The sequence below is a fragment of the Mesonia profundi genome (assembly GCF_031085155.1).
GTDB lineage: Bacteria > Bacteroidota > Bacteroidia > Flavobacteriales > Flavobacteriaceae > Mesonia > Mesonia profundi.
On the sequence record NZ_JAVHUL010000006.1, the window covers coordinates 1 to 101,892 of the forward strand.

General features: G+C 37.3%; 102 protein-coding genes and 1 tRNA gene. 55 read left to right on the plus strand and 48 right to left on the minus strand.

Going from position 1 to position 101,892, the window contains the following annotated elements:
• Positions 1-218: 218 nt before the first annotated feature.
• Positions 219-292, minus strand: a tRNA-Asn gene (locus RBU60_RS03315).
• 87 nt (positions 293-379) lie between these two features.
• Complete coding sequence (rseP, locus tag RBU60_RS03320) at positions 380-1,699, minus strand: RIP metalloprotease RseP (RefSeq protein WP_308863244.1); 1,320 nt, start codon at positions 1,697-1,699, stop codon at positions 380-382.
• 430 nt (positions 1,700-2,129) lie between these two features.
• Between rseP and RBU60_RS03325 the strand changes: the two genes are divergently transcribed.
• The 3 genes from RBU60_RS03325 to feoB all read left to right on the plus strand — a co-directional run bounded on the left by RBU60_RS03325 (position 2,130) and on the right by feoB (position 5,218).
• Positions 2,130-2,810 carry an SCO family protein gene (locus RBU60_RS03325; protein WP_308863245.1) on the plus strand — a complete coding sequence of 227 codons (681 nt, stop codon included), beginning with the start codon at positions 2,130-2,132 and terminating at the stop codon, positions 2,808-2,810.
• Positions 2,811-2,886: 76 nt separating this feature from the next.
• Positions 2,887-3,117: a FeoA family protein gene (locus RBU60_RS03330; RefSeq protein WP_308863246.1), complete on the plus strand. Its 231-nt coding sequence runs from the start codon at positions 2,887-2,889 to the stop codon at positions 3,115-3,117.
• Position 3,118: 1 nt separating this feature from the next.
• A complete protein-coding gene (gene feoB, locus RBU60_RS03335) occupies positions 3,119-5,218 on the plus strand; it encodes a ferrous iron transport protein B (protein ID WP_308863247.1) in 2,100 nt (699 codons plus the stop codon).
• 237 nt (positions 5,219-5,455) lie between these two features.
• Here the strand turns inward: feoB and RBU60_RS03340 are convergent, their stop codons facing one another.
• Positions 5,456-5,986, minus strand: a complete 531-nt coding sequence (locus RBU60_RS03340) for a hypothetical protein (RefSeq protein ID WP_308863248.1) — start codon at positions 5,984-5,986, stop codon at positions 5,456-5,458.
• 351 nt (positions 5,987-6,337) lie between these two features.
• On the opposite strand from RBU60_RS03340, the gene RBU60_RS03345 reads away from it, so the two are divergent.
• The 3 genes from RBU60_RS03345 to RBU60_RS03355 all read left to right on the plus strand — a co-directional run bounded on the left by RBU60_RS03345 (position 6,338) and on the right by RBU60_RS03355 (position 11,746).
• Positions 6,338-9,340 (plus strand): T9SS type A sorting domain-containing protein, encoded by a 3,003-nt coding sequence (locus RBU60_RS03345; protein ID WP_308863249.1) that lies wholly within the window; start codon positions 6,338-6,340, stop codon positions 9,338-9,340.
• 335 nt (positions 9,341-9,675) lie between these two features.
• Complete coding sequence (locus RBU60_RS03350; RefSeq protein WP_308863250.1) at positions 9,676-11,121, plus strand: leucyl aminopeptidase family protein; 1,446 nt, start codon at positions 9,676-9,678, stop codon at positions 11,119-11,121.
• A 301-nt stretch (positions 11,122-11,422) separates the two neighbouring features.
• Complete coding sequence (locus tag RBU60_RS03355; protein ID WP_308863251.1) at positions 11,423-11,746, plus strand: hypothetical protein; 324 nt, start codon at positions 11,423-11,425, stop codon at positions 11,744-11,746.
• Between the two features lie 7 nt (positions 11,747-11,753).
• Here the strand turns inward: RBU60_RS03355 and RBU60_RS03360 are convergent, their stop codons facing one another.
• Genes RBU60_RS03360 through RBU60_RS03380 form a run of 5 tightly spaced genes read right to left on the minus strand, consistent with a single transcriptional unit; the run spans position 11,754 to position 16,423 of the window.
• Positions 11,754-12,914 (minus strand): metal ABC transporter permease, encoded by a 1,161-nt coding sequence (locus RBU60_RS03360; protein ID WP_308863252.1) that lies wholly within the window; start codon positions 12,912-12,914, stop codon positions 11,754-11,756.
• The gene (locus tag RBU60_RS03365) at positions 12,907-14,022 is read right to left on the minus strand and encodes a metal ABC transporter permease (protein ID WP_308863253.1); all 1,116 of its coding nucleotides are present in this window, start codon (positions 14,020-14,022) and stop codon (positions 12,907-12,909) included. The genes RBU60_RS03360 and RBU60_RS03365 overlap by 8 nt, the downstream gene beginning before the upstream one ends.
• A 48-nt stretch (positions 14,023-14,070) precedes the next feature.
• On the minus strand, positions 14,071-14,811 hold the full coding sequence (locus RBU60_RS03370) for a metal ABC transporter ATP-binding protein (RefSeq protein ID WP_308863254.1): 741 nt from the start codon (positions 14,809-14,811) through the stop codon (positions 14,071-14,073).
• Positions 14,812-14,817: 6 nt separating this feature from the next.
• Positions 14,818-15,729 carry a metal ABC transporter solute-binding protein, Zn/Mn family gene (locus tag RBU60_RS03375; protein ID WP_308863255.1) on the minus strand — a complete coding sequence of 304 codons (912 nt, stop codon included), beginning with the start codon at positions 15,727-15,729 and terminating at the stop codon, positions 14,818-14,820.
• 40 nt (positions 15,730-15,769) lie between these two features.
• Positions 15,770-16,423 carry a metal-dependent transcriptional regulator gene (locus RBU60_RS03380; protein WP_308863256.1) on the minus strand — a complete coding sequence of 218 codons (654 nt, stop codon included), beginning with the start codon at positions 16,421-16,423 and terminating at the stop codon, positions 15,770-15,772.
• Positions 16,424-16,732: 309 nt separating this feature from the next.
• On the opposite strand from RBU60_RS03380, the gene RBU60_RS03385 reads away from it, so the two are divergent.
• Together RBU60_RS03385 and RBU60_RS03390 are read left to right on the plus strand one after the other, a co-directional pair.
• Positions 16,733-19,036: a TonB-dependent receptor gene (locus RBU60_RS03385; RefSeq protein WP_308863257.1), complete on the plus strand. Its 2,304-nt coding sequence runs from the start codon at positions 16,733-16,735 to the stop codon at positions 19,034-19,036.
• Positions 19,037-19,531 carry a thioredoxin family protein gene (locus tag RBU60_RS03390; protein ID WP_308863258.1) on the plus strand — a complete coding sequence of 165 codons (495 nt, stop codon included), beginning with the start codon at positions 19,037-19,039 and terminating at the stop codon, positions 19,529-19,531.
• 301 nt (positions 19,532-19,832) lie between these two features.
• On the opposite strand, the gene RBU60_RS03395 is transcribed toward RBU60_RS03390, so the two are convergent.
• Positions 19,833-20,591: a TerB family tellurite resistance protein gene (locus RBU60_RS03395; RefSeq protein WP_308863259.1), complete on the minus strand. Its 759-nt coding sequence runs from the start codon at positions 20,589-20,591 to the stop codon at positions 19,833-19,835.
• A 151-nt stretch (positions 20,592-20,742) separates the two neighbouring features.
• Here RBU60_RS03395 and RBU60_RS03400 point away from each other — a divergent pair, with 151 nt between their 5' ends.
• From RBU60_RS03400 to RBU60_RS03415, 4 genes are all read left to right on the plus strand, one after another.
• A complete protein-coding gene (locus tag RBU60_RS03400) occupies positions 20,743-21,153 on the plus strand; it encodes a BrxA/BrxB family bacilliredoxin (RefSeq protein WP_308863260.1) in 411 nt (136 codons plus the stop codon).
• A 140-nt stretch (positions 21,154-21,293) separates the two neighbouring features.
• Positions 21,294-22,031 carry a lysophospholipid acyltransferase family protein gene (locus RBU60_RS03405; RefSeq protein WP_308863261.1) on the plus strand — a complete coding sequence of 246 codons (738 nt, stop codon included), beginning with the start codon at positions 21,294-21,296 and terminating at the stop codon, positions 22,029-22,031.
• Between the two features lie 12 nt (positions 22,032-22,043).
• Positions 22,044-23,039 (plus strand): acyl-ACP desaturase, encoded by a 996-nt coding sequence (locus RBU60_RS03410; RefSeq protein ID WP_308863262.1) that lies wholly within the window; start codon positions 22,044-22,046, stop codon positions 23,037-23,039.
• Complete coding sequence (locus RBU60_RS03415) at positions 23,040-23,696, plus strand: HD domain-containing protein (RefSeq protein ID WP_308863263.1); 657 nt, start codon at positions 23,040-23,042, stop codon at positions 23,694-23,696.
• Here RBU60_RS03415 and RBU60_RS03420 read toward each other — a convergent pair.
• The 9 genes from RBU60_RS03420 to RBU60_RS03460 form a co-directional block, all read right to left on the minus strand.
• Positions 23,693-24,766: a PA0069 family radical SAM protein gene (locus RBU60_RS03420; protein ID WP_308863264.1), complete on the minus strand. Its 1,074-nt coding sequence runs from the start codon at positions 24,764-24,766 to the stop codon at positions 23,693-23,695. The genes RBU60_RS03415 and RBU60_RS03420 overlap by 4 nt on opposite strands.
• A gap of 247 nt (positions 24,767-25,013) precedes the next feature.
• Complete coding sequence (locus RBU60_RS03425; protein WP_308863265.1) at positions 25,014-25,796, minus strand: enoyl-CoA hydratase/isomerase family protein; 783 nt, start codon at positions 25,794-25,796, stop codon at positions 25,014-25,016.
• Between the two features lie 3 nt (positions 25,797-25,799).
• Positions 25,800-27,206 (minus strand): sensor histidine kinase, encoded by a 1,407-nt coding sequence (locus RBU60_RS03430; protein ID WP_308863348.1) that lies wholly within the window; start codon positions 27,204-27,206, stop codon positions 25,800-25,802.
• A gap of 46 nt (positions 27,207-27,252) precedes the next feature.
• The gene (locus RBU60_RS03435) at positions 27,253-27,795 is read right to left on the minus strand and encodes a CopD family protein (RefSeq protein ID WP_308863266.1); all 543 of its coding nucleotides are present in this window, start codon (positions 27,793-27,795) and stop codon (positions 27,253-27,255) included.
• Positions 27,796-28,080 carry a type II toxin-antitoxin system RelE/ParE family toxin gene (locus RBU60_RS03440; protein ID WP_308863267.1) on the minus strand — a complete coding sequence of 95 codons (285 nt, stop codon included), beginning with the start codon at positions 28,078-28,080 and terminating at the stop codon, positions 27,796-27,798.
• Entirely contained in the window at positions 28,070-28,345 is a 276-nt protein-coding gene (locus RBU60_RS03445; RefSeq protein ID WP_308863268.1) for a hypothetical protein, read from the minus strand. The genes RBU60_RS03440 and RBU60_RS03445 overlap by 11 nt, the downstream gene beginning before the upstream one ends.
• Positions 28,346-28,390: 45 nt before the next feature.
• Positions 28,391-29,758, minus strand: a complete 1,368-nt coding sequence (locus RBU60_RS03450; RefSeq protein WP_308863269.1) for an MATE family efflux transporter — start codon at positions 29,756-29,758, stop codon at positions 28,391-28,393.
• A complete protein-coding gene (gene hemH / locus RBU60_RS03455) occupies positions 29,758-30,798 on the minus strand; it encodes a ferrochelatase (protein ID WP_308863270.1) in 1,041 nt (346 codons plus the stop codon). The genes RBU60_RS03450 and hemH overlap by 1 nt, the downstream gene beginning before the upstream one ends.
• 79 nt (positions 30,799-30,877) lie before the next feature.
• The gene (locus RBU60_RS03460) at positions 30,878-31,774 is read right to left on the minus strand and encodes an AraC family transcriptional regulator (RefSeq protein ID WP_308863271.1); all 897 of its coding nucleotides are present in this window, start codon (positions 31,772-31,774) and stop codon (positions 30,878-30,880) included.
• A 207-nt stretch (positions 31,775-31,981) separates the two neighbouring features.
• Here RBU60_RS03460 and hemA point away from each other — a divergent pair, with 207 nt between their 5' ends.
• The 17 genes from hemA (at position 31,982) to RBU60_RS03545 (ending at position 49,442) form a co-directional block, all read left to right on the plus strand.
• Positions 31,982-33,238 (plus strand): glutamyl-tRNA reductase, encoded by a 1,257-nt coding sequence (gene hemA / locus RBU60_RS03465; RefSeq protein WP_308863272.1) that lies wholly within the window; start codon positions 31,982-31,984, stop codon positions 33,236-33,238.
• A 6-nt stretch (positions 33,239-33,244) separates the two neighbouring features.
• Positions 33,245-34,162, plus strand: coding sequence for a hydroxymethylbilane synthase (hemC, locus tag RBU60_RS03470; protein WP_308863273.1), 918 nt, complete (start codon positions 33,245-33,247; stop codon positions 34,160-34,162).
• Positions 34,163-34,171: 9 nt separating this feature from the next.
• Positions 34,172-34,822, plus strand: coding sequence for a uroporphyrinogen-III synthase (locus tag RBU60_RS03475; protein WP_308863274.1), 651 nt, complete (start codon positions 34,172-34,174; stop codon positions 34,820-34,822).
• Entirely contained in the window at positions 34,815-35,840 is a 1,026-nt protein-coding gene (gene hemE, locus RBU60_RS03480; protein ID WP_308863275.1) for a uroporphyrinogen decarboxylase, read from the plus strand. Before RBU60_RS03475 ends, hemE begins: the two co-directional genes overlap by 8 nt.
• Positions 35,828-36,328, plus strand: a complete 501-nt coding sequence (locus tag RBU60_RS03485) for a DUF6973 domain-containing protein (protein ID WP_308863276.1) — start codon at positions 35,828-35,830, stop codon at positions 36,326-36,328. The genes hemE and RBU60_RS03485 overlap by 13 nt, the downstream gene beginning before the upstream one ends.
• Positions 36,318-37,223, plus strand: coding sequence for an oxygen-dependent coproporphyrinogen oxidase (hemF, locus tag RBU60_RS03490; protein WP_308863277.1), 906 nt, complete (start codon positions 36,318-36,320; stop codon positions 37,221-37,223). The genes RBU60_RS03485 and hemF overlap by 11 nt, the downstream gene beginning before the upstream one ends.
• Positions 37,224-37,440: 217 nt before the next feature.
• Positions 37,441-38,430 (plus strand): porphobilinogen synthase, encoded by a 990-nt coding sequence (gene hemB / locus RBU60_RS03495; RefSeq protein WP_308863278.1) that lies wholly within the window; start codon positions 37,441-37,443, stop codon positions 38,428-38,430.
• 62 nt (positions 38,431-38,492) lie between these two features.
• Entirely contained in the window at positions 38,493-38,843 is a 351-nt protein-coding gene (locus RBU60_RS03500) for a hypothetical protein (protein WP_308863279.1), read from the plus strand.
• 96 nt (positions 38,844-38,939) lie between these two features.
• Positions 38,940-39,383: a hypothetical protein gene (locus RBU60_RS03505; RefSeq protein ID WP_308863280.1), complete on the plus strand. Its 444-nt coding sequence runs from the start codon at positions 38,940-38,942 to the stop codon at positions 39,381-39,383.
• A 301-nt stretch (positions 39,384-39,684) separates the two neighbouring features.
• A complete protein-coding gene (locus tag RBU60_RS03510) occupies positions 39,685-40,791 on the plus strand; it encodes a CNNM domain-containing protein (protein WP_308863281.1) in 1,107 nt (368 codons plus the stop codon).
• Complete coding sequence (locus tag RBU60_RS03515) at positions 40,772-41,254, plus strand: methylated-DNA--[protein]-cysteine S-methyltransferase (protein WP_308863282.1); 483 nt, start codon at positions 40,772-40,774, stop codon at positions 41,252-41,254. Before RBU60_RS03510 ends, RBU60_RS03515 begins: the two co-directional genes overlap by 20 nt.
• Before the next feature lie 156 nt (positions 41,255-41,410).
• Entirely contained in the window at positions 41,411-42,370 is a 960-nt protein-coding gene (rlmF, locus tag RBU60_RS03520) for a 23S rRNA (adenine(1618)-N(6))-methyltransferase RlmF (RefSeq protein ID WP_308863283.1), read from the plus strand.
• Between the two features lie 284 nt (positions 42,371-42,654).
• On the plus strand, positions 42,655-43,797 hold the full coding sequence (locus RBU60_RS03525) for a serine hydrolase domain-containing protein (protein WP_308863284.1): 1,143 nt from the start codon (positions 42,655-42,657) through the stop codon (positions 43,795-43,797).
• 9 nt (positions 43,798-43,806) lie between these two features.
• Positions 43,807-45,555 (plus strand): DUF4153 domain-containing protein, encoded by a 1,749-nt coding sequence (locus tag RBU60_RS03530; RefSeq protein ID WP_308863285.1) that lies wholly within the window; start codon positions 43,807-43,809, stop codon positions 45,553-45,555.
• Positions 45,556-45,721: 166 nt separating this feature from the next.
• The gene (locus RBU60_RS03535; RefSeq protein ID WP_308863286.1) at positions 45,722-46,435 is read left to right on the plus strand and encodes a 3'-5' exonuclease; all 714 of its coding nucleotides are present in this window, start codon (positions 45,722-45,724) and stop codon (positions 46,433-46,435) included.
• Between the two features lie 458 nt (positions 46,436-46,893).
• Positions 46,894-48,582: an ABC transporter ATP-binding protein gene (locus tag RBU60_RS03540; RefSeq protein ID WP_308863287.1), complete on the plus strand. Its 1,689-nt coding sequence runs from the start codon at positions 46,894-46,896 to the stop codon at positions 48,580-48,582.
• Positions 48,583-48,584: 2 nt separating this feature from the next.
• Positions 48,585-49,442 (plus strand): sterol desaturase family protein, encoded by an 858-nt coding sequence (locus RBU60_RS03545; RefSeq protein WP_308863288.1) that lies wholly within the window; start codon positions 48,585-48,587, stop codon positions 49,440-49,442.
• 166 nt (positions 49,443-49,608) lie between these two features.
• Here the strand turns inward: RBU60_RS03545 and RBU60_RS03550 are convergent, their stop codons facing one another.
• The 9 genes from RBU60_RS03550 to trhO all read right to left on the minus strand — a co-directional run bounded on the left by RBU60_RS03550 (position 49,609) and on the right by trhO (position 58,042).
• Positions 49,609-50,070, minus strand: a complete 462-nt coding sequence (locus tag RBU60_RS03550; protein ID WP_308863289.1) for a GNAT family N-acetyltransferase — start codon at positions 50,068-50,070, stop codon at positions 49,609-49,611.
• 46 nt (positions 50,071-50,116) lie between these two features.
• Complete coding sequence (locus RBU60_RS03555) at positions 50,117-50,494, minus strand: PH domain-containing protein (protein WP_308863290.1); 378 nt, start codon at positions 50,492-50,494, stop codon at positions 50,117-50,119.
• A gap of 2 nt (positions 50,495-50,496) precedes the next feature.
• Positions 50,497-51,150, minus strand: coding sequence for a CoA transferase subunit B (locus RBU60_RS03560; RefSeq protein ID WP_308863291.1), 654 nt, complete (start codon positions 51,148-51,150; stop codon positions 50,497-50,499).
• Between the two features lie 40 nt (positions 51,151-51,190).
• On the minus strand, positions 51,191-51,544 hold the full coding sequence (locus RBU60_RS03565; RefSeq protein ID WP_308863292.1) for a four helix bundle protein: 354 nt from the start codon (positions 51,542-51,544) through the stop codon (positions 51,191-51,193).
• 172 nt (positions 51,545-51,716) lie between these two features.
• The gene (locus RBU60_RS03570; protein ID WP_308863293.1) at positions 51,717-52,415 is read right to left on the minus strand and encodes a CoA transferase subunit A; all 699 of its coding nucleotides are present in this window, start codon (positions 52,413-52,415) and stop codon (positions 51,717-51,719) included.
• A 12-nt stretch (positions 52,416-52,427) separates the two neighbouring features.
• Positions 52,428-54,755, minus strand: a complete 2,328-nt coding sequence (locus RBU60_RS03575) for a penicillin-binding protein 1A (RefSeq protein ID WP_308863294.1) — start codon at positions 54,753-54,755, stop codon at positions 52,428-52,430.
• The gene (locus RBU60_RS03580) at positions 54,733-55,257 is read right to left on the minus strand and encodes a gliding motility lipoprotein GldH (RefSeq protein ID WP_308863295.1); all 525 of its coding nucleotides are present in this window, start codon (positions 55,255-55,257) and stop codon (positions 54,733-54,735) included. The genes RBU60_RS03575 and RBU60_RS03580 overlap by 23 nt, the downstream gene beginning before the upstream one ends.
• A complete protein-coding gene (locus RBU60_RS03585; protein WP_308863296.1) occupies positions 55,250-56,488 on the minus strand; it encodes a PSP1 domain-containing protein in 1,239 nt (412 codons plus the stop codon). Before RBU60_RS03585 ends, RBU60_RS03580 begins: the two co-directional genes overlap by 8 nt.
• 522 nt (positions 56,489-57,010) lie before the next feature.
• On the minus strand, positions 57,011-58,042 hold the full coding sequence (trhO, locus tag RBU60_RS03590; protein ID WP_308863297.1) for an oxygen-dependent tRNA uridine(34) hydroxylase TrhO: 1,032 nt from the start codon (positions 58,040-58,042) through the stop codon (positions 57,011-57,013).
• A gap of 447 nt (positions 58,043-58,489) precedes the next feature.
• Here trhO and recA point away from each other — a divergent pair, with 447 nt between their 5' ends.
• The 4 genes from recA (at position 58,490) to RBU60_RS03610 (ending at position 62,153) form a co-directional block, all read left to right on the plus strand.
• A complete protein-coding gene (gene recA, locus RBU60_RS03595) occupies positions 58,490-59,515 on the plus strand; it encodes a recombinase RecA (protein ID WP_308863298.1) in 1,026 nt (341 codons plus the stop codon).
• A 133-nt stretch (positions 59,516-59,648) separates the two neighbouring features.
• Positions 59,649-60,065, plus strand: coding sequence for a hypothetical protein (locus RBU60_RS03600; RefSeq protein ID WP_308863299.1), 417 nt, complete (start codon positions 59,649-59,651; stop codon positions 60,063-60,065).
• Positions 60,066-60,071: 6 nt separating this feature from the next.
• The gene (locus tag RBU60_RS03605) at positions 60,072-60,617 is read left to right on the plus strand and encodes an RNA polymerase sigma factor (RefSeq protein ID WP_308863300.1); all 546 of its coding nucleotides are present in this window, start codon (positions 60,072-60,074) and stop codon (positions 60,615-60,617) included.
• Between the two features lie 3 nt (positions 60,618-60,620).
• A complete protein-coding gene (locus RBU60_RS03610) occupies positions 60,621-62,153 on the plus strand; it encodes an outer membrane beta-barrel protein (RefSeq protein WP_308863301.1) in 1,533 nt (510 codons plus the stop codon).
• A 76-nt stretch (positions 62,154-62,229) separates the two neighbouring features.
• Here RBU60_RS03610 and RBU60_RS03615 read toward each other — a convergent pair whose 3' ends face one another.
• A complete protein-coding gene (locus RBU60_RS03615) occupies positions 62,230-62,970 on the minus strand; it encodes a lysophospholipid acyltransferase family protein (protein ID WP_308863302.1) in 741 nt (246 codons plus the stop codon).
• Positions 62,971-63,037: 67 nt separating this feature from the next.
• On the opposite strand from RBU60_RS03615, the gene trpS reads away from it, so the two are divergent.
• Positions 63,038-64,006: a tryptophan--tRNA ligase gene (gene trpS / locus RBU60_RS03620; RefSeq protein WP_308863303.1), complete on the plus strand. Its 969-nt coding sequence runs from the start codon at positions 63,038-63,040 to the stop codon at positions 64,004-64,006.
• Positions 64,007-64,106: 100 nt separating this feature from the next.
• On the opposite strand, the gene RBU60_RS03625 is transcribed toward trpS, so the two are convergent.
• From RBU60_RS03625 to dprA, 3 genes are all read right to left on the minus strand, one after another.
• Positions 64,107-64,655 carry a hypothetical protein gene (locus tag RBU60_RS03625; RefSeq protein WP_308863304.1) on the minus strand — a complete coding sequence of 183 codons (549 nt, stop codon included), beginning with the start codon at positions 64,653-64,655 and terminating at the stop codon, positions 64,107-64,109.
• Positions 64,656-64,981: 326 nt separating this feature from the next.
• The gene (locus tag RBU60_RS03630; protein WP_308863305.1) at positions 64,982-65,410 is read right to left on the minus strand and encodes a lipocalin-like domain-containing protein; all 429 of its coding nucleotides are present in this window, start codon (positions 65,408-65,410) and stop codon (positions 64,982-64,984) included.
• Between the two features lie 42 nt (positions 65,411-65,452).
• Positions 65,453-66,550 carry a DNA-processing protein DprA gene (gene dprA / locus RBU60_RS03635; protein WP_308863306.1) on the minus strand — a complete coding sequence of 366 codons (1,098 nt, stop codon included), beginning with the start codon at positions 66,548-66,550 and terminating at the stop codon, positions 65,453-65,455.
• Between the two features lie 105 nt (positions 66,551-66,655).
• Here dprA and RBU60_RS03640 point away from each other — a divergent pair, with 105 nt between their 5' ends.
• The 11 genes from RBU60_RS03640 (at position 66,656) to RBU60_RS03690 (ending at position 78,662) form a co-directional block, all read left to right on the plus strand.
• Positions 66,656-67,606, plus strand: coding sequence for an HU domain-containing protein (locus RBU60_RS03640; RefSeq protein WP_308863307.1), 951 nt, complete (start codon positions 66,656-66,658; stop codon positions 67,604-67,606).
• A 48-nt stretch (positions 67,607-67,654) separates the two neighbouring features.
• Positions 67,655-68,164, plus strand: coding sequence for an acyl-CoA thioesterase (locus RBU60_RS03645; protein WP_308863308.1), 510 nt, complete (start codon positions 67,655-67,657; stop codon positions 68,162-68,164).
• Positions 68,165-68,347: 183 nt separating this feature from the next.
• Positions 68,348-70,198: a flavohemoglobin expression-modulating QEGLA motif protein gene (locus RBU60_RS03650; RefSeq protein WP_308863309.1), complete on the plus strand. Its 1,851-nt coding sequence runs from the start codon at positions 68,348-68,350 to the stop codon at positions 70,196-70,198.
• On the plus strand, positions 70,195-71,241 hold the full coding sequence (locus tag RBU60_RS03655) for a glutathione synthetase (protein WP_308863310.1): 1,047 nt from the start codon (positions 70,195-70,197) through the stop codon (positions 71,239-71,241). Before RBU60_RS03650 ends, RBU60_RS03655 begins: the two co-directional genes overlap by 4 nt.
• Positions 71,242-71,292: 51 nt before the next feature.
• On the plus strand, positions 71,293-72,198 hold the full coding sequence (locus RBU60_RS03660; protein ID WP_308863311.1) for a succinylglutamate desuccinylase/aspartoacylase domain-containing protein: 906 nt from the start codon (positions 71,293-71,295) through the stop codon (positions 72,196-72,198).
• A gap of 61 nt (positions 72,199-72,259) precedes the next feature.
• Positions 72,260-73,585, plus strand: a complete 1,326-nt coding sequence (locus RBU60_RS03665) for an MATE family efflux transporter (RefSeq protein ID WP_308863349.1) — start codon at positions 72,260-72,262, stop codon at positions 73,583-73,585.
• Between the two features lie 13 nt (positions 73,586-73,598).
• Positions 73,599-74,519 (plus strand): DMT family transporter, encoded by a 921-nt coding sequence (locus RBU60_RS03670; RefSeq protein ID WP_308863312.1) that lies wholly within the window; start codon positions 73,599-73,601, stop codon positions 74,517-74,519.
• Positions 74,520-74,971: 452 nt separating this feature from the next.
• Positions 74,972-76,093 carry a vWA domain-containing protein gene (locus RBU60_RS03675; protein WP_308863313.1) on the plus strand — a complete coding sequence of 374 codons (1,122 nt, stop codon included), beginning with the start codon at positions 74,972-74,974 and terminating at the stop codon, positions 76,091-76,093.
• A 146-nt stretch (positions 76,094-76,239) separates the two neighbouring features.
• Positions 76,240-76,611 carry a GIY-YIG nuclease family protein gene (locus RBU60_RS03680; RefSeq protein ID WP_308863314.1) on the plus strand — a complete coding sequence of 124 codons (372 nt, stop codon included), beginning with the start codon at positions 76,240-76,242 and terminating at the stop codon, positions 76,609-76,611.
• 295 nt (positions 76,612-76,906) lie between these two features.
• The gene (locus tag RBU60_RS03685) at positions 76,907-78,370 is read left to right on the plus strand and encodes a MoxR family ATPase (protein WP_308863315.1); all 1,464 of its coding nucleotides are present in this window, start codon (positions 76,907-76,909) and stop codon (positions 78,368-78,370) included.
• Positions 78,371-78,437: 67 nt separating this feature from the next.
• On the plus strand, positions 78,438-78,662 hold the full coding sequence (locus tag RBU60_RS03690) for a hypothetical protein (RefSeq protein ID WP_308863316.1): 225 nt from the start codon (positions 78,438-78,440) through the stop codon (positions 78,660-78,662).
• On the opposite strand, the gene RBU60_RS03695 is transcribed toward RBU60_RS03690, so the two are convergent.
• Positions 78,637-79,278 carry a 2OG-Fe(II) oxygenase gene (locus tag RBU60_RS03695; protein WP_308863317.1) on the minus strand — a complete coding sequence of 214 codons (642 nt, stop codon included), beginning with the start codon at positions 79,276-79,278 and terminating at the stop codon, positions 78,637-78,639. The genes RBU60_RS03690 and RBU60_RS03695 overlap by 26 nt on opposite strands.
• A 439-nt stretch (positions 79,279-79,717) precedes the next feature.
• On the opposite strand from RBU60_RS03695, the gene RBU60_RS03700 reads away from it, so the two are divergent.
• Positions 79,718-80,167, plus strand: coding sequence for a 6-pyruvoyl trahydropterin synthase family protein (locus tag RBU60_RS03700; protein ID WP_308863318.1), 450 nt, complete (start codon positions 79,718-79,720; stop codon positions 80,165-80,167).
• A 144-nt stretch (positions 80,168-80,311) separates the two neighbouring features.
• The gene (locus RBU60_RS03705) at positions 80,312-81,064 is read left to right on the plus strand and encodes a UDP-2,3-diacylglucosamine diphosphatase (protein ID WP_308863319.1); all 753 of its coding nucleotides are present in this window, start codon (positions 80,312-80,314) and stop codon (positions 81,062-81,064) included.
• Here the strand turns inward: RBU60_RS03705 and RBU60_RS03710 are convergent.
• The 4 genes from RBU60_RS03710 to RBU60_RS03725 all read right to left on the minus strand — a co-directional run bounded on the left by RBU60_RS03710 (position 81,061) and on the right by RBU60_RS03725 (position 84,175).
• Complete coding sequence (locus RBU60_RS03710) at positions 81,061-81,417, minus strand: DUF6686 family protein (RefSeq protein ID WP_308863320.1); 357 nt, start codon at positions 81,415-81,417, stop codon at positions 81,061-81,063. The genes RBU60_RS03705 and RBU60_RS03710 overlap by 4 nt on opposite strands.
• A 41-nt stretch (positions 81,418-81,458) precedes the next feature.
• Positions 81,459-81,623, minus strand: a complete 165-nt coding sequence (locus tag RBU60_RS03715; RefSeq protein ID WP_308863321.1) for a hypothetical protein — start codon at positions 81,621-81,623, stop codon at positions 81,459-81,461.
• A 258-nt stretch (positions 81,624-81,881) separates the two neighbouring features.
• Complete coding sequence (gene recJ, locus RBU60_RS03720; protein WP_308863322.1) at positions 81,882-83,573, minus strand: single-stranded-DNA-specific exonuclease RecJ; 1,692 nt, start codon at positions 83,571-83,573, stop codon at positions 81,882-81,884.
• Positions 83,574-83,608: 35 nt separating this feature from the next.
• The gene (locus RBU60_RS03725) at positions 83,609-84,175 is read right to left on the minus strand and encodes a uracil-DNA glycosylase family protein (RefSeq protein WP_308863323.1); all 567 of its coding nucleotides are present in this window, start codon (positions 84,173-84,175) and stop codon (positions 83,609-83,611) included.
• Positions 84,176-84,225: 50 nt separating this feature from the next.
• Between RBU60_RS03725 and RBU60_RS03730 the strand changes: the two genes are divergently transcribed.
• Positions 84,226-84,636: a hypothetical protein gene (locus RBU60_RS03730; RefSeq protein ID WP_308863324.1), complete on the plus strand. Its 411-nt coding sequence runs from the start codon at positions 84,226-84,228 to the stop codon at positions 84,634-84,636.
• 6 nt (positions 84,637-84,642) lie between these two features.
• On the opposite strand, the gene rsmI is transcribed toward RBU60_RS03730, so the two are convergent.
• On the minus strand, positions 84,643-85,314 hold the full coding sequence (gene rsmI / locus RBU60_RS03735) for a 16S rRNA (cytidine(1402)-2'-O)-methyltransferase (protein ID WP_308863325.1): 672 nt from the start codon (positions 85,312-85,314) through the stop codon (positions 84,643-84,645).
• A complete protein-coding gene (locus RBU60_RS03740; protein ID WP_308863326.1) occupies positions 85,314-86,342 on the minus strand; it encodes a hypothetical protein in 1,029 nt (342 codons plus the stop codon). Before RBU60_RS03740 ends, rsmI begins: the two co-directional genes overlap by 1 nt.
• Before the next feature lie 100 nt (positions 86,343-86,442).
• Here RBU60_RS03740 and RBU60_RS03745 point away from each other — a divergent pair, with 100 nt between their 5' ends.
• From RBU60_RS03745 to mscL, 3 genes are read left to right on the plus strand one after another with little or no spacing between them, the layout of a single operon-like run.
• Complete coding sequence (locus RBU60_RS03745; protein ID WP_308863327.1) at positions 86,443-87,081, plus strand: thymidine kinase; 639 nt, start codon at positions 86,443-86,445, stop codon at positions 87,079-87,081.
• Positions 87,078-88,181 carry an alanine racemase gene (gene alr / locus RBU60_RS03750; RefSeq protein WP_308863328.1) on the plus strand — a complete coding sequence of 368 codons (1,104 nt, stop codon included), beginning with the start codon at positions 87,078-87,080 and terminating at the stop codon, positions 88,179-88,181. Before RBU60_RS03745 ends, alr begins: the two co-directional genes overlap by 4 nt.
• Before the next feature lie 51 nt (positions 88,182-88,232).
• Entirely contained in the window at positions 88,233-88,652 is a 420-nt protein-coding gene (mscL, locus tag RBU60_RS03755; protein WP_308863329.1) for a large conductance mechanosensitive channel protein MscL, read from the plus strand.
• Positions 88,653-88,720: 68 nt separating this feature from the next.
• Here the strand turns inward: mscL and RBU60_RS03760 are convergent, their stop codons facing one another.
• Positions 88,721-90,025, minus strand: coding sequence for a hypothetical protein (locus RBU60_RS03760; RefSeq protein WP_308863330.1), 1,305 nt, complete (start codon positions 90,023-90,025; stop codon positions 88,721-88,723).
• A 136-nt stretch (positions 90,026-90,161) separates the two neighbouring features.
• On the opposite strand from RBU60_RS03760, the gene RBU60_RS03765 reads away from it, so the two are divergent.
• On the plus strand, positions 90,162-91,148 hold the full coding sequence (locus RBU60_RS03765; RefSeq protein ID WP_308863331.1) for an aspartate-semialdehyde dehydrogenase: 987 nt from the start codon (positions 90,162-90,164) through the stop codon (positions 91,146-91,148).
• A gap of 208 nt (positions 91,149-91,356) precedes the next feature.
• A complete protein-coding gene (locus RBU60_RS03770) occupies positions 91,357-92,283 on the plus strand; it encodes an ABC transporter ATP-binding protein (RefSeq protein ID WP_308863332.1) in 927 nt (308 codons plus the stop codon).
• Between the two features lie 160 nt (positions 92,284-92,443).
• Here the strand turns inward: RBU60_RS03770 and RBU60_RS03775 are convergent, their stop codons facing one another.
• The 3 genes from RBU60_RS03775 to RBU60_RS03785 are packed head-to-tail and all read right to left on the minus strand — an operon-like array spanning position 92,444 to position 94,704.
• Positions 92,444-92,893 (minus strand): transcription elongation factor, encoded by a 450-nt coding sequence (locus RBU60_RS03775; RefSeq protein ID WP_308863333.1) that lies wholly within the window; start codon positions 92,891-92,893, stop codon positions 92,444-92,446.
• Complete coding sequence (mtgA, locus tag RBU60_RS03780; RefSeq protein WP_308863334.1) at positions 92,890-93,585, minus strand: monofunctional biosynthetic peptidoglycan transglycosylase; 696 nt, start codon at positions 93,583-93,585, stop codon at positions 92,890-92,892. The genes RBU60_RS03775 and mtgA overlap by 4 nt, the downstream gene beginning before the upstream one ends.
• 3 nt (positions 93,586-93,588) lie before the next feature.
• A complete protein-coding gene (locus tag RBU60_RS03785; RefSeq protein ID WP_308863335.1) occupies positions 93,589-94,704 on the minus strand; it encodes an NAD(P)/FAD-dependent oxidoreductase in 1,116 nt (371 codons plus the stop codon).
• A gap of 282 nt (positions 94,705-94,986) precedes the next feature.
• Here RBU60_RS03785 and RBU60_RS03790 point away from each other — a divergent pair, with 282 nt between their 5' ends.
• Entirely contained in the window at positions 94,987-95,463 is a 477-nt protein-coding gene (locus RBU60_RS03790) for an HlyD family secretion protein (RefSeq protein WP_308863336.1), read from the plus strand.
• 420 nt (positions 95,464-95,883) lie between these two features.
• Here RBU60_RS03790 and accC read toward each other — a convergent pair whose 3' ends face one another.
• The 6 genes from accC to pdxA all read right to left on the minus strand — a co-directional run bounded on the left by accC (position 95,884) and on the right by pdxA (position 100,950).
• On the minus strand, positions 95,884-97,245 hold the full coding sequence (gene accC / locus RBU60_RS03795; RefSeq protein ID WP_308863337.1) for an acetyl-CoA carboxylase biotin carboxylase subunit: 1,362 nt from the start codon (positions 97,243-97,245) through the stop codon (positions 95,884-95,886).
• A gap of 91 nt (positions 97,246-97,336) precedes the next feature.
• On the minus strand, positions 97,337-97,837 hold the full coding sequence (gene accB, locus RBU60_RS03800) for an acetyl-CoA carboxylase biotin carboxyl carrier protein (RefSeq protein WP_308863338.1): 501 nt from the start codon (positions 97,835-97,837) through the stop codon (positions 97,337-97,339).
• A gap of 27 nt (positions 97,838-97,864) precedes the next feature.
• Positions 97,865-98,860: a beta-ketoacyl-ACP synthase III gene (locus RBU60_RS03805; protein ID WP_308863339.1), complete on the minus strand. Its 996-nt coding sequence runs from the start codon at positions 98,858-98,860 to the stop codon at positions 97,865-97,867.
• A 222-nt stretch (positions 98,861-99,082) separates the two neighbouring features.
• Positions 99,083-99,280: a 50S ribosomal protein L32 gene (gene rpmF / locus RBU60_RS03810; protein ID WP_308863340.1), complete on the minus strand. Its 198-nt coding sequence runs from the start codon at positions 99,278-99,280 to the stop codon at positions 99,083-99,085.
• 9 nt (positions 99,281-99,289) lie between these two features.
• On the minus strand, positions 99,290-99,829 hold the full coding sequence (locus RBU60_RS03815) for a YceD family protein (protein WP_308863341.1): 540 nt from the start codon (positions 99,827-99,829) through the stop codon (positions 99,290-99,292).
• Positions 99,830-99,900: 71 nt separating this feature from the next.
• Complete coding sequence (gene pdxA / locus RBU60_RS03820; protein ID WP_308863342.1) at positions 99,901-100,950, minus strand: 4-hydroxythreonine-4-phosphate dehydrogenase PdxA; 1,050 nt, start codon at positions 100,948-100,950, stop codon at positions 99,901-99,903.
• Between the two features lie 51 nt (positions 100,951-101,001).
• On the opposite strand from pdxA, the gene RBU60_RS03825 reads away from it, so the two are divergent.
• Positions 101,002-101,592: a riboflavin synthase gene (locus tag RBU60_RS03825; protein ID WP_308863343.1), complete on the plus strand. Its 591-nt coding sequence runs from the start codon at positions 101,002-101,004 to the stop codon at positions 101,590-101,592.
• Positions 101,593-101,892 lie beyond the last annotated feature (300 nt).

Below are 101,892 nucleotides of genomic sequence, written 5' to 3' on the forward strand. Positions count from 1 at the left end.
AAAGTAGATTTTTTCCTATTTAGACTATCCACAATTTTTGCATAAAACTAAAATCCCACAACTTTTTGACTTGATCCATGTTTTGGGAGTATCGCATTCCATAACTTGTACTCGACTACAAATTATTAACTATTTTATTAACGGTGGTGTTAATAGTTAAGCTAATATTGAAATCAAAAAAGCCGAAAAGTTACTGTTTACGTATCTTTTCGGCTTTGCTCCTCTTCTTGGGCTCGAACCAAGGACCCTCTGATTAACAGTCAGATGCTCTAACCAACTGAGCTAAAGAGGAGTTTATGTCTTTCGCTAGGCATATGATTGCTTAGCGGATGCAAATATAAGCGCTTTTTTAATTTGTGCAAACATTTTTTGAACTTTTTTATTCAAATAACCAACGGTAGACGTCGTTTCCATTGGCAAACAATACCAAAGCTATCAAAATAAAGAAACCTACCACTTGCGCATACTCCATAAACTTATCATTAGGCTTTCTTCCGCTAATTATTTCGTACAATAAAAACATCACGTGTCCCCCATCTAAAGCCGGAATAGGCAAGATATTCATAAAGGCCAAAATCATAGAAATAAGCGCTGTCGTTCCCCAAAAAGCTCTCCAATCCCAAGCGTCTGGAAAAAGATTTCCTATCGCGCCAAAACCACCTACTTGCGTAGCTCCTTTCTTGGTGAATACATATTTAAACTGAGCTGCATAATCGTGTAACGTCCAATACCCGTAATCAAAACCTTTAGAAATGCTTTCTCCTAGGCTATATTCTCTCGTTTGGATGTTGATAGGTTTGCCTTTAGGATAAACGCCAAATTGTTTCTCATCATCTAAGGTAAAAGGAATTTCCATTTTACTACCATCGCGCATCACCGTTAGAGTACCACTTAAAGACTCTAAGTCGGCTTTCTTTTTTTGAAACTCGTGCCACTTTGTAAGCGGTTGCTCATTAAAAGCGATCACCTCATCTCCCTTTCTTAAATCTATCTGCTGAGCTATAGAATTTTCGGTCACAGAATCTATGGTAGTGGAAGCCATTCTGCTAAAGGGCTTCATATGTCCTGCCTTAAACAATTGTAAACCGATATCTTCTGGCACACTAAGTTCTTCTTCAGATCCATCTTGGTGCAACACTTTTACCGTCTCTACACTACGCACCATAAAATGCTGACTAATCGCCACCTGATTTTCAAACGCCTCTCCGTTCACTTCCAAGATACGGTCTCCGTCCTCAAACCCGTATTCATGTAAAGGTTCCGCCACGGCAAAACCGTCTGGAATATCATCTTTAGTTACAAAATCGCTTCCCCAAACAAACAACACCATCATATAGATAAAAAATCCTAAAAGAACATTTACCGTCACTCCTCCCAACATAATAATTAAGCGCTGCCATGCGGGTTTACTTCTAAACTCCCATGGTTGCGGCGGCTGTGCCATTTGTTCCTTATCCATACTCTCATCGATCATTCCAGATATTTTTACATATCCACCCAGGGGCAACCATCCAATTCCGTATTCAGTGTCTCCTATTTTCTTTTTCAGAAGTGAAAATTTCACATCAAAAAACAAGTAGAATTTCTCTACCCGCGTTTTAAAAAGTTTCGCAGGAATAAAGTGCCCTAACTCGTGCAGGACGATCAAAAAAGATAAGCTTAATAATAATTGTATGGCTTTTATCGCAAATGGACTCATAGTCGTAATTCTTAATCCCTCATTTAGGGTTTAATTCTCCGAGGTTCGCTCGTGCCGTTAGGACTAGCTTTTCTCGAAACCTTAAAATAGTTTTTTAATTTACACCTCCCTGTTTGCATGGAGGTTCTTGATTTTTAAAATCGCACAAAAGTAATCTTTTCTTTCCGCTTACAAAAACACAGCCACGCATTCCTTCGTGTTAAAACTATAGAAACATAAAAATTATTAAGATTCTTTGGGCGTTTAGGGCAAAAAAGCCCTACCAGGCTATCCGTTATACCTGCCTGCCCCCTTTCGGCAGGTCTTTTCTTCCGCAAAAGCGTCATAAAAGGATGCCACTACTATCCTTAACGCAAAACAAAAACCTCAACTCATTTCATGCTCTCGGTCAAAGAGCGTATTTTTGCACTACCTAAAATTAAGAGTTCTCATGTTACAATTTTTTGCCAGATATAAGTATTTAGCGATTGTACTTTTAGTGCTTTCGGCCATCATCGTTTCCCTCATCTATCAACAACTTAAACCCGCTCCTAACCTGCCTATTTACCAACCCAGTATGGTAAATGCCGAGTTGGTAGATTCTACCATGCAGTATGTGCGGAAATACCATAAGATCGCCGACTTTAAGCTCGTCAACCAAAACGGAGATACGATCACCCAAGAAGATTACGCCAATAAAATTTATATAGCCGACTTCTTTTTTACCACCTGCCAGACCATCTGTCCCATTATGACAGACCATATGAAGAAAATTCAGGACGAATTTAAAGATGATGACGAAGTGCTTTTACTTTCTCATACCGTAACTCCCGAAATTGATAGCGTACCTCAACTTAAAAAATACGCACTTAAAAAAGGAGTTATCGATGAAAAATGGAATTTGGTCACCGGCGATAAAAAACAAATCTACGAACTCGCCCGTAAATCTTACTTCGTGGTAAAAACCCAAGGTAGCGGCGGTGCCTACGATATGATCCATACCGAGAATTTTGCGCTTATCGACAATCAACGTCGCATCAGAAAGTTTTATGATGGTACGAGCCCAGATGCTATCGACGAATTAATCGAAGACATTGCGACCCTAAAAAAGATTCAAAGCGGCCAAGATTAAGGTTTTAACGATTAAGGCTTTACTAGGTCGTTTTTTTCTTTTACTTTTGCTTGTTTAAATTCAATCTAAATAAACTTTGAAAGTAACGATAGCCGATTTAAAGCGTGGACAACACGGAATCATCAAAGAATTTACCGATGACTCCATCCCTCTAAAACTTTTAGAAATGGGTTGCTTGCCTGGTAATGATGTAGAATTGGTGCAAATAGCTCCTTTTAAGGATCCCCTATACCTTAATATTAACGGAAGCCACTTGGCAATACGAAGGGAAACCGCTATAAAAATAGAAATTGATTTGATAGAATAACATGGCAAAACAAATAAATGTTGCTCTTATAGGAAACCCTAACACTGGTAAAACTTCTGTATTTAATCACCTCACAGGCCTTAATCAACAAGTAGGAAACTACCCAGGAATTACCGTAGAAAAGAAAGAAGGAGTTTGTAAACTTTCGCGCGGCTTAAAAGCTCACATTATTGACTTGCCGGGAACCTATAGCCTTAATGCTTCGTCTTTAGATGAGAATTTAGTCATTGAGCTCCTGCTTAATAAAAACGATAAAGATTATCCAGATGTTGCTGCAGTGATTAGCGATGTCGAAAACCTAAAAAGAAATTTACTTTTATTTACCCAAATTAAAGATTTGGGTATTCCTACCATCTTAGTCATTAATATGGCAGATCGTATGGAGCGCAAAGGTATCAGCATAGATATTCCTAAGCTTGAAGAAAAACTAAACACCAAAATAGCTTTGGTGAGCTCTCGTAAAAAAACAGGCATTGAGGAGTTAAAGGAGCTCATCATCAATCACGGGAGAATCCCTACAGAGCCTTGCTTAAACGCTTCTTCTATAGATCCTCCATATTTTGAGCTTCTTAGAAAAGCCTTCCCTAACCAATCTTTATACAAGCTTTGGCTGGTGATTACCCAAGATGTGAATTTTGGAAACCTTAACCGAAAGGAGCTTAGTGCTTCCCCAGATTTTAGTCTAAAAAAGGAAAGTGAACTCAAACGTCTTCAGCAAAAAGAAACCATAAAGCGCTATCAATTTATTAATGCCGCGCTTAAAGAAACGCTTACCAAAGATCTTAATGCCGCAACAGATTTACGTGCGAGATTAGACCGCGTTCTCACTCATAAAGTTTGGGGTTACGTGATTTTCTTTTCCATCTTATTACTCATCTTTCAGGCGATTTACGATTGGTCCAGTTACCCCATGGATTTTATTGATATGGCTTTCGCCAATTTAAGCGAATGGTCTAAAGAGGCGCTTCCCTCTGGCGTTTTTACCAACCTGATTTCTGAAGGGATTATCCCCGGACTTGGCGGAGTGGTTATTTTTATTCCCCAAATTGCATTTCTTTTTCTCTTTATATCGCTGCTAGAAGAAAGTGGTTATATGAGCCGAGTGGTATTCTTAATGGATAAAGTGATGAAGCGTTTTGGCCTTAGCGGAAAAAGTGTCGTTCCCTTAGTTTCTGGAACCGCTTGTGCGATTCCCGCGGTGATGGCCACACGAAATATTGAAGACTGGAAAGAGCGCCTCATCACCATCTTAGTGGTTCCTTTCACCACCTGTTCGGCTAGGTTACCCGTTTACCTTATTATTATTGCCTTAGTAATTCCCGATGAACGCGTTTTAGGAATTTTTAATTACCAAGGCCTAACCCTAATGCTGCTCTACCTTATTGGCTTTGGGATGTCTATATTTTCGGCTTGGATCTTGAATAAGATTATGAGCCTTAAAAGCAAAAGCTATTTTGTCATCGAAATGCCAGATTATAAGCTACCCTTGTTTAAAAACGTAGCCATTAACGTGATAGAAAAAACCAAAGCATTCGTTTTTGGCGCGGGTAAAATTATTTTAGCCATTTCTATTGTATTATGGGTATTGGCCAGTTATGGACCAGGAGAAGATTTTAATAATGCCGAAGCGGTAGTTACCCAAGAGTATGGAAATGAACTCTCTGAGCAAGAATTTAACAAGCATGTTTCTTCTGTAAAGTTAGAGAATTCGTATATTGGGATTATGGGCAAAGCCATAGAACCCGCCGTTGCGCCTTTAGGTTACGACTGGAAAATTGGCATAGCCATTGTAAGTTCTTTTGCCGCCAGAGAGGTTTTTGTAGGTACTTTAGCCACCATTTATAGCGTTGGAAGTGATGACGAACAAACCATAAAAAATAGAATGGCAGCAGAGGTGAATCCTATCCTTGGCGGACCTTTATTCACCTTTGCCAGTGGAATAAGCTTATTGCTCTTTTATGCCTTTGCTATGCAGTGCATGAGTACGTTAGCGATTGTAAAAAGAGAAACGAATTCATGGAAATGGCCTACCCTGCAGTTGGTGATTATGACTGCGATTGCCTATATAGCCGCGTTGGTAGCCTTTCAGGTTTTAAAATAGATTCAAACGGAGCAGGTTCGTAAGAAATCGATCCTAAAAATGTAGGTTGATTTAAAGGCAATGCTCCCAAAATAATTAATCCTCACCTCGTGAGTAAATTAAATGGAGAAATTATGTTACAAGAAATTTTAGTTATCCTTACTTTTCTAGTCGCTCTTATTTATTTGATTACCAAACTCGTTTGGACGCCTCCTTTCCTAAAAAAGAAGGTGAAATCTGGCGATTGTGGTAGTGATTCTAGTGGGTGCGGATGTTCTTAACCTCTCTCTTTTCTTTAGGCAGATGTTCTGTCACCTGAAGAGAATAGGTCAGGTTTTCTTTTTCTGAAGAAGCAGGATACGGATTCAGTTGATAAATAAAAATACTCTTCGTTTTAGCAATCGCTACCTCTATAGGGTCGTTTTGAAGCGAATTCCCCTTGAAGGTAATCTCCTTTTGACCTATTTCTTTGCCGTCTTTGCACCACATCACTACGACCTTAGCCTGCCCTGCCCAAACACACTCGGTGCCCGTAGGACAGCGAGAATCTTCAGTTACTTTTACAAAATCAAAGCTAAAATCCTCATGCACCTGTAAGGACTTCCCCATTTCTAGTTTCTTTACAATAACAGGTGGTGTTACTTTTTGTTGAGCTTGTATAGAAAAACTCATACCTATAATTCCGATAAGAAGGATCATTTTTTTCATAGCCATAAATATAGAATAAATTTTAATGCGATACATCATCCCAAAGAAGATCCTAATTCCTACCTCTTTTAGCTTATCCATAACATTTACCAAAACCCAGAATTCAATCTAAGAAGTTAATGTAAATTCGGTTTCTACAATGTTTCGGTAATTTTAATGTCTACAAAGAGAAAAAAAAGAAATTCTTTTTATTGGATTCAATTTAAGTGATAAATCGAATGATTTCAAATTTACACCTCAGTAAATTTTCACACAAACAAACCTCCAACTGACATAGGATACGAAAATAAACATTCATATTCACAATAAATAACTTTAATTTTACTATATTAACATATATATCTATTTATTATGGTATTTTTAACACAGCTTAGGTATGGAAACTGCTGAATAAATACAGGAGTTACTATTTAATTAACTAAAAAATATATTATGTACACTTCTACCCACAAACACTTTCAGACTCGTATTTTATTGACCTTTTTTTCACTAATTACCTTCATAAGCTGGTCACAAGGATTTGAAGATTTCACCAATTCAAGTGCTGGCAGTAGTTATTCAAACAATTCTTTTACAGGAAATAATAGCATCACCTGGACGTATGTTGAGTCTCGAAATGCCAATGGAGATGCTAATAGTGCAGGAATAAACCTTCCCGCCTTAATGTTGCGAAGATCCTCAGATGATAGTAAAGTAACTTCAAGTACCATTCTTAATGGAATAGGAAACTTCAGCGTAAAGCTCTATAAGGGGTTTACGGGTAGTGGAGATCGCCAAGTAGAATTGTTTGTGAATGGGACTTCTTACGGGACTTCAACTCCTTTTGATGATTTTGACGCACATCTTTTTGAAGTCAATAATATTAATGAATCTGGAGGGGTTATTATCGAAATTAAAAATATTACTAGCAAGCAGGTAATTGTAGATAATATTACATGGACAAGCTTCGGAGGAGGTGGAGCAAACGCCAGTCCTTTTATTGCGAATATTGAACAAATTCCAAGTAATAATAATGTTACTTCTTCAGACAACGTATTGGTTTCTGCTGATATAGTTGATGCTGACGGGATTGCTTCGGCAGAAGTGCATTGGGGTACTACTAGTGGAAATCTAAGCAACAGCATTGGGATGATATTAGACACCGGAGACAGTTATTCTACGACAAGTGCTATTCCTGCACATGCAGACGGTACCATTGTATATTATGAAATTGAGGCCACCGACAACAACGCTACTCCGCTAACGATCACTAGCTCAGAACAAAGTTATACCGTTAAGGATCCAATCCCTTTTAGCATTCCTTATGTAAATGGATTACGAGATCAAAATGATTTGGATGAGGCTATTGATTTTGGTTTCGAATTTAATAATACCACACTAAAAACTTCTGCGGGGGGTTATATGAAAATCGAAAACGGAAGCATCGTTTCTCCAGCTATAGATTTCTCTGCTTATGATGTGCTTAGCGTGTCTTTTGATATGAGCACTTTTGGAGGAGATAACGAACAAGAACTTAGTATTTTAGTTTCCAACGACAATGGCTCTACTTATACTTCTATCGAAAATTTTCTCACTCCCTCAAATTACCTAACATTTGAGTACACCATAGACCTATCTTCTTTAAATGGAACCAACGGCCGCATTAAATTTGAAATGACGGGAGGCTCAAGTTCTATTCGTTTCAGGGATTTTAGTATCTATAGACAATTTGTGTATTCTAATGGAGCCTGGACTCCATTTAATCCTGATGGCGTTGCCCTGAACACTGATGATTTACGTATCGCAGATGGTACAGCCGTTTTATCTATCAACAATTCGGTAAATAATATTACTATCAATACAGGAGCAAGCTTAGAAATTGAAGGCATTCTTACGATTGCAGGAGACATTACCAACGACGGAGATATGGTCTTTAAGAGTACCGCTACCAGCGATGGAGAATTGGCAGCAGTCCCTGCAAGTTCTACCATTACAGGAGTTTTTACTGTAGAGCGTTACACGAGTGCCAATAGAGCTTATCGTTTTGTAAGTAGTCCTGTAACGACAAGTACTTCTATTCACGACAACTGGCAAGAAGGAGCAACAAGTGCTACCGATAATCCAGCACCAGGTTTTGGAACACACATTACTGGAAGCACCACCGACCAACAAAATGGTTTTGATGGGACAGTAACCGGAAACCCGTCTTTATTTAGGTTAGATGCAGTCAATCAATCTTTTGTGGCTGTTACTAATACAAATGTGAATACGGTAAATGCTGGAGAAGGCTACTTACTTTTTGTGCGTGGGGATAGAAGCATAGATCTAGGAAGCAATGACTCGCACTCTTCCACTACGCTGCGTACTAAAGGCATACTTTTTACTGGCACTTTTACAGAAAACTCTCTCGTAAACAATGTTCAGGGAGAATTCAATTTAATTGCAAACCCTTATCAAAGTGCAGTGAACATCAATACTGTAATTGCAGATTCTCAAAACTTGAACAGCATTTTCGCCTATGTATATGATCCTACTTTAGGAACCAATGGAACTTATGTAACTATAACTCTTTCAAATGGCAGCAATACCGCTGGCTCTTATGCAAATGGATTTTTACAGCCTGGACAATCATTACAGGTGGCCACTGCAAATGATGGTCCTACTTCTATTGTTTTTAACGAAAATGCTAAAGCTCCGGGTAACCATACTTCAACATTTAAAAATACTAAGCCTGCGGTTGAAAATCCACAGATTATTGGGCAGCTTTTTATAACAGAAAATTACACGGCGGGAGGTGTTACCCATGACAGCTTCGGAATTTATTTTTCTGAAGAGCTCAGCAATGAAGTGACTCAAGATGATGCTGTAAAACCTTTCAACTTCACCGAAAATCTTGGAATTGTAAATGGAGAGGAGATTCTTAGTATCGAGCGTAGAGCTCTTCCGGTAGAAGAGGAAGAGATTCAGTTCTTTAGCAACAATTATAATCATAGCGATTATACTCTTCTATTGAACATTGAGCAAATGCAAGACATTAACGTTTTCTTAAAAGACAATTACACTCAGGCAGAAGTTCCATTAGAGAATGGAGATAATGTGTATGCTTTTTCGGTAAGTCAAGAAATTGAAGCGAGTTTATCCAGCGACAGATTCAGTATTTATTTTGCAGAGGATGGACTTACTGTAGAAAATGCAACCCTAAATTATGGGATTGAGCTTTATCCAAACCCAACAAAGCCTGGTGATGCTTTTTATATGACCACCGGGAGCTTTGAAGGAGATGGCGTACAAGTAAGCATTACCGATATCTTCGGAAAAAGAGTCTACCAAGCAGAGCAAGAATTTAGTAACACCAAAGTAAGTATCAAACCAGAAAATCCGTTAAGCAGCGGCGTATATTTTGTACAGGTTTCTCAAAATGGGAAAAAGGTTGTCAAGCGATTGATGATTAGATAAACCCATTCATTTTGAATCAAAACTAGACCGTTTTCACCTTCTTATTTTTCAGAAGAAAAACGGTCTTTTTTATTCGATAGTTTTTAATTCCTAATTTTGAATTTTACAATAGTATCACTGTAGCTACTGTCTTTCCGATGAAGGAGGGATTTTTTGGATTGGAAAATGCAGATTAACGATGGGAGATTTTCAATTTCAGTTTCGAGTTCAACTTCAATTTCAATTTCTCACCTCTCCCTTCTAATTACTAGACACTGAACACTAATTTCTCCCTTTTAACTTTCAGCTTTATAGAAAGAATCGTACCTTATTTTTTTAACCCTAAATTTAATCTATTGAACTCTTACCACCTATATCTCGACTTAGTGTCGTTAGATGAAACTGAAAACAATTCAGAAAAAAACAATACCATTTTGCTTGTTTCCGCAGCAGAACAACTTCAGGAAAAATCATTAAATCCGATTCTAACTCAAAAAGTGAAAACCGCTTTTCAAGAAGAAAAGGATAAAGTGATGAGTTATGTGGATGAGGCTCAAAATTTTTTAGTGAGCCTCACCTCTACAGATGTGGAAAAAAACAGAACCCTAGGAATTGCTCTGTACAAAGCTCTAAGCAAAGAGAATGTGGAGACTTCACGCCTGCAAGGTTTAAAAAACCTTTCTCCAAAGCAACGCAAAGCCTTTTTAGAAGGACTGGTTTTAGGAAGTTATCATTTTGGGTCTTACCTCAAAAAACAAGATAAAAAGAAATTAACCGTAAACGTACCGAGCCACGACTTTACCGAAGCCCACGTACATGAAGTGCTGCAGGTAGCCAAAGCAGTAGCGCTTACACGGACTCTAGTGAATGAGCCGCCAAATAAATTGGATTCTGTCATGTTTTCTGAACGAATTATAGAAGCTGGGAAAAACTGCGGTTTCACAACCGAAACGCTTCACAAAGAAGAAATTGAAAGCTTAGGCATGGGCGGATTATTGGGCGTTAACCAAGGATCTGAGGTTCCTCCTACCTTTAATATTATGACGTATCAACCTAAAGATGCGGTAAACACATCACCCTTACTATTGGTAGGAAAAGGAGTTACGTTTGATACCGGAGGTTATTCTCTAAAAGTGGGTGGTTCTATGACTACCATGAAATCTGATATGGGTGGAGGCGCCACCGTCGTTGGAATTATGGCTGCGATTGCCTTAAATCAGCTTCCGTATCACGTGATAGGAATTGTTCCTGCCACCGATAATAAAATTGACGGAAAAGCGCTCTTGGTAGATGACGTCATTACCATGATGGATGGCACCACCGTAGAAATTCAAAATACAGATGCCGAAGGGAGATTAATCCTCGCCGATGCGTTGACTTACGCTAAAAGATATAATCCAGACTTAGTGATTGACATCGCTACCTTAACAGGAGCTGCTGCGGCTATCACAGGTTCGTTTGGGATTGCTATGGCTGGGAATCAACAAGAGAAAATGAATAACTTAAAAAAATCAGGGGATGCCACTTATGAGAGATTGGTTCAGCTTCCTTTCTGGAAAGAATATGGAGATCTTTTAAAAAGTGAGGTCGCCGATCTTAAAAATATTGGAGGTCCCGTAGGTGGCGCTACCACTGCTGGTAAATTTTTAGAGCATTTCACAGATTATGATTGGATTCACCTAGATATTGCTGGACCAGCCTTCTTAAAAGAGGCTAAAGGATCGCTTCCTTCTGGCGGAACTGGAGTTGGTGTAAGACTTGTCTATGATTATATCCAAAATCAAATCCGTAATAAGGCTTAAGTTTTAAAAAATCATCTTGCTCTTTCCCCTCTAAAAAGGAGGGACAGGGGGGGGGGTAAAAAGAGTGGAATCATAATCATAAATAGCTCTAAAAATAGATCGTTAATTAATGCCAGTGTTAACCCTGCTTAATGGTGCTTCGATGATTTTTGATGAAAAATTTTACACGCCTATCCAATCGTGGAGAAAGACTATTTTATGAGGAAAAATGTTATTCTCGATACACCTCGAAGTTTCGAGCCAATCGAATTGACACATTTTTCTTAGCTTGAAATCAGGTATAAATAAACATCCAAATCAAATGGCACCAGATCAAGATCGTTTAGAAGCTTTACAATGGAGTTTTGAACTCCTAGCTTTAGAGAATTCTAATCCTAAAACAAATCAATCTCCAGCAGACTTAAAAAAAGCCTTGGTGCAGTACATAGATCGGTTGATTATAGATGATTTTAGTTTGCTGATTAGCCTCTTGTATCGCATTGACATTCCTCAAGAAAAAGCGAGTCTTGCTTTAGCTGAAAAAAATGAAACTACTTCCGCAGGAGAAGTTTTGGCAGAACTGATTATTCAGCGGCAGCTACAAAAGATAAAAACGCGAAGAGCTTATCGCGAAGGTAAGCTGTAACGGATCGCTACCCTCTAAATAAGAAAAACTTAGTTTTCAATTCCTCAATGGCCGTTTCTTTATTGGTTGTGATATACCTTAAAGCTTCCTGTGTAAACTCCTCGCCTTTTGGAGTTAGAGATGCAATTTGATTAGAAATCTGAATCAGGTTATTCCTTTTGGCAAGATCTAAAACCGTTCTTGCCTGTACTTTTTGCCAATTGATGTGATCTTGTAAATGATTCACGTGGCGTTCTTTGGAATCTGAATGGTTTTGCAAATGCAGTAAAAACACCAATAAAGAAACCTCTTTCCGCTGCTGACGTTCCCTAAAATACACCGAAAAAACACCTTGCTGGGGAGCGAAGAGATACACTAGGAAAAATAAGATTCCTAAGACTGTTGTCATCGAACCTGCAATGGAAGCATCCAAAAGGTTAGCCATCCAATACCCTGCAATAGCCGAAAACACCCCAAATAAACATGCCAAGACCAGCATTTTTTTGAGATCATTGGTAAGTAAATAAGCGGTTGCCGCCGGCGCAATAACTAATGCAACAACCAGAACGGCGCCTACAGCATCAAAAGCACCCACAATAGTTACTGAAGAAACGGTCATAAGGCCGTAATGTAAAATCATTGGCGAAAAACCCAAAGTGGCTGCCAGTCCTTTATCAAACGTGCTTAGTTTTAATTCTTTAAAGAAAAGTATGAGTAACGAGATACTAATTAGTAAAATGGTTCCAATAACCCATAGTGATTTAGGTCCTATATCTGTACCACCAACTTCTAATCGGTCAAAAGGCGCAAAGGCCAGTTCTCCTAGTAAAACCGCATCAATATCTAAATGTACATCATTGGCGTTTTTAGCGATGAGAATTACCCCAATACTAAACAAAGCTGGAAAGACCAGTCCTATGGCTGTGTCTGCTTTTACCAAACCTGTCTTTTGAATAAATTCGACCATGACCACCGTGATGACTCCCGTTAAAGCAGCCAATAAAATAAGTAAAGGCGAATTGAGATCTTGGGTAATAAAAAAGCCCAATACAATTCCTGGCAAAATGGAATGACTAATGGCATCACTAATCATAGCCATTTTTCTAAGGACAAGAAAAGTACCCGGGATCGCACAAGCCATAGCCACTAATGCTGCAATAAGTTGAATTTCTACTTGTATACTAGTCATGACTTTTCCCTAATTCATTATACATCGTTGAAGCCTGATCATAACCTTTATGCGTCATAGACCATTCATTACCTGCGATCTTGATCAATTCTTGCTCCTCTAGCTTAGTGAGGGTTTTTTTGGTAAAGCCTTGAAAATTATTTAGAATTCTTATGGCGTGAGGGTGCGTAATATCGTCATGATTCTTTACGATACGGTACATAAAAGTGAGCGTCTTTTTAAGGTGTAATTCCTTTCGGTTTTGACGAAATCTTAATTCCCTAAACAATATTCCTCTACTTGGAGAGAACACAAAAGAAATCAATACAAATCCTGCTGCTACCAATACGATGACTGGTCCTGTAGAGAGGTTGTCTTGACTTGCACTAATCGCGGTTCCAAAAACACCAGAAAAAGCACCAAATATAGAAGCCAAAATAATCATGGTTCCTAAACTGTTAGTCCATTGCCGCGCTGCCGCTGCTGGAGCAAGTAACATAGCACTCATCAAAACCACGCCAACGGTTTGAAGCCCCATTACAATGGCTAATACGATAAAACTTGTAATAAGAATATCTAAGAATTTGGTATTAAAACCCAAGGTTTTGGTGTAGTCGGCATCAAAAAGCAGCAACTTTAATTCTTTCCAAAACAACAGTAAAACAATAAGACTTACTCCGGTTACAGTCGCCATCACCCAAACATCTTGCTCTACCAAAGTGGCGGCTTGCCCAAACAAGTATTTATCTAATCCCGCTTGATTGGCATTGGGCATTTTTTGAATAAAGGTGAGCAGCAGCATTCCAAAACCAAAAAATAAAGAAAGAATCAAGCCCAAAGCCGTATCACTTTTTAATCGGGTTCTTCTTACAATTCCTTTAATCCAAAAGGTTCCTATAAGTCCGCTAATTAAAGCGCCTATCAAGATAAGATTGGCATCTTTAACGCCGGTAAGAATAAAAGCTAGGGCAATCCCAGGCAAGGAAGCGTGGGAAATGGCATCTCCCAGCAAGCTTTGTTTCCGCAAGACGGCAAAACTACCCAGCATCCCACAAATCGCACCCAAAACCGTAGTTCCCAAGGTAATGGTACGCAAGGTGTAATTAGTAAAAAAATCGCTTAATTCCATGCTAAAATTTCTCTCTCTTTCTGAAATTTATTCTCGTGCTAAAACCGATTACTGAGTAACGGCTACTTTATAATTAATCCCGTAAGTCTTGGTAAGGTTATCATCATTAAAGATGTCTTTTACTTTTCCGGAAGCGATTCCCTTCACATTTAAGAAAGTCACCCAGTCAAAATATTCGGGTACGGTTTGTAAATCGTGATGTACCACAATAAGGGTTTTTCCCGCTTTTCTTAATTCTTTTAAAATATTGATAATGGCTTTTTCGGTGGTCGCATCTACGCCCTGAAAAGGCTCATCCATTAAGTATATGGAAGCATTTTGCACCAAAGCCCGCGCTAAAAAAATACGTTGTTGCTGTCCCCCACTAAGCTGACTTATTTGACGGTCTTTAAATTCTAACATTCCTACTTTTTCCAAAGCCTCTAAGGACGCTTTCTTCTCTTTCTGTCCGGGACGCTTGATCCAACCCAAGCTACCGTATGTTCCCATCATCACTACATCTAATGCGACCGTAGGAAAATCCCAATCTACACTTCCCTTTTGAGGCACGTAAGCGACCTTGTCTACTTGTTTTTTATAAGGTTTTCCAAACACTTTAACGCTTCCCGCGATGGGTTTTATAATTCCTAAGATAGATTTAATGAGCGTAGATTTTCCGGCCCCATTAGGACCAACAATGGCCATAAGAACCCCTTCTGGTACGACGAGATCAATATCCCATAACACAGGTTTATAATCATAGGCTACGGTAAGGTCATCTATTTGTATGGCTGGAAGTTGATCTTTCATTTGCTCTTATTTTAATGCGTTAACAATAGTGTTTACATTGTAAGAAAACATACCTATATAAGTCCCTTCGTCAGTTCCTGCGTTTCCAAGCGCATCTGAATATAAGGTGCCACCAATTTGCACATCAAAACCTTCTGACTTTACCGCTTGTTGCAAAGCTTCAATGGTTCTTTTAGGAACACTGGTTTCAATAAAAATGGCTTTTACTTTTTTTTCAATAATTAATTCGGCTAAGTTTTGCACATCCTGTACGCCTGCTTCGGTCGCTGTACTCAATCCCTGTAAGCCCACCACCTTAAATCCATATTCTTCGCCAAAGTAATTAAAGGCATCGTGCGCCGTCACCAAGATGCGTTTTTCTTTAGGCAGGCTAGCAATAGTTTCTCGTACCTCTATTTCTAACCCCTCTAATTTTTTTAAATAAATATCTTTATTCTTTTTATACAGCTCTGCATTCTTTGGATCTAATTCGCTTAAATGCTGAGTAAGATTGACTGTAATTTGTTTCCAGTATTCAATATTGAACCAAATATGCGGATCAAAACTAGAAGCAAAATATTCAGACCCTATTAATTTCTTTTTATCCAAGACCTCAGCTAAAGCAATGGTATTGGTGGTTCTTCCCATTTTTTCAAACACATCTACCAGTTTTCCTTCTAGGTGTAAACCGCTATAAAAAACCACATCGGCGCGCGTTAATTTAGAAACATCTCCTTCACTTGCTTTGTATAAGTGGGGATCTACGCCGCTTCCCATCAATCCTTGCACCTCAACCGCATCGCCTCCAATATTATGCACCAAATCAGTAATCATCGTGGTGGTGGTTACGATATTGAGTTTATTGGGATCATTAGCTGGAGCGTCTTTGCAAGCTGTAAAAAGAAGGCTGCAACAAAAAAGTAAAAGAAAGTGTTTCATAGGTATTTTGGTATGCCAATTAATAGATTAGATGCGGATTTCAATCTTCCACATAAATATGATCTGTTGCTGTTTTTGAAAGTGAAATCTCCTTTTCATCAACCTTAATGGTCATGCTTTCATCAAAACTTTCTATCTGCAAGACTTCAATGGATGTATCCATACCTATTCCCTGTCTGTCTAAATATTTCAAAAAAGAAGAACTGGTGTCGTTAAAACCTTTACAAACGGCACGATTTCCTGCTTTTAATTGAGACAATCGTTTTTTAGCGGCTTTGGGTAAGTTTCCATTGGCATCTGGAATAGGATCTCCGTGCGGATCATAATGGGGTCTGCCCAAAAATTTATCCAATTCTTCTACCAATTTGGCCGACTTTATATGCTCTAATTGTTCTGCCACTTCGTGAACTTCATCCCACTTAAAATTTAAGCGCTCTACCAAGAAAGATTCCCATAGACGGTGTTTTCGCACCACCGATAAGGCTTGGTTTTTACCAAGCTCGGTTAATTGTACGCCATAGTATTTTCGATAATCCACCAGACTTTTATCGGCCAATTTTTTAACCATTTCGGTTACGGAAGCTGCTTTGGTATTCAATAATTCAGAAAGACTACTGGTAGAGACTCCATCATTGGTTTCTTCCTGCAAATGAAATATCGCTTTTAAATAATTTTCTTCAGACTGTGTAAACATATAATTTAAATAAAGCTCAAAGATACATTATATATTTTGAAATAAACTTTTAGCTTATCCTAAATAAAATTTAAACAAGAACTACCTCCCAATTAATCAAGACAATAAATCCTTTTCAAGAAGACTTCCGTAAAGCTTTTATTGTACATATCACTCCTATTTTAGTGATTTTATAGCTAACGGAGATTCATATTATATAGCTTATCTATAAAATTATTCAGACAGCTATATTTAATTTTAAGCTATATTAAATTATATATTTCATTACTTTAAATATTATTTTTAGCTTTGCCTAAAAACAATAAAACCATGAAAAAATTATTCCTTTTACTTCTATTTCCCCCAATGCTAGGCCTGGCTCAAGAAAAGATGAGCCTTCATGGGAAAGTAACCGATGGCGATAAACCTATACCTTTTGCGAATATTAGTGTAACCAACTCCTTCATTGGAACTGCCGCGGATATTAATGGAGCCTATGAATTAAAAATTCCGAAAGGGAATTACTCCATTCAAGTGCAAGCAGTTGGTTTTAAGAGCCTTCAGCAAAACATAAATACGGAAGAGTATATCCATACATCGCTTAATTTTAGTCTAAAGACAGATTTATTAGGCTTGGAAGAAGTGGTTGTGACTGGTACTCGGACAGAAAAACGTCGCATAGATTCTCCCGTAATTGTCAACTTGATAGATAGTAAAACGCTTGAAGAAGTAAGCGCAACAGACCTATCTGAAGGTTTACGATTTCAGCCAGGTTTGCGCGTAGAAGTAGATTGTCAAACCTGTAACTACAGCCAGATTCGTATGAACGGTTTACAAGGAGGTTACTCACAAATCCTCATTAACGGACGTCCTATTTTTAGTCCGCTTACGGGTTTGTATGGCTTAGAACAAATCCCTGTAAATATGATTGAGCGCATAGAAGTGGTTCGCGGTGGTGTTTCTGCACTTTATGGATCTAGCGCTATTGGCGGAACGGTAAATGTAATTACTAAAACTCCGAAGCAAAATAGTTACAGCGCCAGTTATACCTATCAAAACATAGATGGCAAGACTAACCAAAGTCTTATTAACGGAAATGCAACCGTAGTCAGTAAAGCGTATAATGCGGGAGCAACTTTTTTTGTAAGCAGCAGAAGAAGAGAAGCTTTTGACGCCAATGGAGATAATTTTTCTGAACTCCCAGAACTAAAAGATAATTCCTTTGGAATGAATGCTTTTTATCTTCCCTCTGAGAATTCAAAATTAGAAGTGAGTTTTAGCAGTTTATACGAATACCGTTACGGGGGCGAAATGATAGATAAGCCAGCTTATTTGGCTCAACAGAGTGAAGAGCGAGATCATCATGTATTGATGGGAAGTGTAGATTATCAACTTAATTTTAATGAAGATAAATCCTCTTTTATTGCCTATTATGGAGGTCAACGTACAGACCGTGATCATTATACAGGGATCATCCCCGATGATGAGCAAGAAAAACAGGTTTTTTTTGCTGCTCCCCCTTATGGAATTTCTGAAGTGATTACTCATCAAGGAGGTACCCAATTAAATCATAAATTTGATCAATTCTTAGGAGGTACAACCGTACTTACAGGTGGTGTGGAATATGTGTATGACCATGTTTTTGATGAGATTGAAACCTATAATTATGAAATCAATCAGACCACAAAAAACTTGGGAGCCTTTCTACAAAACGATTGGGATGTTTCTAAACGCATTAATTTTCTTGCTGGATTTCGATTAGATAAGCACAATCTGTTAGATTATGCTGTATTTAGTCCGCGGCTCTCACTGCTATACAAGCCTCAAGAAAACACTCAGTTTCGCTTAGGTTGGGGAACAGGTTTTCGTGCGCCTCAAGCATTCGACACCGACCTACATATCGCTTTTGCAGGTGGGGGAGTTTCAAGAATTTCTTTAGCCGATGATTTAACAGAAGAGCGATCCAATAGTTTTACGGCTTCTGTAAATTATGATAAAGCCACAGAGCATTTTATCGCTGGGTTTACCGTAGAAGGTTTCTACACCAAACTTAATGATGCTTTTTATCAAGCTCCTCTAGGTCAAGATGAATTTGGAGAACGGTTTGAAAAAAGAAATGGAAGCGGTGCAACCGTCAAAGGTTTTACCGTAGAAGCTAGATTAAATTATGACTATTTGATTGAATTGGAAGCTGGGTTTACCCTTCAATCTAGTTCATTTAATGACGCTGTTGAAAATATTGAGGGCCTTCCAGCAAAACGCCAATTCCTAAGAACCCCTGATGATTATGGGTACGCGACCCTTACTTACAGTCCTACTAAAAAGCTGAAAGCAAGTGCAAATTTACTCTATACGGGTGCTATGGATATTATCCATTTTTCAGGTCCAGGAACCGGACAAGATGTAGATGAATATGATGTTACCCCCGTTTTCACGGAACTTGGGATGAGACTTTCTTATGACTTTAATCTTCCAAATTTAAGTACAGGACTTAAGCTTTATGCGGGTATTAAAAATATCACTAACAGTTATCAAAATGATTTTGATTTGGGGAAAAACCGAGATAGCGATTATATATACGGGCCCGCAGCGCCACGTACATTTTTTGTAGGACTAAAAATAAATTCTTTATAAATGTTGAAATTTCTGAATAGTTATAGCATTACTTTTTGTTTGATTATGTTAGTCCAAACCGCTTTTTCGCAACAAGAGAAAGCGGTCAACTGGCTTAGCTTTGAACAATTGGAAGATTCATTAGCCGTGCACCCTAAAAAGGTTTTTATAGACTTTTACGCCAATTGGTGTGAGCCGTGTTTAAAAATGCAAAAAGAGGTGTTCCCAGATAAGAAAGTAATAAAAATGCTTCAAGAAAACTTTTATGCGGTTAAGATGAACGTAGAAACAGAAGACACTATAGTTTTTGGAGGCCAATCTTTTGTGAATGAAAGAGGAAATAGGAGAAACCCCATTCATCAAATTCCACTGCTCATGGCTAGACAAAAGAACATAGCTTTCTCGCTGCCCGCCGTGGTATTTTTAGATGAAAATTTTAAAGCTACTGCGCGCCATTTTCAATACCTAAATGTAAAGCAGCTGCTGAGTATTTTAGAAAAACAAAAAAACCTATAGCTTAAAAGACAAAAGAAGTTGAAGTAAATTCTCTTAAGCTTCCGCGGAAGTCATCACGCAAAGCATCAAAATTCAACTCATTAATTTGAACAAACTTCTAAAATCAATTATTTGAAGCAAATTTTAAGAGAAATTAATTTTAAGTAAATCTGAGGAACTTAAGTTTTGTTGATCCCAAACTTTGGTTGTTCATGAATTGGCTCCTACTTTATAGAAGGGGCCAATTTTATTTATGATCGGGAAGCTTGAGGTACAAGGATAAAATTGTTAAATCAACACCTTATCAAATTTAAAATCAGATTTACATTCCTCTTTCTTTCTGAATTTGCTCATAAGCCTCTTGCACCTTTAAGAATTTCTCTTCGGCTCCTTTTTTATAGGCTTCATCCATTCCTTGTAACTTATCAGGATGGTATTTTTTAGCCATGGTTCTAAACGCTTTTTTCACTTCCGCATCGGTAGCGCTTTTCTCGATTTCCAAAATTTTATAAGCACTTGTAGCATCGGCAGATTTTACAAACATGGCTTGGATGCTTTCAAAATCACGTCGGTTAATTTGCAAGTAACCCGCAATTTTCTGCAATTCATATAATTCTGCCGAAGAGATATGACCATCTGCTTGGGTAATTCCGAAGAGAAAATGAAGAATTTGCAAGCGCACCTCGTAACTAGTTCGAGAACGCATATAAGCACAAATTCGCTGAGGTTCAATTTGCCTGTTTTTAATCACCTCATTAAAGGTTTTAAAAGTCGCATTGGCTCTTTCCTTACCGTAGGACTGTACAAAATAAGAACGCACATAATCCAGTTCCCGCTGATTCACTTTCCCATCGGCTTTAATCACGACAGAGCACAAGGTGAGCAAATTCAGCTCAAAATCTCCCATAGAAACATTTTGTGCTTTTTGCTGCTGAAAGATATCTTGAAAGCCTCCACCGCTTCCTTTTACCCGCTTTCCTTTTAAGAAAGCTTCCACAAGACTGCCCAATAAAAAACCAAGAATGGCTCCCGGCCATCGCATATAAACCATTCCTAAAATGGCTCCAATCCACTTAATCATACTTTTCACTTTGAAATGCAAATATATAAGCTTCTGTGGTTTTATGGCTAAGAATAAAAATAACCTATCCATGTATTCATAAATGAGATATAGGATGTGCGTAGTTTTTGGTATCTTTGGACTTTATAATTTGAACAAAAAAAATCGAAATATGTATCCAGCAGATTTAGTTAAACCTATGAAAGAAGAATTGACTTCTATAGGTTTTGAAGAATTACAAAGTGCAGAAGCCGTTGATCAAGCTATTCAACAAGAAGGAACTACCTTAGTGGTTGTGAATTCGGTTTGTGGGTGTGCTGCATCAAATGCAAGACCAGGAGCAAAAATGTCTTTAGAGAATAGTAAAAAACCATCGCATTTGGCTACGGTATTTGCCGGTGTAGATAAAGAAGCTACAGAAAAAGCACGTGCTCATATGGTACCTTTTCCTCCAAGTTCGCCTTGTATGGCCTTGTTTAAGGATGGAGAATTAGTGCATATGCTAGAGCGTCATCACATTGAGGGACGACCTGCCGAAATGATTGCAGAAAACTTAAAAGACGCTTACAACGAATACTGCTAGGCGAAACTAAAAGAGAAAATCTAAGGTCGTTCAAAATATGAACGACCTTTTTTTGTTATGCAAGCACAATTGTTTTAAAAAAATAATGAGCATGGCTCTAATTTAAAACTTATTTTTGCGTTTTAGACGTTGTTTTAGTTATGAATACTATTTTATCCTACCCCATTTCTGTGCTCTATTACTTCTGTTTTGGATTGGTGTTATTGATTTTTCATCCCATTCAATGGATTTGCTTCAATGTATTTGGTTATCAAACCCATAAAAAAAGTGTAGATTACCTCAACTTTTTTTTATTGCGTTGCCTTAATGTTTTAGGAACTAGAATTACGTTTGAGAATGATCAAAAATTTAATAAAGACGTTCCGCATATTATTGTTGCCAATCACCAAAGCCCTTATGATATACCGCCTATATCTTGGTATTTAAGAGAAATTCACCCTAAATTTATCAGTAAAAAAGAGTTAGGGAAAGGGATTCCTAGTATTTCCTATAACTTAAGCCACGGGGGCTCTATTTTGATTGATCGAAAAAACCCAAGACAATCTTTACCCGAAATCAAGAAATTTGCACAATATTTGTTGGATACTAATAGAGCCGCAGTTATTTTTCCGGAAGGCACCCGAACTAAAGACGGAGCACCCAAAGAATTTTCTCCTACCGGATTAAAAATGTTGTTTAAATTTTGCCCAGAGGCTGTTGTAGTTCCAGTAACCATAAATAACTCTTGGCAAATTGTGAAAAGAGGTCAATTTCCCTTAAGTTTGGGAGTACACCTAAAATGCAAAGTTCAACCCACCTTAAAGGTAAGTGATTATTCTACGGAAGATTTGATAAAAAAAGTAGAACATATCATCACTAGAGATATTAAAAATTTATAAATACAAACTCACATGGATCCTCAAAAAAATATAAGATTAGAAGTAATGCAGCAATTGGAAAGTAAGGTCGATGGATTTATTGACCAATTCCTTATTCCTGTAGAAGAGATTTGGCAGCCTACAGATTTTCTGCCTAACTCTCAAGGAGATGGCTTTTATGACGAAGTAACCGAAATTAGGGAGCTTGCAAAAGAACTTCCTTATGATTTTTGGGTAGTATTAGTAGGGGATACCATTACCGAAGAAGCTTTGCCTACCTACGAATCTTGGTTGATGGATGTAGATGGTGTAAGCCAACAAGATGGCGGAACTTCTTGGTCTAGATGGGTACGTTATTGGACGGCCGAAGAGAATCGTCACGGGGATGTGCTTAATAAATACCTCTACCTTTCGGGAAGAGTAAATATGATTGAAGTAGAGCGTACTACGCAACACTTGATTAATGATGGTTTTGATATTGGAACCGATAGAGATCCTTATAAAAACTTTGTATACACGAGTTTTCAGGAATTAGCAACCTATGTTTCTCACAACCGCGTAGCCAAATTGGCTCGTAATTATGGAAACAAATCTTTGGCAAAAATGTGTAAAATCATTAGCGGAGATGAAATGCGCCACTATAATGCTTACAGTACGTTTGTAGATGAAATCTTTAAAATAGATCCTAGCAATATGATGATTGCATTTAAGGATATGATGAAGAATAAAATTGTGATGCCTGCGATGTTCTTAAGAGAATCTGGCGATAGTATGGGCGGTGCTTTTGATGAGTTTTCTAATTGTGCACAACGTATTGGAGTGTATACAGGGAACGATTATATTGATATTATGAAGCGATTGATTGTGCGTTGGGATATCGAAAAATTAACCGGTCTTAATGAAGAAGCCGAAAAAGCTAGAGATTTTGTAACCAAGCTTCCTGCAAGAATGGAGCGCATCCAAAGCAGAATAAAAATTTCTGATGAGATTACTCACTTTAAATGGGTAAACCCTGCACTTACTAAATAAATGCAAAAAGAATCTAAAGTCATTCAAGCCACCAAAGCTTTTGTAAAGAATGAATTACAACATGCCGAAGGTGGCCACGACTGGTTCCACATAGAACGTGTCTACAAAAATACCTTACAAATTGCTGCACAAGAAAAAGTGAACCTAGAAATTGTATCTCTGGGTGCGCTTTTACACGATATAGCCGATTCTAAATTTTATGATGGAGATGAAAGCATTGGACCTGAAAAAGCAAGCACTTTTTTAAAAAGCCTACATCTTAAAGAACCTGTGATAACGCACGTAAAAGAAATTATTAAAAATATCTCTTTTAAAGGCGGAAGCATTCAACAAACCTTTACTTCTCCAGAGCTTAATGTGGTTCAGGATGCCGATAGACTCGATGCCATTGGCGCCATTGGTATTGCACGTACTTTTAATTATGGAGGTTTTAAAAACCGAAAAATCTACGACCCTTCCATCGCTCCGAAACTAGATATGAGCAAAGAAGAATACAAAAAAGGAGAAAATCCTACCATCAACCATTTTTACGAAAAACTCTTACTGTTAAAAGACCGCATGAATACCAAAACGGGTACTAAAATGGCCAAGCAACGCCACGAATTTATGGAGTTGTATCTAGAGCAGTTTTACGCTGAGTGGGAAGGAAAGCGTTAAAACAATGTATACTGCGGATTTTTAAGTTCTAAATAGTGGCTTTTATCTAATGCTGGAATTTCCTTTACGGAAGAAAAGTATTTACCTCTAGCTATTTTAAACTGAAGCGCAATTTGCTTAGCAAACTCCCCTTCTCCCTTCATCCGAGTTCCAAACCGACTATCATTCAGATTTCCTCCGTGGCAAGCTTCAATTTGATGCAAGACTTTTTCGGCTCTATCGGGTAATGCTTTTTCAATCCAATCTTTAAAAATTTCCGCGATAGCGCCATTTAAACGCACTACTGTATATCCCACAGACCTAGCTCCCAACTCGCTTACTTTTTTTACCAAAGGCAAAATTTCATGACTATTGATGCTAGGAATAATGGGTGCCATCATTACACTTACAGGAATCCCGTGCATAGAAAGTTCTTCCACAGTTTTTAAACGTTGCTTTATGCTCGCCGTTCTAGGTTCTAACAACCTACGTGTTTCTTCAGACAAAGAAGTGATAGAAATATTCACCCTAATGAGGTTAAGCTGAGCCAATTCTTTTAAAAGATCTAGGTCTCTTAAAATAAGGCTATTTTTAGTGATGATTCCTGTAGGATGCTTATATTGAAGCATCACTTCCAAACACTGCCGAGTAATTTGCAATTTGCGTTCTATGGGTTGGTAACAATCCGTATTTCCAGAAAAAACAATAGCATCACCCTGCCAGTTTTTAGTCTTTAGTTTTTGCTCCAATAATTGCGGCGCATTTTTTTTAACTAAGATTTGTTTTTCAAAATCTAAACCCGCACCATAACCCCAATATTCGTGTGTATTTCTCGCATAACAATAAATGCAACCGTGTTCGCAACCTTGGTAAGGATTGGCTGAATATCCCATACCCACATCTGGACTTTTTACTTTGTTAACAAAGCTCTTGGGAAAGACTTCCTGAAAATGGGTTTGTTGATCTTGAGGCTCTTCTCCTTCTTTATGGCAGTATTCCAAATATTCGGGATCTACGGTATGCTCGTGTTCCTGAAATTTGTTATGCGCATTTTTCTGCGCACCCCGACCTTTGATATAAGAAGTAGACATAAAAAAGTCAAAGTTAATTTATTTAATTGGATAAATTCCTCTTTTAAGGATTATTTCCTATAAAAACGATATTCTATTTTAAAATGTAAGTACAAATCAAACTCTCTCCTTTATTTTCTAAATACCCTAATATGAAATAACACTAGACTTAAAAATCATCAAAGCAATGCAAAATCAAGTCTTATGTCTATTAGCCTCCGCCCGAATGATACGGGCGGAAGCGGTCTTAGATCTTAGTCGCAGACGACTACTTATTTGGGAAATCTGCTTTTCTTTTTTCTAAAAATGCGCTCGTGCCTTCTTTAAAATCTTCGGTATCGAAGCTTTTTCCAAAGTTCTCTACCTCTTTATCAAAACCATTTACGCCATCTTCATCATTGGCATTAATCGCCTCAATGGCTCTAGAAATCGCTACCATAGAATTACGCATAATTTTATGAGCGGTTTTACTAGCAAGCTCCATCAATTCTTCAGCGCTAGTCACATGATTCACCAAACCGTATTGTAAGGCTTGTTTTGCATCAATCATTCCTGCATTCATAATCATTTCCATCGCTCTTCCCTTACCCACTAATTGTGGCAAACGCTGCGTTCCTCCATAGCCAGGAATCACTCCCAAAGAAGTTTCTGGTAATCCCATTTTGGCATTATCACTGGCGATTCTAAAGTGTGCAGCCATGGCTAATTCTAATCCGCCACCCAACGCAAAACCATTAATAGCAGCGATGACTGGTTTTTTAAAGTTAGCGATACGATCAAAGACTTCCTTTTGCCCTTTTGCAGCAAGGTTTTTCCCTTCTTCTACACTATAATCAGCAAATTCAGAAATATCTGCCCCTGCAACAAATGCTTTTTCTCCGCTTCCAGTAATGATGATTACTTTTACCTCATCGTCGGTTTCCAATTCCGCGAAAGCGCTATGGATTTCGCCTAAGGTTTCTCTGTTTAAGGCGTTTAATTTTTTAGGACGGTTAATGCTTAATTTTGCAATTCCGCTTTCTTTTTCTAATAAAATATTTTGGTAACTCATGTGTTATATTTTAGGAAATTTAACTTTAAATGTGGTTCCTTCTCCTTCTTCCGAAGTAAAAGATATACTGCCTTTATAGGCTTCAATAATGGTTTTTATAATTCCCAAACCTAGCCCCATTCCGCTAGATTTAGTGGTGAACTTAGGTTCAAAAATATGGATTTTATTTTCTTCTGAAATACCTGTTCCGTTATCTTTTATAAGAATGCATACCGAATCTTCATCTGTTTTTACCGAAACTTCTACACGCTGCTGCGGATTTTCTTCTGAAGCTTGCAAGGCATTTTTCACCAAGTTGGTCACTACCCTAATCAATTGAGTACGATCAAAGATGGCAAGAATTTCTTCCTCTTCCGGAAAGAATTCTATATTTCTTTCATTAAAAATATCTAGCGCTAACTTAACGATTTTGGGAACGTTAAGCGTTTCATTTTGCTGTGCCGGCATCTTGGCAAAATTAGAAAACGCCGAAGCGATAGAACTCATGGTATCAATCTGCTGAATAAGCGTCTTGGTGTAATCCCGAAGTTTCTCTTTAATCTCGGGATCTTCAGGATCAAAACGCCGCTCAAAACTCTGCACCGTTAATCGCATAGGCGTCAACGGATTCTTAATCTCGTGCGCCACTTGCTTTGCCATTTCCCGCCATGCTTGCTCTCGCTCATTTGTGGCGAGTTTCACCGCGCTTTCTTCCAACTCATCTATCATAGAGTTATAGGCTTTAATAAGCGACTTAATCTCTTCTGAAGTGTCTTTTATGGCAATCTTCTTGTTCTTTTTATCCAATCGCGTGGCATGGATTTTCTCACTTACCGTTTTTAAGGAAGAGGTAATGTATTTAGACAAAAAGTAAGAGAGTAAAATAGCAACCAAAATGAGTAATATATAGACTTGAGCTAAGATTTTCAAGAAATCCTTCAACTGCATATCTATAAATCCGTCGTCATCAATTTTAGGAAGGTTGAGAATCGCCAAGGGCTTAAAATAAGCATCGGTGATGTAAGTGTAGGAAGATTGATACTTCTTCCCGTCTTCTTTATAAAAACGAACGTATTTTTTATTTTCAGATCCTTCCAAAAGCAACAAGGCCTGTTTTGGCATCTTGGTTACTGAAGTATCTTTAAAAAAGGTCGCTTTAGAGGATTTGAGCAAACGTCCTTGAAGATCATAAAAATTAATTTCGGTGTTGTGAATGTTCTTAAGTTCGTGGATTTTTTTTCTAAAAATCAACGGAATATTCTCGGTCGTAACCTCGTAGGTGGTGGTTTGTATTTCATAATTGATACTCGCCCGTATGGAAGCCTCCTTTTGCTTCAGTTTATCTATTTGGTAGGCTTCGGCTTCTTTTTTATATTGATAAATGGTAACCACGGCAATTAGGACAGAAGCTCCTAACACCAAAAATATCATGCTCAAAAAAATACGTGTTCGTAAAGAGCGTTTGAGCCACCTCATCTTACTTATTTTTATTTCTAATTCGTTTGTACACTTTAATGCCTAGCATTAATAAAATTCCCAACACAAAAATGCCCGCTACGCCAAAAATCCAATTAAAAGTACCTTTTAAAATTACCAAAAACACGACCGAAAAAAGAATCAGCGTAGAGCCTTCATTAAACAAGCGCATTTGATTAGAAGTCCACTTAAAAATATCGTTTTGTTGTTGCTTAAAAATCTGATGGCACTTCCCGTGGTATATAAATAACAACAAAACAAATGCCAGTTTTATATGCATCCAAGGTTGTGATAGCCACGCAGGTTGTAAAATCAATAACCACACCGCAAATAGCGTAGCTAAAATTGCCGAAGGCCACGTAATAATAGTCCATAACCTTTTGGTCATAATTTTTAACTGATCGCTTAAAATTTTTCTTTCTAGCTCATTTTTATCTTGGGCTTCAATATGGTAAATAAATAACCTCGGGATATAGAACAAGCCCGCAAACCACGTAATCACAAAGATTAAGTGAAGGGATTTGATGTAATTGTAGTATTCCATTTAAGGTTTTTTTGACGGGTTTTGGTGGGTGTTGAATATAGATAAAACAAGTATGGTTTCGTTTTTAACCTGATAAACAATCACAAACGGAAAACGATTTAAAAGTGCATGCCAAAAATCTTGCCTCTTTATAAATTGATGAGGCTTAGAGGATATTCTTTCTAAATTTTTGTACAAATCTTTCAAAAAACTTTCTCCCAAAAAGAGCTGTTGTGATTCATACCATGAAACAGCTTCATAAATTTCAAGATTTGCCCTAGAAGAAAGCCTCACTTTAAAAGCCATATTTTGTCTTCATATTAGATTTTAATTCTTCTAAGGTATGGGTCTCTAGTTTGCCTTCCTCGTATAACTTTACATCGTGTTTTAAAGCCTGATAATGTTCTTTTGGAATCGAAAAATCATCTTGAGTTACATAGCTTTCCTTTTCTTCTCTTACCGAAGCCTCCTCCAACAGAAGTCTCACCTCTTTTAGTTTATTCTCATCATTGCAATTTATAACTTCTTGCAACACATCAATTTTTAACTGATCCAACTCCTTCTTTTTCATAACACCTCATTTCTTACAAATATAATCATAAAGCTTTTAAAAAATTTATACAGCTACTTCTTCGTTTTTCAAAGGAATCAAATTCTTCTTAATTTCCCTATTTAAAAAGATTCCTGTAACAATGGTAGAAAGAAAATCGGCTAGCGGGAAAGAAATCCAAACCCCCAGTTCTCCGTAATACTCTGGCAGAATTAAAATCAGTGGAATAAAGAAAAAACCTTGTCGGGTTAGCGTCAACAAGAAAGCGGGAGTCGCTTTCCCAATTGCTTGAAAGTACGCTGAACCTATCAATTGAAGCGAAATAATGGGTAATGCCGCAAAAACCCATCGCATGGCCGATGGGGTTTCTGCCAATATCGTTTCATCTGTGGTAAAAATGGCCACAATAGATTCTGGAAAAATCATGATGATTGCAAATACTCCCAAGGCTAAAGTTCCGGCATAAAAAATGGCTTTGTTAATCGATTCCCTAACTCTTTCGGGTTGATTAGCGCCGTAATTATAGCCGGCAATAGGCAAAAATCCTTGGGTCACTCCCAATACTGGAAATAGTGCAAACATGAGCATTCTTCCTACAATAGCATAGACCGTCACCGATGCCTCGCCGCCTATATTAAATAAAATATTATTCAGTAATAAATACGTAACACTCACAACCGCTTGTCTTGCCAAGGTGACAAATCCCAACGAAGCTATTTCTTTTAAAATAGGAAAATCAAGTCTAAAGTGCGCCTTATTTAGTTTAAGCTCTGAATTTTTTGAAAGGAAAAACCACAATACATAAGAAAAAGATACAAAGTATGAACCTGTTGTAGCCCACGCTGCACCCGCCATTCCCCAGTCAAACACGTAGATAAAAAAGTAATCTGCAACTAAATTAAGAATAGAAGGCAAGATCATGGCAATCATCGCATATTTAGGTTGCCCTTCTGCTCTAATCACCGAATTTCCCATCATGCTTAAAGCCAGAATAGGAACCCCGTAAAGTACAATGCGGTAATAAATTTCTGCCGGGGCGTAAATCTCTCCTTTTCCTCCAAAGGCAGGAATTAATTCTTTGATGAACCATAAGCCTAAAACCACCAACAAAATACACAAAACCAAGGTGAGTGTAATTTGGTTTCCAAAGGTTTTTAAAGCTTTCTTATAGTTGTTGGAGCCTAGAGCCCGAGAAATAATGGAAGATCCTCCAATCCCAATCGCCATTCCTAAAGCGGCAATAAAAAAGGAGACCGGCAAGACCACGTTGATGGCGGCAATCGCATTAGGTCCTATCCAGTTCCCAACAAAAATGGTATCAACCAAGATGTTGAGCGACATGACCAAAATCCCGATGGAAGCAGGTAAAGATTGCTTGATAAGCAGTTTTCCAATAGGCTCTTTTCCTAATGCCTCCGAATTTACTTTTGCCATTATGAGCCTACACTTTCTTCTTGTTTTGCCTCTACCCAGGCGTTAATCCAGTTACTTAAGGTTTTCACCCAATCTTCCCGATCGTTTAAACAAGGAATTACGGTAAGTTCTTTTCCTCCATTTTCATGGAAAATTTCTTCTCCTTCCATCGCAATCTCTTCTAAGGTTTCTAAACAATCAGAAACAAAAGCCGGAGTTACAATGGCCATTTTTTTCATTCCGTTAAGGCCAAATTTTTCAATGGTTCTATCAGTGTAAGGTTGTAACCATGGGTCAAACCCTAAACGCGACTGAAACGAAGTGCTGTAAGCATCAGGATTTAATTCTAATTTTTCGGCTACCAAACGCGTGGTTTCATAACACTGGTGACGGTAACAAAATTGATGCGCTGGCGATGCAGTTTGACAACACGTACCATCTATTTGGCAATGCGATTTGGTAATATCACTTTTTCTAATGTGCCTTTCCGGGACACCGTGATAACTAAACAACAAATGCTCGTAATCTAATTTTTCTATCTTTTCGGCAATACTTCGCGAAAGAATTTCGATATAATCTGGTCGGTTATAGAATGGAGGTAAGGTAGTTATTTTCATCTCAGGGAAATGCTCTTTTTGCAACTCATCTGCCAAGACCACAATCGTCTCGGTCGTTGCCATAGCAAATTGTGGATACAAGGGCAATAACAACACCTCGTCTACTCCTTTTACATGCAATTCTTTTAAGCCTTGCTCTATGCTTGGCTTTCCATAACGCATGGCTAGGGAGATGGGAACTTCTGTAAATTTATCTATTTTTTGCTGTAAACGTTCTGAGAGAACAATAAGAGGAGAACCTTCTTCCCACCAAATCTTTTGGTAAGCGGCCGCAGATTGCTTAGGACGTGTATTTAAAACGATTCCTTTTACAATAAATGCACGAAGCAACCAAGGCACGTCTATAACGCGTTCATCCATTAGAAATTCATCTAAATACTTCTTTACATCTTTGGGATTGGTGCTCTCTGGAGAACCTAAATTGACGAGTAAAACTCCTTTCATTTCAATTTTTTTTCAAAAATAATGGTTTATACTAAGAATAGTATGCGTTGGGCTTTCCAATTTATCAATCTCTCGATAGTTAAATTAAATTGACCGACTGAATATATTTTTTTGGGGTGGTGCCAAATTTCTTTCTAAAGGCAGCGATAAAGTGACTTGCCGTACTGTAACCCACTCTTAATCCTACCTCATTAACGTTATGTCGTCCAGTTTCTAAAAGCTTACGGGCAAAGTCCATTTTATAGTCAAATAAAAACCCAAAAACGGTATCACCATACACTTCTTTAAAGCCTTCTTTTAGTTTCTTAAGGCTCAAGCCAATCTCATCGGCGAGTTCTTGCAAACTTGGAGGCTCTGCCATACGCTGAATCATAATGTCTTTCGCTTTACGGATTTTGCGCACGTTATCCTCATCGATTAAAAAAGGACACTGCTCTATATCGGCTTCCTCGGGACGGTTAAAATAAAGTCCCATCAACTCATAAGCTTTTCCTTTTAAGTAAATTTTCTTTACGGAAGGATGCAAGTTAAAATTGAGAATCTGACTTAAAACGACCGCCATCGACGGACTTATAGATTGTTCCTGATAATATTTTTTATCCCGGTTATCATCCGTTAAGAAATCAATGTAATTTGCCTCTTCAGAAAATAGAGAGTGTAATTTTTGGATGGAAATAATGATGCTCACCATCCAAGAATTAGCGTTTGCAGTAACGCTAAGCGGTAAATTTTTGGTGGGATTGTAAAGCAATAAGGATTTCTCTTCTCCTAGATGAAGTGCATAACTTCCCTGATTAAAACTAAACTGTCCCATTCCTTTTAAACAAAAATGAAACTGAATAAAATCACTGTGCATTTCCTTCTCAAAAAACTGATTATCAGACGTATCGTTCTGAAAAGTAAGAATATGAATTCCATCCTCTACAAGCAGTTTATGGAAAGTACTTTGAGCGTTATTTTCTGTCGTAGTATTCATGGTTAAAATTCTGTTTTTATTTAGAATCATTCTAAAATAATGAATCCGAAATCCTCGTTGACCCCACAAAAATAGCTTATTTCAACGAATTAGCGTAGATTCTACTTTAAAATAACTTCTAACGACAATAAAAGTACTTTTAACGTTACTTTTACAAAAACATAGCAGCTACTTTTGTAGTCTAAATATTTAGGACCTTATTCTTCTATGAAGAACTATCATATATCTAAACACAATTCTTTTTATGCCATTGGCTTAAGCTATCAAAAAGCTGACGCTGACATTAGGGGGAATTTCAGCCTTAACGAAGAGCAAAAAAAGAACTTAATTAACGATGCCAAAAACGATGGTGTAGATGGCATTTTAATTACCTCTACCTGTAACCGTACCGAAATTTACGGCTTTGCTCAACATCCTTTTCAACTCATCAAATTGCTTTGTCAACATACCAATGGTACGGTAGAAGAGTTTGAAAAAGTTGCTTACGTGTATAAAAACCAAGAAGCGATTTCGCATTTGTTTAAAGTGGGAACAGGATTAGACAGTCAGATTTTGGGAGACTTTGAAATTATAAGTCAGTTAAAACACGCTTTCAACATTTCTAAGAACCTAAGTATGGCCAATCCGTTTATAGAGCGATTGGTAAACTCGGTGATTCAAGCCAGTAAGCGAATTAAAAACGAGACCGAAATTTCTTCGGGTGCCACCTCGGTTTCTTTTGCATCGGTACAATACATCTTAAATCGTTATAAAAATGTTTCCAATGCGAAAATTCTACTTTTCGGAACTGGGAAGATTGGACGTAATACCTGTGAAAACTTGGTGAAACATACCAAGAACAATCACATTACCCTAATTAACCGAACTAAAGACAAAGCAGTAAAAGTAGCTGGCAAATTTGACCTTATTGTAAAAGATCATGCCGATTTGCAGAGTGAAATTCGGGACACCGATATTCTTATTGTCGCTACGGGAGCTCAAAACCCTACCATCTCTAAAGAACTTATTTATTCTGATAAAAAGTTATTGATTTTAGATTTGTCCATTCCTAAGAATGTGGCTAACGATGTAGCCGATTTGGAAAACGTACAACTCATTCATTTAGATCATCTTTCTCAAATGACTGATGCCACACTAGAAAAGAGAAAAACCTTTATTCCGCAGGCAGAAGAGATTATAGAAGAAGTAAAAAAAGATTTTAATGCTTGGCTAGAGACGAGAAAATTCGCGCCAACCATTAAAGCTTTAAAGCACAAATTAAGACATATGAAAGACGAAGAGCTAGACTTTCAAAGCAGAAAGCTCAACGACTTTAATAATGAACACGCCGAAATTGTAAGCAACCGCATTATTCAAAAAATAATGAACCAGTTTGCAAGTCATCTTAAGCAAGACAGCGACTCTACAGATGAAAGTTTGGCCCTGATCCAAAAAGTTTTTCAATTAGAAGATTTATCGAAATAAGCTTACATGAGCACAACCATAAGAATTGGTACCCGCGATAGTGAATTAGCATTATGGCAGGCCAACAACGTAAAAAATAAACTAGAAGCTTTAGGCTATAAAACCCAATTGTTACCCGTAAAATCTACGGGTGATCTTAATTTAGATCAGCCTTTATACGAGATGGGAATTACGGGTATTTTTACCAAAACCCTAGATATCGCGATGATCAAGGGAGACATAGATATTGCGGTGCATTCTATGAAAGACGTTCCTACCGCTTTACCTAAGGGCATTGTGCAAGCGGCCGTTTTACCTCGTGCCAACGTGCATGATATTTTACTACACAAAGGCTTAGATTTTCTCAAGTCTAGCGGAACTATCGCTACCGGAAGTTTACGAAGAAAAGCACAGTGGTTGCACCATCATCCATCGCACAAAATCGTAAACCTACGCGGAAACGTGAATACCCGTTTAAGAAAATTAGAAGATAACGAAGACTGGAACGGAGCTATTTTTGCCGCTGCAGGTTTAGAACGTATCAACCTAAAGCCAGAAACTCACCAAGTATTAGATTGGATGACTCCGGCTCCCGCACAAGGCGCGATGCTTATTGTGGTGAATGAAAGTAACGTCTTCGCCAAAGAAGCCGTAGAAAAGCTTAATGACGAAAAAACAGCGAAATGCGTTCACGTAGAGCGTGATTTTTTAAGAAAATTAGAAGGAGGGTGTACGGCGCCAATTGGAGCTTTAGCCGAATTTAAAAATGAAAAGGATATCTCCTTTACAGGAAACCTTTATAGCCTTGACGGAACACAAAAAATAGAAGAAAAAGCTATTTTTCAAGCAGATGATTACCAAAGAATTGGTGCGATTTTAGCTCAGAAAGTATTAGATAACGGCGGTAGAGAACTTATGCGCTCTATAAAAGCCGAATTAGAATAATAGTTGATCATGCCAACGATACTCAGCACTAAAAAACTTGACAAGCATCAAGAGCAATTGATGCTAAATGCAAACATTAGCTTTGTTTCGTATGATGCTATCCGTATTTCTTTTTACAAAGAACTTCTCTTTCCTCAAAAAGTAGAAAACGCCATCGTTACCAGTAAAAATACTTGGCAAGCCATAAAAGATAAAATTTCTATCAAAAATGCTTTTGTAGTGGGCATCAAAACCACACAGCTACTTCAAGAAAGTGGCATAGAGATTATAGAATCTACCGATTATGGAAAAGATTTAGCTCAAAAAATATGCAGTACTCATTCCGCTAAGGAATTTCATTTTTTCTGCGGAAAACAACGAAGAGACGAACTGCCTACCCAATTAAAGATAAATAATATTTCCTTTACGGAAACACAAGTTTACGACACCCTAGAAAATCACAGAGAATTCTCTCAAGAGTTTGATGGCATCCTGTTTTTTAGTCCCAGTGGCGTAAAAAGTTTTTGTGCGGTCAACGATATAAAATCGGCCACGGCATTTTGCATTGGCACCACCACAGCAAAAGAAGCAGAAAAGTATACCAAGAATATCATCATTGCGAACCAACCCACTATCGAGAATGTTATTGTACAAGTGGTAAAAACCTATAAAAATGATTAAAAACGATTTATTTTTAAGAGCCTTAAAAGGAGAAACTGTAGAACGTCCACCAGTTTGGATGATGAGGCAAGCGGGAAGATACCTTCCAGATTTTATGAAGCTCAAAGAGAAGTATGACTTTTTTACACGTTGTAGAACTCCAGAGCTGGCTACCGAAATTACAGTGATGCCTATTCATCAAGTAGGAACAGATGCTGCAATTTTATTTTGTGATATTTTGGTAGTTCCGCAAGCGATGGGCGTAGAGATAGAAATGAGACCCGGCGTTGGGCCTTGGGTTCCCGATCCTATAAGAACGGCTAAGCAAGTAGATGATATCGTTGTTCCCAATGTTTACGAAGAATTGGGTTACGTGTACGAAGCGATTAAAATGACCAAGCAAGAATTAAACGACGAGGTTCCTTTAATTGGTTTTGCGGGTTCTCCTTGGACGATTTTATGCTATTTAGTGCAAGGTCAAGGTTCTAAGAATTTTGACAAAGCCAAAGAGTTTTGTTTTACCAATCCTGTTGCAGCTCATCAGCTTTTGCAAAAAATTACCGACACCACGATTGCTTACCTAAAAGGAAAAGTAGAAGTAGGTGTAGATGCCGTACAATTGTTTGACTCTTGGGGAGGAATGCTTTCTCCTGTAGATTATCAAGAATTCTCTTGGCAATACATGCAGCAAATAATTGATGCTTTAAAAGATGAAACTCCCGTGATTGCTTTTGGAAAAGGCTGTTGGTTTGCACTTAAAGAAATGAGTGAATCTGGAGCTTCGGCTTTAGGGGTAGACTGGACGTGCTCTCCAAGAAATGCGCGTTACTTAAGTGGTGGAAACATCACCTTGCAAGGTAATTTTGATCCGTCAAGATTATTTTCTCCACCAAAAGAAATCAAAAAGATGGTGCACCAAATGATTAACGAGTTTGGAAAAGACAAATACATTGCAAATTTAGGACACGGGATTTTACCTAATATTCCAGTAGATAATGCAAAAGCATTTGTGGACGCCGTAAAAGAATGGGAAGAATAATGGCAATTTGGGCTCGCATTAAAAATTTAAAGTTCAAGCAACTTTTGGTGCTAGCCCAACTTTCTATACAACATCCTACCTCAATTCTACCTACCTATAAAGCGACCAAAAATAGCATGGCGATTTGCGACAGGCGATTCGGAAACGCACATCACAAAGACAATGAGACGAATGCTTTTAGGCATGCCTTATGGAATTTTTTAATTGCTGAATATTGCTTCCGCGGAAATGATTCCGTAAAGAAATCTGTAAATTGGGCAAAAAGAATCACCGACTTACACGAGCGACTTTCTCCCAACGAGCTACTTGCAAAAACGATGGATTTGCACAACAATCAGCAAGGTAGAGTCCTTTTTGAAGAAGGAATTAAGGAAGAACAAATTGTCTCGGTTCTTCAGCAAAAAATGAAGAAAGCTTTAAAAATTGTATCTCCCGAAGATGCAAAAAAAGCACCTCAACAATTGATTTATATTGCTCATGAAAGATAAATTTTACAACTACATAGAAGGATTACAAGATCGAATTACCCAAAAACTGGAAGAAATTGATGGGAAAGCCAAATTTCAAGAAGATCTTTGGGAAAGAAATGAAGGCGGTGGCGGAAGAACACGCGTTATAGAAAACGGAAACGTATTTGAAAAAGGCGGCGTCAATATTTCGGCGGTACACGGACCTCTAGATCCTGCGATGCAACAATATTTTAAAGTAGGAGACGTCAACTTTTTTGCCTGTGGATTGAGTTTAGTCATTCATCCTAGAAACCCGATGCTGCCCACGGTTCATGCCAATTGGCGCTATTTTGAAATGTATGACCAAGAAGGAAATACCATCGACCAATGGTTTGGAGGCGGACAAGATTTAACGCCTTACTATCTTTTTGAAGAAGACGCCAAGCATTTTCATAGCGTTTGTAAAAAGGCTTGCGACCTTCACGGAAAAGATTTGTATCCTAAATACAAGAAGCAATGCGATGAATATTTCTGGAATTCACACCGCGATGAAGCCCGAGGCATTGGAGGTTTGTTTTTTGATCACTTAAAAAGCACCGATGAAAGATCTATTGAAGACTGGTATGCTTTTGTAACCGAAATAGGCAATAGCTTTTTAGAAGCCTACGCTCCTATCGCAGAAAAAAGAAAAAATATCGATTATTCCAAAGAACAAAGAGACTGGCAAGAAATACGAAGAGGAAGGTATGTAGAGTTTAATTTGGTTCACGATAAAGGAACTTTATTTGGCTTAAAAACCAACGGAAGAATTGAGAGTATATTTATGAGTTTACCGCCACACGTGCAATGGCATTACAATCATCATCCCGAAGAGGGCAGTGAAGAAGAGAAGTTATTGAAGGTATTGATGAAACCGAAAGATTGGGTGAGTTAGTAGTTAGTAGTTAGTAGTTAGTAGTTAGTAGTTAGTAGTTAGTAGTTAGTAGTTAGTAGTTAGTAGTTAGTAAAAATAAATATTTTGGAATGCAAAACGCTCACAAATAATTTTTTTTATAAAAAGTGCCAAAGGATAACAAATCCTTTTTCATGTAGAAGAAGTAAAATCAATAATAAGCTAAAGGCTGAAAGCCAATAGCTAAATGCTAAAAAAAATGTTTCCACTAAGAAGAAATAGAAGATTAAGAACCAACGAAGCGGTTCGCAGTTTGGTAAGACAACACATCTTAAGTCCGAAGGACTTTCAAGCTCCTATATTTGTGACTGAAGGAAAGCAGAAAAAAGAAGAAATTGCTTCCATGCCTGGTTATTATAGATTTAGCCTAGATTTATTGGCTAAAGAAGTTAAAGAGCTTTGGGATTTGGGCATAAAATCTGTCTTACTTTTTGTAAAAGTAGAAGAACACTTAAAAGATAATAAAGGAACCGAAGCTGTCAACGCAGACGGATTGATGCAACGCGCCATTAAAACCGTTAAAAACGCCGTGCCAGAAATGTTGGTGATGACCGATGTTGCCTTAGATCCTTATTCGATGTACGGTCACGATGGAATTATTGAAAACGGACGCGTACTTAACGACGAGTCGGTGCAAGCCTTGGCACATATGGCTTTATCTCACGCCCAAGCAGGAGCCGATTTTGTGGCGCCAAGTGATATGATGGACGGACGTATTTTGGTGATGCGTGAAACGCTAGAAACCGAAGGCTTCATCAATACCGGAATCATGAGTTATAGCGCCAAATTTGCTTCTGCTTTTTATGGTCCGTTTAGAGATGCTTTAGATTCTGCTCCGGTAGACGCCAAAGACATTCCTAAAAACAAGAACAGCTACCAAATGGATCCTGCCAATAGAGATGAAGCGGTAAAAGAGACCCTGATGGATATTGAAGAAGGAGCAGATATTGTCATGGTAAAACCAGGTTTATGCTATCTTGACATTGTGCGTGACATTAGAAATGAAGTCAATGTACCCGTGTCAGTTTATCAAGTGAGCGGAGAATATGCGATGATTAAGGCCGCTTCAGAAAGAGGCTGGCTAGATCATGACGCTGTTATGATGGAGCAACTTACTGCCATTAAGAGAGCTGGAGCCGATTTTATTGCTACTTATTTCGCAAAAGATGCTGCCAAACTAATTTCTTAGTATCTTTGGCAAGATTTTAGATTATGTCAATTTAGACATCTAATTTGGTATAAAACCAATTTATGAACGCCACGTATTTACATTCGTTAAGATTTTTTACGGTCTTTTGTGTGCTTTTGTTATCCTTAACAAGTGCGGCAAAAGATCGTAATGCTCTTTTTGATGCTGTAAATACGGTTCAAGAAACAGTTTCTTCGGCTTCTAATGCACAAAAATTTTATGCGGTAGAAGAAATTTCGGTAGCAAGCCCTTCTTACGATATTGAAAATCAATGGGATGTTGATGCTTACTCGAGTACTTATTTTAGTTTAAAAACATTTTCTTATGTGGAGCCTCCACTGGTCAGTTATATTTCTATAGACCATAGAGCTCAAATTTACGAACACCTCTTTCCCTTCCATTTTTTTTATTGATTGATTCGGTTTTACTCGCAATAGCGACGTCTTACTGAATTAAAAAAAGTTCGCTTCCGCGGAAGCGATAATACCATCTTAAAAAAATATACAATAATGGATATTCAATCTATAGAATTGGGAATGCTGTTCCTTATCTTATTTACAGCTCCCGTGGCATACGCCGTAATGGGCAAATCGAGAAGAAAAAAAGCATCTTTAAAAAATATTAAAGAGAAAGCAGCCACACATCAAATCAATTTAAAAGAAATAGATCTATTCTCTAATGCTTTTATTGGCATTGACGAGGAACATGCACAACTTGTTTACGGACATTTAGAGAGCCTAGACAAAAAAATTCACATTCTAAACTTAAAAAATTACAGTGTAGAACTTCTAGAGAAAAGAAAAAAAGACAAGTCTATCGAGCGCATTGCGTTGGTGTTTAAATCCCCAAAAGAGACGCATCAATTTGATTTATATCTCGAGGAAGAGGATACGGAAACCTCTGCCGTTGAACAACTCGAACTCGCCCAAAAGTGGCAAGCTAAATTGAGCTAGTATTTAAAAATAGGCTGTTTTAAAAAGCGTTTAGGCAGCCTATTTTAAATTTCTGTATACCTGCTTTCTTTCCTAAAATTAGTTTCTGTCACTCCCGAAGCTTCAGGAGGCCGCAGTCGAAAAGTTAAACAAAACGTCTCGACTCCCCGCCAGAATGAATTCTTTCGGGCTGGCGCTCGACGTGACATTAGCACTATTACTTGATTACATTGGACACTAAACGGCTTATTTTAAATTTTAAATAAAAATTAAGTCTTGCAGTCATATTAATTTTTACCTTGTTCTAAATTAATATACTCTCATGACGCTACTCCTCATTTATGCTTTTATTTCTATTTTCGTTTCCTTCTTATGTTCTATTCTTGAAGCCGCTTTATTAAGCTTTACGCCTACGTTTGTACGTATAAAAATTAAAGAAAAGAAAAGCTATGCTAAAACCTTATCCGAATTTAAAAAAGATGTAGACGTGCCTCTTACGGCTATTTTAACGCTCAATACGATTGCACACACCGTAGGAGCTATCCTAGTAGGAAACCAAGCTGGGAAGCTGGCGATTGAAGGCGGTTTTGATTATTCTTTTTTAGGAATCAATTTTGTAGGTCTAGTTTCGGCTATCATGACGATTCTCATTTTGATTTTATCAGAAATTATTCCTAAAACCATTGGCGCTAGTTACTGGAAATCTTTAGGGAATTTCACAGCAAAAACACTGCGAATTATTATTTTTCCGCTCAAGTATACCGGTATTTTATGGTTGCTTTTATTAACGACTAAACTCATTGGAAAATCGGCACACGCGAATACGATGAGTCGGGAAGAATTTATGGCCATTACCGATGCAGCCGAGAAAGAAGGGGTTTTTCAAGAAAATGAATCTACTTACATTAAAAACATGCTCGTTTTTAAATCGGTTTTAGCAAAAGATGTGATGACTCCGTTTTCTGTTGCGCTTACGGTGGAAGAAGACACTAGCATTCGAGATTTCATTTCGGCACATAAGAACTTAAAATTTTCTAGAATTCCTATTTATAAGTCCACCCCCAATAACATTACAGGCTTTGTATTAAAAGATGAAATTTTAGAACATATGATTGATGAAAAAGGTGACGATACCCTGCTTCAATTAAAAAAAGACGTTTTAATCGCACACTACGAGACACCTATTCCTAGACTTTTTGAATTGTTTATCGACCAAAAATCCCATCTAGCCATGGTCACCGATGAATTTGGGAATACGGTAGGCCTCATCACTATGGAAGATATTATTGAAACGCTTTTAGGACTCGAAATTATGGATGAGAGTGATAATGTGGAAGACATGCAGCTTTTAGCTCGCAAAAATTGGGAAAAGCGCGCCAAGCAAATGGGATTATTTACAGGTGACACTAATGAAAAAAGCGAACAATAAATACCATCTTTCTACTCCTATAGGAACCGCTCTCATAGAAGGAAATGAGAACGGCATAGAGAAAATTAGCATCTTGTCTGAAGCTCCGCAACCACTCATTCAAGATCAAGAATTATTGGAAGCCGGTCAGCAATTGGAAAGCTATTTTAAAGGAGAGCTTCAGGAGTTTACTTTTCCTATTCAACCTCAAGGAACCGATTTTCAGCAGCGCGTATGGAAAGCTTTACTCACCATTCCTTACGGAAAAACGATGTCTTACTTAGAACTTTCTAAACAACTGGGCGACCCTAAAGCCATTAGAGCGGTAGCTTCGGCTAACGGAAAAAACCCCTTATGGATTATCGTTCCTTGCCATCGTGTAATAGGAAGTGACGGTTCCCTTACCGGCTACGCGGGCGGACTTTGGCGAAAAAAATGGCTCCTAGAACACGAAAGTCCTGCAAAGCAACAGTCTTTGTTTTAGGATTTTTAAATAGATACTTGAGTTCATATAATTCGTTGCAGTATATTTACCGAGTAAGCTTATAAATAGAAAAACTACTTTTCTTTACGGAATTATTAAGTACTCCTATTCAATTTTTTATGTTCATAAGTATCAACATCTCATTAAAATTAAATCATGCCTTCAGAAAAACAAAAACAGGAAAAAACAAGATTACACGCCAGAAATAGAAACCGAGAACGCTATGATTTAAACGCATTAATCAAGGTAAAACCTGAATTAAAAACACATCTCAAACCCAATAAATTTGGTGTTGAATCTATCGATTTTACTAATCCCGCTGCGGTGAAGCTTTTAAATAAAGCCTTACTTCATCATAATTACGGCATAAAAAACTGGGATTTCCCCGACGAAAATTTATGTCCGCCTATTCCTGGAAGAGCAGATTACATTCATCATATCGCCGATTTATTGGCAAAAAACCATTCGGAAAAAATACCTACAGGCGACAACATTACCTGCTTGGATATAGGTACAGGCGCAAGTTGCATTTATCCCATTATAGGAATTACAGAATATGGCTGGAAGTGTATTGGGACAGATATTGACCCTACATCGATTGCGTCGGCGAAAAACATTGTCAATTCCAATCCTTCCCTTAAAGGAAATATTGATTGCAGGTTACAAAAAGATCCGCGTAATTTTTTTCAAGGGATTCTTAAAGAAGAGGAGAAAGTTGATGTGGTAGTATGCAACCCGCCATTCCATTCTTCGATGGAAGAAGCTCAAAAAGGAACTCGGAGAAAAGTAAAAAACCTATCGGGTAAGAAAATGGAAATCCCTGAACAAAATTTTTCTGGGATTAGCCATGAATTAATTTATGAAGGCGGGGAAGTTAAATTTATTCAGAATATGATTTGGGAAAGTAGAAAGTTTGCTAAAAACATTCATTGGTTTTCCACTTTAGTTTCCAAACAAGCCCACCTTAAAGGATTCCATAAATTATTAGAAAAAGTAGAGGCTCAGGAAATCAAAGAGATTCCTATGGGAACGGGGAATAAAAGCAGTAGAATCATCGCTTGGACATTTCTTTCTCCATCAGAGCAAAAAAAATGGGCAGAAATGAGGTGGTCGTAATAGTTAAAAAATAAGTAGTTTTAAATGTTTATAAGCCGAAAAATTCTATACTAAAGAGATTCTTAGACGCGGGACTTAAGAAAGACCCACTATCATTTTTTCTATTGTTAAAATGACTCTTTTTACGGAGAAGTGGAAAAGGCTTTTTCTGATGAATTAAAATGAGTGAGAGAAAAGTATAATGGTAAAAAGAAGCGAAGCAAACACAAAACCTCAGCAAAGCACCAAGTTAATTTTAATTTTTTAATACCTTTAAATGTTAATGCTAATCCTCGCACGCTTTTATGAAATTTCTTAAAAAACTTCTGCTCAGTCTTGTTTTTATTTTAGGCTTGGCCGTTCTTTTATTGTACGTTTTTGATGCGGAATATATTTTACGAGGCGTAAGAATCACCTACTTAAAAGGCTATAAAACCGCTTACATCGACGATTATACCGAGTTTGATAATCGTACCATTAAAGCTTCAGAAGAAACTCAAGCTTGGCCGCAACACTCCGATTATAATTCCGCGGAAGCGACACAAAAATTAAAATCTACCAACGAAGAACTGGGCAGCGTTGCATTCCTAATCATTAAAAACGATAGCATTTGGTATGAACATTACGCAGAAGGTTACAGTAAAACTTCGCATACCAATTCCTTTTCCATGGCGAAAAGCATCACCTCGGCACTTTTAGGAAAAGCCATCCAAGACGGTTTTATAAAAGGCTTAGATCAACCCGTGGCAGATTTCTATCCGCAGTTTGATACTCGCCTTAGCGTAGGCGATTTGTCTTCGATGTCTTCGGGGCTTAATTGGGAAGAAAATTATTACAGTCCGTTTTCTATGACTGCTCGGGCTTATTTAGATGACGATATCAAAGACTTGATTTTATCCTTAAAAGTAGAAGAAGAACCGGGTAAAGCGTATAAATACCTTAGCGGAAACACGCAGCTTTTATCGATGATCATCGCAAAAGCAAGTAAAAAAACTCTTTCTAAATATTTAAGCGAAAGTTTCTGGAAACCTATGGGAATGCAAACCGATGCGTTTTGGCAATTGGACGATGATCAAGAAGGAGAAGAAAAAGCCTACTGCTGCATTGCCAGTAACGCACGAGATTTTGCCAAATTTGGAAAACTCTACATGCAACATGGAAAATGGAACGAAGAAACCTTGTTGCATTCTAGTTTTGTGGCGACTTCTTTAAAACCCCGGTTTAAAGAAAGTCCGGAATATGGTTACGGCTTTTGGTTAAGCAATCACCTCAACAAAAAAATGTTTGTGATGCGCGGTATTTTGGGCCAATATGTGATTAGCATTCCCGAAGATGATGTAATTGTGGTACGTTTAGGTCACCAACGCGGAGGATATTCAAACGACCGACCTTTTACAAATGATTTTTACACTTACGTGGAAGAAGCCTATAGCATGCTTCAACTTTAACACAAAACGATGAAATACTTTAACGAATTACCTTCCAAAACGATTGCCGCATTTAAGCGATTTCCCATTACCATTACGTGGTCTATATTGGGGAGTATTTATGTGGTTCTTTTAATTGCCACAGAAGCACGCATTTTTGACGATTATACCGCAGAAATGCTCACTTTAATCTTAGGTGTAAGTTGGTTGATTGGTGCTCAATTCTTTTCAGAAAGTTTGCGCGATAAAAGAATAGGTTGGCTCGTAAAATTAGTGATCATTGGCTTGTTGGCGACCTATTACTTTTCATTTCCCAAAGAAGAATTTTTATCCAACCCCATTATTTATATCCGTTGGTTTTTGCTCTTCTTGGCAGGACATATTTTTGTGTTTTTCGCACCTTTTTTAAGACAATGGGATAAAATAGACTATTGGAATTATTTACAAAATATTGTAATTAGTATCGCTAGAGCTGCGTTGTTTTCTTTTGTAATATTTGGTGGTGTGGCATTGGCTATTTTAGCGGTAGATCAATTATTCAACATCTCGATCAACGATGATATTTACGGCCAATTGTATGTAATTTGTTTGGGTGTGGTGAACACGTTTATCTATTTGTCAGATTTTCCAAAAAAAATCCACAACACTCAAGAACTTAGGTACAGCAAGGCTTTAGATGTATTTTTAAAATTTATCCTCATTCCTATATTAGTACTTTATGTAGTTATTGTGTATGCATACACGGTTAAAATTGTATTGCTTTGGGAACTCCCTCAGGGTTGGGTTTCTTACCTCATCACCATTCTCGCCATTATTGGTTTTATCATTCAGATCATTATAGAACCCGTAAGAAAAACACATCCCAACGCTTTGGTTAGGAAGTTCTATCCTTACTTCTATTTTTTATTATTGCCTTTGCTGGTTTTACTTTTTGTGGCTATCTACACACGATTAACCGATTATAACTTTACAGAAAACAGGTATTTCTTAGTGGTATTGGCTGTTTGGATTTTGGGCATCAGTTTGTATATGATTATTAGCCAAAAGAAAAAATTAAGTCTCATCCCCATTTCCCTATTTATTTTATGCATCCTTGCCAGTTATGGGCCTTGGAGTGCTTTTAATGTATCGGTGAGAGCTCAAGCAGGAGAACTAAAACAGTTGGTTAACAAAATTAAATCTCAACCAGAAGAGCTCATTTCTTTTGATGAAGCTTCGCAATTTAGAAATATTGCAACCTATTTAAAAGAAAGGGATAAATTACACGAGTTAGACGCCACACTGGGCTTTAAAACCAGTTATATAGAAAATAGTTATTCTGCTGGTAAACGATTATTGGACTCTCTTTACGGGGGTGACAAAGCCAAAAGCATTACCAGTCATAATACCTATCAAAACGATTATTACTATTACAATCAACACGATTATAACCAACAGGTTTACTTAAATATAGAGGGTTACCAGACTTTGGTAGAAATGCATCTAATAAGAAGCGAAGATCATCGCTATCAAATGTCCCACAACGCAAATCATTTGGTGATTAAAGACCAAGAAAATATCTTGATAGATTTTGATATTGATGCCGCTTTAATTGAAAGTATCAAACAATATCAAGATCTAGATAAGGCGCCGCAAGAAGAATTGTCCTATAGCTTTACTAATGATTTAGGAAATTATAAATTGATTTTAAAAAACTTAAGATTTAATAAAACGAGTAAAACTTCTATTAGCCTAATTCATTTAGATGGCTATCTACTTATTGAAACTAAAACCAACTAATACCAATTTTACCTTAAAATAGGATTGGTATAAATAGAAATGTTGAAGGCAATCAACGTATTTGATAGTGGATTGCCTATGCTTTTAGTCTGAAGTTTTAAGTCTTGGTAGATCACAAATATCAGTTATCATAATTTTTGTAACTTTAAGAGTAAATCCATTTAGCATGCTCAAAAAACTGCAACTCGAACATATTCTATTTTTAGATATTGAAACCGTACCCGAATTTTCTGCTTACGCGGAATTGAGCGAAGTTAAAAAGCAACTCTGGGAACACAAATCCCAATACCAACGTAAAGAAGATGTGAGCGCCGAAGATTTTTATGATCGTGCCGGCATTTGGGCTGAATTTGGTAAAATCGTTTGCATTTCTGTAGGTTATTTTGCGCCTAAAGCAAATCAGCGTAGTTTTAGAATCAAGACGTTCTACGGAGAAGAAAAGCAGCTCTTACAAGATTTTAAAGACTTATTGAACACCTATTTTAATCAGGCTCAGCACTTGCTTTGCGCTCATAATGGAAAAGAATTTGACTTTCCTTACATCGCTCGCAGAATGATTATTCACGAGATAGAATTGCCTTCAAAATTAGATTTATTCGGGAAGAAACCTTGGGAAGTTCCTCATCTCGATACGCTCGAGCTTTGGAAGTTTGGTGATTATAAACATTACACCTCTCTCAAATTACTCACCAACATATTGGGAGTTCCTTCTCCCAAAGATGATATTGACGGCTCCCAAGTGCGGGATGTTTTTTACAAAGAAAAGGATGTGGAACGCATTGTGAGCTATTGCGAAAAAGATGTCATAGCCATTGCACAAGTGTTTTTGAAATTCCGTCAAGAAAAACTCTTGAACGAATCTGAAATTACTTCAGTTTAAAAAAAAAGATGCCACTAAAAATAAAAAGCCCGGGAACCACCCCGAGCTTTACCCATATGAAAAATTGATGCTTCATGTTTTATCTCAAACAGGAATAGACCTTAGTACCATTCCTAGATATAGCATATAAACACCGCCCGAAAGCCAATTTATGGGGTCTTACATAAACCCATAAGCCAAATTAACAATTAAATTTAGAAATTCCATACTCAGAGACTTATTTCTCTTCATTTTCTTTAAAAAATTTTGTCTTTAATTCTATAAAAAGTTTTTTTCATCTAACGATTCTTCTGAAAAGAGTCTACAAAGTTTCTTTTTAAAAATAGAATTCAGTGGCATGTGAGTTCTCCATCTACTTCTAGTTCGGTTTATCTTAATCGTTAAAAACCCTTAAGAGCATCGCTTAACTTCAAATAATTTGTATTTTTCGGTTTACTTTAAAATCGATTGATTTCTTTATGCACCCACAAGAATTACTTAACGTAAAAGAGCTGGAAGTTAGCTTTACCTCTAATGATTTAGAGAAGGTGGTGCTGCATAATATTTCGTTTCAATTGTATAAAAATAAAATTTTAGGCGTCGTGGGAGAGTCTGGCTCTGGAAAATCGATTACGGCCTTGAGTATTTTAAAATTATTGCCTCCCATTGCGAAAATCAGTAAAGGAGAAATTCATTTTCTAAGAAAAAATTTAGCGCTTACTCCAGAAAAAGAAATGCAAAGCTTACGCGGAAATGAAATCTCCATGATTTTTCAAGAACCCATGAGCTCTTTGAATCCTTCATTAACATGTGGCTTTCAGGTACAAGAAATTCTTTTAAGGCATACCGGAATCACTTCCGCGGAAGCGAAACAAAAAACCTTAGAACTCTTCGAAAAAGTAAGATTACCCCGACCAGAAAGTATCTTCGGATCTTATCCTCATCAAATTAGCGGCGGACAAAAACAGCGGGTAATGATTGCGATGGCCATCGCTTGCAAACCCAAATTACTCATTGCAGATGAACCGACAACCGCCTTGGATGTAACGGTGCAAAAAGAGATTTTAAGCCTCTTAAAGGAGCTGCAAAAAGAAACCGGAATGAGTATTTTGTTTATCTCTCACGACTTGGCTTTGGTTTCTGAAATTGCTGACAGAGTCTTAGTCATGTTAAACGGTTCTATTGTGGAGCAAAACACGACCAAAGAGATTTTTCATCATCCACAAGAGGAATACACCAAGGCTTTATTGGCGTCAAAACCGAATACTAAGGAACGCTTAAAACGTTTGCCTACGGTAAAAGATTTTATAGATAGAAAAGACCAAAGTGTTTTAGAAACTCTTCAAGAAAGAGAAGATAGACACGAAAAGATTTACAGTCAGCCTGCATTATTAGAAGTAAAAAATATAGAAAAAGAGTTTATCTCTAAGGCTGGGATTTTTCAAAAACCAAATACCGTAAAAGCGGTGAACGGCGTAAGTTTTAAAATTTACGAAGGAGAAACTTTGGGCTTGGTGGGAGAATCTGGCTGCGGAAAATCTACGCTAGGAGATGTGATTTTACAATTAACTCCCGCAACGGCTGGGCAAGTATGGTATAAAGGGAATGACATTACACAGCTTCCTAAAAAAGAACTTAGAAAACTGCGCAAAGAGATTCAGTTGATATTTCAAGATCCTTTTTCTTCTTTAAATCCGCGTATTCCAGTGGGAAAAGCGATTATGGAGCCTATGGAAGTGCATGGTTTGTATAAAAACAAAAAGGAGCGAAAAGCAAAAACACTCGAGTTATTAAAACGCGTAGGTTTGGAGGAAGAGCATTTTTATAGATACCCGCATGAATTTAGCGGCGGACAACGCCAACGGATAGGAATTGCACGAACCATTGCGGTAGAGCCCAAACTCATTATTTGTGACGAATCGGTTTCTGCGTTGGACATTTCGGTGCAGGCGCAAGTGTTAAACTTGTTAAATGAGTTGAAAGAGAAATTTGGATTTACGTATATTTTCATTTCTCACGATTTGGCAGTAGTAAAATATATGGCCGACCAACTTTTAGTTATGAATAAAGGAGAAATTGTAGAACGCGGTGATGCCGACAAGGTTTATGCACACCCAGAAAAAGAGTATACGCAAGAATTGATTGATGCGATACCAAAAGGATTATAATTATGAAAGAGAAGATTACGCTAGACAAAGTGATGTCTAGTGCCCCAGATTTAATTTTATACGCTGCGCCAGTTTTAATTGCGCTCGCGCTACTTGAGTTTTATTTTAGCTGGAAACAGAAAAAAGAGCTTTACGAGAAGAAAGATTTTTTTGCTTCCCTAAGCATCGGACTCGTATCTGTGATTCAAAACCTGTTTATCAAAACCTTGCTGTTTGGATCGGTGATTTGGGTGTATAATATTGTGCCTTGGAGTATTCCCGTTAATTGGGCGACTTCCATTCTTTGTTTTATCGTGCTAGACTTTTTTAGGTATTGGGCGCATCGATTTGGACATGAAACCAGTATTTTTTGGGCGACACATGTGACGCACCACAATTCAGAAAAGTATAATTTATCTACCTCTTTCCGACTTTCTTGGACGCAACAAATAAAAGTGGTTTTCTTTCTCCCGATAAGTTTTTTAGGATTTCATCCCGTCATCTTTTTTATATGTCACCAAATTGCGGTTTTATACCAATTCTGGATTCATACCGAGTATATAAGAACGCTTCCAAAATGGATCAGTTATATCTTTGTAACGCCTTCTCACCACCGCGTACATCACGGAAAAAACGAACATTATTTAGATAAAAACTACGGATCTACCTTTATTTTTTGGGACAGAATTTTTGGGACTTTTCAACCGGAAGATGAACAAGCCGTCTATGGAATTTTAGAACAGCCTAAACACTACAATCCGGTGAAACTGGTATTTCACGTGTGGGTAGATATTTTTAAGAATATGAAGAGAGCCGGGAGTATTAAAAAAGCAACGCTTATTTTATTTCAATCGCCTAGCTCTTTAAAGAAGTATGAATAAATCGTATTGGCTGTAGTTTAATAAAGCAATTAGCCTTCCATTTTTCTGTCATTTCGACCTAGAAGGAATCTTTTCTTTTAGCATAAAGATTCTTCATTCTAAATGACAAACCAAAATCTTATCAACGCACTATTAGACTAGAGCCACCTTATTTAATGACGTTTGATTAAATTATGCAAGAGTTTTGATATTCCATCAAGTATAAATCAAAACCTTTAGACCAATAGTCTTTTTTCACTTCCATCACTTTAAATCCGTTTTTCTCGAAAAAAGGATACACCAATTGGCTGGTGCGGACGATAATTTTTGAACTTTTCTTTTGCTGAAGAAGATGCTTTATTCGGTAAGTAATCAATTGATTTCCTATGCCTTGCTGTTGGTATTGGGGATGAATAAAAGCCCAGCTTAAAATGCCTATATTGCCCTCTGTGTTTATTCCGCCGCAGCCTACAATTTTATGAGCAAGTTCTACCACAAAGTAGTCTTCGCGTTCCGTTTCTAAATAGGTGATGAAATCTTTTTCTTCTTCTACAGAAAAGTAGGTAGGTGTATTGAGTTTTAGAAGTGCTACTAAAGCGGGTTGGTCTTTCTCTCTATAAACCCGAATATGTATTGCGTTTTCATTCATAGGAGAAAGAGAAAAAATGAAATCTAGTCTTACCTAGAGGCTTTTGTTAAAGTACTTTCTGTGCCAAATAACGTTGCACCTCGTACACATCAATACTTTTATTAAATTTTTTACTTACGGAAGGAAGGTCTTCACTAGAAATCCAAATCTTAAGTTCGGCATCTAGGTCAAAGGTTCCTGCGGTTTCTAAAGAAAACCTAGAGATGTTTTTGTAAGGCAAGGATTTGTATTCGGCTTTACTCCCCGAAAGGCCTTGCACATCAATTAGCACCAAACGTTTATTGGTAAACATAAAAGTATCTCGAAACAGTTTAAAACCTATTTCTATATCTTCTCCTTCTACCAATAAACGACCGTATTTTTCAAGAAGTTTCTCTACAGAAACTTCACTGGAATTTCCTAGAATGCTATTGAATAATCCCATCTTTAAAGTTTCATTTCGGGAATTTCTCCTTCGATTACTAATGTTCCTTCCGTTGCTTTTTGAATTTCTTCAGTACTGACTCCCGGAGCTCTTTCTAATAGTTTGAATCCGTTTTCGGTCACCTCTAAAACTGCCAGATTGGTCACAATTCTTGTCACACATCCTACCCCTGTAAGCGGTAACGAACAACGCTTTAATAGTTTAGAATCTCCAGCTCTATTGGTATGCATCATCGCAACGATAATGTTTTCCGCGGAAGCGACCAAATCCATCGCGCCTCCCATTCCTTTCACCATTTTCCCGGGGATTTTCCAGTTGGCGATATCTCCATTTTCGGCCACTTCCATTGCGCCCAAAATAGTAAGATCAACGTGTTTTCCACGAATCATCCCAAAGCTCATCGCCGAATCAAAGAAACTAGCGCCTGGTAATGCGGTGATGGTTTGTTTCCCAGCATTGATCAAATCTGGATCTTCTTCTCCTTCAAAAGGAAAAGGCCCCATTCCTAGAATCCCGTTTTCACTTTGAAACTCTACGTCTATATCGTCATTTACAAAATTGGCCACCAAAGTAGGAATCCCAATTCCTAAGTTGACATAATACCCGTCTTTTATTTCTTTTGCTATGCGTTGCGCTATTCCGTTTTTATCTAACATTTTTTCAATTTGAAAATTATACAATTTAATAATTTGAAAATTATAAAGCTTTACTCGAGCTTATAATTTTCGAAAGTATTCTTATAATTACTTCTATTTCTTCTACTAAAAATTTTGACGGAGCAGGATAACTTGAAGAGGCTTCACAAAGTTTTAACCAGTACAAGGTCTCATCTGCTTCCTTAGCCGAAATTTTTAATTTATGAATAAAATCTCTCTTACTTTCCGCATTTTGAGCTTCCCACACGTTTGCTCCTATGGAGGTCCCACTTTTAAAAAGTTGAGAAGAAAGTTCGTACCTGTGAAGTTTTCTTAACTCTTCGGTATACTCCATTATGGCCAATGAAAAATCGAAACTCTTTTTGACAATTATATTTTCTTTGTCATTTCTCATGTTCAAATTCAATCATTAGCTCCTTTAAATTAATCTATGATGCCTCGATTTTCAAATTACCTAATTTTCAAATCAACACAATGGTGCATCTTCAAATCGTCGCTTTAGCGCATTTTCTAATTAACACATTGCCACATTAAAAAATTTTCAAATTAGCACATTTTCAAATTAATTATTTTTCCCTCACCGTTTTCTGCTCTATTCTCTTTTCGTAATCTTTTCCTTGGAAAATACGCTGTACAAAGATTCCTGGAATATGAACTTGATTTGGGTCTAACTCTCCCGGTTTTACCAATTCTTCTACCTCAACAACGGTCACTTTTGCAGCTCCGCACATACAAGGATTAAAGTTTCTTGCCGTTCCTTTAAAAATAAGGTTTCCGGCTTCATCTCCTTTCCAAGCTTTGATAAAAGCAAAATCTGCTTTATAAGCTTCTTCTAATACATACATTTTTCCGTCAAAATCACGTACTTCTTTTCCTTCGGCTACTTCGGTTCCATATCCTGCAGGGGTAAAAATTGCAGGAAAACCTTGTTGTGCCGCTTGACATTTTGCTGCCAAAGTACCTTGCGGAGTTAATTCTACATCCAGTTCTCCACTAAGCATCTGGCGCTCAAACTCGGCATTTTCTCCCACATAAGAAGAGATCATTTTCTTGATTTGATTTTTCTTCAGCAATAAACCTAATCCAAAATCATCTACACCTGCATTGTTAGAAATACAAGTGAGGTCTTTTACATTTTTATTTACCAATTCTGAAATGGAGTTCTCAGGAATTCCGCTAAGTCCAAATCCGCCAAGCATAAAAGTCATTCCATCTTGAATGCCTTCTAAGGCTTCTTCTACATTATTTACTGTCTTTCTTATCATAAGAATATATTTTTATAGATCTAGTTCTTCTGTAATTTCTTCTCCAGCTTCTGTCGCTGCATTTTCTGATGAACTGGTATCACAATCGATATCAATCGTAAGCTCTTCTGGTTTTTCAAAAGCGCCATCAGAAACTTTTAAGTCTTCATCTTCATAGACTTTTTTCATATAAAGTCCCCAAATAGGAAGTGCCATCGTTGCTCCTTGCCCGTATCTTATCCCAGGAAAGTGAACCGATCTATCTTCTCCACCTACCCAAACTCCAGTAGTTAAATTAGGAACAATTCCCATAAACCATCCATCACTTTGATTTTGTGTAGTCCCTGTTTTACCCGCAATAGGATTCTTAAATGCATAAGGGTGTCCTGTAACGACATCTTTATAATAAGGAGGAGACCAGGTCGTTTTTAATCGGGTTCCAGATCCGCCTTGGGTTACACCTTCCATCAAATTAATGGTCACGTAAGCCGCTTCTTCACTCATCACATCTCTACTTTCTGGAACGTGTTGATAAAGCACCGTTCCATTTTTATCTTCTATACGCGTTACAATCACGGGTTTCACATAGACTCCTTTATTGGCAAAGGTGCTATAGGCCGAAACCATTTCGAAAACACTTAAATCTACAGAACCCAATGCTATTGCGGCAACAGGATCTATATTTCTAGTATCCATTCCCAACTTATCCAATAAATCGATGACTGGCTCTGGTCCAATTTTATCTATTAATCTCGAAGTAATCGTGTTTAAAGAGTTGGCTAGAGCGTACTTAAGACTTACCATACCACCATATTTTCCTCCACTGTTTTTTGGTGTCCAATCTTTAGTCACCCCATGTTTTCCTGCAGGAATCGTGTGTAACGTATTGGGAAGTTCGTAACACGGCGAAAGATGTAATTGGTCTATGGCCGTTGCATACACAAAAGGCTTAAAGGTAGAACCTACCTGTCTACGCGCTTGTTTTACGTGTTCATATTTAAAGTGTCGTAAATCGATTCCTCCTACCCAAGCTTTTACTTCGCCAGTTTGAGGCTCCATAGACATCATTCCTGCATTTAGAAAAGATTTGTAGTAAAGAATAGAATCCCTAGGCGTCATAATGGTGTCTTTTTCTTTCTTCTCGTTCCAGGCGAAAACAGACATCGGAGTCTTTTTATCAAAAGAGGCTCTTATTTTATCTTCTGAAATGCCTTTATTTTTCATTTCCCACCAACGCACACTATTTTTCATCGCGCGCTCCATAATGCGATCTCTTTCATCTGAAGAGATTTTTCTAAACGGAGCCGTTTTATTTTTCACATTTTGCTTATCAAACTCCCGCTGAAGGTTTCTCATATGCTCTTCTACCGCTTCTTCGGCATAAGTTTGCATTCTCGAGTCAATACTGGTATACACCTTAAGACCATCTCTATAAATATTATAAGTATCTCCGTTTGCTTGCGGATTTTCTTTGGCCCAACCTTTTAGAAAGTCTCTTAAGTACATTCTAAAATAGGTTGCTAATCCAGACTGATGGCTTTCGGGACGGTAGTCGATTTCTAAAGGAAGTGCTTGAAGTGAGTCTTTTTCTTGTTCTGTAATAAACTCTGCTCTTTCCATTTGTTTCAACACCACATTTCTCCTGTTGGTTACTCCTTCAGGATTTCTACGCGGATTGTAAAGAGAGGAGTTTTTAAACATTCCCACCAATACAGCAGCTTCTTCTACTTTTAACTCTTGTGGATCTTTACCGCCAAAGTAAATTCGAGAAGCAGATCTAATTCCCACGGCGTTATTGTTAAAATCGTAGATGTTAAAGTACATCGCCAAGATTTCTTGTTTGGTATAACTGCGTTCTAGGCGAACCGCAATTACCCATTCTTTAACTTTTTGGGTGACCGCTTCAAAAATATTTCTAGACCTTATCCCTGTAAATAATTGTTTTGCCAACTGCTGTGAAATGGTACTTGCTCCTCCGTTAGTTCCCAAATAAGCAACCGCTCTTATGGTTCCTTTGGCATCAATTCCCGAATGGTTATAATACCTTACGTCTTCGGTAGCTACCAAAGCGTTGATTAAATTAGAAGGCAATTCTTCGTACTTGATAGGTGTACGGTTCTCATTATAATACTTCCCCAGCGTCTGCGCGTCTGAGGAAAAAACTTCTGTTGCTAAATTGGTTTCAGGATTCTCCAACTGTTCAAAGCTTGGCATCTCTCCTAGCATTCCCCACCCTGCCATCAAGAAAATCGCTACAATTAAAACAATTCCCAAAGCAAAAAGCTTCCAAAAAATACCAATGTACTTTCTAAAAGAATTTTTTTCCTTCTTCTCTTTTTTATTTGACTGTGTTTTTGCCACTTTTATGTGTGTTATGAGTTGTTTTTTCTATTCTAAAACCTACTTCTAAAATTCCTTCCAGCTGTTGTATTCCTTCTACCTCTCCGTTTTCTCGCATCGCTTGTTCTAGAGTAACCGTATAGGTTCCTTCTTCCAAAAACCTTACCTTTTCTTTATACCAAAGCTTATTTTCTTTAATCTCTCCAGCGCCCGCTCCCATAAACTTTCCGTTCGGATAAGCCATTTCATACTCTAAGGTATCGGTAACCTGCTTCCCATTGGGAAATTTCATATTCGAAATTAAAAACAGGTTATTGTACTTATACGCACTACTATTCCTAACGTTAAAAAATAGGTTATACGTCTGTAAACTATCTAAATTTTTTATTTCGAACTCTACAAGTGAATCTTTTGACCAGGCCTCAGGAATACTTTTATATTGATCATAAACCTGATTAGAATCGCAAGAAACCATACTTACTGCGAATACAACCCCTAAGAACCATACTCCTAATTTACGCATCTTTAGAGGTATTATTTTTTTTATGATTTGATTTTTTCTGTGGCTTTTTTTGTCCAGCTTTTGGATTATTATTCGTGTTTGCGTTCGCTTTTTGAGGCTTTCTTTTCTTTTTTCTTTTCTTTTTATTTTGAGATGATTTTGGCTTATCAAAACGCGTTAAACTATCTTGACCCACCACATTGCTAAAGTCGATTTCTACTTCTTGCTGAAGCTGAGTAGCAAACTCTTCTAAGCTTGCAACAGGTTTTTTGTCTTTTGCTGCTTGGATAATGATTTTAGCTTGGTCTTTGGTAAGCTCGTGCCAATTCATCCACTCTCCTTCGTAAGCATACCACAACGAGCCTTTAAAAATATCTATTTTCTGACAAACTGCGGTTCCCTTTTGCGTTTGTAATTTGGCATCTTGTCTAGGAAATTCTTTAAGCGCATCTAAATATGAATCTAACTCATAGTTTAAACAACATTTTAACTTTCCGCATTGTCCCGCTAATTTCTGCGGATTTAAAGATAACTGCTGGTACCTAGCCGCAGAAGTAGTCACGCTTCTAAAATCTGTCAACCAAGTAGAACAACACAATTCCCGACCACAAGAACCAATTCCGCCTAGACGGGCAGCTTCTTGCCTAAAACCTATTTGTCGCATTTCTATACGCGTTCTAAACTCTTGTGCAAATTCTTTAATTAGCAGTCTAAAGTCTACGCGTTCTTCGGCTGTATAATAAAAAGTGGCTTTAGAAGCATCTCCCTGAAACTCAATATCACTAATCTTCATTTTTAACTGAAGACGGATTGCAATCTCACGAGCACGAACCTTCATAGGCTCTTCTCGTTCTCTTGCCGCTTGCCAAATATCAATATCTTTTTGAGAGGCTTTTCTATATATTTTAAGTACTTCTTCACTATCTACTTTTACTCGCTTTTTTTTCATTTGTACGCGAACCAATTCCCCCGTAAGAGTAACCACGCCCACATCATGACCCGATGAAGCTTCTACTGCTACCACATCGCCCATACTTAAGGTAAGCTTTTCTGTATTTTTGAAAAAGTGTTTTCTTCCGTTTTTAAAACGTACTTCTACACATTGAAAAGCTTCTTGCCCATTGGGCAAAGCCATATTTGATAACCAATCGAAAACAGTAAGTTTATTACATCCATCGGTTCCGCAGGTCCCATTATTCTTACATCCTTTTGGCTGACCGTCTTTTCCGGTCGAGCAACTTCCACACCCCATATGTTCTATATATTGAAATACATCGCAGCACTCTACACCACGTGTATTGAAAAATTAATACTTCTTTTAAAAGGGTAAATATACCAATTTATTGTGAGGCTGGTAAACCTGAGAAAATATAATGAGATAATATGTTTACACAGAAGTCTTAATGGGAAAATAAATTAAAGCTAACGCCATCAATATAGCAATCATGGCAGGGGAAAAAGCTTTCCAATTGATTTTAAATTATCCATAAAAAACTAAGAATCATCGGTCTTTCTCGTTCCTAAAAACAGGTGAAACTGAATAAAGTTAAGAAATAGAAAAGCAAGTTTCTTTTCTCTAAGAAGATGTTTAATTATATCGCGGGTAGAATCAAGAATTTGCAGGCAAGCCTATTCGAAAGACACGGTTAGACTTCTAGAAATCCTCTGCAAGAAATAAAAATGAACCGCATGAGTCAGCTTCTATTTAGATGAAAGAAGGCCTAAAAAATAAAACCTCCAATAACAAGATTTTGTTATTGGAGGTTTTTGATACTTATGCTTTAAACTTCAGCACTTCAGATCTTCCTTTTTTAAAGATCTTATTGCTGTTATGTTTTCCTTTTCTTAAGGCTTTCTGCTCTTCATAAGGAAGCGCATGCACTTCTTTACATGCATCTGAACAGCAATCATCCATCTTTTCGGCGCAAGCCTTACATTGTATAAATAATAAGTGACAAGCTTCGTTGGCACAATTGATATGCGTATCGCAGGCTTCACCACATTGGTGACACTTCGCTATCACATCCTCGCTAATTTTTTCCGCTCGGCGGTGATCAAAAACAAAGTTCTTTCCTATAAATTTATTTTCTAGCTCCAAATTGTCTACTTGCCTGGCGTATTCAATAATTCCGCCTTCTAGCTGAAACACATTTTTAAAGCCTTTATGTTTGTAGTAGGCACTGGCTTTTTCGCAGCGAATTCCTCCCGTGCAATACATCACCAAGTTTTTATCTTCTTTGTGTTCTTTTAAATCTTCTTCAATGAGATCTAAAGAATCTCTAAAGGTATCCACATCTGGGGTAACGGCTCCCTGAAAGTGACCAATCTCACTTTCATAATGATTTCGCATATCTACCAACACCGTATTGGGGTCGTTAATAAGTTCATTAAATTTTTGGGCGTTGACATGAATTCCTTTTTGAGTGACATCAAAGGTTTCATCGTTTAAACCATCGGCTACAATTTTATCTCGCACTTTCACTTTCAACTTCAAAAAAGATTTTACGTCATGTTCTATGGCGATATTCAATCGTACTCCTTCCAAAAAATAAATTCCGTCAAGGAAATTTTTAAACTCATGAAATTGTTTCGCGGGCACCGAAAGCTGCGCGTTAATCCCCTCCTGGGCCACGTAGATTCTCCCCAAGACCTCAAGTTGGTCCCAAGCCACAAATAAGTGGTTTCTAAAAAGTTCTGGATTGCCAATTTTGGCGTACTGATAAAAAGAAAGCGTTAAACGGTCTTCGCCGGCTTCGTCTAAAAGCTGCGCTCTCTCTTGTGCACTTAGCTTATTGTACAGTTGCATGCTATACTAATTTTAAGATTTACAAAAGTTTTGAAAGCAGCAAAGATACTACAAATAGAACATAAAAAAAATGCCCGAAACTTTTGTTTGGGGCATTTTTTTGAACGGCTAATTCGTTATTAATTTTTTTAAAAAATCTAAAAATATCAATAACGCTAGCCACCGTCCACTTTACAGCTACTCATAAAATTTACCGTAGCTCCGCCGTGACGGGAATTCAAAATCATATTTTTCTTAAGAGATCTCATAGATGTTCTCCTTGCTTTTATAGTAGATGCAAGAAAACTAAAAAGGTTGCGTACAATACCCATTTAGCAATTAAATATCACCTTCAAACTCGTTCGTTTTCTGTAATATACTTCATAATTAAACCGATATAAGATTGTCACGAAGCAAAACTTATAGTACTTTAGCAGCACTTGAAGTTAATACAGAAAGCGACAGATTATGAGCAAAGAAAAAAACAACGAAAAAGAAAAAGAAGCAAAATTAAAAGCCTTAAAACTAACCTTAGATAAGTTAGATAAGACTTACGGGAAAGGAGCCGTAATGAAAATGGGCGATCAAGCCGTACAGGATGTAGAAGCCATTCCTTCGGGCTCTTTGGGCTTAGATTTAGCCTTAGGAGTACACGGTTATCCTAGAGGTCGTGTGATTGAAATATACGGACCAGAATCTTCTGGTAAAACTACCTTAACGCTTCACGCTATTGCAGAAGCTCAAAAGGCAGGAGGTATTGCTGCTTTTATTGATGCAGAGCATGCATTTGATCGTTTTTATGCTGCCAATTTAGGAGTAGATATTGAAAACTTGATCATCTCTCAACCCGATCACGGAGAGCAAGCTTTGGAAATTGTAGACAATCTTATTCGCTCTGGCGCTATAGATATTATTGTTATTGACTCAGTTGCTGCCTTAACTCCAAAAAGTGAAATAGAAGGAGAGATGGGAGATTCTAAAATGGGGCTTCACGCCAGATTAATGTCTCAAGCCTTAAGAAAATTAACGGCTTCTATTAGCAAAACTAAATGTACTGTCATCTTTATTAACCAGTTGCGGGAAAAGATTGGGGTGATGTTTGGAAACCCAGAAACCACTACAGGAGGAAACGCACTAAAATTCTATTCTTCGGTTAGATTGGACATTAGGAGATCTACCCAAATTAAAAATAGCAATAGCGACGTTTTAGGGAACAAAACCCGAGTGAAAGTCGTGAAAAATAAAGTAGCTCCGCCTTTTAAAATGGCAGAATTCGACATCATGTATGGCGAAGGAATTTCTAAAGTAGGAGAAATTATAGATATAGGAGTAGACTATGAAATCGTAAAGAAAAGCGGTTCTTGGTTTAGCTACGAAGACACCAAATTAGGTCAAGGTAGAGATGCGGTAAAAGCACTTTTAAAAGACAATCCAGACTTGATGGATGAGCTTGAAACCAAAATTACCGAAGCTATTAAATTAGCTAAAGCTTAAAAGAATTTTATTCTTCAGATTAAAAAATCTCGCTCTTGGCGAGATTTTTTGATTTCATACGCAACCATTCTGATAATTAAACATCTATAGATAAAACCCTAACTCTGTATTTTACAAAGAGTACTATTATTTTATGAAGAATTTTACCCTATTTCTTTTACTTCTTGTGATGTTCACAAGTTGTAGCAGTGATGACATCAATGATATTGATTTTACGTACGAATTAATGCCGGTTAGCTTGGTAGATATTCCAGATACCTTAACCTATGGCGAAGATTCATTTATTACCTTGAGTTATCTGCGACCTTCCACTTGTCACGCATTCGCCGGTTTTAACCTTATTGAAAATGAGCATGAGATTAAACTAAGTATCTTAAATACAGTAATACAAAACGGCTCTAATTGTGAAGACTTAGAAAATGTGACCGCATCTGAGATGTTTGAATTTCACGTAGAGCGAGAAGATTACTATATTTTTAAAATCTATGAAGGACTAGACCAAGAAGGAAATGAAGTATATTTAACCAAAGAAGTAATGATACAGTTATAAGGGTTTATGAGTATTGAGAAGCTTATAAAGAATTGCAAAAAGCAAGATTTAAAGTCGCAAGAGAAGTTATACCATCTTTTCTCGCATAAGCTTTTTGCCGTTTCTTTAAAATACTCTAAAAATTACGCTGAAGCGGAAGACAATTTACAAGATGCCTTTATCACCATCTTCAAAAAAATGAAGCAGTTCTGTTTTAAAGGTTCTTTTGAAGGATGGATGAAGAGAATTGTAATCAATACGGCTCTACAGCGCTACCGTAAACAGCAACATGTATTTGAAATTGTTCATGAAGAACGCATACAACAACCCGAAGTAGAGCTTCAAGAGGAAGAAATTCCTTTAAAGTTTTTACTTCAAATTATACAAGAGTTACCAGATCGCTACCGCATGGTTTTTAACCTTTATGCTTTAGACGGTTACTCCCATAAAGAGATTGCAGAAACCATGAGTATTTCTGTAGGCACCTCCAAATCGAACCTTGCAAGAGCAAGAGGGATCTTAAAACAAAAAATTGAAGAAAGTCAAAAAAAAAATAACGTACAGTCTGTTTAAGAGATGAGTGAAAAGAAAAATATAGATCGTTTATTCCAAGAGAAGTTCAAAGATTTCGAGGCTTCTCCACATAAGCGGGTATGGAAAAATATTGAACAAGAATTAAAGAAAGATAAAAAGCGTAGGCTTATTCCTGTCTTATGGTATAAAGTTGCGGGAGTTGCTGCTGCCATTAGCTTACTTATCTTTTTAGGAAATTCTTTCTGGCAAGATCAAGAGGTAGAAGTAGTAAATACGTCTCCTAAAAACAACAAGATTTTAGAGAATGAAGCCGAAAATTCCTTGCAAAATTCTGCGGAAGAAGAAGCGAAAGAAAATATCGTTTTTACTGAGCCAGCCTCTCCAAAAGAAAATGAGAACATTAAGGAAGAAAAAGAGCTAGAGAATCAGCGACAACTTGTAGAAAACGCTTCTAATTCTTCTTCAGATAAAGAAAAGTCGGGTTTAACAGCAAACCAACAAGATATCGCTTCCGCGGAAGCGCCAACAAAAAGAAAAGAAACCGAAACCGAAGTCTCTACAAACTCCAAAAACGAAAATGCTCTTAACGCAGACCCGAAATCTAAAAGAGACCCAAGTGAAATCGCCGACTTAGACCTTAAGAAAGACAACAATCTCAACAAAGAAATTTTAGAAAAAGAAAATGCTTTGGCACAACGAGAAAAGGAATTCCAAGACTCGAATAAAATCGCCGCTACACAGATCAAGAAAGACAGCAGTCTCACCAAAGAAATCTTAGAAGAAGAAAATGCTTTGGCGCAACGCGAAAAAGAACTCAAAGAAGAAAATACAACCGATAAAAAAGGTACTGAAAGTGAGAAATTTAGTCGCTGGAATATTAGGCCTAATGTTTCTCCTGTATATTATGGAAACCTAGGAGATTCAGGTAGTCCTATAGATTCTCAGTTTTCTAATAACGATGCTTCAGGCGAAGTGAGTATGGCGTATGGCGTAAATTTTGCTTATGCGATATCAAAAAAAATAAAAGTACGTACAGGAGTGAGCAAAGTGCAGCTTAATTATAACACCAATGATGTGGCTTTCACTTCTTCTGTAGATCCGGTAGGCCTTACTAACCTCGATGCTAATGCACAGACAAAAAACATACAAGTGGTTTCCCGCCCTTCTCGAGATATTCAAATTAACTCTCTAAGACCTAACATTAATCCATACACTTCTGGGGCCTTAAAACAACAAATTGGATTTATAGAAGTACCTATAGAGATTGAATATGCGCTATTAGACACGCGTTTTGGAATTCAGATTATTGGAGGTGCCAGTAGCCTGATTTTAAGTGAAAATGAAGTGGCTATAACTTCTGCAGAAGGAGTTACTAATCTTGGAGAGGCAAACAATCTTAACAAACTAAGTTTTAGCACCAATCTGGGAGTAGGCTTTGGTTACGAGATATCAAAAAAATTAGATTTTAATGTAGAACCTACGTTTAAGTATCAACTCAATACCTTCTCAGGTAATACCAATGGTTTTAAACCTTACTATTTTGGGGTTTACACAGGAATCAACTTTAAGTTTTAGTTAAGTTAATTGAAGTTGAAGCAATGATGAGAAAAGCTCATCCTATATAGGATGAGCTTTTTGCTTTCTAGTCAATTTAAATGGGTTTAGCTTCCAATTCGGTTAAGATTGCTTCTCTTACCTCTTGCTTTAATTTTGATTTATCCTCTGGAGCATAAGCTTCTGTAGGGAAAAAAGAAAGAATTTTAGCTCTCATCTTACCTGGACTTCCGCTAAAAAAAGTGTAAGAAAACCGCTTCTTATTATCATAAAACACCAAGGGAACAATAGGAATTTGATGTTCTATAGCCAATCTAAAAGCACCATCTTTAAAAGAATCTAAAGCTACTGTTTCATCATCGGGGACTCCGCCTTCAGGAAAAATGCAAATACTCACCCCCTGGCTTAACCTGCGTTGGGCTTGGTTAAACACCTCTTTTCGGCTGTGCATACTATTGCGGTCTACCAAGATGCACGTGCGTTTATAGAAAAATCCAAATAAAGGAATTTTTGTCAACTCCTTCTTTCCTACAAAGACAAACGGATTTTTTACCGCGTGTAACATCATCATAATATCCATCATAGAAGTATGATTGGCAACAAACATATAACTACGCCCTTTTTGAGGCTTTTCTTCTCTTTCTATCTTAGGCCTAAACCCCATCCCGTAGATAATGATTCTAGCCCAAAACCTAGCCACAACAAAGAACTGAGGATAAAATTTCTCTTTCGAAGTAAATAATAATAAAAGTGGAAATAAGAGTATGATGGGTACTCCCATAAGCACATAAAACCAAATTCGCCAAAGCAAAATCACTGCATTTTTTAAAATCCTCATTTCTCAAAAATATAAAAATGTATTCAGCAAACTCTATAAATAAAGTACCTTTACAAAAAAAAACATTATGTCTAGAATACTAACGGGTGTGCAAAGTACAGGTACACCTCACTTAGGAAACCTTTTAGGGGCCATTATCCCAGCCATAGAAATGGCAAACGATTCTAACAATGAATCCTATTTGTTTATTGCGAATATGCACACGTTAACTCAAATTAAAGATGCAAAAACGCTTAAACACAACACCTATTCGGTAGCGGCAACTTGGCTTGCCTTTGGTCTTGACATTCATAACACCGTATTTTACAGACAAAGCGATGTGCCACAAACTACAGAATTAACTTGGTATTTAAGTTGTTTTTTTCCGTACCAACGCCTTACGTTAGCGCATTCTTTTAAAGATAAATCAGATAGGTTAGACGATGTGAACGCTGGTTTGTTTAGTTACCCTATGTTGATGGCGGCAGATATTTTATTATATGATGCAGAGCTGGTTCCTGTAGGAAAAGACCAAATGCAACATATTGAGATGACACGCGATGTTGCGACTCGTTTTCACGCACAAATGGGAGAAACTTTTGTCTTGCCAGAAGGTAAAATTCAGGAAGGCACCAAGTACATTCCGGGGACAGACGGCGGAAAAATGAGTAAGTCTAGAGGGAATTACCTCAACCTTTTTGAAACCGATAAGAAACTGCGCAAGCAGGTGATGAGCATAGAAACCGATAGTACTCCTCTTGAGGAACCTAAAAACCCCGACACCTGTAACGTGTTTAATTTATATAAAGTAGTCGCTTCCGCGGAACAAATTAAAGAAATGCGAGCTAATTATGAAGGCGGAAATTATGGTTACGGTCACGCCAAGCAAGCTTTATTTGATGTCCTTGTTGAAAAATATGCGGTACAAAGAGAAAAGTACACGTACTATATGAATAACCTTCATGAAATAGATGCCGCTTTAGAAACTGGAGCTCAAAAAGCCCAACAAACTGCTAATGAAGTGTTGAATAGAGTGAGAACAAAATTGGGATATTAGTAAATAGAGGTTAGACCGCTTCGCTTTTAGAAGATAGAAATTAGATAGAAAGCCGTTTCAGTAAAATTGAAGCGGCTTTCTTATTTTTAGAAAATAAAAACTACAAGTTAAATCCTAAATTAAGTTGAATCATGATAGGAAACCAATTCCCATTTCCCTTGGTGTCAAAATAGTAAATAGTTCCTACATCAAAAAGCAAATGAAACTTTCCGTAAGAACGCTGAATTCCCCAAGTAGGCCCCACAGCAAAATCATAATTGGAGGTTCTATCAAAATTACCTTCTATGGTTTCTCCTCTGGTATAAATTCTTCCAGAAATAAAATTACCAGAATTGTAAGCCGTATTTTTATTCTTGGCTAAACGTTTTTCAAAATTATAGAAATGCTTGTATTGTAGATCTAAAAAGGGCGTAAACAAATACCTAAAACCAGAACCATTTCCAGATAAATCTGGATAAGATCCGCCGTAAGCTACACCTAAACCACCAGAAAGCGTGGAGGTATTAGATACCGCATATTCGTATTCTACTCCTGGGCTTAAAAAGTTTATACGTAATACATTTTCAGTGTAATTGCTATCATTACTATCTTGTGCAGTTATACCTTGCACCATGATTAAACTTAGAATTAAAAATAATACTTTATTCATCTATTACTTTTTATAGGTTTTGGGAACTGTACTTCTTCTTTTATATTTTTAGAGGTCAGTAGTTAGTTGAATGGATTACTGTTTAAATATAAGCTATATGTCTGGTTGAGCGCAGTCGAAACCTACTTTTAATATCCGAAAAGTTCTAGACTCCGCTCGAACTGACAATAGAATGTATTTTAAATATATTAAAACCAATACGTTAGATTACGGTAAAATTAGGTATTTAACTACAGACCTCTATATTTTTAATTACCTAGTATATGGATAAAAAGTTCATAAATGTTTTAAAATTGAAGGGCAGTTAGAAAATTTGAAATTGTTTTTTAACTACCTCTAACATAAAATTCAATAGCATCGAGATCATCTAACGAATAGAGTTTAAATCTTTCATAATCATCATAAATCTCTATTACGACCACTCTAGTTTGATCATTAAAAGTAAGTTTAAATTGATTTTCACCTAAATATTCCCAATTGCCATTAATTTCGTCGACTTCACAATTTGAAAAATCATCTCCGTAAGATAAACGATAATAAAGTTTATTATTTTCAATGAATGTAATAGTTGTTCCAAACTCACAACCTTTGATTGCATCAGGTTCTCTAGCAAGTAAGCTCCACTTTCCAACAATGGCTTCTTCTGGATCAATTATTTCTTGTATAGGAGAGTCATCATTACTACTGCAAGAGGATAGAACCATGATCGACAGTAAAAAAGTAACTAAAATGGATTTGGAGCAAACAAGTTTCATATCCTGGTATTTTAAAATGATCACAATAGTAATAAAAATAAACTAAATCGCTTCAAATTGTTTTCCGGGCAAGGGTCTTACCAATCCTTTGAGCTCCAAGCTCAATAAAATAGGGTTGAGTTTAAACGTAGGCATGTTACAAGCTATTGCGATGACATCCATTTCAGATTTACCAGATTTTTGCAAATTCTCCAACACCAATTCTTCTTGTGGGGAGAGGTCTACAAAAAGTTGAGCTTGCTGCTTTTCTTTATTTTCAATATCCCAATTAAGTACATATACCAAATCGGCGACACTGCTTAAAAGTCGGGCTTGCTGAGTTTTTATCAGGTTATTGCAACCTCTGCTTAGTTGATCGGTAACTCTGCCGGGCACCGCAAACACTTCCCTGTCGTAAGAATTGGCAATATCTGCCGTGACGAGCGAACCTCCTTTTTCGGCGCTTTCTATCACAATCGTCGCTTCACTCATTCCGGCGATGATGCGGTTTCGTTTTAAAAAATTCTTTCGATCAAAAAAAGAACCACTCCAAAAGTCGGTCATAAATCCGCCGTGATTCATGACCTCAGCTTCATATTTGGCATGTACTTTAGGATAGATTTGATCTAGGCCGTGTGCCAAACAAGCTATGGTTTGCAAGTTATTGGCCATAGCTGCTTTATGAGCACAAATATCGACTCCGTATGCAAAACCCGAAACAATCACAGGATTTAATGGCGCCAATTCCTCAATGAGTTGTTCACAAAAAGCAATTCCGTGATTGGTTACTTTCCGAGTTCCAACAATACTAATGATCTTCTTGTGTTTTAAATCTATGTTCCCCTTCTGAAATAATAAAATAGGCGCATCAATACAATGTTTTAAATAGCTAGGATAATTTTTGTCTTCAAAATAAGAAACCTCAACCGCTTCCTCTTTAATAAACCGAAGCTCTTCTTCTGCCTCTTCCAAAAGAGAAGCATCGTGTAAACTTTTAATTTTTAGCGAACCAAAACCTTCAATAAGTTCAAGCTGCTTTTTGGGGGTTTTAAAAATTGCTTCGGCAGAACCCAATTTTCTCAATAATTTCTTGGCAGAAATATCTCCGATGTTCGGGACTTTCTGTAGCGCTAGTAAATAAATCAATTCTTGTTCACTCATAGTCTTTTAGGTGTCTCTCTAAAATTACGCAAAAACATTTGTTAATAAACTTTTGACATGTTATTTTTCTTCTTGAAAAAAACGCTTACTTTTGTTATAATGAGAATGGAGCACTACATAAAAGATTTATTATACCGCTATGAATGTGTGGTGATACCTGGTTTTGGAGGTTTTCTAACCCAAAGAAAATCGGCGTATTTAGACATTCAAAATCAGCAATTTGTAGCGCCTTCTAAGCGTATTTCCTTCAATAGACAACTCATTGAAAACGACGGAATTTTAGCTAATTATATCGCTAAAGCGGAAGACATTAGTTACCAAGAAGCCGTAGATAAAATCAATGTATTTGTAGCGCAGCTTTCGCAATCTCTAGCCAAACAAAAAGAAATCACCTTAAGTGAGATAGGTACTTTTTATCAAAGAGAAGACAAGGTCTTATTTTTTGTAAATGATCGTGAGAATTTCTTATTAGATTCTTTTGGTTTGCAAGCTACTGCGGCCAATTCCGTTAAGGAAAAACTTGTAGAAGAACCTATAAAAGAGGAAGAAAACCTTGAAGCTCCTATCAAAGAAATTTCTTTACAGGAAGCGATTGTTCAGCGAAGCACCTCTAAGTATGCGTTCGTAAAATACGCCGCAGTAGGAATAATTGCACTAGGTGTTGCCGGTTTAATAGGTGCCAATTGGTATAGCCAAAATGTAGAAGAGCACAACTTGGTAGAACAGCAAAAAGCAAGCAAGCAAGTAGAGCAACAGATACAGGAAGCTACTTTTATCATACAAAATCCGCTCCCCGAAATTGTTTTTAAAGTAAAGACAGAAGTAGGAAACTACCACATCGTAGCGGGTGCATTTAGAGAAAAAGAAAATGCGCTTAAAAAAGTAACTCAACTAAGAGAAGAAGGTTTTTCTCCGCGAGAAATTGGCGCCAACAAATATGGTTTACACCAAGTGGTTTATGCAAGTTTTGAATCAAGACGAGAAGCCATCAACAAACTTCATGAAATTAAAAGAACACACAATACTGGCGCCTGGCTTTTAGTTAAAGAACTTTAATGCCTTCTTAACATTCATAATCCTATCTTTGCACAAAAAAACAGATAGATGGAGCCAAAACACCCTAAAGATTCCAAAACCATAGTAACCGATTTAGTCTTACCTAGTGAAACCAATCCTTTAAACAACCTTTTTGGAGGAGAACTTCTTGCCAGAATGGATCGAGCTGCAAGTATTGCGGCGAGAAGACACAGCAGAAGAATTGTCGTAACCGCATCTGTAAATCACGTAGCTTTTAAAAAGACAATTCCTTTAGGAAGTGTAGTCACGGTAGAAGCGAACATTTCGCGAGCATTTAAAAGCTCTATGGAAGTCATTTTAGATGTTTGGATCGAGGACCGCGAAAGTGGAGTTCGCTCTAAAGCTAATGACGCTATTTATACTTTTGTGGCTGTAGACGACGGTGGATCTCCCATTGGGGTCCCACCCTTAGAACCCGAAACCAAAATTGAGAAAATTCGCTATGAAGCTGCTTTACGCAGAAAGCAACTCAGTTTAGTGTTGGCGGGTAAAATGGATCCCAAAGATGCCACCGAGTTAAAAGCACTCTTCGAATAAGTAGAACCGTAAGGAATTCTAAATAAAAGCTTAAGAAACTTTGGCTTCCTCTTAAATTAATGCCAAAGTTGATTTTACTTGGTCCTTAACCGCTGTTTTATTTCTAATTTAATAGAAGAAAATGATTCCTATCGCTGTGGATTATTTTTTACCTCACGAATTAAAAATAAAATACGTTTACCCATGCCTCAAATTTCAAGTTTTTCAGAAGAGTCCATACAAAAGATTTTAGCAAAACTTGAAGGTGATTCTAATGTAAATTGTGAACTGCCGGGAAATGGATGGATGCACATAGAAGACAACCTCCCCTACCTTGTGGTTTACCGACAAGTAAACGAAGACACTGGGATCAAAAAGATGATCAACAGCGGCGGAGCCTATCTCATTATTGGGAACGAGGATTTTGAAGGTTATCAACGACTCTTAAAGGCACTTTCGCACCAACTGTCGAGTAAATTTGGGTCTTACATGCTTTTCGAAATGTATTTGGGCCCCATAGAAAGTAGAACTTTTTATATTAAAGGACCTTCCCAAAAAATCAGCACTACCTTAGAGCTGTTAAAAAAAGAATTGCTTAAGTCTTCGGGTTTGTCTGAAGAAATCACGCTTTCGGCTGAAATAAAAAATCAAGAAGACCGTCAAGCGGAAGGAGACGTTCCTCTTATTTCTATTAAAGATGCCAAAGACACTGGTAGTTTATGGGTTGGACTAGAAATCCCCCCTATATTTAGAGATCAAGAATACCATTTATACCCTCTATTTTATAGAAAATTCAGAGATTTCTTGGTCAATTCCGTACAGAAAGCGGTGTACGATTTTATACGGGTTCAAACTACAGATCCTATTAAAAGCTATTACGCTTTGGGACGTAAAAGTTTAAAACACAAAGTATTTGAGATTGATAAAGAACTGGCAGAAATTGAAAAATCTTTTCAGTTTTTGTGGTTGGTGGCTCCCGTAAATATTCAAAACATAAAGCATACTTTCTTTAAAAGTAACTATAAAAGAGTATTGGATTATCATTATCGATTACTTCCCATAGACCCCGATATTCTAAAAAGAAAACTGTACAATTTAAGAATTGAAGACATTAACGATCCTGCCATGTCTTATATCTTTCACGAGAAAAGAGAAGAGCTAGACCAACAAATTACCATGCTCAACGAAAGAGGAAGCAAGAATTTCTTCTACAACAGCATAAGGCTTTATAAAGGAATTGACAACGAAATCTGTGAACAAGCAGAGTTAATTCTTCAAGACATTTCAGAAACAGAAAAAACACCAAGCAAAGATAGTTGCGATGCCACTTATTTTCGGGATTTAGCGCTTCAAGAGTTTGACTATTTTAAATCACAAGATTCTCAGTTTAAAAGTAAAGTTCATTTAAGAGATGACGTAAATATCATGATGGTTTCTCAAGGAGAACTCTATATTCCCAGCGATTATGAAATGAGCGCTACAGAAGCCCAAGCCTTAATTCAACATGAGGTGGGAACACACGTGCTTACCTATTACAATGGGGGAAAGCAACCTTTGCAGCAATTAAGTGTAGGCTTGGCAGATTATGACACGCTACAAGAAGGTCTTGCTGTAATGGCCGAGTATTTAATTGGAGGACTTACCGCCAACCGTTTACGTACGTTGGCAGGAAGAGTTGTTGCAGGAAAAGCTTTAATGAATGGAGGCGATTTTCAGTCTATTTTTAGACTACTTACAAGTGAAAAAGGCTTTTCCGCAGAAAATGCATTCAACATTACCTCTAGAATTATGCAAGGAGGCGGATTTATAAAAGATATTATTTATTTAAAAGGTTTAGTGCTTTTACGAAATTATTTGCAAGAAGGAGGAGCTTACGAACCGCTACTGGCAGGGAAATTTAGTTTAAAGCATTTGGAGGTTGTAAAAGAACTTACCGAAAGACAAGTTTTACATCCGCCAAAATTAAGCCCTAGTTATTTAACGAGTGAAAGTGCCAAGAAAAGACTACAACTAATCAGAGATGGTTTACCCATTTCACAAATGATCAACCCATGAAAATATGTTTCGTATTAAATGACGTGCACGAAGAAAACTACAACAGTTCTGTAGTATTAATGCACAAGGCGCATCAACGCGGCCACACCGTTTTAATGATGGATGTGGGAGATTTTAATTTCACCCATAATGAACCGCTAAGTATTTACGTGCTTCAGGTTCCCACATCGATAAAAACAAAATCGGCGAAAAAATTTATTGAAGACATCAAAAAGGCTAAGCTTAAAAAGAAAAAGATGTCTTCCAAAAATGTAGATGTACTTTTTATTAGAAATAATCCCACAGAGGAAGTAGATCGGCAATGGGCAGAACACGCCGGAATCGCTTTTGGTAAAATGATGCAGCAAGAAGGGGTTTTGGTGCTGAATGATGCCTACGCGTTATCGCATGCATTTATTGATAAGCTTTACTTTGAAGAGCTTCCAGCAAGCATCAAACCAGATTCTATCATTACTCGAAAAAAGGAAGATATTTTAGAATTTTTTGAAAAGCAGAATAAAAAAATGGTGCTTAAACCCTTAGAGGGATCTGGAGGAAGAGATGTTTACCTCATTGATGAGAATGAAAAAAACCTCAACCAAATTATAGAAACCTTACTGAATCAAGGTTACGTCATTGGACAGGAATATTTACCCGATGTGAGTAAAGGAGACGTAAGGATTTTGTTGATGAACGGAAGACTGATTGAACGCGACGGGAAATATTCTATGATTAGAAGAAAAATGGGGAAAGGAGAATTTAGAAGTAACTTCAGTCAAGGCGCCACCGCACAGGCAGTAGAACTCACCAAAGATTTTGAAAAAATTATAGAAGTAGTCGCTCCCAAGCTCATACAAGACGGATTGTTCTTTGTGGGCTTAGATGTAGTGAAAGACAAGCTTATTGAAATTAATGTGCTTAGTCCCGGCGGTCTAAATTATTTTAGTGAAATAGACCACCCCGATTTTGGCAACGAGATCATTGATGCTATCGAAAGGAAATTAAATTATAAAGAAATGTATGGTCACGAGCTTTCAAATAAAGTGTTGGCCACTATGGAATAATACCAAATAAAACAGATAATCGTATTTAAATTGGTATAAAAAAGAAAGATTATGAAAGAGAAGATTTCAAGAATTATAGGAAAATATACTTCAAATAAAAAGGGACCTTTACTAGTTGTAAGTGCAGGAATTCATGGCAATGAGCCTAGCGGCGTTACAGCACTTCAAAAAGTGTTTCAAGAGTTAGAAAAAACAAAACCCGAAATTAAGGGTACGCTTATAGGCGTTTCTGGAAATCTGGAAGCTCTTCATCAAAATAAACGATATATAGATGAGGACCTCAACCGCACGTGGACGAAAGAAAATATGCAAAAAGGGCAAGTTAAAACTCACGAAGAAAAAGAGATGTATGAGATTGTCGACGTGCTAAAAAAATATCCTGAAAGCGATTTTACCAAGCGCTATTTTATGGATTGCCACACCACTTCTTCAGATAGTGCCCCTTATCTTTCTGTACAAAATGTGAACGATAACGATGCTTGGTCACGTCATTTCCCTACCTATATTGTAAGAGGATTTAGCGATATTATTACAGGCGATTTTGATCATTACCTAAGTAGAACGGGACTTACCGGTTTTGTTTTTGAAGCCGGTCAGCACGAAAGTAAAACTTCTATAGAGAATCACGAAGGTATGATTTGGCTTTGTTTAAAGGAAGCCTGCGGATTAGATCTAACCCAACTTTCTGGTTATCCTACTTGCGTGGAAGATTTTACCCAAAAAAATGCACCAGCGCAAAAGGTGTTTGATATTGAATATCGCCACGGAATTAAAGACAAGGACGAGTTTAAAATGGAACCCGGTTTTGAAAACTTCCAAGAGATTAAAAAAGGTGATTTGCTGGCCATTCAAAATGGAAACGAATTAAGAAGCGAATGGAACGCTCGCATTTTTATGCCGTTATATCAAGCCCAAGGAAATGATGGTTTTTTTGTGATTAAAGAGGAAGCCAATTAATGTGTAAAAGCTTAGGTTATTGGTTTTCGTTTCCGAAATTTGTAGCTTAATTAGTTTAGCATTGGCCACGACTCCAAAAGTATCTTTTAAAGAAATCAATACCATTGCTATTCCCGCGATTATTGCAGGAATAGCCGAGCCTCTTATTTCCTTAACCGATATCGCTGTTATTGGAAATGTAAAAGAACATTCTATTGAAGCCTTGGCGGCAGCGGGAATTGTAGGCTCTTTTCTTTCGGCGATTATTTGGATTGTCGCGCAGACCAAAACCGCGATTTCTGCGATTATCTCTCAGCATCTGGGAGCGAATAGAGTCCACGCCATCAAAACCTTGATTCCGCAGGCGATTCTTTTTAATTTATTGCTAAGTTTTATCATCTACGGATTGACGGCTTTCTTTGCGGAAGCGATTTTTAGTGCCTATAATGCTGACGGACTCATTCTTCAATATACCCAAGATTACTATACCATTCGGGCTTTAGGTTATCCCCTTACCTTAGTCACTTTTGCCATTTTTGGAATTTTCCGCGGACTCCAAAACACGCTTTGGGCGATGAAATGTAGTTTGGCTGGAGCGGCGGTGAATGTAGGCTTAGACTTTTTGCTGGTATATGGTGTAGAAGGATTTATAGAACCTATGCATCTCGCCGGAGCTGCTTATGCTAGTCTTGCGGCACAAGCGACGATGCTCCTAATGGCATTGTATTATTTCTTTAAAAAAACACCTTTCCATTTAAAATTGAGCTTTAGCATTAATCCGCAAATGAAACCGCTTTTACTCATGGCAGCCAATCTTTTTGTAAGAACGGCAGCACTTAATTTTGCGATTTTTTTAGCCAATGCTTACGCGACAGGTTATGGAAAAAACTACATCGCCGCACAGAGTATTCTCATGAATATCTGGCTTTTCTTTTCCTTTTTTATCGATGGCTACGCTAATGCTGGAAATGCGATTGGCGGGCGCCTACTGGGAGCAAAAGACTATACCCGTTTATGGAATTTAAGTAAAGATATTTCTAAATATGCCGTGTTTATTGCCTTGATTCTAATGGGAATTTGTGGATTGTTGTACGAAGAAATCGGACTTATCTTTAACAAAGAAGAAAGTGTGTTGGTACTGTTCTCCTCCGTTTTTTGGATTGTTTTACTCATGCAACCCATTAATGCAATTGCCTTTATGTTTGATGGGATTTTTAAAGGCTTGGGCGAAGCCAAATACCTTCGAAATGTCTTATTGGTAGCGACTTTTCTAGGCTTTACACCCGCTCTTCTTTTGGGAGATTACTTCGGATTAAAACTTTACGCCATTTGGATCGCTTTTTTTGTCTGGATGCTTATTCGCAGCAGCGCATTGGTCATTCAGTTTAGAAGAAAATATTTAAAATAAATTTATAGTACTTATGAAAGATCAACACAAAGCCTATCTCTACGCCGGTATTGCGGTTCTTTTATGGTCTACCGTAGCTTCTGCGATGAAGTTAAGTCTGGTGTATCTTGATTTTTTACAATTGCTGTTTTTATCGGTTTCGGTTTCTCTAGTCGTACTTTTTATCGTGATTGTGGCTCAGGGGAAATTAAAGAATGTGTTCAAACTTCCGGCGAAAGCCTACTTAAGGTCGGCGGTATTCGGGCTAGTAAATCCGTTTCTTTATTACATTGTTTTGTTTAAAGCCTATGACTTGCTGCCTGCGCAAGAAGCCCAGCCTTTAAATTATACCTGGCCCATTATGATGACCTTGTTGTCTATTCCTATTTTAGGACAAAAAATTAATATTCAAAATTTTGTAGCCATTCTCATTAGTTTTATTGGTGTCATTACCATTTCTACCGGAGGAGATTTATTGGGTTTCTCCTTTAGTAATCCCTACGGAGCTTTACTCGGAATTGCTTCCGCAGTCATTTGGGCTTTATTTTGGATTTATAACATTAAAGATAAGCGCGATGAAATCAGTAAATTGTTTCTTAATTTCCTTTTCGGAATTGTGTACATCAGCATTGCATTAGCCATATTTTCTGATTTTCCAGCCTTTTCTACCCAGCATTATTTAGGTGCCGCTTATGTAGGTTTGTTCGAAATGGGAGTCACTTTTATCATCTGGTCTATGGCCTTAAAAAAATCTACCCACACTGCAAAAGTGAGCAGATTGATTTATCTGGTTCCTTTTTTATCCTTAATCGTCATATACTTTACGGTGGGCGAAGAAATTTTGACTTCTACCTTAATTGGTTTAGGACTCATTATTGGAGGTTTAATTTTTGATAATATCAATTTTGTGCGGCTTATGGAAAAAGTGAAGAGAAAGAAAAAACTTAAAGTCTAAAATAATTTTCTTAGCATAACATAATAGTGTCATAAAGGTTAGCAGCAATGCCACGTAAAGCCTAATCATAGTTGAATACCAATGGCTTTTATATGGAAAGAGATTATTTTTAACGGTATGTTTTTTTTTGGCATATCGAAATTTTATCTCAAAATTTGAGATGAAAATTCCGTAAAATTTTAGGCTGTTTGAGCCTAATGATTTTTTTTAGATTAATAGTAAAGTTTATTGGCGAGTTCCTAAAATTTAAGGATTGAACGATAAATTTAGATAAAATTTCGTCAGCCTAGACTTTTTTGTTTCTTTTTTGGGCGATGCAAAAAAGAAAAAACAGTCTTAGAATCTTTAAAGATAAATTCTGTTCTAAATTTAATATACTGAGTGTAAAACATTAATTCCAGTTTAACACCTGTCTATTCCTAGTTGCCTTAAAATATCGTATTTTTAAGGCTATGAATAGAAATGATGTTAGCAGCGGTTTTATTTTTAAAACCTATAAAAAACCTTATCAGTCTCCGTTTGAGGTTCTTTTTGAAGTGTTCAAAGAATTGATTACGCATACTTCTGGAGATTTTGATGAAGCAATAGATTGGCTTCGACAGCTCGATAAGGAATACGAACTGACCACCCCCGAATACTCCATCGACGATTTTATTGAAGACCTAAAAAACAAAGGTTACATTCAAGAACGCATCAAACCCGATGGTAAAAACGGTATAGAAATCACTTCTAAAACCGAAAAAGCAATTCGGCAACGCGCCTTAAAGCAAATTTTTGGTAAGATGCGTAAAGGTTCTTCAGGAAATCATAAAACCAAACACAGCGGCCAGACGCAAGATGCGACGGGAGATTTTAAAAAATACCAGTATGGAGATCCTTTAGATAAAATCTCGATGACCGAAAGTTTGAGAAATGCACAAATCAATCACGGCTTGGATGATTTTCATTTAACCGAAAATGATTTGGTGGTAGAAGAAAGCAACCACAAATCGCAGATGAGTACGGTACTGATGATCGACATAAGCCACAGTATGATTTTGTATGGCGAGGATCGAATTACACCCGCTAAAAAAGTAGCGATGGCCTTAGCGGAATTAATCCTAACCCAATATCCTAAAGATTCGCTAGACGTGATTGTATTTGGAAATGATGCTTGGCCTATTAAAATTAAAGACTTGCCCTATTTGCAAGTCGGTCCTTTTCACACCAATACCGTTGCGGGTTTACAACTGGCAATGGATATTCTTCGGCGAAAGCGAAATGCCAATAAGCAAATTTTTATGATCACCGATGGAAAGCCGAGTTGCCTAAGAATGCCCGATGGGTCGTATTATAAAAACTCGATGGGATTGGATGAATACATTACGCAACGCTGCTACAATATGGCGGCACAAGCGAGGAAACTCAAAATTCCTATCACCACCTTTATGATTGCTTCAGATCCTTACTTACAGCAGTTTGTAGATGAATTTTCGGCATCGAACCAAGGAAAAGCCTATTACACGGGTCTGGAAGGTCTAGGGGAGATGATTTTTGAAGATTATGAAACCAATAGAAAAAAGAGAATACGCTAGAAAAGGAGAAAGCATAAAATGTGTCACCTCGAGCGGAGTCGAGAGGTCGCAATTTTTTAGTATAGTTAGAATTAATGTGTGAAAGAAAGTCTCGACTCCGCTCGACCAGACAAAAGAGGATTATAAAAAAAGCATTTAATTACGTCATGAAAACTTATTTTGTTTACCTACTTGAATGTTCTGACGGATTGCTTTACACAGGATTTACAAATAATCTTTCCCGTAGAATAGAAGAACATCAAAAAGGATTAAATAGAACTTGTTTTACATATAAAAGACGCCCAATAACACTAGTGTTTCATCAAGAGTTTAAAGATGTACAGCAAGCGATTTATTTCGAAAAAAAAATAAAAAAATGGAGTTCTAAGAAAAAGCAAGCTTTGATACATGGAGATTTTGATAAGCTCCAATTATTATCGGAATGCAGGAATATGACACATTCAAAACATAAATTAAGTAATGGTGAGATCTCGACTCCGCTCGATCTGACAAAAAATAATAACAGGAATAAAGAATGACTAATACCCTTCGACTCCGCTCGATCTGACAAAAATAATAACCGGAATAAAGAATGACTAATACCCTTCGACTCCGCTCAGGGTGACAGCTAGAGAAAACATGAAGTTGTCGCCTCGAGCGGAGTCGAGAAATCTTAGCGTTCAAAAATTAACTCGAATTAATAAACAAAAAATGCGCAAGGGATAGAGCGATTTGTTGAAGCTCTTTTTACATTTTTGCAGCGCAAAAATGTAAAAAAGCGACTCGCGAAAGCCTGACCCGATAGGGATGCGCCCAAAAAAATAAATAAGAATAATGAACTTAACAGAGATAAAAACATTTGGACAACTAAAGGAAGCCCACTACCAAAGCAAGAGTATAAAAGAGGAGTTGCGCCAAAATTTGATTGAAAAAATAAAGAAGAAAGAGAACGTGTTTGAAGGCATCCACGGGTACGAAAAAACCGTGATTCCAGAACTGGAACGCGCCATTCTTTCTAAGCACAATATTAACCTCTTGGGTTTACGCGGACAAGCAAAAACAAGAATTGCGAGGTTGATGATTCAGTTGTTAGACGAGTATATTCCCGTGGTGGAAGGTTCTGAAATTAATGACGATCCTTTTCATCCCATTTCTAGATATGCGAGACAAACTTTGGAAGAAAAAGGCGATGATACGCCCATCACTTGGTTGCACAGGGAAGATCGCTTTGCAGAAAAATTAGCGACGCCAGATGTGACGGTAGCCGATTTAATTGGAGATGTGGATCCCATTAAAGCCGCCAACCTGAAATTAAGCTACGCCGATGACAGGGTGATTCATTTCGGAATGATTCCGCGTGCCAATAGAAGTATTTTTGTAATTAACGAGCTGCCAGATTTACAAGCGAGAATACAAGTGGCACTATTTAATATTTTACAAGAAGGCGATATTCAAATACGGGGGTTTAAATTGAGAATGCCTTTAGACCTACAGTTTATTTTTACCGCTAACCCAGAAGATTACACCAACCGCGGAAGCATTGTAACGCCTTTAAAAGATAGAATTGGTTCTCAAATTCTAACCCATTATCCGCAGGATATTGAAACCGCTAAGAAAATTACCGCTCAAGAAGTTCGTCTAGAAGAAAGTCAGCATCAACGAGTTATGGTTCCCGAAATCGCCAAAGATGTTTTAGAGCAGATAAGTTTTGAGGCTAGAAAAAGCGAATATGTCGATGTAAAAAGCGGAATTAGTGCCCGAATGAGCATTACCGCTTTTCAAAATTTATTGAGTACGGCAGAGCGCAGAGCCATTCTACTGGGTGAAGAAAAAACTTCGCTCCGATTAAGTGACTTTACAGGAATAATTCCTGCCATTACAGGGAAAGTAGAGTTGGTTTATGAGGGAGAGCAAGAAGGAGCCGATTTTGTGGCCAAAGAACTGATGACGCAAGCAGTAAAAACCTTATTCCTCCAAAAATTTCCGAAGATAGAAAAGCTTCAAAAGCAAGACGAAGAAACATCTTACGACGATTTGCTCCATTGGTTTTTTAATCAAGAAGGGGTGGTCTTAACTTCAGATTTAAGCGATAAAGAATATCAAAAAGCTTTGATGAATATAGAGCCTTTACCCAAATTGGTAGACCAATATGTGCCTAATTTGCCCGAGGAAGAACGCTTTTTCATGATGGAAATGGTACTTTGGGGATTGGCTGCCCATCAAAAATTAAGCAAGCATGAATTTGCTGAAGGGAACCAGTTTCAAGATTTATATGGAAACTACATCAATAATTTGTAAGGGTTAAAGCTTCGCTAAAATAGGGGTGTTCTCTTAAAATCTTTTTATCTTCCGTAAAAATCAATCTATGTTTTTACAAACTCAAATTCCTAATCCAGAAGAAACAGGTACCAACCAACAGTTTGGTTGGTACACTTTTGGAGATTTTATGGTGGCCAACTGGTTTTACGTCACCGCAGTAGTAGTAATTGCCCTAGTGGTTCTTATGTATTCTAAAAAGATGAAAAAAGAACGTCAAGCAAAGAGAGAAGAAGCGCAACGAAAAGCTAACGAGTCTTCAACCAACCCGTAATACTTAATCGCTGGTCGTTTTTAACCACTTTGACTTCATGCTCTAAAAGCTGACTTTCAAAAATAACCACTCTTCCTGGCAAAGGATAAATGATTTCTTCTGTGCCATCTGGTTTATAAATGACGAGTTCGCCGCCATTTGTTTTTAGCCAGTTTTCTTCATTTAAATAACACACCATAGAAAGTTTTCTACGCGAATCGTTTTGAAAAGCATCTAAATGACGTTTGTAAAATGTTCCTGTTGGATACACTGCATAATGAAACTCTTTGTGCAAAATGCCCATAAAACAGGTCGCATTAAGGTAATTCACCAAGGGGTTGATTTTAGAAAAAAATACCTTTTCGGCAGCATCTGCTTTTTGTTCATCCATCCACAAGATAAAATCTCCACGTATCGTTTTTGCGATGACTTCGTTGGTACGGTTTCCAATGGCCGCCTTTTTAAATTGGTCCTCTTCTAACTTCCCTAAAGTTGCTGTACGCAAAATTTCAATTTCCGAAGCCTCAAAAAAAGTATCGGTGATGCTGTATTGTTGCCGTAAAAGCTCTTCAATTATCTTTTCGTATTGAGGATTCACCTTAAAATCTACCTGCTCAAACAGCTCTTGATTTTCCATGAAAAATTATTAAAATAACCCGGTAATATTACTTCTTTTTTCTCTCGTTTTCCAAATTAATTTGTAAATAATGAATGTCTGGTAAAGACTTTAAAAATAGCAGCCGCCGCGTTAATAATGAGAGTAATAAACCACATAGTAATACCAATTTGAATACGTAATGTCGTATGAATAAATTGAATTATTTTATGCTTAATTGAAGTTAAAAATGATTAGCATAGCCTTTGCTACGGTTATCATTTTTAATGAAAAGTAAGTCATAAAAGAAACGATTTAATAGCGACATTATCTGTTTAATTTGGTATAAAGCTTAACTTTGCAGCTTCAACCAAATACGAACTTACGTGGAAGTATTACAATTTTTAAGTGGCCCCGGACTTTTTTTAATTCTAGGAATAGCCGTAGTCGTTGTCGTTTTGTACAATAAATTCAAGAAATAATGAGTAAAATTCGCATTACCAAACAGTTTAATTTTGAAACCGGGCATGCCCTTTACGGTTATGACGGAAAATGCAAAAACGTTCACGGCCACAGTTATAAGCTTAATGTTAGCGTTATTGGCGAGCCAATTAATGATAGCGAAAACGTTAAAAACGGCATGGTGATCGATTTTGGCGACCTCAAAAAAATCGTGAAAGAAGAGATTGTAGACCGTTTTGATCACGCCACCGTACTCAATAAAAACACCCCTCACCTAGAACTGGCAGAGGAGCTTATCAAGAGAGATCACAATGTGATTTTGGTAGAATATCAACCTACCAGTGAACAAATGATCATCGATTTTGCTCAAAAGATTAAGTCAAGACTTCCCACAGACATTAAATTACATAGCCTAAGATTGCAAGAAACAGATACTAGTTTTGCCGAGTGGTTTGCGAGTGATAATTAGGGCGTTTCCCTGCGGGTCGGGCTTTACATTGCAATCTTTTATCCTTTTTTTCTAAAAAAAAGATAAAAGGATTTTCATTACAATCCCTAACGCAAAAAAAATCTTGCTAAGAAATAAGTATATTTGAGCTCAATAACGAAGACTATGCACATTCTCGAAGGAAAAAAAATCTATTTCTCCAGCGACAATCACTTAGGCGCACCCACAAAAGAGCTGAGCAAACCTAGGGAGAAAAAGTTTGTACAATGGCTAGATGAAATCAAAGAAGATGCTGCAGCCATCTTTCTATTGGGCGACCTCTTCGATTTTTGGTTTGAATATAAACACGTCGTTCCCAAAGGTTTTGTAAGGGTTTTAGGGAAACTCGCCGAAATCCGCGACAGCGGTATTCCCATCTATTTCTTTGTAGGCAATCATGATTTATGGATGGATTCTTATTTTCAAGACGAATTAAATATCCCCGTTTACCACCAACCCAAAGAATTTGTCTTTAATAATAAAACCTTTCTTATTGGTCACGGTGACGGTTTAGGGCCGGGAGACAAAGGCTACAAACGCATGAAAAAAGTCTTTACCAATCGGTTTTCTAAATGGCTGTATCGTTGGTTTCACCCAGATTTGGGCGTGCCTTTGGCAAAGCACCTTTCGGTGAAGAATAAATTGATTTCGGGCGATGAAGACGCCAAATTCTTGGGTGAAGAAAAGGAATGGCTCGTACAATATGCCAAACGGAAATTAGAAACCAGACACTACGATTACTTTGTATTTGGGCACCGGCATTTACCTCTGAGTATCGAAGTAGGAGAAAATTCTACCTACCACAACCTAGGCGATTGGATTACGTATTATACCTATGGCACTTTTGATGGAAAAGAATTTGAATTAAAAGAATATTAGTTCGCAGATAGTGCAAGGTATTTTTTTATCTCCATATGAAATAACGTAGCGCTCAAAAACTTATGTATCTCTTTCAGCTCTTGTTTACTTACTGCTAATTCTATTTTGGAAGAAGGTGTTTTTAGCAGAATAGATTTACAGTCTTTTGGCGTTTTACATTGCGAACAACAACCTTGCTCTACCGCTTCCATCACATTTTTGTGGAATATTTTCACTTCTTCTTCCTTCAAAAAGAAACCCATATCTCTAAAAACCAACTGAATCTTATCTTGCTGGGTTTTCCAATAGAAAGAAATCCCATACTTGGTCTTGTATATAATATCGATGTCCTTCATTCCTTCTTTTAAAATCAAAGATACTATTATTTATATCTGTTCTAAATAATTTTGTGTTTTTATTTTATTTGTCTCTTCGCAACTTCTTTACCTATAAAATAAGCGAATAAAAGAGGAACCATCACAAAGGCGGTATAATCTTGCCACCAGCCCATTTCATTAGCCAGTATGGCAAATCCAGCTAAAAAAATAATCACTAGTAAATCTAGATAAGGTTTTTTCATCGTTTTTTAGGTTTTAAATCATTAGTAATAAGGTAACATTGATGAGCTCTTAAAATGTGTGGAAACTAATAAGATTCTACAAATGAATACCTTGCTTTTTTGAAAATTGATTTTATCGATAGCGAGAGGATATTTTTATTTTAAATTACTACTGTTTATCAAATAGTTACAATTAGGTCTTGGTTCTTGGTTCTAATTGCCGCAGGCAGGGTCTAGGTTCTTTACCGAACAACAATGGTTTTAAATGTTGAGATTAATTTACCGAATATCTTTCAATTTCAATTGAAGACTAACATTTCCGTTCCATTCATTTTCGTCTATAGAATATACCGCGTCAAAGGGGATTTTCTTAGAAACGATGCTTATTTTTTTTCCCAAATTAAATCCTATACCGCCGATGCTTCTTGGATTAGGAAGTTGTTGTACACTACATTTTAAATGATCTCCTTCTTTGCCCACCGCTTTTGCAAAACCGCTATCTGTTAGTTTTGGGGTGAAGAAAGTCGGGGCCATATTTCCAGGTCCAAAGGGAGCGAATTGCTTCAGAATTCTATAAAATTTATCGGTGATTTCCTCTAAGGAGATTTCCAAGTCTATTTTAATTTCGGGCGTGAGCATATGAGGTTCTATGCTGGCAGCAACCACTTCTTCAAACTTTTGCTTAAAGTTTTCATATTGGTTTTCGTGTAAGGTTAATCCTGCCGCATATTTATGGCCGCCAAATTGTTCTATATGTTCTTGACAAGCTTCTAGCGCATTGTAGACATCAAAACCTTTTACAGATCGTGCCGAAGCCGCTAATTTCTCTCCGCTTTTGGTAAAAACGAGCGTGGGTCTATAATACGTTTCGGTTAAGCGGGAAGCGACAATTCCTATCACGCCTTTATGCCAATCTTCTTGGTAGACTACCGTCGTAGATTTGTCTTCTTCTTTGTTGCTTATAATTTGCTCCAACGCCATCTCGGTGATGCTTCGGTCTTCTGCTTTTCTTTCGGTATTGTAGTTTTCTATTTCTTTGGCAAATGTTTCGGCTTGTGCTTCATCTTCTTCGGTTAATAAGTCGACGGCATGCAAGCCGTGTTTCATTCTTCCGGCGGCATTAATTCTAGGAGCGATGATAAAAACCACATCGGTTATCGTAAGACTTTCTTTTTTTATCTGATTGATAATAGCCTTAAAACCCTTCCGCGGAAGCGTATTAATCACATGTAAACCGTGATGTGCTAAAATCCTATTCTCTCCGGTAATGGGAACAATATCTGCTCCAATGGCTGTGGCCACCAAATCTAAATACGGAGCAAGCGTTTGTACAGAATTTCCTTTTAATTGCTCTAAGGCTTGAATCAATTTAAAACCTACTCCGCAGCCGCAAAGCTCTTTATAAGGATAGGTGCAATCTTCTCGCTTAGGGTCTAAAACCGCCACTGCTTGGGGAATTTCATTGCCAGGACGGTGATGATCGCAAATAATAAAATCAATTCCTTTTTCTTTGGCGTAGGCTACTTTTTCTACGGCTTTTATTCCGCAGTCTAAAGCAATAATCAGGTGGATCCCATTGTCGTGAGCATAATCTATTCCGGCATAAGAAATTCCGTAACCTTCTTTATAGCGATCAGGAATATAGGTGGTGACCAAGCTGGTCTCCGTTTTTAAATAAGAACTCATCAAGGCGACGCTCGTAGTACCATCTACATCATAATCGCCATACACCATAATCAATTCTTCTTGGGCTATGGCTTGCTGAATCCTCTTCACCGCCACATCCATATCTTTCATCAAAAAAGGATCGTGCAAATGTCCTAATTGCGGACGAAAAAAATTTCTGGCTTCCTCAAAGGTCTCAATGCCTCTTAAAACCAAAAGATAAGCCACCGCTTTGTCAACGTTTAAACTGCTTTGAAGCTGTGCTACTTTTTGAGGATCTGGTTTTGGGGCGAGCGTCCAGCGCATGAGATTGATTTAAGAAATTGAAATAATCTATAAAGTTACGAAAGTTTATTTTTAATAAGCTGCTGCAATTGAGGAACCGTTTCCGTTTCAAACCAAGGATTTTTTGATCTCCAAAATCTATTCACCGGGGAAGGATGCGGAATGGGGAAATACTGAGGTAAATAGTGGTGGTAATTTTTTACGCGATGCGTTAGGTTTTCTTTTCCTTCCAAATAATACTTACAGGCATAAGAACCTATTAAAATATATAGAGGGTCGCTTTCAAAATGATCTATCACACTTTGATGCCATTGCGGTGCGCATTCTTTTCTTGGTGGTAAATCTCCGGTTTTTGCTTTCCCAGGGTAGCAAAAAGCCATAGGTAAAATGGCAAAATTTTTATCTCTATAAAAAGTCTCCTCACTTACGCCTAACCATTTTCTTAATTGTTTCCCGCTTTGATCATCCCAATCGATACCCGATTTGTGTACCACTCTCCCAGGAGCCTGACCAATAAGAACAATTTTAGAATCTTTGTGTGCTCTTAGAATTGGTTTAGGTTCTAAAGGCAAGTGTTCTTTGCAAAGCGTGCAATTTATAATATTAGTTAAGAGTTCTTTCACGTGTTGGCTTAAGTTTATTATTTTTGAATTTCTGTTTAAAGCTAAGATCTATGTCTGCAATTCCTATTCAATTTAAACAACGCAATGTGTTGAAAATTTTTGTTTTTGTGCTCATAGGTTTTATTCTGCTTGTCATAGGTTTAATAGGCTATTTCACTTCAGAAAACTTTATGTACTTCTATTTAGTTGTCGCTGCTAACCTCATTATAGCTTACATTTTCTTTATTTCTAGAGTAAAAAAGAATCAAGTGGTGTACGATCCTGCGTTTGTAAAATATAAATTAAATGCAGAAAGCAATAAGATTAAGAACACGCTTTTAATCAAAGCTCTTCTCGTAGAGCAGGTATTGGAGATTCAATTAAAAGAAGATGAAAACCTAAGCATCGATTTAGAAGATTACCATAAAGACGACCAAATCTATTTCGAAAAATTACTGAATGCGTTGGCTCCTCCTAGCTAAAAATTTTTATTTCTTTCCGTCTACAATAAGCACAATTTCTCCTTTGGGAGGCTTTTGAGTATAGTAATCTAATACTTCGTGTAGGCTTCCTCGTTGGGTTTCTTCGTGCAGTTTACTAATCTCTCTAGAAACCGAAGCTTGCCGCTCTTCTCCAAAATAATCGATTAAATGCTGCAGGGTTTTTAAAAGCTTATGTGGCGATTCATAAAAAATCATAGTCCGCGTTTCCTCTGCTAAGAGTTTAAGTCGGGTTTGTCTTCCTTTCTTAACGGGCAAAAAACCTTCAAAAACAAACTTATCGTTTGGGAGTCCGCTATTTACCAAGGCGGGAACAAAAGCGGTAGCGCCTGGCAAGCAGTCTACTTCTATGTTTTCTTCTACACAAGCACGCGTTAACAGAAACCCCGGATCTGAAATCGCTGGGGTTCCCGCATCGCTAATTAAAGCTGCATTTTCTCCGTGCTTAATTCTATCTACGATCATTTGCAAGGTCTTATGCTCATTGTGCATATGATGGCTGTGCATTTGCGTCGTGATCTCAAAATGCTTTAAAAGTTTTCCGCTAGTTCGCGTATCTTCTGCTAAGATAAAATCGACTTCTTGGAGCACTCTTACGGCTCTAAAAGTCATATCCTCCAGATTACCTATGGGCGTAGGAACGATGAATAACTTTCCCATTAGGCATATTTGTTTTCAATAGCTTGTAGAAAACGATTTTCATACACCTCCTTATTTTCCCAATTCTTATAATCTGGTTTTACCACATCGTGAATAAAACGTTGAGCTTCTGGAAGGCTTTCAACGGTATTCAATTGAGAAAGTACGCGGTTATAATCTGCGGCATCCCCATCAAAAAGGTGTTTGATGTAACTTAAGCGATCATTTAAACCTATCTGAATTCCTTTTTTAAGTTGATCATTCAGGGATTTTTTCTTTGCAGAATGCTTACTGTTAAAATCTTCTTTGCGCTCAAACTCTGGCATGATTCCAAAGAGATTCTGTTGCTCATCGGTAAGTGAACCTTCATCCTTTGCTTGCTCTATCTCGTCTTTCGCTACTTCGGTTTTTGCTTCTGGCTGAACTTCTTCTTTTAAAAATTCTGGTTCTTGTTGAGAAGCTTCTTCTACTGAAACTTCTTCTTTTAAGGTTTCTGAAATAGGCTTTTTTTCTACTATAGCCTCTGCTTCTGAAATCTCTTCTACTTTAATTTCTTCTGTTTTCTTTACTTCAGAAGGTCTCTCAAATTGGGGTAAATCGTCAAAATGAACTCCTCCCAAGCTTCTAAACTCATCCTTTGTTTCTTCTTCGGCCTGAGGTAAAATACCTTCGAGCACCTGCTCTACGTCTGAAGCTTTAGAAGATGTATCTGCAAAAATTTCTTCTGCTTCTTCGGTATTTTCTTCCGTATTCGGTTCAGTGGTGGCTTCCGTATGATCCTTGATTATTTCCTGTTTTTCTTCTTCTATAGGAGAAGGTATTGCTTCCGCTTGAGGCTCAACATTTTCTTCCGTTAAGGCTTTTTCAATATCTTTTTTTCCAATGGTAGGCTGGGGTCCGTCAAAATGCTTTTCGGTAAACGAAAGCACCGAGAGCTTTTCGTACAACACACCTGTTACCGCTTTTAGTTCATGAACATCTGCTTTGTTTTTTAATTGCAAAATTCTATGAGCTATACTCATAAGCTCTGCTTCTAAGGTCTTCTTCATAACTTTATGATTTACTTTGCTTGTGCAGCCTAATTTTTAGTAAATTTATCTCAACTTTATTATTACAGGAATTTTCCTGTTGAATGCTGAAAATTACAAAATGTTTCTTGAAAATACCGTAAATCACGAAGAGCAATTTGGATGGATTGAAGTAATTTGTGGAAGTATGTTCTCTGGAAAAACTGAAGAACTCATTCGCAGGTTAAAACGTGCTCAATTTGCCAAACAAAAAGTAGAAATTTTTAAACCCGCCATAGACATTCGTTATGATGATGAGCTGGTGATTTCTCACGATGCGAATGAAATTAGGTCAACTCCCGTGCCTGCTGCTGCCAATATTAGGCTTCTCGCCGATGCTTGCGATGTGGTAGGCATTGATGAAGCCCAATTTTTTGACGATGAAATTGTTAGCGTTTGTAACGATTTGGCCAATAAAGGCATTCGGGTAGTGGTTGCTGGTTTAGATATGGATTTTAAAGGCAATCCCTTTGGCCCTATGCCCAACCTTATGGCCACGGCAGAATATGTAACCAAAGTGCACGCCGTTTGTACACGAACTGGAAACTTGGCGCAGTACAGTTTTAGGAAAGCAACCAGTAAAGATTTAGTGCTCCTTGGAGAAACCGAAGAATACGAACCCCTAAGTAGAGCTGCTTACTACAAAGCGATGCGCGATCAAAAAGTGAGAAAAATGGATGTTGAAATCAGTGAGGTTCTCCCAAAAGAAAAAAAGCTATGAAACCTTCAGAAACCCTTCTCGAAATAGATTTAAAAGCCTTAGAACATAACTACCGTTTCCTTGCTGCTAAAGTAAAGGAGAACGTAAAAAAAATGGCCGTAATTAAAGCTTTTGCTTACGGAAGTGATTCGGTTACTTTAGCAAAAAAACTAGAAGCCTTAGGCGTAGATTATTTTGCAGTGGCCTACACTCAAGAGGGAATCGATTTAAGAGAAGACGGTATTACCCAACCTATTTTGGTGCTTCACCCACAGTCTACTCACTTTCAAGAAATTATAGATCACTGTCTTATCCCTAGTATTTATAGCGAGTTTGTGCTGAATCATTTTATCACTTCCGCGGAAGAAAATCAGCAACATGATTATCCTATTCACCTCAAACTGAATACGGGTTTAAATCGACTGGGTTTTGACCCCGAGGAAGCCCCAATGATTCTAGAGAAACTAAAACAAACTTCGAGCACTAAAGTAGACGGCATATTTTCGCATTTTGCCGCTAGCGAAGACCCTAAAGAAAAAGAGTTTACCCAGCATCAAATGGACACCTTTAAAAAAGTAAGTGAAAAAATTATAGCCCATTTAGGTTACGCTCCATTAAGACATTTGTGCAATACCAGCGGAATTTTAAATTATCCCGAAGCTCATTTTGATATGGTGAGAACGGGAATTGGTCTTTACGGCTACGGAAATTCTAAAGAAATAGACCAACAACTCATTCCTATTGGAACCTTAAAAACCATTATTTCTCAAATTCACCACATTAAAAAAGGAGAAAGTGTAGGCTATAATAGAATGTTTAAAGCCACGAAAGATACCAAAATAGCCACTTTACCATTAGGCCACGCCGACGGGATTAATAGAATTTACGGCAAGCAAAAAACACATGTCTCCGTCAATAAACATTTAGCTCCCATCATTGGAAATGTATGTATGGATATGATTATGATTGATATTTCAGGAATCGATTGCGAGGAAGGAGACGAAGTTATTCTCTTTGGAAAAGAAAAAAGCGCCGAAGATTTTGCTCATAATGCCGGCACCATTTCCTATGAACTGATTACTTCGATCTCTCAACGGGTAAAAAGAAAAATTATTCCATAAAATTAAAATTTAGATTATCTTTATCCTTATACTAACCAAATCAATGATACGATGAGCTTTTTTAGCGATTTTAAAAAATTCTTAATGAAAGGTGATATTGTCGCTTTAGCAACAGCAGTTGTTATTGGTGCTGCCTTTAAAACAATTATAGATTCTGTTGTAAAAGATGTGATCACTCCCATTATTGGAATGCTAACCGGCGGACTCGATTTTACCAAAAAATTTATTTCTTTAGACGGTGTCAACTATGAGAGTCTCGAGGCGGCAAGAGAGGCCAAAGCAGCAGTGATCACTTACGGTAATTTGATACAGGCGATCATCAACTTTATTATTGTGGGTCTCTTTATCTTCTTATTTTTAAAGTATTATGATAAAACGAAGAAAAAAGAAGAAGCAAAGCCAGCTGCGCCTGCAGGTCCAACGCAAGAAGAATTGCTTATGGAGATTAGAGATGAGTTAAGAAAAAAATAATAAGTTTATAATTCCATAAAAAAACCCTGCTCAAAAGGCAGGGTCTTTTTTTGCCAATTTACTAATTATTAAAATCGTGCTCTAATTGTGCCAGAGAAAGTGATGTAATCATCTAAAGAATCAAAACCATTCCTTTGTGCGACAACATCATTAAATCTCAATTCTATAATTCTTGCCTGCAAATCAAACTCCACTACTTCAATTTGTCCTTTAGAAGTTGACATGTGATGGTTTTCATTTAATTCAAATAAGTTATCATATTCATTGTCCAGCTCTTGATTTATGGTAAGTGCATATAGAGGACCATTAACGCTTTCATCTGGTAAATTGTAGATTTGTTCAGAAAACTCTGTAAGTGGTGAAAAGAAAAGCCGCGTACCTTCATTTGTATCTCCAAAACCAATGCTTGGCGGAGAGTTATCACTATAATAAACAGTATTGACAAAACTGAGCGTTAAATTATCTGATGTATTACTTCTATTTGGGTCAATCGTTATGGTGTTAACCAAGATAGCAGGTTCGCCATCCTCGCCACCTCCATCACCATCACAAGCTTCCCCGGGATTGTCCAAACAAACCACCAAGCCCAGGCCACCGTCTTTAGTAGTAAAGGAACCTTTAGAAAATTCACCGTTTTCCCAGGCGACACTATAATTGTACGCTGTGTTTTTGTCTAATATGAAGTTTGCAAACGGGCAAAATTCATACGTGTTATATTCTCCGGTGTCAGGATTTCTCAGGACAAATTCCCGACAATCCAAATAGGAATCCTGAGAGTCTACATTGGGATAGGGTGCTATATTAGGTAATGAATTTGAAGCACAATAGCCTACTGGTTGATAAAATCCACCTAATGGCCCGATGGTTTCTCCATCTATGGTAATTGTTGCGTCGCAGCTTTCCTCAAACTCACTTTGAAAAATTACCATAGATTTTGAGCGGGCATCGCTAAACGCTTGGCTGGACTCTTCCTGGGTATAAGTACCTTCAACAATCAAATCGCTATCGTCAATAAAAACCCCATCAATACTTAGGTCTTGATTATCGGTATTTATCAGACCACTTACATTAGTCGAGCCCTCAAATACTCCCGTGCTCGTAAGGTTATTCAATATATAATTGCCACCATTAAGCTCGGCAGTTCCAGAGATTTCTCCGCCAAAAGTGATAATTTTAAATGAATTATTATCGACAATGATAGAACCTTCCAATGAATTATTGAGGTTTCCGGCAGACATATTACCTATAAAATTTCCGACTAAGTCGAAGTCTTCTAGGCTTTGAATAGGCTCATTATTAGGAGCCGTATCATCTTCAGAACAAGCACTAAAAAAAATAATCAATACGCTAAATATCCATACATACTGTTTCATAAGAATACGTTTTAAAGTGAATTGTAAAATGAAAAATATTCCAATACAAGTCCATACCCAATACTGGGTATATTTTGATAGGCAATACTTCTCATTATTGCGCGATGAAATAATATCTTTGTAAAAAACAGCAAAGATGAAAATAGCAGTAATCGGTGCCACCGGTATGGTTGGCCAAGTGATTCTAAAAGTATTAGCAGAACGTAATTTTCCGTTAACGGAATTGATTCCGGTAGCTTCAGAGCGATCTGTAGGAAAGGAAATTGAATTTAAAGGAGAAAAATACAAGCTAATGAATCTGCAATCAGCATTAGATTTACAACCTGATATCGCCTTATTTTCGGCGGGAGGGGAAACTTCTAAAGCCTGGGCGCCAAAATTTGCCGAAGCAGGAACAACCGTCATCGATAACTCCTCAGCTTGGCGCATGGATCCCAACAAAAAACTAATCGTTCCCGAAATTAACGCCCACAGCCTTACCAAAGAAGATAAGATTATCGCCAATCCCAACTGCTCAACCATTCAATTGGTGATGGCTTTAAAACCCTTGCACGATAAATTTAAAATCAAGCGGGTAATTGTTTCTACCTACCAATCCATTACAGGAACGGGTGTAAAAGCCGTTCAACAGCTAGAGCGTGAGTACCAAGGAGAAACTGGAGAAATGGCTTATCCCTACCCTATTCACCGCAACGCGATTCCGCATTGTGATGTTTTTTTAGAGAATGATTATACCAAGGAAGAGATGAAACTTACCGATGAAACCAAGAAAATTCTGGCCGACGATACCGTATTGGTTTCGGCGACTGCAGTAAGAATTCCGGTGGTGGGAGGTCATAGTGAATCGGTGAATATAGAGTTTGAAAAAGACTTTGAAATTACGGCCATTAAGAAAGCATTAAAGGATTTCCCTGGGATTACGCTGCAAGACTATCCGAGTGTCAACACCTACCCGATGCCTATTTATGCTGAAGGGAAAAATGATGTTTTTGTAGGTAGAATACGAAAAGATCATTCGCACCCCAAAGCTTTGCAGTTATGGATTGTGGCTGATAACCTAAGGAAAGGAGCCGCAACCAACGCGGTGCAAATCGCAGAATACCTGATAGAACAAAAATTTTAATTTCTTTACGAAAGTGAAATTGCTTATTTTTTTATTTTATCAAATAAGTTTGAGCCAGGAAAAGCTGATGCCATTCGTATCAAGTTTTTGTAAAATCTAATTCCATAGGTTTCTTAAATTATAAACCTTAGCATTCTTCTGCATAAAGTTAAAGATGCGGGAATGCACTTTTCGATTAAGTCTTATCTTTGAAATAAATCTACTTAAAATGCTCCAGCTTCAAAATGTTTCCTTTAGTTACGCTGAAGAAATCAATTTAAATTCAATTAATTTCTCTGTAGAGAAAGGAGCTCATATATGTATTCTTGGTGAAAGTGGCTGCGGAAAAACTACATTGCTCAAAGCTATTTATGGTTTGTTAGATTTAACTGAAGGTGAAATTTTATGGAACCATGAAAAGCTACTGGGTCCTGCTTATCATTTAATTCCTGGTCATCCCGCGATGAAATACCTCGCGCAAGATTTTGACCTGATGCCTTATATTTCTGTAGAAGACAATATAGGGAAGCACCTTTCTCGACGCTATATGCAGCAACGAAAAGAACGCATTGAAGAACTTTTAAGGGTGGTTGATATGACAGCTTTCGCCAAGACTCACGTTAAGTTACTAAGTGGCGGACAAAAGCAACGCGTTGCTTTAGCACGTGCCATGGCCAAGGAACCCAAGCTAGTTTTGCTCGATGAACCCTTTAGCCACATAGACAATTTTAGACGAAATGCCTTAAGACGTGATCTTTACGCCTATCTCAAGCAAGAGAACATCACGTGTATTACGGCCACACACGATAGTGAAGAAGCTCTTTCTTTTTCTAATGAAATAAAAGTGATGCGAGAAGGAAGCTTTATACAAACCGGAAAACCCGAAACTATATTCAACTCTCCAAAGAATGCCTATGTCGCTTCTTTTTTTGGTGATGTCAATCTATTAGAAATTGACGAGGAACCTCGAATTTTATTCCCCCATCAGCTAATGATCTCAACAATTGAAAAGGGATGGAAAGGCCGTGTTTTAAAATCGTATTTTAAAGGCAGTTATTACCTTATAGAAGCGCTTATGAACAAAAATCAGGTATTTTTTAAGCATCCCGTTTCCCTAGAAAAAGGAAAACAGATTTACCTTGAGAGCACCGTCTAATGTTTATATATTAGATTGCTTTTACGAAAAGCTCATTCGCATTCTAGAGCTTTACAATTATGTATTGTTGCCATAATCTAAGAATAAATGCTGCCACCAACGCGGTACAAATCGCAGAATATTTGGTAAACAACAAGCCTTAAGTTCTACCAAATTGATTTTAATCTACAGATAAAATTTTTATGTCTTCTTGATGGAAATTAAACCTGTCGCCTTTTTGCTTTCCTAGCAAAAGTTTGGCGATAGGAGAATTGATGCCAATGCCATAGAAATTTTGCTTCTCCAGCTTAATCTCCCCCGCAGGAATAGCTAAAAAGTAGTTCGCTGCACTTGTAGTAACTATACTTCCCAACTGAATCTTTTTACCACTCTTTTGTAGATTAGGCAACTGTAAAATTTCTTGTAGTTTCTTAAACTCTTGCAACTGACTTTCGAGCTGAGAAATCTCGGCATTAATCATCTCTCTAGAAGTTTCATATTTATCGCCTGCGCTACTTTTGGTTTCATTTCCTAAATCGCGTTCTAAATCCCAAACCGATGTTTCTAAACGAAGTATTCGTTCGTTTACATACGTATGACAAGATTTTAAAAGTTCTTCTCTCTCTTTCACTTTTTCTTTACTTCTAAATTAAATTTTAACGGACCATAATATCCCATTTGTTTAGTAATCCAAGCTTTTCTAGATTGAATATATCCCGATGGCGGATTTGCTCTATACCTTAGCGGATTAGGCAATATGGCGGCAATCGCGGCAGCTTGTGAAGCTGTTAATTGACTAGCAGATTTTTTAAACCAAAAGTTGGCAGCAGCTTCTGCGCCGTAGACACCATCGCCCATTTCTATGCTGTTTAGATAGACTTCTAAAATACGTTCTTTACTCCAAATGGTTTCAATTAAAAAGGTGAAATACACTTCTAAACCTTTTCTAAGCCAGTTTCTTCCCGGCCATAAAAAAACATTTTTTGCCGTTTGCTGACTAATACTACTCGCTCCTCGTAAGCGTTTTCCGTCTTTACTATTCTGAATTACTTTTTCTATGGCTTTTAGATCAAAACCGTTGTGTTTTATGAAGTTTTGATCTTCACTGCAAATCACTGCTTTTTGTAAGTTAACGGAAATGTTTTCTATAGGCTCCCAATCGTGTTGCCAACCGCTTCTTTTTTCTGAAGGCGTTTCAACATATCTAATGACCATTAAAGGTGTTATAGGAACAGGAACCCATTTATAAACCACTACCCATAAAATAGTGAATCCAAAAAACCATAAAATAAGTTTACCTATAAATTTTAAAAATCTCTTCATAGGCTACGTAGCTAAATTTGCTAATTCTTTTCCCACTAAACTACCCATTGCCACACCCATTCCGCCAAGGCGAACTCCGCAAAAAACGTTTGGAGACAGGTTTTTTAGTAAAGGTTTTTTTTGATTGCCCACCCCCATAATTCCGCTCCAACGCTGATCGATTTCAAAGGAAGTTTCGGGTAAAATTACTTCTCGCAATAATTCTTCTAGCTTTCGCTGAATTAACGTTGTTTGCGCCATTTGTGTGGTTTCTTCATCTTTAATAGCTAAGTTTCTACCGCCGCCCAATAAAATACGGTTGTCGATATTTCTAAAATAATAATAGCCTTCTTCTAAATGAAAAGTTCCTTTTATGTGCAGGTTTTTAATCGGTTTCGTAATCAAAACCTGTGCCCTAGCAGGTTTAACCCCATCTATGTTTAATTTCTTAGCAAACCCATTGGTAGCAATGCATAGTTTTTGAGTTTCCAGCTCAAAATTTTTAGTGATGACCTTTACGGAATTTTGATTTTCTTCGTACTTCAAAACTTCAACTCCGTTTAAAATTTGAATATTAGCATGATGCACTTTTTGCACTAAAGCTTGCATCATTTTTCCGGTATTAAGCTGCCCTTCAAACTGATTAAATATAAGCTGTTGCTGAATTTTTTTAAAGCCAAAATTATTATCTACTACACTAAATACTTTCTTTTTAAAAATAGGAAACAGCAAATTATTTAGCTCGTCTAATTGAGATACACAGGTTTTAAATAAGGTTTTATTTTCTTCCGTAAAGAGTTCGTAGCCGCCGTAGGACTTAAACTCTAAAGCTGTATCTCCAATAGTTTCTCTAAGTAATTGGAGACCTCCTACCCTATGTTGAACCAAAGCAATCATTTCTTCTTTAGAGTGGTTTTTTAAATCATCTAACAACTCAGACGCACTTCCAAAGCAAGCAAACCCAGCATTTTTGGTACTAGCGCCGTTGGGTAAAAGTCCGCGTTCTAAAATGAGAATTTTTGCGTTAGGGTGGTTTTTCCTTAATTGCAAAGCGCAGCTTAAACCCGTAATACCACTACCTATAATAGTAAAATCAATCTGTTTAAACCAAGTCTCTTTTTCCCAGTAAGAAAAATTCATTCCTTATTTTTTATCTAAAGTAAGGAAGTTTTTTAGGTTAAAGAAAGAACCGACTTTCTTTTTTCTGCGGAGCACAAAAAACGATAAAGAATAAAAAAATCAGGGGAAAGTTGCTTTTTCTTACTTTCCTTAATGAATTAAATCTGTTTTTTAATTCTTATAAATAACAGTGCACGGTTGTCTTATATCTAAAAAAGAAGGGTTTGGGATAACTTCATTGATATAGTAACACAACCTTAATAAAACATTAATTTTCATATCACTTGAAAACAAAAATTTCAAGTGATATTTTTTATCACGCTAATCATTTTATATACATTTTTTCAAGATTTATCTAGGCTAGCAAAGTTTGACTTTATTCAGAAATTGAAGCATAAGCGCATTGGATATTTCTTTTTGATTGTAATTTTAGACTTTACTTTTTACTCTATTGAAAATTCTTCATTTATTGCACGGTTAAAAACACCTCCTCAAAATTCAAAAAAAATAAGATTAGGACAAAGTGTGAATATTAAATTAGCTAACTTTCCTGATAACGAATTTGGTATTTTAAAAGGAGAAGTGAAAAATATTGTCCTTGTTCCAGACATTGATGGATTATATAATGTTGATGTTTCTTTACCCTCTAAATTGATAACATCGTATGATATAGAAATAGATTTTAGACAAGAAATGTCGAGTACAGCAGAGATTATTACAGAAGATTTACGTTTAATTGAACGGTTCTTTTACCCATTTAAAGATGTTCTAACCCGGTAAAAAACAAGTCATAATGTCAAAGATCAGTTTAATTTACCATAAGTCCATTTTCTTATAAGTTATTTTTAAGCTATAATCTATTCATTTCTAATCAAGTCTTTCTACTTTACTTTTATTCAACATAAAGCTTATTTTTCTATCTAGCTTTTTCCTAGCTCAACCACATCGAAAATACAGTGAGTCCACACAGAGACCACACTTTCTCACAGAATATGTGGTTTCTGTGTGTAAACATACTCAATATATTATATTTTGATTTTAAAGTTCATTGAAATTACTTTTGCGCAACCTCAAAAAAAAACGGCCAAATGGCAAGCAAGTATAATGTATAGCCCAAGCCTTAGGGAACGCCCTAAAAAAGAAAACCCTCAAATTAATTGAGGGCTTAAGATAATGTCGCAAATAAATTGATATAAGTAATTATTCTACTTCATCTTTATATTTCTCATCCATTTCAAAATCTTCCATAAATTTCGTGGTATAATTACCCGCTAAATAATCTGGATGATCCATTAATTGACGATGAAAAGGAATGGTCGTTTTGACTCCTTCTATTATAAATTCGTCTAAAGAACGCTTCATTTTATTGATGGCTTCTTCTCTAGTTTGCGCGGTTGTAATCAACTTCGCTATCATAGAATCATAGTTGGGCGGAATGGAATAACCACTATAAACGTGGGTATCTATTCGTACTCCGTGCCCGCCTGGAGCGTGTAAATTAGTGATTTTCCCTGGAGAAGGTCTAAAATCGTTATAAGGATCTTCTGCATTGATACGACATTCTATAGAGTGCAGTTTTGGGAAGTAATTTTTCCCCGAGATTGACACGTTTGCCGCTACCAAAATTTGCTCTCTAATTAAATCGTAATCAATGACCTGCTCTGTAATAGGATGTTCTACCTGAATACGGGTATTCATCTCCATAAAGTAAAAGTTGCGGTGCTTATCTACTAGAAACTCTACAGTTCCCGCCCCTTCGTACTTAATATATTCTGCTGCTTTTACGGCTGCATCTCCCATTTTTTCACGAAGTTCATCGGTCATAAATGGTGATGGGGTTTCTTCGGTAAGTTTTTGGTGACGACGTTGAATCGAACAATCTCTTTCTGAAAGGTGACATGCTTTTCCTTTGCTGTCTCCTACAATTTGAATTTCGATATGTCGAGGCTCTTCAATGAGCTTCTCCAAATACATTCCGTCATTTCCAAAAGCTGCTCCAGCTTCTTGTCTTGCAGAATCCCAAGCATCTTGAAGATCTTCTTCTTTCCATACCGCACGCATTCCTTTACCTCCACCCCCAGCGGTAGCTTTAAGCATTACTGGAAAGCCCATAGCTTTTGCCGTTTTAAGACAATCTGCAAAATCTTCTAAAAGTCCGTCAGATCCTGGAATACAAGGAACTCCTGCAGATTGCATGGTTGCTCTTGCAGAAGCTTTATCTCCCATTCTATCAATCATATCTGGCGATGCCCCAATAAATTTGATATCGTGTTCCTGGCATATTTTTGAAAATTTAGAATTTTCAGCCAAGAAACCATATCCAGGATGGATCGCATCTGCATTGGTAATTTCCGCAGCAGCGATAATGTTTGATATTTTTAAATAAGACTCATTACTTGGTGCCGGACCTATACAAACCGCTTCATCTGCAAAGCGCACGTGCAAGCTATCTGCATCTGCTTTTGAGTATACCGCCACGGTTTTGATTCCCATTTCTTTACAGGTTCTAATTACACGCAGTGCAATTTCCCCTCTATTGGCAATTAGTATCTTTTTAAACATCTCTTGAAATTTTAAATTTGAGTTTTAATAATCAACTAGTTCAAATGATAAACATTAGAGGTATCATTTAAATTTTAGTCTTTAAAACTTCTTATGATGGATCTACTAAAAATAATGGCTGATCAAATTCTACCGGAGAAGCTTCATCTACCAAACATTTTACGATTTTACCGCTTACTTCACTTTCTATTTCATTAAAAAGTTTCATCGCTTCGATAATACATACTACATCTCCTTCTTTAATGGTATCTCCTACCTCTGCAAAAACAGGTTTGTCTGGAGAAGGTTTACGGTAAAAAGTACCAATAATTGGTGATTTAACCGTAATGTATTTAGAGTCATCATCTGCTGCTGGTGCATCCTGAGTTGCTGCTGGCGCTTCTTGCGCAGGAGCTGCTTGTTGCATTTGCTGCTGTGGAGCCTGCATTTGTCCTTGCATTCCTCCCATTGGGATTTGTTGAACGAAGGTTGTTTCTTTTTCGTCTGAAGTAGTCTTAATGGTGATTTTAATATCATCCATTTCTAATTTCACTTCGCTAGCTCCAGATTTAGCTACAAATTTTATTAAATTTTGAATTTCCTTTAATTCCATAATTATAAGGGTTTTTGTCGTTTGTAATTAGGAGTTATATGCCCATTTTAAATAAATAGAACCCCATGTAAATCCACCTCCAAAGGAAGCGAATACTAAATTATCTCCTTTTTTAAATTGTTTTTCGAAATCACTCAACAATAAAGGTAATGTTGCTGATGTGGTATTACCGTAGCGCTCGATATTCATCAGGACTTTTTCTTCACTTAGTCCCATCCTTTTTGCCGTAGCGTCTATAATTCTTTTATTAGCTTGATGCGCTATTAACCAATTAACGTCTTCTTCTTGTAGGTTATTCCTCTTCATGATTTCTGCACTGACTTCTGCCATATTGGAAACCGCATACTTAAAGACCGTTTTCCCATCTTGACGCACATAATGCTGCCCGTTGGCAACCGTTTCTTGGCTCGCTGGTAAAAGTGACCCACCGGCGTCAATTTTTAAGAAATCTCTCCCTACACCATCACTTCTTAAATATTCATCTTGAAAGCCTAAGCCTTCTTCATTAGGTTCAAAAAGTACGGCTCCTGCCCCATCTCCAAAAATAATACACGTAGCTCTATCGGTATAATCAATGATAGAAGACATTTTATCTGCTCCAATCACGATAATTTTTTTATACCTGCCACATTCTATATAACTCGATGCCGTTGACATGCCATAAAGAAAGCTAGAACATGCGGCTTGTAAATCATATGAAAAAGCATTCGTAGCTCCTATTGCTGAAGCGGTATAAGCTGCTGTAGAGGCTACTGGCAAATCTGGGGTAGTGGTTGCAAAAATTAATAAATCAATCTCTGCAGGATCGATATTACTTTTTTCTATAAGATTCTTTGCAGCTTGTATTCCTAAATAAGAGGTTCCTTTATTAGGATCCTTCAAGACTCTTCTTTCTTTAATACCTGTCCTGCTAGTAATCCATTCATCATTGGTTTCTACCATTTCTTCCAACATTTTATTGGTAATAATGTCGTCGGGCACGTAAGATCCTACAGCTGTTATCGCTGCTTTGATTTTGTTCATAAAAAGGATTTTATTTCACAAAAGTAGGGTTTTCCCCTACATTGATTATATTCAGAAAAATTGATTAATTTCTAAAACTAAGGTGCAAAGTAATATGTTTTTGCCACTTATTCAACTTATTAACTCAATCATTTATCGTTTTATAGGACAAAAGCTCTTAAAAAAACAAAAACCCCCGTCTTTCGAACGAGAGTTTTGATAGTATTTTTCCTAGCTTAATGCCTAAGCTTCAACTTCTTCTGTATTATCAATAAGGACTTGACCTCTATAATAAAGTTTTCCTTCGTGCCAGTGAGCTCTGTGATATAAGTGCGCTTCTCCTGTTGTAGGATCTGTAGCTACTTGCGGAGCTTTAGCCTTATAGTGCGTTCTTCTTTTATCTCTTCTGGTCTTAGATATTTTTCTCTTAGGATGTGCCATAGCTAAGTCTTAATTTTTATCGTTTAATAGGTTCTTTAATTTATTCCAGCGAGGATCTACCTCATTTTCTGCTTTTTCTTCCCCAATTTTGGGTTCTAATTCTTCTAATCTATCAAGTATTTCTGAATCTAAAGTTCCATCTTCAACGCCCGGGTGAACCCTTTTAATAGGTATTCCCAACACAATGGCTTCATAAATGTATTGTTGCACTTCTACTTCGTATTCCCCGTGGGGCAAAATAAGCAACTCTTCATTTTCATTATTTAGTTCATCTCCAAATTTTACCACCAAAGAAATATGATTTTCTAAAGGCTGATTATAAGGCTCATTCGTTACATCGCAATTGATGTTAATGCTACCTTTAATATGAAACTCGAGCTCAAGCATCGTAGGTTTTTTTTCAAACTCTAGGTCTACTTTGGCGTCGATATCATTAAAATCTTCGTACTCAAAAAACTCAAAGAACGTATTATCAATCTGATAATCGTAATGGTGCCGTCCTAATTTCAATCCCACAAATGGGATGGTAAACTCTTTTAACTTCTTCATCACATCGTCAATTTCAGGCGTGCAAATATATAAAATATAATTAATTAAGTATCTTTATCAACAAAAAATGTTTATAATTTTTTGCTCTGCTTTTTTAGCGGGTTTTTAGTAAGCTCTTTATACTCTTCTCTATTTCTAAATATTTCAATAGCAGCGAATACCGCTTCTTTAAACGAGGTAGGATCTGCTTCTCCTTTTCCTGCGATTTCGTAGGCCGTTCCATGGTCTGGAGAGGTTCTTATTTTTTCTAATCCGGCAGTAAAGTTGACTCCATTTCCAAAGGATAAGGTTTTAAAAGGAATAAGGCCTTGATCGTGGTAAGCCGCAACTACAGCGTCAAAATTTTGATAATTTTTGGTGCCAAAAAAGCTATCCGCAGCATAAGGACCGTAAACTAAATTTCCTCTATCTCGTAACCTCTTTAGGGTGGGTTTTAAAACTTCTTCATCTTCTTTTCCTATCACCCCATTATCTCCACTATGCGGATTGATTCCCAACACAGCAATTTTAGGCTTTCTCACTCTAAAATCTGCTTCCAAAGAGCTGGATATAATTTTAATCTTTTTTTCAATAAGCGCAGGCGTAATCACTTTGGCTACTTCTTTAACTGGCACATGATCTGTAAGCAAACCTACCTTTAGATTTTCAGAAATCATAAACATCAAGCTTTCTCCGCCTCCTAAGTGCTTTGCGAGGTAATCGGTATGACCGGGAAAATTAAATTTATCTGACTGAATTACATTTTTATTAATAGGAGCCGTTACCAACACATCTATATGTTCTTCTTTTAAAGCTTGCGTTGCCGCCTCCAAAGATTGAAGGGTAAAACCTCCCAAAAATTTATCTTCTTCTCCAAAGTTGATTTTAAGATGATCTTTCCACACATTTACGACATTAAACTTCCCATCGATAATTTTTTCTGCATTCTCAACTCCTTGAAAGTTGACATTCATTTTATAGTGCTTCTTATAAAAGGAAAGCAGTTTATTGTTTGCAAAAACTACAGGCGTACAAAAGTCTAGCATGCGAGGATCTTCGAAAGTTTTTAAAATCACTTCACTGCCAATCCCATTTAAATCGCCTATACTTATACCAACTCTTATTTTATGTGCTTTTTTCATCAAAATAATATCTATTTTTGCTCGAACAAAGGTAACTAATTATTAACAACTATGTTTACAGGAATTGTAGAAGTACTCGGAAAAATAGTCGATTTAACCCATGAAGACGGCAATTTGCACCTTAAGCTTGAGTCTTCCTTTACGGAAGAATTAAAAATTGACCAAAGTGTATCCCATAACGGAGTTTGCTTAACGGTTACCTCTATCAATACCCCATGCTACACCGTAACCGCCATTAAAGAAACGCTAGATAAGACCAACTTATCTCGACTAAAGATTGGAGATGTAGTAAATCTAGAACGCGGAATGCAAATGAATGCAAGACTAGACGGACATATTGTACAAGGTCATGTAGATCAAACGGCTACTTGCTCTCAAATTAAAGAAGAAAACGGAAGTCATGTTTTTACCTTTACTTACGATTCTTCCCTTAGCAATGTGACTATAGAAAAAGGATCTATTACGGTAAACGGAGTGAGTTTAACGGTAGTGAATAGTAAAAAGGATAGGTTTAGTGTTGCGATTATTCCTTACACTTATGCGCATACAAGCTTCAATAGCTTTGAAATAGGAACGCTTGTCAATTTAGAATTTGATGTGATAGGAAAGTATGTTCAGCGTCTTTTAGAATTAAGAAGCTAGTCTAGCTTTATCTGAAAATAAAAAAGCTTTTACAACAACCTCATAACTTCTTGATTTTACCAGTGGACCCAGATGGGCTTCCCTCGACTTCGCTCGGGATAAACTTCTCGCCCCAAAAAATCATAACATAAAAAAAGCACCTACAAAAATTGTAAGTGCTTGATTTTACCAGTGGACCCAGATGGGCTCCCCTCGGCTTCGCTCGGGATAAACTTCTCGCCCAAAAAAATCATAACATAAAAAAAGCACCTACAAAAATTGTAAGTGCTTGATTTTACCAGTGGACCCAGATGGGCTCCC

Coding starts and splice junctions, on each gene's coding strand:
- rseP (WP_308863244.1), bottom strand. CDS start 1,699: ATGAGTCCATTTGCGATAAAAGCCATACAATTATTATTAAGCTTATCT.
- RBU60_RS03325 (WP_308863245.1), top strand. CDS start 2,130: ATGTTACAATTTTTTGCCAGATATAAGTATTTAGCGATTGTACTTTTA.
- feoB (WP_308863247.1), top strand. CDS start 3,119: ATGGCAAAACAAATAAATGTTGCTCTTATAGGAAACCCTAACACTGGT.
- RBU60_RS03340 (WP_308863248.1), bottom strand. CDS start 5,986: ATGGATAAGCTAAAAGAGGTAGGAATTAGGATCTTCTTTGGGATGATG.
- RBU60_RS03345 (WP_308863249.1), top strand. CDS start 6,338: ATGTACACTTCTACCCACAAACACTTTCAGACTCGTATTTTATTGACC.
- RBU60_RS03355 (WP_308863251.1), top strand. CDS start 11,423: ATGGCACCAGATCAAGATCGTTTAGAAGCTTTACAATGGAGTTTTGAA.
- RBU60_RS03360 (WP_308863252.1), bottom strand. CDS start 12,914: ATGACTAGTATACAAGTAGAAATTCAACTTATTGCAGCATTAGTGGCT.
- RBU60_RS03365 (WP_308863253.1), bottom strand. CDS start 14,022: ATGGAATTAAGCGATTTTTTTACTAATTACACCTTGCGTACCATTACC.
- RBU60_RS03370 (WP_308863254.1), bottom strand. CDS start 14,811: ATGAAAGATCAACTTCCAGCCATACAAATAGATGACCTTACCGTAGCC.
- RBU60_RS03375 (WP_308863255.1), bottom strand. CDS start 15,729: ATGAAACACTTTCTTTTACTTTTTTGTTGCAGCCTTCTTTTTACAGCT.
- RBU60_RS03380 (WP_308863256.1), bottom strand. CDS start 16,423: ATGTTTACACAGTCTGAAGAAAATTATTTAAAAGCGATATTTCATTTG.
- RBU60_RS03385 (WP_308863257.1), top strand. CDS start 16,733: ATGAAAAAATTATTCCTTTTACTTCTATTTCCCCCAATGCTAGGCCTG.
- RBU60_RS03390 (WP_308863258.1), top strand. CDS start 19,037: ATGTTGAAATTTCTGAATAGTTATAGCATTACTTTTTGTTTGATTATG.
- RBU60_RS03395 (WP_308863259.1), bottom strand. CDS start 20,591: ATGATTAAGTGGATTGGAGCCATTTTAGGAATGGTTTATATGCGATGG.
- RBU60_RS03400 (WP_308863260.1), top strand. CDS start 20,743: ATGTATCCAGCAGATTTAGTTAAACCTATGAAAGAAGAATTGACTTCT.
- RBU60_RS03405 (WP_308863261.1), top strand. CDS start 21,294: ATGAATACTATTTTATCCTACCCCATTTCTGTGCTCTATTACTTCTGT.
- RBU60_RS03410 (WP_308863262.1), top strand. CDS start 22,044: ATGGATCCTCAAAAAAATATAAGATTAGAAGTAATGCAGCAATTGGAA.
- RBU60_RS03415 (WP_308863263.1), top strand. CDS start 23,040: ATGCAAAAAGAATCTAAAGTCATTCAAGCCACCAAAGCTTTTGTAAAG.
- RBU60_RS03420 (WP_308863264.1), bottom strand. CDS start 24,766: ATGTCTACTTCTTATATCAAAGGTCGGGGTGCGCAGAAAAATGCGCAT.
- RBU60_RS03425 (WP_308863265.1), bottom strand. CDS start 25,796: ATGAGTTACCAAAATATTTTATTAGAAAAAGAAAGCGGAATTGCAAAA.
- RBU60_RS03430 (WP_308863348.1), bottom strand. CDS start 27,206: ATGATATTTTTGGTGTTAGGAGCTTCTGTCCTAATTGCCGTGGTTACC.
- RBU60_RS03435 (WP_308863266.1), bottom strand. CDS start 27,795: ATGGAATACTACAATTACATCAAATCCCTTCACTTAATCTTTGTGATT.
- RBU60_RS03440 (WP_308863267.1), bottom strand. CDS start 28,080: ATGGCTTTTAAAGTGAGGCTTTCTTCTAGGGCAAATCTTGAAATTTAT.
- RBU60_RS03445 (WP_308863268.1), bottom strand. CDS start 28,345: ATGAAAAAGAAGGAGTTGGATCAGTTAAAAATTGATGTGTTGCAAGAA.
- RBU60_RS03450 (WP_308863269.1), bottom strand. CDS start 29,758: ATGGCAAAAGTAAATTCGGAGGCATTAGGAAAAGAGCCTATTGGAAAA.
- hemH (WP_308863270.1), bottom strand. CDS start 30,798: ATGAAAGGAGTTTTACTCGTCAATTTAGGTTCTCCAGAGAGCACCAAT.
- RBU60_RS03460 (WP_308863271.1), bottom strand. CDS start 31,774: ATGAATACTACGACAGAAAATAACGCTCAAAGTACTTTCCATAAACTG.
- hemA (WP_308863272.1), top strand. CDS start 31,982: ATGAAGAACTATCATATATCTAAACACAATTCTTTTTATGCCATTGGC.
- hemC (WP_308863273.1), top strand. CDS start 33,245: ATGAGCACAACCATAAGAATTGGTACCCGCGATAGTGAATTAGCATTA.
- RBU60_RS03475 (WP_308863274.1), top strand. CDS start 34,172: ATGCCAACGATACTCAGCACTAAAAAACTTGACAAGCATCAAGAGCAA.
- hemE (WP_308863275.1), top strand. CDS start 34,815: ATGATTAAAAACGATTTATTTTTAAGAGCCTTAAAAGGAGAAACTGTA.
- RBU60_RS03485 (WP_308863276.1), top strand. CDS start 35,828: ATGGGAAGAATAATGGCAATTTGGGCTCGCATTAAAAATTTAAAGTTC.
- hemF (WP_308863277.1), top strand. CDS start 36,318: ATGAAAGATAAATTTTACAACTACATAGAAGGATTACAAGATCGAATT.
- hemB (WP_308863278.1), top strand. CDS start 37,441: ATGTTTCCACTAAGAAGAAATAGAAGATTAAGAACCAACGAAGCGGTT.
- RBU60_RS03500 (WP_308863279.1), top strand. CDS start 38,493: ATGAACGCCACGTATTTACATTCGTTAAGATTTTTTACGGTCTTTTGT.
- RBU60_RS03505 (WP_308863280.1), top strand. CDS start 38,940: ATGGATATTCAATCTATAGAATTGGGAATGCTGTTCCTTATCTTATTT.
- RBU60_RS03510 (WP_308863281.1), top strand. CDS start 39,685: ATGACGCTACTCCTCATTTATGCTTTTATTTCTATTTTCGTTTCCTTC.
- RBU60_RS03515 (WP_308863282.1), top strand. CDS start 40,772: ATGAAAAAAGCGAACAATAAATACCATCTTTCTACTCCTATAGGAACC.
- rlmF (WP_308863283.1), top strand. CDS start 41,411: ATGCCTTCAGAAAAACAAAAACAGGAAAAAACAAGATTACACGCCAGA.
- RBU60_RS03525 (WP_308863284.1), top strand. CDS start 42,655: ATGAAATTTCTTAAAAAACTTCTGCTCAGTCTTGTTTTTATTTTAGGC.
- RBU60_RS03530 (WP_308863285.1), top strand. CDS start 43,807: ATGAAATACTTTAACGAATTACCTTCCAAAACGATTGCCGCATTTAAG.
- RBU60_RS03535 (WP_308863286.1), top strand. CDS start 45,722: ATGCTCAAAAAACTGCAACTCGAACATATTCTATTTTTAGATATTGAA.
- RBU60_RS03540 (WP_308863287.1), top strand. CDS start 46,894: ATGCACCCACAAGAATTACTTAACGTAAAAGAGCTGGAAGTTAGCTTT.
- RBU60_RS03545 (WP_308863288.1), top strand. CDS start 48,585: ATGAAAGAGAAGATTACGCTAGACAAAGTGATGTCTAGTGCCCCAGAT.
- RBU60_RS03550 (WP_308863289.1), bottom strand. CDS start 50,070: ATGAATGAAAACGCAATACATATTCGGGTTTATAGAGAGAAAGACCAA.
- RBU60_RS03555 (WP_308863290.1), bottom strand. CDS start 50,494: ATGGGATTATTCAATAGCATTCTAGGAAATTCCAGTGAAGTTTCTGTA.
- RBU60_RS03560 (WP_308863291.1), bottom strand. CDS start 51,150: ATGTTAGATAAAAACGGAATAGCGCAACGCATAGCAAAAGAAATAAAA.
- RBU60_RS03565 (WP_308863292.1), bottom strand. CDS start 51,544: ATGAGAAATGACAAAGAAAATATAATTGTCAAAAAGAGTTTCGATTTT.
- RBU60_RS03570 (WP_308863293.1), bottom strand. CDS start 52,415: ATGATAAGAAAGACAGTAAATAATGTAGAAGAAGCCTTAGAAGGCATT.
- RBU60_RS03580 (WP_308863295.1), bottom strand. CDS start 55,257: ATGCGTAAATTAGGAGTATGGTTCTTAGGGGTTGTATTCGCAGTAAGT.
- RBU60_RS03585 (WP_308863296.1), bottom strand. CDS start 56,488: ATGGGGTGTGGAAGTTGCTCGACCGGAAAAGACGGTCAGCCAAAAGGA.
- trhO (WP_308863297.1), bottom strand. CDS start 58,042: ATGCAACTGTACAATAAGCTAAGTGCACAAGAGAGAGCGCAGCTTTTA.
- recA (WP_308863298.1), top strand. CDS start 58,490: ATGAGCAAAGAAAAAAACAACGAAAAAGAAAAAGAAGCAAAATTAAAA.
- RBU60_RS03600 (WP_308863299.1), top strand. CDS start 59,649: ATGAAGAATTTTACCCTATTTCTTTTACTTCTTGTGATGTTCACAAGT.
- RBU60_RS03605 (WP_308863300.1), top strand. CDS start 60,072: ATGAGTATTGAGAAGCTTATAAAGAATTGCAAAAAGCAAGATTTAAAG.
- RBU60_RS03610 (WP_308863301.1), top strand. CDS start 60,621: ATGAGTGAAAAGAAAAATATAGATCGTTTATTCCAAGAGAAGTTCAAA.
- RBU60_RS03615 (WP_308863302.1), bottom strand. CDS start 62,970: ATGAGGATTTTAAAAAATGCAGTGATTTTGCTTTGGCGAATTTGGTTT.
- trpS (WP_308863303.1), top strand. CDS start 63,038: ATGTCTAGAATACTAACGGGTGTGCAAAGTACAGGTACACCTCACTTA.
- RBU60_RS03625 (WP_308863304.1), bottom strand. CDS start 64,655: ATGAATAAAGTATTATTTTTAATTCTAAGTTTAATCATGGTGCAAGGT.
- RBU60_RS03630 (WP_308863305.1), bottom strand. CDS start 65,410: ATGAAACTTGTTTGCTCCAAATCCATTTTAGTTACTTTTTTACTGTCG.
- dprA (WP_308863306.1), bottom strand. CDS start 66,550: ATGAGTGAACAAGAATTGATTTATTTACTAGCGCTACAGAAAGTCCCG.
- RBU60_RS03640 (WP_308863307.1), top strand. CDS start 66,656: ATGGAGCACTACATAAAAGATTTATTATACCGCTATGAATGTGTGGTG.
- RBU60_RS03645 (WP_308863308.1), top strand. CDS start 67,655: ATGGAGCCAAAACACCCTAAAGATTCCAAAACCATAGTAACCGATTTA.
- RBU60_RS03650 (WP_308863309.1), top strand. CDS start 68,348: ATGCCTCAAATTTCAAGTTTTTCAGAAGAGTCCATACAAAAGATTTTA.
- RBU60_RS03655 (WP_308863310.1), top strand. CDS start 70,195: ATGAAAATATGTTTCGTATTAAATGACGTGCACGAAGAAAACTACAAC.
- RBU60_RS03660 (WP_308863311.1), top strand. CDS start 71,293: ATGAAAGAGAAGATTTCAAGAATTATAGGAAAATATACTTCAAATAAA.
- RBU60_RS03670 (WP_308863312.1), top strand. CDS start 73,599: ATGAAAGATCAACACAAAGCCTATCTCTACGCCGGTATTGCGGTTCTT.
- RBU60_RS03675 (WP_308863313.1), top strand. CDS start 74,972: ATGAATAGAAATGATGTTAGCAGCGGTTTTATTTTTAAAACCTATAAA.
- RBU60_RS03680 (WP_308863314.1), top strand. CDS start 76,240: ATGAAAACTTATTTTGTTTACCTACTTGAATGTTCTGACGGATTGCTT.
- RBU60_RS03685 (WP_308863315.1), top strand. CDS start 76,907: ATGAACTTAACAGAGATAAAAACATTTGGACAACTAAAGGAAGCCCAC.
- RBU60_RS03690 (WP_308863316.1), top strand. CDS start 78,438: ATGTTTTTACAAACTCAAATTCCTAATCCAGAAGAAACAGGTACCAAC.
- RBU60_RS03695 (WP_308863317.1), bottom strand. CDS start 79,278: ATGGAAAATCAAGAGCTGTTTGAGCAGGTAGATTTTAAGGTGAATCCT.
- RBU60_RS03700 (WP_308863318.1), top strand. CDS start 79,718: ATGAGTAAAATTCGCATTACCAAACAGTTTAATTTTGAAACCGGGCAT.
- RBU60_RS03705 (WP_308863319.1), top strand. CDS start 80,312: ATGCACATTCTCGAAGGAAAAAAAATCTATTTCTCCAGCGACAATCAC.
- RBU60_RS03715 (WP_308863321.1), bottom strand. CDS start 81,623: ATGAAAAAACCTTATCTAGATTTACTAGTGATTATTTTTTTAGCTGGA.
- recJ (WP_308863322.1), bottom strand. CDS start 83,573: ATGCGCTGGACGCTCGCCCCAAAACCAGATCCTCAAAAAGTAGCACAG.
- RBU60_RS03730 (WP_308863324.1), top strand. CDS start 84,226: ATGTCTGCAATTCCTATTCAATTTAAACAACGCAATGTGTTGAAAATT.
- rsmI (WP_308863325.1), bottom strand. CDS start 85,314: ATGGGAAAGTTATTCATCGTTCCTACGCCCATAGGTAATCTGGAGGAT.
- RBU60_RS03740 (WP_308863326.1), bottom strand. CDS start 86,342: ATGAAGAAGACCTTAGAAGCAGAGCTTATGAGTATAGCTCATAGAATT.
- RBU60_RS03745 (WP_308863327.1), top strand. CDS start 86,443: ATGTTTCTTGAAAATACCGTAAATCACGAAGAGCAATTTGGATGGATT.
- alr (WP_308863328.1), top strand. CDS start 87,078: ATGAAACCTTCAGAAACCCTTCTCGAAATAGATTTAAAAGCCTTAGAA.
- mscL (WP_308863329.1), top strand. CDS start 88,233: ATGAGCTTTTTTAGCGATTTTAAAAAATTCTTAATGAAAGGTGATATT.
- RBU60_RS03760 (WP_308863330.1), bottom strand. CDS start 90,025: ATGAAACAGTATGTATGGATATTTAGCGTATTGATTATTTTTTTTAGT.
- RBU60_RS03765 (WP_308863331.1), top strand. CDS start 90,162: ATGAAAATAGCAGTAATCGGTGCCACCGGTATGGTTGGCCAAGTGATT.
- RBU60_RS03770 (WP_308863332.1), top strand. CDS start 91,357: ATGCTCCAGCTTCAAAATGTTTCCTTTAGTTACGCTGAAGAAATCAAT.
- mtgA (WP_308863334.1), bottom strand. CDS start 93,585: ATGAAGAGATTTTTAAAATTTATAGGTAAACTTATTTTATGGTTTTTT.
- RBU60_RS03785 (WP_308863335.1), bottom strand. CDS start 94,704: ATGAATTTTTCTTACTGGGAAAAAGAGACTTGGTTTAAACAGATTGAT.
- accC (WP_308863337.1), bottom strand. CDS start 97,245: ATGTTTAAAAAGATACTAATTGCCAATAGAGGGGAAATTGCACTGCGT.
- accB (WP_308863338.1), bottom strand. CDS start 97,837: ATGGAATTAAAGGAAATTCAAAATTTAATAAAATTTGTAGCTAAATCT.
- RBU60_RS03805 (WP_308863339.1), bottom strand. CDS start 98,860: ATGAACAAAATCAAAGCAGCGATAACAGCTGTAGGATCTTACGTGCCC.
- rpmF (WP_308863340.1), bottom strand. CDS start 99,280: ATGGCACATCCTAAGAGAAAAATATCTAAGACCAGAAGAGATAAAAGA.
- RBU60_RS03815 (WP_308863341.1), bottom strand. CDS start 99,829: ATGAAGAAGTTAAAAGAGTTTACCATCCCATTTGTGGGATTGAAATTA.
- pdxA (WP_308863342.1), bottom strand. CDS start 100,950: ATGAAAAAAGCACATAAAATAAGAGTTGGTATAAGTATAGGCGATTTA.
- RBU60_RS03825 (WP_308863343.1), top strand. CDS start 101,002: ATGTTTACAGGAATTGTAGAAGTACTCGGAAAAATAGTCGATTTAACC.